Annotated in this window: 83 protein-coding genes and 6 pseudogenes; 52 read left to right on the top strand and 37 right to left on the bottom strand. The window is 40.1% G+C overall.

Going from position 1 to position 98,163, the window contains the following annotated elements; genetic code table 11:
* A pseudogene (locus tag ACKTT2_RS32345) lies at window positions 1-677 on the top strand (hypothetical protein); the annotation flags it as partial.
* Between the two features lie 10 nt (window positions 678-687).
* On the opposite strand, the gene ACKTT2_RS32340 reads toward ACKTT2_RS32345, so the two are convergent.
* Complete coding sequence (locus tag ACKTT2_RS32340) at window positions 688-903, bottom strand: hypothetical protein (RefSeq protein ID WP_407894470.1); 216 nt, start codon at window positions 901-903, stop codon at window positions 688-690.
* 517 nt (window positions 904-1,420) lie between these two features.
* Between ACKTT2_RS32340 and ACKTT2_RS32335 the strand changes: the two genes are divergently transcribed.
* Entirely contained in the window at window positions 1,421-3,952 is a 2,532-nt protein-coding gene (locus tag ACKTT2_RS32335) for a hypothetical protein (RefSeq protein ID WP_407894478.1), read from the top strand.
* Between the two features lie 132 nt (window positions 3,953-4,084).
* Here the strand turns inward: ACKTT2_RS32335 and ACKTT2_RS32330 are convergent, their stop codons facing one another.
* The 5 genes from ACKTT2_RS32330 to ACKTT2_RS32310 form a co-directional block, all read right to left on the bottom strand.
* Window positions 4,085-4,249, bottom strand: a complete 165-nt coding sequence (locus ACKTT2_RS32330; RefSeq protein ID WP_407894468.1) for a PIN domain-containing protein — start codon at window positions 4,247-4,249, stop codon at window positions 4,085-4,087.
* 25 nt (window positions 4,250-4,274) lie between these two features.
* Window positions 4,275-4,520 carry a DUF2281 domain-containing protein gene (locus ACKTT2_RS32325; RefSeq protein ID WP_407894466.1) on the bottom strand — a complete coding sequence of 82 codons (246 nt, stop codon included), beginning with the start codon at window positions 4,518-4,520 and terminating at the stop codon, window positions 4,275-4,277.
* Window positions 4,521-4,678: 158 nt separating this feature from the next.
* Window positions 4,679-5,797, bottom strand: coding sequence for a ferrochelatase (locus ACKTT2_RS32320; RefSeq protein WP_407894464.1), 1,119 nt, complete (start codon window positions 5,795-5,797; stop codon window positions 4,679-4,681).
* A gap of 335 nt (window positions 5,798-6,132) precedes the next feature.
* Window positions 6,133-6,315: a DUF6887 family protein gene (locus tag ACKTT2_RS32315; RefSeq protein ID WP_407894462.1), complete on the bottom strand. Its 183-nt coding sequence runs from the start codon at window positions 6,313-6,315 to the stop codon at window positions 6,133-6,135.
* On the bottom strand, window positions 6,312-6,482 hold the full coding sequence (locus ACKTT2_RS32310) for a Uma2 family endonuclease (protein WP_407894460.1): 171 nt from the start codon (window positions 6,480-6,482) through the stop codon (window positions 6,312-6,314). The genes ACKTT2_RS32315 and ACKTT2_RS32310 overlap by 4 nt, the downstream gene beginning before the upstream one ends.
* A gap of 504 nt (window positions 6,483-6,986) precedes the next feature.
* Here ACKTT2_RS32310 and ACKTT2_RS32305 point away from each other — a divergent pair.
* Window positions 6,987-7,544 carry a hypothetical protein gene (locus ACKTT2_RS32305; RefSeq protein WP_407894458.1) on the top strand — a complete coding sequence of 186 codons (558 nt, stop codon included), beginning with the start codon at window positions 6,987-6,989 and terminating at the stop codon, window positions 7,542-7,544.
* 96 nt (window positions 7,545-7,640) lie between these two features.
* On the top strand, window positions 7,641-8,903 hold the full coding sequence (locus ACKTT2_RS32300; protein ID WP_407894456.1) for an MFS transporter: 1,263 nt from the start codon (window positions 7,641-7,643) through the stop codon (window positions 8,901-8,903).
* 153 nt (window positions 8,904-9,056) lie between these two features.
* Here the strand turns inward: ACKTT2_RS32300 and ACKTT2_RS32295 are convergent.
* Together ACKTT2_RS32295 and ACKTT2_RS32290 are read right to left on the bottom strand one after the other, a co-directional pair.
* Window positions 9,057-9,458: pseudogene (locus tag ACKTT2_RS32295) on the bottom strand (WD40 repeat domain-containing protein); the annotation flags it as partial.
* The gene (locus ACKTT2_RS32290) at window positions 9,400-12,180 is read right to left on the bottom strand and encodes a WD40 domain-containing protein (RefSeq protein WP_407894454.1); all 2,781 of its coding nucleotides are present in this window, start codon (window positions 12,178-12,180) and stop codon (window positions 9,400-9,402) included. The gene ACKTT2_RS32290 and the pseudogene ACKTT2_RS32295, both read right to left, overlap by 59 nt.
* 350 nt (window positions 12,181-12,530) lie before the next feature.
* On the opposite strand from ACKTT2_RS32290, the gene ACKTT2_RS32285 reads away from it, so the two are divergent.
* The 3 genes from ACKTT2_RS32285 (at window position 12,531) to ACKTT2_RS32275 (ending at window position 16,796) form a co-directional block, all read left to right on the top strand.
* On the top strand, window positions 12,531-13,337 hold the full coding sequence (locus ACKTT2_RS32285) for an ABC transporter ATP-binding protein (RefSeq protein ID WP_407894452.1): 807 nt from the start codon (window positions 12,531-12,533) through the stop codon (window positions 13,335-13,337).
* Window positions 13,338-13,573: 236 nt separating this feature from the next.
* Window positions 13,574-15,481 (top strand): biosynthetic-type acetolactate synthase large subunit, encoded by a 1,908-nt coding sequence (gene ilvB / locus ACKTT2_RS32280; RefSeq protein ID WP_407894450.1) that lies wholly within the window; start codon window positions 13,574-13,576, stop codon window positions 15,479-15,481.
* Between the two features lie 946 nt (window positions 15,482-16,427).
* A complete protein-coding gene (locus ACKTT2_RS32275) occupies window positions 16,428-16,796 on the top strand; it encodes a hypothetical protein (RefSeq protein ID WP_407894448.1) in 369 nt (122 codons plus the stop codon).
* Here ACKTT2_RS32275 and ACKTT2_RS32270 read toward each other — a convergent pair.
* Window positions 16,797-16,994, bottom strand: a pseudogene (locus tag ACKTT2_RS32270) (transposase); the annotation flags it as partial.
* A gap of 147 nt (window positions 16,995-17,141) precedes the next feature.
* On the opposite strand from ACKTT2_RS32270, the gene ACKTT2_RS32265 reads away from it, so the two are divergent.
* Window positions 17,142-17,402 (top strand): response regulator, encoded by a 261-nt coding sequence (locus ACKTT2_RS32265; RefSeq protein WP_407894446.1) that lies wholly within the window; start codon window positions 17,142-17,144, stop codon window positions 17,400-17,402.
* 31 nt (window positions 17,403-17,433) lie between these two features.
* Here ACKTT2_RS32265 and ACKTT2_RS32260 read toward each other — a convergent pair whose 3' ends face one another.
* The 4 genes from ACKTT2_RS32260 to ACKTT2_RS32245 form a co-directional block, all read right to left on the bottom strand.
* On the bottom strand, window positions 17,434-17,952 hold the full coding sequence (locus tag ACKTT2_RS32260) for a hypothetical protein (protein ID WP_407894444.1): 519 nt from the start codon (window positions 17,950-17,952) through the stop codon (window positions 17,434-17,436).
* A 167-nt stretch (window positions 17,953-18,119) separates the two neighbouring features.
* Window positions 18,120-18,695, bottom strand: coding sequence for a Uma2 family endonuclease (locus ACKTT2_RS32255; protein WP_407894442.1), 576 nt, complete (start codon window positions 18,693-18,695; stop codon window positions 18,120-18,122).
* The gene (locus tag ACKTT2_RS32250) at window positions 18,679-18,888 is read right to left on the bottom strand and encodes a hypothetical protein (RefSeq protein WP_407894440.1); all 210 of its coding nucleotides are present in this window, start codon (window positions 18,886-18,888) and stop codon (window positions 18,679-18,681) included. Before ACKTT2_RS32250 ends, ACKTT2_RS32255 begins: the two co-directional genes overlap by 17 nt.
* Before the next feature lie 71 nt (window positions 18,889-18,959).
* The gene (locus ACKTT2_RS32245; RefSeq protein ID WP_407894438.1) at window positions 18,960-20,879 is read right to left on the bottom strand and encodes an FAD-dependent oxidoreductase; all 1,920 of its coding nucleotides are present in this window, start codon (window positions 20,877-20,879) and stop codon (window positions 18,960-18,962) included.
* Between the two features lie 382 nt (window positions 20,880-21,261).
* Between ACKTT2_RS32245 and ACKTT2_RS32240 the strand changes: the two genes are divergently transcribed.
* Window positions 21,262-21,498: a peptidoglycan-binding domain-containing protein gene (locus ACKTT2_RS32240; RefSeq protein ID WP_407894436.1), complete on the top strand. Its 237-nt coding sequence runs from the start codon at window positions 21,262-21,264 to the stop codon at window positions 21,496-21,498.
* Window positions 21,499-22,260: 762 nt separating this feature from the next.
* On the opposite strand, the gene fusA is transcribed toward ACKTT2_RS32240, so the two are convergent.
* Window positions 22,261-24,279: an elongation factor G gene (gene fusA, locus ACKTT2_RS32235; protein WP_407894434.1), complete on the bottom strand. Its 2,019-nt coding sequence runs from the start codon at window positions 24,277-24,279 to the stop codon at window positions 22,261-22,263.
* 411 nt (window positions 24,280-24,690) lie between these two features.
* Here fusA and ACKTT2_RS32230 point away from each other — a divergent pair, with 411 nt between their 5' ends.
* From ACKTT2_RS32230 to ACKTT2_RS32210, 5 genes are all read left to right on the top strand, one after another.
* On the top strand, window positions 24,691-24,933 hold the full coding sequence (locus ACKTT2_RS32230) for a peptidoglycan-binding domain-containing protein (protein WP_407894432.1): 243 nt from the start codon (window positions 24,691-24,693) through the stop codon (window positions 24,931-24,933).
* A 338-nt stretch (window positions 24,934-25,271) separates the two neighbouring features.
* Window positions 25,272-27,293: a caspase family protein gene (locus ACKTT2_RS32225; protein WP_407894430.1), complete on the top strand. Its 2,022-nt coding sequence runs from the start codon at window positions 25,272-25,274 to the stop codon at window positions 27,291-27,293.
* A 108-nt stretch (window positions 27,294-27,401) separates the two neighbouring features.
* The gene (locus ACKTT2_RS32220; RefSeq protein ID WP_407894428.1) at window positions 27,402-31,742 is read left to right on the top strand and encodes an nSTAND1 domain-containing NTPase; all 4,341 of its coding nucleotides are present in this window, start codon (window positions 27,402-27,404) and stop codon (window positions 31,740-31,742) included.
* Window positions 31,743-31,919: 177 nt separating this feature from the next.
* On the top strand, window positions 31,920-32,459 hold the full coding sequence (locus tag ACKTT2_RS32215; protein ID WP_407894426.1) for a retropepsin-like aspartic protease family protein: 540 nt from the start codon (window positions 31,920-31,922) through the stop codon (window positions 32,457-32,459).
* A 393-nt stretch (window positions 32,460-32,852) separates the two neighbouring features.
* Entirely contained in the window at window positions 32,853-33,134 is a 282-nt protein-coding gene (locus ACKTT2_RS32210; RefSeq protein ID WP_407894424.1) for a hypothetical protein, read from the top strand.
* A gap of 190 nt (window positions 33,135-33,324) precedes the next feature.
* Here the strand turns inward: ACKTT2_RS32210 and ACKTT2_RS32205 are convergent, their stop codons facing one another.
* Together ACKTT2_RS32205 and ACKTT2_RS32200 are read right to left on the bottom strand one after the other, a co-directional pair.
* Complete coding sequence (locus ACKTT2_RS32205; protein ID WP_407894422.1) at window positions 33,325-33,555, bottom strand: hypothetical protein; 231 nt, start codon at window positions 33,553-33,555, stop codon at window positions 33,325-33,327.
* Between the two features lie 146 nt (window positions 33,556-33,701).
* On the bottom strand, window positions 33,702-34,250 hold the full coding sequence (locus ACKTT2_RS32200; RefSeq protein WP_407894420.1) for a PadR family transcriptional regulator: 549 nt from the start codon (window positions 34,248-34,250) through the stop codon (window positions 33,702-33,704).
* Between the two features lie 114 nt (window positions 34,251-34,364).
* Between ACKTT2_RS32200 and ACKTT2_RS32195 the strand changes: the two genes are divergently transcribed.
* From ACKTT2_RS32195 to ACKTT2_RS32185, 3 genes are all read left to right on the top strand, one after another.
* Window positions 34,365-35,261, top strand: a complete 897-nt coding sequence (locus ACKTT2_RS32195) for a pirin family protein (protein WP_407894418.1) — start codon at window positions 34,365-34,367, stop codon at window positions 35,259-35,261.
* Complete coding sequence (locus ACKTT2_RS32190; protein WP_407894416.1) at window positions 35,254-35,655, top strand: hypothetical protein; 402 nt, start codon at window positions 35,254-35,256, stop codon at window positions 35,653-35,655. The genes ACKTT2_RS32195 and ACKTT2_RS32190 overlap by 8 nt, the downstream gene beginning before the upstream one ends.
* Before the next feature lie 707 nt (window positions 35,656-36,362).
* A complete protein-coding gene (locus ACKTT2_RS32185) occupies window positions 36,363-36,632 on the top strand; it encodes a GlsB/YeaQ/YmgE family stress response membrane protein (protein ID WP_038075523.1) in 270 nt (89 codons plus the stop codon).
* Window positions 36,633-36,758: 126 nt separating this feature from the next.
* On the opposite strand, the gene ACKTT2_RS32180 is transcribed toward ACKTT2_RS32185, so the two are convergent.
* Both ACKTT2_RS32180 and ACKTT2_RS32175 read right to left on the bottom strand, forming a co-directional pair.
* A complete protein-coding gene (locus ACKTT2_RS32180) occupies window positions 36,759-37,829 on the bottom strand; it encodes a glycoside hydrolase family 43 protein (RefSeq protein WP_407894414.1) in 1,071 nt (356 codons plus the stop codon).
* A gap of 104 nt (window positions 37,830-37,933) precedes the next feature.
* Window positions 37,934-38,740: a phytanoyl-CoA dioxygenase family protein gene (locus ACKTT2_RS32175; protein ID WP_407894412.1), complete on the bottom strand. Its 807-nt coding sequence runs from the start codon at window positions 38,738-38,740 to the stop codon at window positions 37,934-37,936.
* A 262-nt stretch (window positions 38,741-39,002) separates the two neighbouring features.
* On the opposite strand from ACKTT2_RS32175, the gene ACKTT2_RS32170 reads away from it, so the two are divergent.
* The 9 genes and pseudogenes from ACKTT2_RS32170 (at window position 39,003) to ACKTT2_RS32130 (ending at window position 45,127) form a co-directional block, all read left to right on the top strand.
* A complete protein-coding gene (locus ACKTT2_RS32170) occupies window positions 39,003-39,782 on the top strand; it encodes a methyltransferase domain-containing protein (protein ID WP_407894410.1) in 780 nt (259 codons plus the stop codon).
* A gap of 147 nt (window positions 39,783-39,929) precedes the next feature.
* Window positions 39,930-40,535, top strand: a complete 606-nt coding sequence (locus tag ACKTT2_RS32165; RefSeq protein WP_407894408.1) for a TetR/AcrR family transcriptional regulator — start codon at window positions 39,930-39,932, stop codon at window positions 40,533-40,535.
* Between the two features lie 131 nt (window positions 40,536-40,666).
* Entirely contained in the window at window positions 40,667-41,197 is a 531-nt protein-coding gene (locus ACKTT2_RS32160; RefSeq protein ID WP_407894406.1) for a DUF2141 domain-containing protein, read from the top strand.
* A 137-nt stretch (window positions 41,198-41,334) separates the two neighbouring features.
* Complete coding sequence (locus tag ACKTT2_RS32155) at window positions 41,335-41,616, top strand: DUF433 domain-containing protein (protein ID WP_407894404.1); 282 nt, start codon at window positions 41,335-41,337, stop codon at window positions 41,614-41,616.
* Window positions 41,613-41,960 (top strand): DUF5615 family PIN-like protein, encoded by a 348-nt coding sequence (locus tag ACKTT2_RS32150; protein ID WP_407894402.1) that lies wholly within the window; start codon window positions 41,613-41,615, stop codon window positions 41,958-41,960. The genes ACKTT2_RS32155 and ACKTT2_RS32150 overlap by 4 nt, the downstream gene beginning before the upstream one ends.
* Window positions 41,961-42,053: 93 nt before the next feature.
* Window positions 42,054-42,383: pseudogene (locus ACKTT2_RS32145) on the top strand (DUF2141 domain-containing protein); the annotation flags it as partial.
* Between the two features lie 290 nt (window positions 42,384-42,673).
* Window positions 42,674-43,681, top strand: coding sequence for a phospholipase D-like domain-containing protein (locus tag ACKTT2_RS32140; RefSeq protein ID WP_407894400.1), 1,008 nt, complete (start codon window positions 42,674-42,676; stop codon window positions 43,679-43,681).
* The gene (locus ACKTT2_RS32135) at window positions 43,675-44,262 is read left to right on the top strand and encodes a helicase-related protein (RefSeq protein ID WP_407894399.1); all 588 of its coding nucleotides are present in this window, start codon (window positions 43,675-43,677) and stop codon (window positions 44,260-44,262) included. The genes ACKTT2_RS32140 and ACKTT2_RS32135 overlap by 7 nt, the downstream gene beginning before the upstream one ends.
* A gap of 124 nt (window positions 44,263-44,386) precedes the next feature.
* The gene (locus tag ACKTT2_RS32130; protein ID WP_407894397.1) at window positions 44,387-45,127 is read left to right on the top strand and encodes a hypothetical protein; all 741 of its coding nucleotides are present in this window, start codon (window positions 44,387-44,389) and stop codon (window positions 45,125-45,127) included.
* Between the two features lie 41 nt (window positions 45,128-45,168).
* On the opposite strand, the pseudogene ACKTT2_RS32125 reads toward ACKTT2_RS32130, so the two are convergent.
* A pseudogene (locus ACKTT2_RS32125) lies at window positions 45,169-45,330 on the bottom strand (TIGR03792 family protein); the annotation flags it as partial.
* Window positions 45,331-45,462: 132 nt separating this feature from the next.
* Here ACKTT2_RS32125 and ACKTT2_RS32120 point away from each other — a divergent pair.
* Both ACKTT2_RS32120 and ACKTT2_RS32115 read left to right on the top strand, forming a co-directional pair.
* The gene (locus ACKTT2_RS32120) at window positions 45,463-45,786 is read left to right on the top strand and encodes a phasin family protein (protein ID WP_407894394.1); all 324 of its coding nucleotides are present in this window, start codon (window positions 45,463-45,465) and stop codon (window positions 45,784-45,786) included.
* 79 nt (window positions 45,787-45,865) lie between these two features.
* On the top strand, window positions 45,866-46,387 hold the full coding sequence (locus ACKTT2_RS32115) for an FKBP-type peptidyl-prolyl cis-trans isomerase (RefSeq protein ID WP_407894391.1): 522 nt from the start codon (window positions 45,866-45,868) through the stop codon (window positions 46,385-46,387).
* Between the two features lie 152 nt (window positions 46,388-46,539).
* Here ACKTT2_RS32115 and dnaB read toward each other — a convergent pair whose 3' ends face one another.
* The 3 genes from dnaB to gloB all read right to left on the bottom strand — a co-directional run bounded on the left by dnaB (window position 46,540) and on the right by gloB (window position 51,460).
* Window positions 46,540-49,731: a replicative DNA helicase gene (gene dnaB, locus ACKTT2_RS32110; RefSeq protein ID WP_407894389.1), complete on the bottom strand. Its 3,192-nt coding sequence runs from the start codon at window positions 49,729-49,731 to the stop codon at window positions 46,540-46,542.
* Between the two features lie 340 nt (window positions 49,732-50,071).
* Entirely contained in the window at window positions 50,072-50,530 is a 459-nt protein-coding gene (rplI, locus tag ACKTT2_RS32105; RefSeq protein ID WP_407894387.1) for a 50S ribosomal protein L9, read from the bottom strand.
* A gap of 156 nt (window positions 50,531-50,686) precedes the next feature.
* On the bottom strand, window positions 50,687-51,460 hold the full coding sequence (gene gloB, locus ACKTT2_RS32100) for a hydroxyacylglutathione hydrolase (RefSeq protein ID WP_407894385.1): 774 nt from the start codon (window positions 51,458-51,460) through the stop codon (window positions 50,687-50,689).
* 308 nt (window positions 51,461-51,768) lie between these two features.
* On the opposite strand from gloB, the gene ACKTT2_RS32095 reads away from it, so the two are divergent.
* Window positions 51,769-52,782, top strand: a complete 1,014-nt coding sequence (locus ACKTT2_RS32095) for a glycosyltransferase family 2 protein (protein WP_407894383.1) — start codon at window positions 51,769-51,771, stop codon at window positions 52,780-52,782.
* 8 nt (window positions 52,783-52,790) lie between these two features.
* On the opposite strand, the gene ACKTT2_RS32090 is transcribed toward ACKTT2_RS32095, so the two are convergent.
* A complete protein-coding gene (locus ACKTT2_RS32090; RefSeq protein WP_407894476.1) occupies window positions 52,791-52,916 on the bottom strand; it encodes a GrpB family protein in 126 nt (41 codons plus the stop codon).
* 199 nt (window positions 52,917-53,115) lie between these two features.
* On the opposite strand from ACKTT2_RS32090, the gene ACKTT2_RS32085 reads away from it, so the two are divergent.
* The 4 genes from ACKTT2_RS32085 to ACKTT2_RS32070 all read left to right on the top strand — a co-directional run bounded on the left by ACKTT2_RS32085 (window position 53,116) and on the right by ACKTT2_RS32070 (window position 58,916).
* A complete protein-coding gene (locus ACKTT2_RS32085; RefSeq protein WP_407894381.1) occupies window positions 53,116-54,312 on the top strand; it encodes a glycosyltransferase family 4 protein in 1,197 nt (398 codons plus the stop codon).
* A gap of 86 nt (window positions 54,313-54,398) precedes the next feature.
* Window positions 54,399-55,295: a hypothetical protein gene (locus ACKTT2_RS32080; RefSeq protein ID WP_407894379.1), complete on the top strand. Its 897-nt coding sequence runs from the start codon at window positions 54,399-54,401 to the stop codon at window positions 55,293-55,295.
* A gap of 120 nt (window positions 55,296-55,415) precedes the next feature.
* Entirely contained in the window at window positions 55,416-57,656 is a 2,241-nt protein-coding gene (locus tag ACKTT2_RS32075) for an ABC transporter ATP-binding protein (protein ID WP_407894376.1), read from the top strand.
* Between the two features lie 114 nt (window positions 57,657-57,770).
* Window positions 57,771-58,916 carry a glycosyltransferase gene (locus tag ACKTT2_RS32070; RefSeq protein WP_407894374.1) on the top strand — a complete coding sequence of 382 codons (1,146 nt, stop codon included), beginning with the start codon at window positions 57,771-57,773 and terminating at the stop codon, window positions 58,914-58,916.
* Between the two features lie 77 nt (window positions 58,917-58,993).
* Here ACKTT2_RS32070 and ACKTT2_RS32065 read toward each other — a convergent pair whose 3' ends face one another.
* Complete coding sequence (locus tag ACKTT2_RS32065; protein ID WP_407894372.1) at window positions 58,994-60,172, bottom strand: glycosyltransferase family 4 protein; 1,179 nt, start codon at window positions 60,170-60,172, stop codon at window positions 58,994-58,996.
* 779 nt (window positions 60,173-60,951) lie between these two features.
* Here ACKTT2_RS32065 and ACKTT2_RS32060 point away from each other — a divergent pair.
* From ACKTT2_RS32060 to ACKTT2_RS32030, 7 genes and pseudogenes are all read left to right on the top strand, one after another.
* On the top strand, window positions 60,952-62,172 hold the full coding sequence (locus ACKTT2_RS32060; RefSeq protein ID WP_407894370.1) for an acyltransferase family protein: 1,221 nt from the start codon (window positions 60,952-60,954) through the stop codon (window positions 62,170-62,172).
* 452 nt (window positions 62,173-62,624) lie between these two features.
* The gene (locus tag ACKTT2_RS32055) at window positions 62,625-63,782 is read left to right on the top strand and encodes a glycosyltransferase family 4 protein (protein ID WP_407894368.1); all 1,158 of its coding nucleotides are present in this window, start codon (window positions 62,625-62,627) and stop codon (window positions 63,780-63,782) included.
* A gap of 36 nt (window positions 63,783-63,818) precedes the next feature.
* Window positions 63,819-66,104 (top strand): ATP-binding cassette domain-containing protein, encoded by a 2,286-nt coding sequence (locus ACKTT2_RS32050; protein WP_407894366.1) that lies wholly within the window; start codon window positions 63,819-63,821, stop codon window positions 66,102-66,104.
* Window positions 66,105-66,177: 73 nt separating this feature from the next.
* Window positions 66,178-67,140, top strand: a complete 963-nt coding sequence (locus ACKTT2_RS32045; RefSeq protein WP_407894364.1) for a glycosyltransferase family 10 domain-containing protein — start codon at window positions 66,178-66,180, stop codon at window positions 67,138-67,140.
* Between the two features lie 346 nt (window positions 67,141-67,486).
* Entirely contained in the window at window positions 67,487-68,485 is a 999-nt protein-coding gene (locus ACKTT2_RS32040) for an Npun_R2821/Npun_R2822 family protein (protein WP_407894474.1), read from the top strand.
* 10 nt (window positions 68,486-68,495) lie between these two features.
* Entirely contained in the window at window positions 68,496-69,428 is a 933-nt protein-coding gene (locus ACKTT2_RS32035; protein WP_407894362.1) for an Npun_R2821/Npun_R2822 family protein, read from the top strand.
* Between the two features lie 86 nt (window positions 69,429-69,514).
* Window positions 69,515-69,644, top strand: a pseudogene (locus ACKTT2_RS32030) (IS1/IS1595 family N-terminal zinc-binding domain-containing protein); the annotation flags it as partial.
* Between the two features lie 240 nt (window positions 69,645-69,884).
* Here ACKTT2_RS32030 and ACKTT2_RS32025 read toward each other — a convergent pair.
* Complete coding sequence (locus ACKTT2_RS32025; RefSeq protein ID WP_407894360.1) at window positions 69,885-70,259, bottom strand: hypothetical protein; 375 nt, start codon at window positions 70,257-70,259, stop codon at window positions 69,885-69,887.
* A 75-nt stretch (window positions 70,260-70,334) separates the two neighbouring features.
* Window positions 70,335-72,047 (bottom strand): ABC1 kinase family protein, encoded by a 1,713-nt coding sequence (locus tag ACKTT2_RS32020; RefSeq protein ID WP_407894358.1) that lies wholly within the window; start codon window positions 72,045-72,047, stop codon window positions 70,335-70,337.
* Between the two features lie 995 nt (window positions 72,048-73,042).
* On the opposite strand from ACKTT2_RS32020, the gene ACKTT2_RS32015 reads away from it, so the two are divergent.
* A complete protein-coding gene (locus ACKTT2_RS32015) occupies window positions 73,043-74,533 on the top strand; it encodes a site-2 protease family protein (RefSeq protein WP_407894356.1) in 1,491 nt (496 codons plus the stop codon).
* Between the two features lie 90 nt (window positions 74,534-74,623).
* Here the strand turns inward: ACKTT2_RS32015 and ACKTT2_RS32010 are convergent, their stop codons facing one another.
* Window positions 74,624-75,877, bottom strand: a complete 1,254-nt coding sequence (locus tag ACKTT2_RS32010) for a glycoside hydrolase family 10-like protein (protein WP_407894354.1) — start codon at window positions 75,875-75,877, stop codon at window positions 74,624-74,626.
* A 556-nt stretch (window positions 75,878-76,433) separates the two neighbouring features.
* Between ACKTT2_RS32010 and ACKTT2_RS32005 the strand changes: the two genes are divergently transcribed.
* From ACKTT2_RS32005 to ACKTT2_RS31995, 3 genes are all read left to right on the top strand, one after another.
* On the top strand, window positions 76,434-76,904 hold the full coding sequence (locus tag ACKTT2_RS32005; protein WP_407894352.1) for a hypothetical protein: 471 nt from the start codon (window positions 76,434-76,436) through the stop codon (window positions 76,902-76,904).
* Between the two features lie 293 nt (window positions 76,905-77,197).
* Window positions 77,198-78,868 (top strand): DUF8738 domain-containing protein, encoded by a 1,671-nt coding sequence (locus tag ACKTT2_RS32000; RefSeq protein ID WP_407894350.1) that lies wholly within the window; start codon window positions 77,198-77,200, stop codon window positions 78,866-78,868.
* A 407-nt stretch (window positions 78,869-79,275) separates the two neighbouring features.
* Entirely contained in the window at window positions 79,276-79,884 is a 609-nt protein-coding gene (locus ACKTT2_RS31995) for a gamma-glutamylcyclotransferase family protein (protein ID WP_407894348.1), read from the top strand.
* Window positions 79,885-80,025: 141 nt separating this feature from the next.
* On the opposite strand, the gene ACKTT2_RS31990 is transcribed toward ACKTT2_RS31995, so the two are convergent.
* Together ACKTT2_RS31990 and ACKTT2_RS31985 are read right to left on the bottom strand one after the other, a co-directional pair.
* Window positions 80,026-80,478: a response regulator gene (locus ACKTT2_RS31990; RefSeq protein ID WP_407894346.1), complete on the bottom strand. Its 453-nt coding sequence runs from the start codon at window positions 80,476-80,478 to the stop codon at window positions 80,026-80,028.
* A 113-nt stretch (window positions 80,479-80,591) separates the two neighbouring features.
* On the bottom strand, window positions 80,592-82,067 hold the full coding sequence (locus ACKTT2_RS31985) for a hypothetical protein (protein WP_407894344.1): 1,476 nt from the start codon (window positions 82,065-82,067) through the stop codon (window positions 80,592-80,594).
* A 51-nt stretch (window positions 82,068-82,118) separates the two neighbouring features.
* Here ACKTT2_RS31985 and ACKTT2_RS31980 point away from each other — a divergent pair, with 51 nt between their 5' ends.
* From ACKTT2_RS31980 to ACKTT2_RS31970, 3 genes are all read left to right on the top strand, one after another.
* Complete coding sequence (locus ACKTT2_RS31980; RefSeq protein WP_407894342.1) at window positions 82,119-82,298, top strand: hypothetical protein; 180 nt, start codon at window positions 82,119-82,121, stop codon at window positions 82,296-82,298.
* Window positions 82,299-82,327: 29 nt separating this feature from the next.
* Window positions 82,328-82,558 carry a hypothetical protein gene (locus tag ACKTT2_RS31975; protein WP_407894340.1) on the top strand — a complete coding sequence of 77 codons (231 nt, stop codon included), beginning with the start codon at window positions 82,328-82,330 and terminating at the stop codon, window positions 82,556-82,558.
* A 79-nt stretch (window positions 82,559-82,637) separates the two neighbouring features.
* Entirely contained in the window at window positions 82,638-83,372 is a 735-nt protein-coding gene (locus tag ACKTT2_RS31970) for a glutathione peroxidase (protein WP_407894472.1), read from the top strand.
* Between the two features lie 167 nt (window positions 83,373-83,539).
* Here the strand turns inward: ACKTT2_RS31970 and ACKTT2_RS31965 are convergent, their stop codons facing one another.
* From ACKTT2_RS31965 to ACKTT2_RS31950, 4 genes are all read right to left on the bottom strand, one after another.
* The gene (locus ACKTT2_RS31965; RefSeq protein WP_407894338.1) at window positions 83,540-85,150 is read right to left on the bottom strand and encodes a PhnE/PtxC family ABC transporter permease; all 1,611 of its coding nucleotides are present in this window, start codon (window positions 85,148-85,150) and stop codon (window positions 83,540-83,542) included.
* Window positions 85,151-85,187: 37 nt separating this feature from the next.
* Window positions 85,188-85,931 (bottom strand): phosphonate ABC transporter ATP-binding protein, encoded by a 744-nt coding sequence (locus ACKTT2_RS31960; RefSeq protein WP_407894336.1) that lies wholly within the window; start codon window positions 85,929-85,931, stop codon window positions 85,188-85,190.
* 112 nt (window positions 85,932-86,043) lie between these two features.
* Window positions 86,044-86,961 (bottom strand): putative selenate ABC transporter substrate-binding protein, encoded by a 918-nt coding sequence (locus tag ACKTT2_RS31955; protein WP_407894334.1) that lies wholly within the window; start codon window positions 86,959-86,961, stop codon window positions 86,044-86,046.
* Window positions 86,962-87,010: 49 nt separating this feature from the next.
* Window positions 87,011-90,040, bottom strand: a complete 3,030-nt coding sequence (locus tag ACKTT2_RS31950; RefSeq protein WP_407894332.1) for a HEAT repeat domain-containing protein — start codon at window positions 90,038-90,040, stop codon at window positions 87,011-87,013.
* Window positions 90,041-90,340: 300 nt separating this feature from the next.
* Here ACKTT2_RS31950 and ACKTT2_RS31945 point away from each other — a divergent pair, with 300 nt between their 5' ends.
* From ACKTT2_RS31945 to rbp, 5 genes are all read left to right on the top strand, one after another.
* The gene (locus ACKTT2_RS31945) at window positions 90,341-90,745 is read left to right on the top strand and encodes an alr0857 family protein (protein WP_407894330.1); all 405 of its coding nucleotides are present in this window, start codon (window positions 90,341-90,343) and stop codon (window positions 90,743-90,745) included.
* Window positions 90,746-90,918: 173 nt separating this feature from the next.
* Complete coding sequence (locus ACKTT2_RS31940; RefSeq protein ID WP_407894328.1) at window positions 90,919-92,100, top strand: WD40 repeat domain-containing protein; 1,182 nt, start codon at window positions 90,919-90,921, stop codon at window positions 92,098-92,100.
* Window positions 92,101-92,145: 45 nt separating this feature from the next.
* Window positions 92,146-93,579 (top strand): hypothetical protein, encoded by a 1,434-nt coding sequence (locus ACKTT2_RS31935; protein ID WP_407894326.1) that lies wholly within the window; start codon window positions 92,146-92,148, stop codon window positions 93,577-93,579.
* 89 nt (window positions 93,580-93,668) lie between these two features.
* On the top strand, window positions 93,669-94,859 hold the full coding sequence (locus ACKTT2_RS31930; RefSeq protein WP_407894324.1) for an ARPP-2 domain-containing protein: 1,191 nt from the start codon (window positions 93,669-93,671) through the stop codon (window positions 94,857-94,859).
* 181 nt (window positions 94,860-95,040) lie between these two features.
* Window positions 95,041-95,355: an RNA-binding regulator gene (gene rbp / locus ACKTT2_RS31925; RefSeq protein WP_407894321.1), complete on the top strand. Its 315-nt coding sequence runs from the start codon at window positions 95,041-95,043 to the stop codon at window positions 95,353-95,355.
* Window positions 95,356-95,640: 285 nt separating this feature from the next.
* On the opposite strand, the gene ACKTT2_RS31920 is transcribed toward rbp, so the two are convergent.
* The 4 genes from ACKTT2_RS31920 to ACKTT2_RS31905 form a co-directional block, all read right to left on the bottom strand.
* Window positions 95,641-96,993: a DEAD/DEAH box helicase gene (locus tag ACKTT2_RS31920; RefSeq protein ID WP_407894319.1), complete on the bottom strand. Its 1,353-nt coding sequence runs from the start codon at window positions 96,991-96,993 to the stop codon at window positions 95,641-95,643.
* A 125-nt stretch (window positions 96,994-97,118) separates the two neighbouring features.
* The gene (locus ACKTT2_RS31915) at window positions 97,119-97,541 is read right to left on the bottom strand and encodes a hypothetical protein (RefSeq protein ID WP_407894317.1); all 423 of its coding nucleotides are present in this window, start codon (window positions 97,539-97,541) and stop codon (window positions 97,119-97,121) included.
* Window positions 97,542-97,558: 17 nt separating this feature from the next.
* Window positions 97,559-97,783 (bottom strand): aspartate aminotransferase, encoded by a 225-nt coding sequence (locus tag ACKTT2_RS31910; RefSeq protein ID WP_407894315.1) that lies wholly within the window; start codon window positions 97,781-97,783, stop codon window positions 97,559-97,561.
* A 143-nt stretch (window positions 97,784-97,926) separates the two neighbouring features.
* Window positions 97,927-98,163: sigma factor-like helix-turn-helix DNA-binding protein (locus tag ACKTT2_RS31905; protein ID WP_407894313.1), on the bottom strand; the 237-nt coding region annotated here is incomplete at its 5' end.

Raw genomic sequence — 98,163 nt, 5'->3', positions numbered from 1 at the left:
GTGGTAATATTAAAATTGATGGCAAAACTGGCTTTGTTATTGCAGTTAAAAATGAGAACAGTAATATTCGTGCTGATTCTGAAAACTTTCGTGGCGGAAATGTCACGATTAATGTAGCTAAAATCTTTGGTTTTCAATCCCCAACAACATCATTCCCGCAAACGAGTAGCATTACTGCAAAAGGAGTAAGTCCCGACTTGGGCGGAAATATACAAATTAATACTCCCAATCCAGACCCTAGTAAAGAATTAGTTCCTTTAACAATAGATATAATAGATGTGGCACGTTTAGTGGACGATAATATCTGCTCTCTGAGTGCTAACAGTAGTTTCACGTATATTGGACGTGGTGGTTTACCTCCCTCTCCTAACGACATACTCAATACTGATGCCATATGGGAAGATTGGCGGCTCACTGCTGTACCAAGGGAAACAGAAGAAAAGGAGGAACTCTGGGTCTCTTCTAGGGATCGAGGAGCAAGGGGGAACTCTGGGTCTCTTCTAGGGATCGGAGGGGAAGAGGGAGAGAATAATTCACGCTCTTCTCAAATTGTGGAAGCGCAAGGGTGGATAATTAATAAGAATGGAGAAGTGTCACTTATAGCTTACGCTCCCACAGCGATACCACACAAAGTAGGGAGTTCCTCATTGAGATGTCAGCCGCAAATTACCAAGTGATTGGTCTGAATTAACGACAAGACTCATCGACTATGGCAACGACAAACAAACACAAGATAAAGATGGCAATGCGGGATAGCCATGGTAATAAAATAGATAGTAGAAGGATTGAAACAGCAGAAACTTCAAAAATGTGAGATATGACGTATGCGATCGCAAAACCAAGTAAAGTCCACAGAAAATATTTCAGACCCTTACAAGCCCACTTAAATAGATTACTCGTCATGATTTTTGCCCTTTTTGAGAATTAAACTTTGCAATAAATGCACCCCCGACTACAGTTGACGAGGGCAATGATTTACAGACGAAAACCTGTTACTAGGTGCAATTCAAAGCGAAAAGCACTGTTGGCAGATACATATTGAATTGTTAGAAAACACTCTCACGCCAAAATTAAAGCTTTATTCTGTGGACTACCAAAACCTGGTACTTGACCACATGATTTTCAGAATTCGTCAAATCCTCGTTATATCCCCGACTTCTTAAAGAAGTCGGGGATATAAAATAGCCAAATATTGTAATTTGACTATACATGTTAATAATAAAGTCATTATCTATAAAAAAATTGTATCAAATTATACAAAAATAATCATTTTTATGATAGAAAGTGTCAAATAAATGAACACTTAAATAATATAACCATGTAGGGTTTTGACTTTATGTATAAAAGAGGACAAAAAATCAATGAAGAAGATTTACAATGTAAATTAGATTTACATTTCTATTGTGTATTAAATAAGGAAATGGGCAGAGAAAGTGTTGGAGACCAAGAAGCACTGCGCGAGATGCTCCACTTCTTCCTAGAGAAAATGGGTGCAACGCAGGTAGAACTGTCAGAAGGGATGGGTGTTAGCCGACCCGTAGTGATCGATTTTCTCAATAAGGAAAAAGAACGGTTACCTGTTGACCGCGAAGGGCTGATCCAACTGTGCAAAAATCTTCGCAGTCGTAGAGCATCCAAAAGAAAATTAAAAAGAGAGAGTGAAAAAAATTCAGAAAAAGACAAAATAGAATCAAATCCTGACGAATTGCGAAAGTTATTAGGAGACACCGGAGCTGATGAACTACTAGAATCTGCTGGTTTTTTACCAGAGAAAACAAAGATTATCCGAGTGACTTCAGATAGATTTTTTCAAATAGCGCAAATAGCTGCATTGCTGGAGTTGTTGGAATTTGAAGATTTACGCTCCACATCTCAAGAATTTGTAGCAATTGCAAGTAATAAGATAGCGATCGCAAGTAACAAGCTTTTTTTGAATTCTGCCAACACTCAGGAGAGTGATTCCCTTGGTTATCTCATTGAGAGCTTGCGAAAATTTTATCCGACCTTGGGTTTAAAACTCAGATTGGAGGTCATTGAAAAACTACAGCGAACTTGGGAAAGACTAAAAGCTGGAGGAAAAACCCATTTTTCTCGACAAGAGGCAATTGCACTTTTCCTAAGTATTACCATTAAAGAGCAAATGCTCAAATATCCAACTGACCTTCATATTAGAGTTGAAAAGTTGGAATTCAAAACTTTATCGCGAACTATAGAGCGCGAAAAGGAATATAACGATCTCTACGATAAATTTGTACAAATTAGCCATCAAGCAGAGTGCGAGTTAAAAACCCCAGGTATATGCTCAACATCGCAACTAGAAGTACAATCCCTCAATTCGCTTAATCCTGTCATTATGGCAATGGTTACTTGTAGTTTTAGTCATGATGGTAAATCTAAGGAATATCTTAAATGGATGTATACCTCTAGTAACACGATAGTAGAGAATGCTATTGGTGCGTGTAGCTTACATTTAGGGTTAACTGAAGAAATAGCTAACGTGACTCTATCAACAAAAACCTTAGATAGCAGTATTGATTCCTTAGTGGAAACAACAGTCGTTTTGGGAAATCAGCAACAGTATCAAGGAATTTGGGTCGATAGAGACTCAATGATTACTATGTTGCAAGCCATTGTTTGTGCTGCAAAACAATGGCTTGTAGAGCGGAGTTGGAATAACGAACTGGATTTAGAAATTTATGATTCAGTCTGTAAAACTCTGTCCGCTCTAAGGACGCAATTAACCCAAGTCAGAATGGCTTTTCAAAATTTTCAATTTCTTGATGAAGAATGTAAAACTGCACAAATTAAGAGAATTGCTGACACAGCTAGAGATGAATTGAAGAAACTTCCTAAAGAAAAAATTTACTTCTCCTATAGAGTCAACTTCTATCGATGCTATTTTCTAGCAAAACGACTAGAGCTAAGACTATCTAATTTTCAAGGTAATATTAGTAATGCAAAACTGCTCATTCAAATAATTCAAGAAGCTCTTGAAGAAGATCTAGAAGTAAAAAAACAGTTAGTTCCCATTCAAGCTCTCATCCAGTCAGAAATTTATTTATATGAACTTTCTTGCGGACACAATCCAGATTTATTTGAATCAAGCAAAAGGCAAAAGTGGCTTGGTTTAGAAGAATGGGACACTCAAATTAGAAAGGCAATTAAACCAGGTTCTTGTTACAAAGATCCGGGATTGGATGTCTATCAAGCCTTATCTGAAATTTATGGAAATGTTGCGCGAATACAGTTCTATCTTTCTAGCGATCGCAAGTCTCTTGAAAAAGCTGGAACATACTTTTTGAAAGCTGCTCATTATGCATCCCGGATTGGTTTAACACAACGAATGGCTAGATGGTTAGCCTTAGCGGGTCGAGTTTGGGTTAGACTTGGAGATAGCCATTTATCAATACAAGCGTTAAGTTTTGCTGAGAAATTTGCAAGAGCCGATCTAACAACTGGTCACAGCCCTAATTTTTGTCAAGCCGTGCTTTCAGAAATTTCTTTGTTGAAAGGGGAATATTATCTCTTAATTAAAGATGAACCAGTTACAGCCTTAGAGAGCTTTTTAGAAGCACTTAAAGGGTCTGTTTATTTGGGATTAAATCGTCGAATTTGCGATGCACTTTTCAATATTGCTCGGTGCTCGAAGAAGCTGAGTAACTTTAGTATTAAAGAAGGGCTTAGCAGGGTTTTCCCAGAAGGTTTCGCGGAATCAAGCAACAGCAAACTCAATCAAATGAGTAACCACACATCCGAAAAAGTTATAGATTTACTTTGTAGCTTGTGGAGTAGAGAAGATAATCCTACCTGGTTCCAAGTACGGGGTGAATTTTCCACACTCGCTGCTCAAACTTGGCAAGGATGGCATGAGACATCTAAACCAGAAGCAACAACAAAACACCCTATTGCCGAGCAAATCGAAAAGAAATCTTGGTTGTGTCAGATTAATTAGGGGTTAGGGATTGGGGATTGGGGATTGAGTATTGGGTATTGGGTATTGGGGATTAGAAATGAGTTACTAGCTGTTCTCCCTTGTCTTCCTTGTCCCCAGTCCCCAGTCCCCAGTCCCTAGCCCCTTTTACACCTACCAAATTGTCTCGATATCTGCTGATTGAATTTTGGTGTCACACGTTACCAACGGTAAACCTAGATAACGAGCAGTTGCGGCAATAATTCTATCTGGCATATCAGGAACTACACTGCGGCTAATTTCGCTCATTGTCAGGGCTATATTAAAGTCTAGTGTCACAATTACAAACCCTGAATCTGTGTTTCTAAGAATACTTTTGAGTCTTTCCAAGGCAACGCCTCCACATCTCACGTCGCACTTGAGCAATATCTTCTGAAGTTATATTAACATCTAAATCAGCCCAAAGTCCTTTAAGAGAACGGCGTGGACGCTCTACTTGATTTTTTTGTGCTAAAAATTCAACAAAATTTAATACCTCTTGCTGTTTTTCTACAGGCAGCGAACGTATTTTTTCTAATACGTTTTGTTCTATATTCAACGGTTGTTGCATATATAGTCCCTTCTACATTCCTACCTGAATTATACCTGTTTCTAAATTGGGAAGGAGTTGAGCGTGAAAAAGCTCAACTTAGAGGTAGATATGTTCCAGAATAATGAGTGAGGAGTGAAAAGTTAAGAGCGCTTATCTTTATTCCTCACTCATTAGTTTTAATGGTGGTGATGGTGATGATGACCTACAGCTAAGTGAGGATTCACCGTCACCGCTTCTTCTGACAGCAACTCAGTAATGTAAGCATTTGCCCATTCTGCTGCCATTTCTAAAAATGTAGGATCGTCGTTAACGCAAGGCATTTGTACGTAATTGAGACCAGAATGCTTTTTCTCTAGAGCATGAATAATATGATGTACATCCAATAGAGTTTCGTGGTTTTCTGTCGCAAAGCCAATAGGCATAAATACGATCGCTTTAGCACCCAATTGAATCAAATTGTTTGCAGCTTGTTCGACGTTTGGCTGAGTCCACTCAATTAAAGGCGTGTCATGGTTAAGCCAACCAACAGAGATGAGGGGGTAACGGTTAATTAACTTATCCCGTACTAAATCGTAGAGTGCTTGACTTTCAACGATCCCAGAGGTAAAACCTTTAGCTTTGTGGGGACAACCGTGATTCATCAGAATAATGCCTATTTGAGAAGGTAGATAGGCATTGATTAAATCAGCATTAATTTTTTCTTCAACAAGATGCGCCATCAAGTCGATGTAAGCTGGCTCGTTGTAAAAAGAAGGGATATAACGCTGTCCTTTAACCCAGTGTTCCTCACCATCTGCCATTTCAGCTAAAGCATTGTTAACTTGCTCGATGGCAATACCACTGGTGAAGATAGAATCAACCACTAGCAGTGGATAGATTAATATTTTGTCAAAACCTTCATTTTTAATTTCTGCCAAGACTTGTTTGGGAAGGAACGGGGCGCAAAAGTTGAAAGCTTTGAAGACTTTTACCCCTTCTCCCCACTTAGCTTGCAGGTTTTTCTCAATACCCGCCCGTTGTTTTTCAAAGATAGAGTTGTGTGGGGAAATGAAATCGTGGTGCTGGTGTCCCCACTCGTGACGGTCAAATAATGCTAAGAGCTTTGCCAAGGGGGGATAAACCCAAGTTGGTACTGGTGCAAATTTTGCTGTCAGTAGGTTTAAAGCCTGTTCGTTATAGTTGGCGAAATCCTCATAACTTTCAACTTCGCCATAACCCATGAGCAATACGGCGACACGTTGTTGACCTGATGCTTCCTGGTATGATTTTTGTAGTTTTTCCGGTGTGGCAACCACAATCAATTCCTCTATACAACTTCAAGAGTGTTCTTTTTTGTACTTGTCAAATTCTATCCTATCCCCCCGTATAGGATAAAAAAGACATCTTTAGTAATACTTATGGTGTTCTACTCGTATATATCTACAGAAGGATGAGTTGCCCATCACTCAACAGGTACTCGTGCTTAATTCAGATCCCGACTACTGAAACCCTTATAAATAGTTAGTACAAATGCTCAACTTGACAGGGCTAGCATTGGTCACCATACGCTCATAGGTAATCTTTACAGCACCAAAGAGAGTAGTGCAATGCACGATAAAAGAGCGCTCTTTTATCGCGACCGTAAGTATTTCTACTGTTGGTGCTGCTGTGGTCTTTGCCCAATTAAGTCGGGCAAGTCTTCAACATTTATTGGCTTGGCAGTTGCTTGAATTCTGTCTGACAATTCGTAAAATGCTTCCTTATCATCTGGATGTTGCAACACGTAGGCTCGTAATTCGGCTCTACTCATCGCTTTGAAATCCGGTTTGTTCATAACTGTCCCAGTCGTTGTTTTTCCAAAATAAACTGAAATAACACGAACGTGATGATGGCTTCGTGGTTACCAGTACCAGGAGGCATTTCTACCAACACTCCCGAATCAAGTTCGTAACGCTTGTCTGTGCCATCATCGTAAAATAAAAATTTTTGTCTAAAACTCACGTAGGTGGGTTTTGCTTGTATAGCCGTGATTTCTAATCACTAGGCTACAAATGCTCATAGTTCCAGTTTACATAGTCAAGTATAGGCAGACTACTACACCTGGGTTTAAGCAACACCTTTTTTATCATGTGTACGATAGAACAAAGGTGTTATTCGCCTTGGATGTACTACCAGACACCCCCTATCCCTCTCTACAATCTCTTGCAAGCAATTAAAAGAGTTAGGGATTACTTTTCTGCCGATGTTAAATGCACCGTTCACATCTGCATGAATTCTCAAACCATCTTTACTAACGTACCACGCACGCTGTACACGTTTTCCAGAGAAAGTATGTTTTACCTTGTTGTTAGGGTCGAATGTTGGGATGATGTCCCAATCAATCAGTGAAGACTTACTGGTGTAGCTGCAAGTTTCCTGTCATTTTTACCCAATAATTGAGATTACATGACTAGATTTTAGTATATTCTCATTAAAGTTTTGTCATACCATTCATATTCATAATTCATGAACATAATCCTTTGTCCTGGCATTCACGAACCAGACTTAACTCAAAGCTTTATATCAGTATGGCGATCGCAATCTACTAATTTAGTAGTAAATATACTTACTTTTCCTACTAATAATTCTTCAACTTTATCACCATTTCATATATTCCAATTTTTACACGAACATTTGAAGAATAAGCTAGAATCACCAGTTGTCTTCATTAGTTTTAGTGCTGGTGTAGTTGGAGCAATACTTGCTGCTCATATGTGGCAAATATTCGGAGGTCGCGTTAAAGCTTTTATTGCTATAGATGGATGGGGCGTTCCTCTGTGGGGTCACTTTCCCATTCATCGTATGAGTCACGATTACTTCACTCACTGGAGTTCTTCCTTACTTGGTAGCGGGCAAACTAACTTTTATGCAGACCCCTCTGTCGATCATTTGGCAATGTGGCGATCGCCTAATATTGTCCGAGGTTATTGGGTAGACTCATACAGTGGAGATCTATCTCCAAAAGAATGCTTGAGTGCATCTGAGTTTTTGCACTTGCTTGTCCTGCATTATCAAGACAATTAGTCCGGAAAACAGATTCGCCAATCGGGAGTGAGGAATGATGGAGTGTCCCAAATTTCTCACTTCCCTATTCCCACAGTTACTATTCCAAGATCCCAGATGTTTCCAACTGAACCCGCTGCTGTCAATACCGGATTTGTCGCCCTGCTAAAAAACCGTAGTTTTATGCTGCTGTGGATGGGACAGATGTTGTCTCAATTAGCGGATAAAGTCTTGTTGGTTTTACTCGTTGCGATGCTCAAGAACTACCAACCCTCTTCTGGATTGCCAGAAAACTCGATGTACTCTACATTAATGGTAGCGTTTACGCTCCCAGCAATTTTGTTTGGTTCAGCGGGTGGTATCTTTGTTGACCGCTTTCCAAAAAAGTTAGTTTTGATTGGCTCGGACGTTGTACGGGGACTCATGATATTGTTGATTCCCTTTTTACCGCGAGAGTTCCTGCTTTTATTGATAATTACCTTTGCTATCTCCACAGTGACTCAGTTTTTTGCCCCCGCCGAACAAGCAGCTATTCCCCTTTTGGTTCACCGTCAAAATTTAATGGCAGCCAATGCACTATTTAGCAGCACAATGATGGGAGCTATGATTGTTGGCTTTGCGATCGGCGAACCGATGTTAAGTTTTGCTAAAACTTTCCTGGGTGCTCAGTATGGTCAAGAACTGGTTGTCTGCGGATTGTATTTGTTATCAGGCGCATTGATGCAGCCAATTCACCTCAAGGATTACAAACCAACAGGCGAAAAAGAAAAGTTTATTCATCCCTGGGCTGACTTTAAGTCAGGCTTGCGCTATCTCAAAACAAACCGCTTGGTATTAAATGCCATGCTGCAACTAGTTGGTTTGTATTGCGTGTTTGCAGCTTTAACAGTTCTCGCAATTCGATTAGCCGCAGATTTTGGATTGCAAGAAAAACAATTTGGCTTTTTCTTAGCAGCAGCAGGAGTAGGGATTGTATTGGGTGCAGCCATTCTGGGACACTGGTGTAATAAACTGCACGGTAAGCCCTTACCTCTCATGGGATTTTTGATGATGGCGCTGGTATTGGGAATGTTAACTTTTACCAAGAGTTTGGTTTTGGCTTTGGGGCTTTGTGCTGTGTTGGGTATAGGTGCTGCTCTTATTGGAGTGCCAATGCAAACTCTGATTCAGCAACACACTCCAAGCGCAATGCACGGTAAGGTCTTTGGCTTCCAAAATCATGCTGTCAACATTGCTCTTTCAGCACCGTTGGCAATTACAGGTCCGATAGTAGATCGTTTGGGCTTGCAAGTGACGCTTCTGGGGATGAGTGTCTTGGTTGCTGCTGTCGGAATTTGGACTTGGCAAAATACTCGTCGCGTTTTGCAAGATGTTCTGTGAATTGTTCAAATTCTGCTTGAGCAACTTCAAAAGGCACTGAATATGCCACTGGTACGGTAAAGCGCTACTGTTCTTGAAGAAAATATCGAAACAAATCATCAAGTTTACTATCTGGTCATCACCTGCACTAGCAAGCATGGCATCATTAGGACTGAAGGCAATTGTCCACACAGCACCAGTATGCTTTTGTAGCGTCCGCAAGCATTCCCCTGTATTCAAGTCCCAAAGCTTCACAGTTTTGTCAGCACTGCTGCTAGCAAATACACAGCCATCAGGAGTAAAAGCGAATGACAAAATGCTACCAGTATGACCTTGTAACGTTTGGAAACATTCTCCTGTATGGACATTCCACAATTTAATTGTGGTATCCTGACTGCAGCTGGCTAAAATATGGTCTGTGGGATGAAACGCTACAGATAATACCAGATCGATATGACCTCTCAAGGTACTAAGACACAAACCTTTTTGGTTCCAAAGCTTAATAGTTCGATCCCAACTACCACTGGCAAGAAGCCGACTGGAATGCGGACTGAAAGCAACACGTCCATACGGTATTCGTATGCTCTTTCAAAACGTGAGTAGGTTGCCCAGTGTCAATATCCCATAAAATGACAGTTCCATTGTCGCAGCTACTGGCAAGCACGTTTCCATCCGGACTGAAAGCAACAGAGCGAACAGAGTTGGTGTATCCTTGGAGTGTGTTAAAGCAACGTCCTGTATCACACTCCCAAAACTTGACTGTTTCGTCATAACCACCACTCAGCAGCGTAGAACTGTCTGGACTGAAAACTACTGAACGCACGCTAGCTATGTGACCTTTGAGCGTGTTGACACAATGACCCGTTTGTGCATCCCAAAGTTTTATCGTCTGGTCATCACTGCTGCTAGCCAAGAATCGACCATCGTGGCTGTAAGAAATAGAACGGATGATAGCTCTATGTCCCTGCAAGGTATGAAGACAATCACCCGTGTCAGCATCCCAGAGTTTTATTGTTTTATCACCGCTACCACTTGCTAGAATTCGTCCATCGATACTAAAAGCAATAACACGCAACGCGCCAGTGTGGTCTTCAAGCGTTCTCACGCACTGAAGAGTCTGTATATTCCAAAACTTTATGGTTCGGTCATAGGTACCACTGACCAGCGTAGTGCCATCCGGACTAAAAGTAACAGTAAACACAGGACTATTATGACCTGTTAAAGTATTCAAGCACTTTCCTGTATCCACGCTCCATAATTTGATAGTACGGTCTTCGCTAGCACTTGCAAGTATTGCACCACAGGGGCTAAAAGCTACCGAGTAGACAGTTTTAGTATGCTCTTTTAGGGTGTGTAGACACTGACCGTTGCGGATATTCCAAAGCTTTACGCTTGGATCGTTGCTACCGCTTGCTAGAAGCAGCCCGTCAGGACTGAAGGTAATAGACCATACCCAATTAGTGTGACCGCGTAGTGTGAGTATTGGTTGATTGTCTATTATCTGCCACAAGCGGATTTCATTGAGTGTGTCTGCAGTGGCGAAGCATTCTCCAGTAGGACTCAGTGCCAGGGATAAGATTTTTCCAAAAACGTTTGTGAAAACAGTTTGTACAAATTTAGAATAAGCAAAGCTGACTTTATGTAAAGTCATTCCTTGCAGATAAGCTTGTCGAATTTCGAGATAGGAGAAGTCGTATTTCTCTAAACTAGATTGTCCAAAGCAAAGCAGGTTAAGGGAATTTCCTGCTATGTAACCGGATTTGCTGGGGGACTTTTCGCGTATCGTGGAGAGAATTTGAGTCAGTTGTGCTTCAAGCGTAGTATTCTCTAAACTTTCAATGAGTGTTTGATGCAGGGGATGAAGGATGAGAACTTCTTGACTTTTGCGTACATAATCTTTGGCTGAAGCTTTGATAATCGCGTGAGTGTTAAACAAGGAAACATTGCCCGTGGAAATCTCTTGAGTGATTTGTTCAATCAACCGGTCAGTCATGTACTCAATGAGAACTGGCTGTAAAGTAAAGGCAGAGGCATGTTCGTTTTTTTCAACTGGTAATCTACGTTGTAGGGATTGCAGCGTTGATGGAAGACATTTTTGCCGAGAAGAAGTCAGGATATCATGACGTAAATCAGCAATTGATACAGCTCCCCGGTTAATTGCAAACCAGTAAGTGATTTCCCTTTCTTGCTCTGAGAGTCGTTGAAAATGCCAATCCAGTAAATCGTGCAAATCTTCAAAGACTTGTTTACCCTCCCGTAAAAAATCAGAGATGTTGCCGAAGAAAACTTCTTGGATATGTCGCGCCGCCAGTTCCAGGACTAGAGGATTCCCATTATAAAAAGCAATCAATTCCTGCCATTCTTCATCAGAACCCTTAAAAGTGCCAATTTCGGCAAAAATTTTGCGTCCTTGTGCATAATTTAGACCCCCCAGTTCCAGAACCTGCACGGGATAGGGACTACGATCCAGTTCTTTTGGCTTCTCGCGGCTCGTCAACAATAAGCAACTTTGATGGGGAACTTGTGCGATCGCTTTGAGGAGTTGACCATACTCTTCATAACCTTGGCGATATTGTCCTGTGCAATCGCCACCTTGCAAAACAGTTTCTATATTGTCGAGCATCAGGAGACAGCGTTGAGATTGCAGATACTGCAACACTAGTCTCAGTTGCTCGTCCACAGTATCAGGTAAACGAGTTTGTTGGTTAGATAAAAACTTAATCCAGTCAGTAAGGATAGTCGTCAAGGGTGGAGCGTTAAGTAAGGAGCGCCAGATAATATAAGTAAACTCATGCTGAATGCTGCGAGCTAACTTTAGGGATAAGTCCGTCTTACCAATACCCCCTTTACCCAAGCGAATGGACAGTTTAGTTTTACCGATACCACCAAAACCAATAATACCAACGAGTTGACATCGGTCTTTGAGAATCCATTGCTCTAGAAGTTGCAGTTCTTCTTCACGTCCAAAGAACACCGAGACATCCGGTGCTGTTCCCCAGTCTTGGTTATCTCGTGATTGCTGCGGTTCCGAGCTTTTTTCTATTCCCAGCCGTTCCAAAGCTGCTTTAAAGTTTTTTTTACTGACTTTTTCTCCGAGCGCCTCTGATAGGGATTTCCATAAATCAGAACCTGCATCTTTAAGAGTTTTCTCAGACCATGAAAACTTCTCTGCCATCTGCTCATAGGTTTGTCCTTCCCAAGAGGCTGATAGTATTAATTTTTCCCGATCGCTCAAATGCTTCCCTGTACAAGTAAATATGGCAGCGTCTGCAACAGCCAGCGCTTCCTCAATCTTCATGATTTTAAGTGGTCATAGAAAATTAACATCAGTATTTTAGAGGAAAGTCAGTAGATATCCGACTTTTTCCGACTTTCTTCCAATTCTGTCCGACTTTTTCGCACTGACATTACTTAGCAGATTTGAGAGTATAGCTTTGCCAGCAAAGATTCAGATTGATTTTGATAGCGAAAACAGGTTGTTTAATGTCCGCTTAGTTTTTACTATAAGCAGGTAGTTTGTGGTATTGACTTACTTGTTTTGCTGACTTTCAATAACAATTTTCGCTAAGAAAAAAGCGTAATTACTTAAGCGTAATTAAGGTAAAGAATGGTTGATTGCAGTGACATAGTTTTTAGTAGTTATTCACAATGAATTCTCTAGAAACCCAAAGACTGAGCTTTGCCTACGATGGTAAACCAGTCCTAACTCATCTCGACTTGGTAATTCCTTCAGGTAAAATTACCGCTCTGGTCGGTCCCAATGGCTGTGGCAAGTCTACCTTACTGCGCTGTCTGGCGCGGCTGTTAAAACCACAGGTAGGTACTATTTACCTCAATAGTACTGATATCTTCCGACTTCCCACAAAAGCGGTAGCTCAGCAGTTGGGAATTCTGCCCCAAGGATCAGTCGCCCCAGAAGGATTGACTGTGCAAGACTTGGTCGCGCAAGGTCGTTATCCATATCATCATTGGTGGCAATCGTGGACTCTTGACGATGAGTCTGAAGTACAAAAGGCACTGAATATTACTAACCTTGTGGGGTTAGCTGAGCGTCCCGTCGATACCCTCTCAGGTGGTCAACGCCAGCGAGCTTGGATTGCCATGACTTTGGCACAAAACACGCAAATTCTGCTTTTGGATGAGCCGACAACATTCTTGGATCTGGCTCACCAGGTAGAGGTGTTAGATCTGCTATGGGATTTGAATCAGCTTGAAGGACGTACAATAGTCATAGTATTACATGACCTAAACCAAGCTTGTCGCTATGCTCACAACTTAGTAGCCTTACGCGACGGACAGATCGTTGCTCAAGGCAGCCCACAAGAGGTGATAACAGAGGAAATGGTACAACAGGTTTTTGGGCTAGCGTGTCGTATTGTGCCAGATCCGGTAGTCGGGACGCCTTTATGCGTGCCGTTGGGTCGTCATTTTCACTCTGGGCAATCTGGTAGTTAGCTCTAAAAACTTTGTGGGAATGAGTCTCTTAGTTGCTGCTGTGGGAATTTGGACTTGGCAAAATACTCGTCGCGTTTTACAAGATGCTCTTTAAATTTTTGGAAATGTAGAGAATTCTTGACTATTAGATGAATAAATTTAGGAAATATGCGATCGCACTCCTCAAATTTTCAGATAAAATGAAACTTTAAATACTACAATCAAGCAATATCTTCGCTATCCTGTGAGGTTTGGCTGTGCGTTCACCAAGTGTCTCCCAAGTAGATTCGCTTTCCCCAATTTCTCTTCCGCAAATAGAAAATCAAATTAACTCAACGGTTTCGACATTACCAGTCGCGACACCCAAACGTGTATCTGGTGGTTATGCGCTACTTGACAGCCTCAAGCGTCATGGCGTGGAATATATTTTTGGTTATCCTGGTGGTGCTATTCTCCCGATTTACGATGATTTGTATAAAGCAGAAGTTGAAGGTCGCGGGATCGAGCACATTCTGGTGAGACACGAACAAGGAGCTGCACACGCAGCTGATGGTTATGCTCGTGCAACAGGTAAAGTCGGAGTCTGCTTTGGAACTTCTGGTCCTGGGGCAACCAATTTAGTTACCGGCATTGCTACCGCCTACATGGACTCCATCCCCATGATTATTGTAACGGGACAGGTATCACGTCCAACGATCGGTACAGATGCATTCCAAGAAACAGATATTTACGGAATTACCCTCCCCATTGTCAAACATTCCTACGTCGTGCGCGATCCCCGCGATATGGCACGCATTGTTGCGGAAGCGTTCCACATAGCAAGTACTGGTCGTCCCGGACCCGTGTTAATTGATGTTCCCAAAGATGTTGCCCTTGAGGAATTTGACTATATATCTGTAGAACCAGGTTCCGTAAAATTACCAGGATACCGTCCTACAGTTAAAGGAAATCCTCGCCAAATTAGTGCCGCAATTCAGTTAATGCGTGAAAGTCGGCGTCCCTTGCTGTACGTAGGTGGCGGTGCGATTATCTCAGGAGCATATCAAGAAGTTAAACGCCTAGCAGAGTTATTTAACATCCCTGTCACTACAACATTAATGGGGCTAGGTGCTTTTGACGAACACCATCCCCTGTCTTTGGGAATGTTGGGAATGCACGGTACTGCTTATGCCAACTTTGCTGTCAGTGATTGTGACTTGCTAATTTGTGTGGGTGCAAGATTTGACGATCGCGTAACTGGAAAGTTAGACGAATTTGCGTCTCGCGCAAAAGTTATCCACATTGACATCGATCCAGCAGAAGTTGGTAAGAATCGAGTTCCTGAAGTCCCCATAGTTGGTGACGTCAAAACAGTCTTGCAAGATTTACTGCGTCGGTGCAAAGAAAATACACATAACCAAACACAAGAGTGGCTGACTCTCATTAACCGTTGGAAAGAAGAGTACCCTCTAGAAATACCCCATTATGCCGATAGCATTTCACCACAAGAAATCATAGCAGAAGTAGGTCGCCAAGCACCCGATGCTATCTTCACCACAGATGTAGGTCAACATCAAATGTGGGCAGCTCAATTCCTCAAAGCAGGACCGCGACGTTGGATTTCCAGTGCTGGTTTGGGAACAATGGGTTTTGGTGTACCTGCAGCGATGGGTGCTAAAGTTGCTTATCCAGATCGTCAAGTCGTCTGTATCAGTGGAGATGCCAGTTTCCAGATGAACTTGCAAGAATTGGGTACGCTGGCACAGTATGGCATAAATGTCAAGACATTAATTATCAATAACGGTTGGCAGGGAATGGTGCGCCAGTGGCAACAAGCTTTCTACGGAGAACGTTACTCATGCTCCAATATGGAAGTTGGTATGCCAGATATCGAGTTCTTGGCAAAAGCATACGGCATTAAAGGTATGGTTATTCAAAACCGCGATGAGATGAAAGATGCTATTGCCGAAATGCTCGCACACGATGGTCCAGTTGTCGTTAACGCTTATGTGACTAGAGACGAAAACTGTTACCCAATGGTAGCTCCAGGTAAGAGTAACGCTCAGATGGTAGGCTTGCGACGCCAACCGCAAAAAGCATCACTTGAGCCAATTTATTGCAGCAACTGTGGTGCAAAGAACCAGCCCAGTAATAATTTCTGCCCTGAGTGCGGTATAAAGTTATAACATCCTCACTCCTATATAGTTTAGTTAGAACTTACACAATGCCTCCCTTTTTCAGGGAGGTTTTTGTTTGGTTTTAGAATTGGAAAATTGCTGTAATTTCTGGTGTGATTGTGGGAATACTAAATTACAGCAACAACAAGTAAGCCTGTAAGAGGATCTTTTTAAAGTCTACTCTTGTATCAAGATCCCCCCTAACCCCCCTTAAAAAGGGGGGAAAATACTCTTAAAGTCCCCCCTTTCTAAGGGGGATTTAGGGGTATCTAAAGCTTTTTTCTAAGGGGTATCTAAAGCTTTGGATACCTTCGCCACTACTTTTAAAACATCCTCTAAACCTGGTTTCAAATGCTTATTGAAGCAATGTAGGGTGGACAATGCATCGTATGAAGCTTTTGTGCGGTAAACCCTACTTAGATAAAAAACCGTGAGGATTCAATCGTGAGAAAACTTAAAGAAGCGCTTATTTAACAAAAGGAAAAAGGTGGCAAATAGCTGTATGTACTAGTTTAGTTTTCCTAGCTATGTTGTTTTATTCTTTTATTTTAGGTATATTTTCTATTTTTATAGAAAATATTATAACTTCTATAATAGTATCTTGTTTTTTAGACATTATTTTAGCAATAATTCCTATTTTGCTATTTTTATTTTATTGGCAAGCAAGGCAAGTAGATTGACACTCACCGCTATGAAGTCATTGTATTATTGTAGACAATCCTACAATTAGAATATTAATAATAGTATAATTATGTATAAATATTTACATAAATTACGGATATCTATAGTAGATGATGTCGATAGCTGTATATGAATGACTATTATTTTTGAAATATATGGTATCAAAACGATAACAGCTACGTCAGCTGTAGAAGGTTTAAAAATGAATTAATACTAGAAATAGCAAAATTTGTTAAAATTCAGGAGTAAAATCAACAAAATTACCAACAATTAAATGATTCAAAATACTATACAGGGCGAAGGCGATAATATGTACTTGCAGCTGATGGCGCTCAGCCAGAAAGCGTTAGACAATGGATATTACGAAACTGCGTACCACATATTATGCGCTGCTATGCATTATGCATATGCTCAAAATAATGAAAAACATTTAGAAGCTGTAGCAAAAGCAGCGAAAAAGCAACTAGATTGGATTGATGCTCGCGATCCAACACATCGTATGTCAAGTCAGTCCTCAGTTAAGCGGAGTGGTATAAACTTGTACCAATCTCTCATGACACAGGTTAATGCAGATTTGCAGATTATACGCCAGCAACGGCGAAAAGAAAACTTTAAACATTTACCCTGGTTGGGCGATAAGTAGCTAAGCAAAATTAATTACATAATTTTCACCAAATTCTTTGAGGATTTTTTTCCGAGATTTAACAAAAGTTGACCAGCTAGAATAGGCATCTATTTCAATCCACTGATATTTAATATACCGCCATAGTATCTCAATCAAATTTAATTCTGGTGAATAAGATGGCAATTCAAAAATGGTAATTCCTCGTTCTCGCCATTGTCAACAAAAGATTTCTGACTCTTCAAGAAGTCGGGAATCTAAGTCTTTTTGAAGTATCAATACTTAACCCAGCATCCGATGTTACCGTTCCACCCTGGAAATTGACTATGATTGGGCGGGACGAATTCAGTGAGAATTTGAATTGTTTTGTTGTTAGATCGATCCACTCCCGACGTGTTACTGAGTGATATCGGCATGGTTGAGATGGACGGTTATATGCTGATACAGCAAATTCGCTCCCGCCCACCCCATCAAGGGGGAACGATTCGGGCGATCGCTATAACTGCTTATGCTATGGATTGCGATCGGCAAAAAGCACTTCAGGCAGGGTTCCAAGCTCACATCACAAAACCCGTGGAACCAGAGATGTTGGTCAAGACAATTATCAATCTCCTAAATCGGAACTGACTTGATACCATAATTGTGTTTTACACGCGGTTTAGTAAGATATCCCTCGATATTTCCTAGTTGATTTTTTAGGAGATGGTTTGTGTTCGGTAGATGGCTGGGACAAAGGGAGACTGTCACACTCACCTTGCTCGTTTACTAGGTTGGAATTAGCAGATTTTTCCTCATCGTTTGAAAATAAGTTTTGGGATGAGTTGTGGGAACGAACAGAAGTTGTCGGCTTTTTCTGTGTTTGAACTGTGGTCTCCGTATCAGCGACTGGAAATGAAAGACTAGCAGGCTCATACAACTTATAATTTATAATTTCAGTTTCGCCTGCTAACTTCTGTTCTTTCTCCTCAACCCAAACCGTTAGATATGACCGATTTTCTACAATCAAACAGAAGAGATTAGCATCAAGAAATTCTTGACAAACCTTGAGAGCTTTTTGTCGATACTGTGTAGACAAATCTATAAATCTAGTTAAAATTTTATTCTTAAAAATAATTTGTGATGCTCCCTTGTAGGAAACACCCTGAATTTCTAAATCTTCTAGTCTAAGAAAGAGCACTTTTACTTGTAAGTAATAAAACTAGTATTAAATGAGTATAACAGTTCCCTAGTTGTTTATACTCTCTTCATACAAGGTTTATATTTCACGCTCGCTTTGAATCACATTATTACCCCCCCTTAATTCCCCCGATGTATTGGGGGGAATTAAGAGAAATAATATTCTTGTTACTTTTTGCGCTTTAGAATTTGCTCTGCTGTTAATTGTAACACTTCAAAACGAGACTGAATTCGTATCTCTCCAGTATATATAGCTTCCTCATAAAAACCAGCTATGAGAGTAAAAACTGTTATCTTGCTGGTTGCTGGATCGATCGCCCAATACTCAGGTACACCTCTAGTCGCATACTCAGAGCGTTTGAAGCGGTAATCTCGTTCTTGATTCGTTTTACCAGGTGATACAACTGCGATAATTAAATCTGGTGGAGGCATATCGCGAGTAATAATTCCGCGATTATCGCTCAAGATGTCCACCAACTCTTGTGATAACACCATTAGATCGGGTAACCTTGTTTGAGCCATTGCTCCGGTTACCTCAATTTCCGTATCTTTATGGCAAAGTCGCTCCTCATTAAAAACCTCTAAAAGTTTTACCAGTAAAAACAATGCAATTTTGGAGTTACCTCTATCTTCTGGTGGTATTGCTACAACTTCTCCAGCCACCAGTTCATATCGTGCATCTGTACCATCATCATACTGTAGATACTCTTTAAAAGTCAGCCGTTTTTTAGTAACTATTGTCATGGCGATCGCGCCTTCCTGACGTTCTCATCTGAAAACCCATTCTAGTAAAAATCGATATAAATAAGTCGTTTTCAACAGACTGCACGGATTTACCCAGTTTAGGGACTTCCAAAGAAAAAAATAACCAACTTGCTTTTGTGGGACGGGCTTCTAGCCCGTCATTAATAAAGAACGGGCTAGAAGCCCGTCCCACAAGATGGGTAATTTATTTTTTGGACATCCTTTATATTTTATGGTCACTGGTCATTGGTCACTGCTTACTAATTACCAAGAAAGACGTAAACCCTGCTTTTTCATTGCTTGTTGCAATTGAGGCATTCGTTGTTTTGGAACAATTTGAGCGGGAGTTAAATCTGGTTGAGTCAGTAGCCAAGCGGCTGTCACGCCAGAAGCAGCACCAATACCCCACTCGCTATGATGAATGCGAGTCACTGCATTGACAATGTGAGTCACAGCTATACTCTTCCCACCAATCAAAAGATTATCGATTCGCTGAGGAATCATGCTTTCCAAAGGAATCATGACGGGACGAACCACAAATTCTCTAGCTGGGGCTTTGGTTGCTTCGTTGGATGGTTCCCAATTACGATAACGACACCCATGAATATCAATATCATAATGAGTGACAGCGACTACCGTTTTGGAAACATCTCGACCGCTCGAAACATCTGTTCTAATATCTGCTTCGCGCATCACAAACTCATTTTGTCCGTAGGCTTTGCGTCCTAAAATTCTGCGTCCCTCCCGAATATAAGGCATCATACTTAATCCCGAAACCGTACTCATAGGAGACTCTGTTCCAAAGAGGTAAGTCAGGGGAAAATTAGGTTGAGCTTGAGTTTCTAAGAGCCATTCCGCAAAAAAAAGCGCATGATTTTCACCTTCTTTTAGTGCTTCTAAAGCAAGCCCTCCCGCCCAGTTTTGCCTCTGTCCTGAAGCATTTATCTCTTCTTGTGTCAGAATTAGATGCGGATTCATTAAGTTCCAGTCGTTACCGCGATTCCAGTTCACCATAGTTATGTCTCCACGAACAGGAGTATCGACAAAGGGGTCACTGCGACGCATACTCACAATGCGCCTGTAATTAAAAAAGCTTCGACCTGCAAATACAGGAGTTCCTTTAATGGAATAATCTTTTCGATGTTCCTCTTTTGATATTCCTGACTCGAGCCGAGATAAGCGATCGCGACTTAAACCCCCATCATCATGAATAGCAACTGCAAATGTGTTGGTAAACGCTTGGGTGCATTGGGGGTTATTTTTAGGGGCTGCATGAATTTCACCTGTTGTAGCCCGAGATTCCGAACCCTGTCGGTGAGGAATATTTGCCCATCCTATCAATTCTCCTGTATCCGTGGCGTCAATGACTATCATGCGATCGCCTTTTGGGGCTTGCAATCGTATTGGGACTTTTTCAAATTCCTCATTATCAAACCAGGAATACCAAGAGGTTAATTCTTGAGACAGGCGACCTTTGGGAACATAATTAGAATTCCGTGGTATTCTTTTCACTGCGTAAATTGAAACAATTTGCCGCCCCGTACTGTCAAATTCAGCCCCTTTGAATGCGATAGAAGTTCCCCAACGACTTCCTGGTGCAGAACTAGAGGAAGACTTGAGTAACTGTTCTGCTGCTAACGCCCCTGCTTTCGGAGGAAAACACAACTTACCCACCCAACAGCTATTAATATCTTTCACCTTTAAAGAAGAAGAAACATTTGACCATGCAGGAAGTTCTACAGGTTGTTGTGCGATCGACTGCTTGAATTCAATCCAACTTTTTGAATGATTCTCCTTAGCCCGCATTGCCAATGATTCATCAACAGCCGCAACCCCTTGAGAACTAATTTGTCCTCCCAGCCAAGGAGTCAGTTCAATTAAACAAGTCTTTGCACCCGACTGCATTGCTTCAGATGCTGCTGCTACGCCTCCTAAAGAACCACCAATTACAACAATAGAGCATTCCCAAACCTCTTTTGCTGTGGGTAGGGGGTTAAGTTGAGGGAACCCGTTCGCTCCTATAAGCGGTTTAACTTTTGCCTTAGAGCTAGGTGTCGAATCGAGTTTTGAGTTTGGCAAGAGTAGTGCAAATCGGGTATGGAAATAACCCAAACTGACAACACCAAAGAAACCCAAAGCTGATATTAACAGAATAAATGGACTGAGACGGCGAGGTTGCTTCACTAGAGGTAAGAGAACAGATTTTCATTTTTCAGATGATATCTTAAGCTTCGCCCGATCTCACACCCCCGACCCTCGTTCCCAGGCTCCGCCTGGGAATGCCTTCCTAGAGGCTCCGCCTCCCGTACTGAAAAAGTCAGAAAAAGTCAGAAAAAGTCTTACCTTCATTCATATTCTCTGTTTGTTTGCGAAAAGCTCTCCAACCCTAGTGAATCTATATGTGAAAGTAAATTCGCTGATAGGTTCAATCGCCTAGAAGCAAATTATGACATTGACTAAAAATATTTTTTGAGCAAGTGTCATTCAATAGAAGCCAATTTAATAAAAAACACGGCTTCAATATAATCTTTTCGTTATCAATCTGTAATCAAAGGAGAAAATTATCATGAGTCAACAACATCCTTCTATCTTACGTCGTGGTGACAAAGGTGCAGAAGTTGAGCGCTTACAAGGCGACCTATCTTACTTGGGATACGATCTAGGTCCTACTGGTGTTGATGGCATTTTTGGTGAGTACACTGAAAAGGCTGTTAAGGCATTTCAAAAAGATAGCAACATCACTGTAGATGGTATCGTTGGTCCTGAAACCGGAAGAGCTTTGGGTACTCGTCTAGCAGCATAAATAAATTGTTTTACGACTTGCTAAGCGTGATGTAGAGAGTTTTTACACAAATTCTCTACATTTTTTTATTTTTAATCTTCCGCATTAATACTTACAGGTATTTTCAGGTAAACAGACCATCGTTGGTAGGGGCGCAAGGCATTGCGCCCCTACCAACGATGTGGTTCATTTAGGTGAAAATTGCTGTAATATATCAACGATTGCTCTTTGAGATAATTCCTCAAGGAAACATTAAGAGTAGGTTGGGTTGAGGAACGAAACCCAACATTGAATCAAATTATTAAATGTCACTCCTTTAATTATGAAAGCGATAATTAATAGTTAAATCGCCAGATTTTACATCAATTGAACTATATCGAACAATTGCCGTATTGGAATACCAATCATTCTTCCAGTTGAAATTTATACTATTATTCAATTTCTCAGTTTTATAAACTTTACCCTCAATTAACAAACTAATACTTACCGTACCATCAAGCTTACCAGTTCCTCGAGTAATTAAAGAATATATATGACCTAGAGAAGGAGATTTGTTAATAGTTACTATCTCAGGTTTCCGAACATCTTTAATTCATATCGAGCGGTAAGATGGAGAACATGAAGTCAGCAAATAGGATAGAGCGATAAGCTGGGTACAGCTTGCGCTTCGCGAACGCACAAGTTACATAAAGACTTTTTTTCATATTCAATCTCATTTTTGAGAAACTAGATTCCCAACTTCTTAGAGAAGTCGAGAATCTGATAGCAGTCTCTACATTAAACTTACATTTGACGACGGTAGCAGGCAAACTCCATGGTAAAAGTTGCCATACCAGAAGTCAGAGACCTCAAAGCTGTAGAATAGCCAAACATTTTTTCCAGAGGAACTTCAGCCCGAATCACCGAATCGCCTTGCATGGTTTCAGAACCCAACAGCAAACCACGACGAGATGAAAGGTCGCCCTGAACTCTTCCTACAAACTCGTTAGGTGTTTCCACCTCCACAAGCATAATAGGTTCGAGCATCACAGGCTTTGCGTGAGCGAATGCTTGCTCAACAGCTTGATGCGCCGCAGACCGAAAAGCGAATTCTGAAGAATCAACAGAATGGTAGGAACCTCCTTCCAAAACCACTTTGACTCCTGTTACGGGGTAACCTTCCAACAAGCCCGATCGCATTGCTTCTTTGAAACCTTTTTCGCAAGCAGGAATGTATTCCTTGGGAATTGCTCCGCCAACAACCTTATTTTCAAACACAAAGGGTTCATCTGATGGTTCAATTCTCCCAATCACATGAGCAAATTGACCGGAACCGCCGGATTGTTTTTTGAGTCGGTAGTCGAAACTCGCTCGTTGCGAGATGGTTTCTCGGTAAGCTACAGCTGGTTGTCCCACATAGACCTCAGTGTTATATTCGCGCTTGATGCGCTCAACGTAGATTCCTAGATGAAGTTCTCCCATTCCAGAAATAAGAGTGTTATTCGACTCCGGATCTAGGCTGACTCTGAATGTAGGATCTTCCCGTTGGAAACGGTGCAGTGCTTTTGCAAGACGATCTGTATCTTCTTGTTTCTTAGGACTAATCGCCAGAGTTATGACTGCTTCTGGAACAAACATCCCTTCCAAAGAAATTGGCATATCTTCAGAACACAAAGTATCTCCAGAAGCACAATCAACACCCAATAGAGCAACAATATCGCCAGCGACAGCAGTTTTGACTTCTTCTCGTTTGTTAGCGTGCATCCTAACCATTCGACCAATTTGCACTCGCTTGTCTGTTCGCGGATTGTAAACAAGATCGCCCGGTTTTAAAGTCCCTGAGTAAATGCGAGTGTAGGTTAATTGTCCAAAAGACTCTACTGTTAGCTTGAATGCTAAAGCTACTATGGGAGCATTCGGACTGGGGACTAACTCTTTGACATCCCTATCTACAGGAGAAGGAAGGTAAAGGGCGATCGCATCCAGCAAGTTTTGCACTCCTTTGTTTTTGAAAGCAGAACCGAGTAGTACTGGAACTAATTCCAGTCTTAGGGTGGCTTGTCGTATGGTTTCCCAAATCAGTTCTTTAGGAACTTCTTCACCTTCCAATAACATGGTTGTCATTGGTTCTGAAAAGAAGGACAAAGCATCTAGCATTTTTTCTCGTGCTTGTTGTGCTTCGTCAGCAAGAGTAGCAGGAATGGGATTTTTTACCCAGTTCTCACCATTTTCGCCCTCATAGTAATTCGCTGTCATTTCCACTAAGTCAATGACTCCCTGAAATTGGTCTTCACTACCAATTGGGTACTGAAGTAACACCGCATTCAGCCCAAGGCGATCGCTCTTAGCGCAAGCTGTAACCAGCTTATCGCGCATTGCTTGCACGACACGGAAAGGGTTTGCACCCGCCCTATCCATTTTGTTAATGAATGCCAAACGCGGAACCCGATATCGCTTCATTTGACGGTCTACTGTAATCGACTGTGACTGCACGCCAGCTACAGCACAAAGTACCATCACAGCCCCATCCAACACCCGCAAAGCACGCTCGACTTCTATCGTAAAATCCACGTGTCCCGGCGTATCAATAAGATTTATTTGAGTTTCTTGCCACTGACAAGTGGTAGCAGCTGAGGCGATCGTAATTCCATGTTCTTTTTCTAACTCCATGAAATCCATAGTGGCACCCTTGCCACCTCCACGCACTTCCTCAATATTATGGATTCTGCCAGTATAAAATAGGATTCGCTCCGACAATGTGGTTTTACCAGAATCTATGTGGGCAGATATACCAATATTGCGGATGCGTTCTCGGGGTTTCATCGACTTCCTTTTTGTTAAACGAACAATTAGCCACTGTCTCAACAGCAACTATATTTATATACTACATTAATACTACATAAATGTAAAGAGTCACTGGGCAATGCCCACCCAACATTATTGTTCTACTTAAAGTGTTGATAGTATCAAAACGATCCGAGTGGTTAGAAAAAGTCAGAAAAAGTCTTACATTCATTCATATTCTCTGTTTGTTTGCGAAAAGCTCTCCAACCCTAGTGAATTAATATGTGAAAGTAAATTCGCTGACAGGTTCAATCGCCTAGAAGCAAATCATGACATTGACTAAAAAATATTTTTTGAGCAAGTGTCATTTAATGGAAGCCAATTTAATAAAAAACACGGCTTCAATATAATCTTTTCGTTATCAATCTGTAATCAAAGGAGAAAAGTATCATGAGTCAACAACATCCTTCTATCTTACGTCGTGGTGACAAAGGTGCAGAAGTTGAGCGCTTACAAGGCGACCTATCTTACTTGGGATACGATCTAGGACCTGCTGGTGTTGATGGCATTTTTGGTGAGTACACTGAAAAGGCTGTTAAGGCATTTCAAAAAGATAGCAACATCACTGTAGATGGTATCGTTGGTCCTGAAACCGGAAGAGCTTTGGGTGCTCGTCTAGCAGCAAAAGCTTAATTGTTTTACCGATCGCTAAGCCTAATGTAGAGAGTTGTTACACAAATTCTCTACATTTTTTTATTTTTAATTTTCCCAGTAAATATTTAATAGATAAATGCTTAATATTTTATTCATGAAAGCGAGAAGAATGTAGGTTGGGTTGAGGAACGAAACCCAACATTTCATCGAAGTATTAAATGGCGCTTCGTTTTACCCAATTCACAAAATATAAAAGATTCTTTTTCACAATAAACACGTATTTGAGAAGGATAAACGCAGAACGTAGACACTGTGCTAAGCTATTAGATTAAGTCCGGTTAAAGATTATCAATCCAAAATTTAAAATCTAAAATCCAATGACTTGTAATATCTATGCACTCATAGTAGGTATCGACGAATACGTCAGTCCCGTTCCTCCTTTAAGTGGCTGTGTAAACGATATTATGGCAATAAAAGAATATTTAGAAGGAAGAGTCAGTCAAGATGGATACAAGTTACACTTACGCACGCTACTAAACCAAGATGCCACTCGTCAAGCGATCGTTGAAGGTTTCCAGCAGCATCTGTGCCAAGCAAGTAGTGAGGATGTGGCATTCTTTTGCTATGCAGGACATGGTAGTCAAGAGCAAGCACCTGAAGAGTTTTGGGTTTTAGAGCCAGATCGACTCAATGAAACGCTAGTTTGTTACGACAGTCGCACTCCAAAAAGTTGGGACTTAGCGGATAAAGAGTTGGCAAAACTAATCGCTCTTGTCGCCGCGAAAAATCCTCATATTACTATTATTATGGACTGCTGCCACTCAGGGTCTGGTACTCGCGACACATACGGGGAGGCAGTTCGCCTTGCGCCCATAGATCGCCGAAAACGACCTTTAGACAGCTTCATTGTCTCATTAAAAGAAGCCGAAGAACTTTCTTCCGCTTCCCGCAGTCTGGAGGGAAATCCGACGGGTTGGAATTTCCCTAAAGGAAAATATATCTTTCTAGCAGCATGCCAAGATCGCGAGACAGCAAAAGAATATAACGGCAGTGGGCAACAAAGGGGCGCGTTTTCTTACTTTTTAGTCGATACATTGAAGAAAGCTAATGGCGGTTTAAGTTATAGGGATTTATTCAAGCGTGTTAATGCTCTAGTTCGTGCTAAAGTGACATCTCAATCTCCACAAATAGAAGCTACGGTATTGAGCGATCTAGACCAACCGTTTCTGAGAAATGCGATCGCTCAACGCCAACCCTACTTCACCGTCTACTGTGACAACGATCGCGACTGGGTAATTGATGGCGGCGCTGTTCACGGTATTCCCCACCCTAGTGGCAGCGAGACAACTCTACTAGCATTATTTCACTTTGACACTCCGAATGTACAGCTAACTCAATTGTCGGTGGCAATAGGTGAAGCGCAAGTCGTTGAAGTCATGCCGCAACTGAGTAAAGTAGAGATTAGCGGGATTGAAAACTTAGATTGTGAATTAACATTTAAAGCAGTTGTTACCAGTTTACCTCTACCGCCCAAAGGAGTTGCGATCGAAGGAGAACAAGCAGGTGTAGAATTGGCGCGTAACACCCTGCTCGCCACTGGTGGACAAAATCAGCCTTCACTCTACGTAAAGGAAGTTACCACGCCTGAAACAGCCGAGTTCAAGTTACTTGCTCGTGATGGTAAATATTTAATTGTGCGATCGGCAGATGACCGTCCTTTAGTTGCAGAAATTCATAGTTATACAAATGCAACAGCTTTGCAGGTAATTAAGCGATTGGAACATATTGCCAAATGGATGAATATTGCCGAACTCTCTAGTGTTGCCACCAGTCACCTCCGCCCAGATGCAGTGCAAATGATACTCTATCAAAATGAGCGAGAGATCCAAAATACCGAGATTCGCTTGGAATATCAACAAGAAAATGGCAAGTGGCAACCACCAGCTTTTCAAATCAAGCTGAAAAATACCAGCAATGAGCCAGTTTATTGTGCGCTCCTCAATTTAACAGATCGCTACGCAGTCAATGCTGGTTTATTTGAAACAGGAGGAATCTGGTTACAGCCAACTGGGCAAACGGGAGATGAAGCTTGGGCATTAAGCGGGCAACCGATCTATCCTACGGTTCCACAAAAACTATGGCAACAGGGAATTACTGAAGTTAAAGATATTCTCAAACTGATTGTTTGCACTTCAGAATTTGATGCGACATTGCTCGAACAAGAGGAACTCGACTTACCTTCTCGCCAAGTACCAACGCCCCGTCGCGGTAAAGGAACTCTCAACCGTCTCATGAATAGGATACCATCCCGCCAAGTGAGAGCCAAACCAAAGGAAGAAGTTTATGATGATTGGGTTAGCAGTCAAATCATCATTACCACCGTGCGATTGGGGGGCTAAAAACTACTGCATAAGTTATATCTTGAGCCACCTACTTATTTAGTAGCTTAATTAAAGCCATGTGAATTGAAGCCCAGAGGTCATTCAAACAAAAAAGGAGCAACCACTATGGCTGAATTCGCCAACAATCTGGCATTTGTGATTGGCATTAACAATTACGGAAGTAGCATTTCCTCCCTACAGAATGCTGTTAGTGACGCTAAACAGTTGGCAGAGATTCTGCGTGAAAAGCATGGCTACCAGGTGTGGGAGTGCTTGGATGAAGTCGCGACTCTGAAAAACCTTCTTCACCTGTTGGACACAACTCTTCCAGAACATACTACTGTAGATGACCGACTGCTATTTTACTTTGCCGGTCATGGAATTGCTCTCAATGGCGATGACGGTCCGCAAGGTTATTTAATTCCCCAAGATGCCGTTTTGGGAGACACCTCAACCTATCTACCAATGACGCAGTTGCAGGAGTACTTGAGTCAATTGCCCTGTCGTCATTTTCTTGGTATCTTTGACTGTTGTTTCGCTGGTGCTTTCCGGTGGTCGAGTACTCGCGATTTGTTACCAGTACCAGAAGTCATTCATCAAGAGCGTTACGATCGCTTTATTACCGATCCAGCTTGGCAGGTGATTACCTCTGCTGACTACGACCAAGAAGCCTTAGACGCTCTCAAAATTAACACCGAACGTGGTTCAGATGGCGAGCATTCTCCTTTTGCTGCTGCATTGTTTGAAGCGCTATCAGGTGGGGCTGATGTTTATTCTCCGGATACTCATGGTCAACCCTCTGGAGATGGGGTGATTACTGCTACTGAATTGTACATATATCTGCGCGATCGCGTTGAAGGAGAAACTTTTGGCGATCGCTTACGGCAAACTCCACGTATTTGGCCTTTAAAGAAACATGACAAAGGCGAGTATATCTTTCTCACCCCCGGACATGTACTGAACTTACCCCCAGCACCACCTCTAGATGAATCTCAAAACCCTTATCGCGGGTTGCAGTCGTTTGATGAAGAACATAGCCATTTATTTTTCGGCAGACAAGCGTTAACTGAACAACTTTACCAACATATATGCCAGCAGCCGTTGACTGTAGTACTGGGTGCTTCCGGTACTGGAAAATCCAGCTTAGTTAAGGCCGGCTCGATCCCCTACCTCAGGAAGTTAGACATAGCACAACAGCACTGGAAAATTCTTGCACCGATACGTCCGGGAGATTCACCATTACAAGCATTGAACAATACACTGGCACGGGAAAATTTAGCAGTTTCCGCGACAACCAACCTCACTACCGACAATATAGCAACTTGGTGTCAAAACAATCCTACATCAAAATTACTACTAGTAATAGACCAGGCTGAAGAATTGCTCATTTTTTGTCGGCAAGATCGACGGGAAAAATTTCTTAACTTCTTAAAGCAATTATTAGCTAAGTTTCCACAGCAGATACGGATTGTACTGACACTACGAAATGATTTTGAAAACCAATTCCAAGATTCTATTTTAGCTCCATATTGGCAAGCGGCGCGATTTTTCGTGCCAGTAATGACGCGAGAGGAATGGCGCTCTTGCATTGAAGAACCAGCATCAGCACGAGTGATGTATTTTGAACCTTACAGTTTGGTAGACAATTTAATTGATGAAGTCGCTCAGATGCCAGGAGCGCTACCTTTACTGTCCTTTACCTTAAGCGAGCTTTACCTGAAATATTTACGGAATATCCGTGAGGGGAAAACAGATAATCGAGCAATTACGCAAGAAGATTATGAAGAACTCGGTGGAGTAACGCGAAGTCTAACCCAAAGAGCTGATAGTGAATATGAGAAGTTAGTTCAACAAGATCCAGCCTATGCTCAGACTGTTTGCAATGTCATGTTGCGAATGGTAGCAGTGGGTAGTGAAGATACTCGCAGACGAGTACCCTTATCAGAACTAGAGTATCCAGAACCAGAAAACTCGCGGGTACAAGAGGCGATTAAGCGCTTTACAACAGCACGCTTACTTGTGGAAGGACAAGATACTGAGGGTAACCCTTATGTAGAACCTGCCCACGATGCCTTAGTTCAGGGATGGCAAAAACTACAGGAGTGGAAAAAAGATCGAGAGGAAAGTTTGACTTTACAACGACGGTTGACACAAGCAGCTCAAGAGTGGAAAAGTAAGGAAACGCTAGCAGGTAATCACAGAGTTGAAAATTTCGTTGATTGGTTGGATGGGAAATTCTACTCCGTCGAAAACTGGTTTAACAAAATAAATACTGAGTTTGTGCGACTATGGCAACCTAAAGTCAATCGGCAAGAGCGTCCAAAAGATAAACAAGTAGAGTTTCTTTGGAATTCCGAACCATACCTTGATGTCTTGAAGGAAAAACTCAATTCTAATCCCAAGTGGTTTAACCAATTAGAAGCCGAGTTTGTCCAGCATAGCGCTCAGCGAAGACGCCAGAACACAGCTTGGCGTTGGCGCATTGCCATTACGGTAATACTAGGATTGAGCGGGCTAATAGTCCTATCTTTAATTGGTCAATGGGGAACGTTATACGGTAATATGTCTTCCAAGACGCAAAGTGCTGATGGCAATTTAAGATCCAATAATCTTACTTTAGATGCGTTAAAAAATAGTTTACAAGCTGGGGAAACTCTGAAAAATCCACTTTTGCAGTTAGTCAAGCCAAAAGAACAGGATCGTGCACAAGTCATAAGCACGTTGAGAAGGGCGGTTTATACTGTGAGAGAATCTAACCGCTTGCAAGTACCTCTAGGCGCGGTTGAAAGTATTTTTTGGCTAGATGACAAGCTACTAATGGCTAGTGCTGACAATAACGGTACAGTCTATATTTGGAACAAAAAGATGGAAAAGCTACGGGTGTTAGAAGGTCGTAAAAACCCAGTTACAAGTATCAGATTTAGTCCAAATAATAGCAGACTTGCTATTGCTGAAAATAACGGTAATATTCGCTTATGGGATTGGGAAACAGGACTATTAATCGACTTGAAAAAGCATCAAGGCTTGGTTAAAAATGTTGCTTTTAGCCTAGATGGAAGTAAACTTGCTACTGTTGGCGCAGATGGTACAGCTAACTTGTGGCATTTGAGCAAACATTTGCAGGAATTTAACGAAACTAAAAGCAAAGCGCTTGGCGTTGGTTTTAATGTTAACAATCAACTACTACTAGTTACTGTTAGTCAAGATAACCGTATTGTCAGCTTATTGGATTCTGCTGGTAAAGAGTTGCGGACATTCAAACCTTTTGCCCCAGTGGAAAAGGTAATTATTAGTCCTGATGGTGAGAAATTGGTCATTTTCTATGCTGCTCATGGCAACGAAGAAGCTTCTAGTTGGTTGTGGAATTGGCAAAAAAACCAATTTCAGCGATTGGGAAAAGAAGTCATCGTAAGTTTTAGCAAGAATGGCAAAGTTGGCTCTACAGGATTTGATGATGGTATAATTCGATTAAGGGATTTGTCTAACAATCGAGTAGAAGTATTGAAAGGTCATAGTAGCCAAGTTACTAGTATCAACTTTAGAGCGAATAATCAGGAATTCGCTACCGCTAGCACTGACGGTACTATTCGGGTGTGGCATATGGAACATGAAAATTTGAATCCACTCACACCACTTCCTGGCAAAATTAGTAACATCAGTTTTACGCCAGATGGCAAACAAATGGCGGTTTTAAGACAAGACGGCACTGTAAGTTTATCTGATTTGTCAGGTAAGAACTCAAAAGTATTTGCAAGACGTTATAACCAGTCTAGTAGCTTGAGTTTTACTCCAGATGGTCAGAAACTCGCTATCTTAGATAACGGTACTCTAAACTTATTAAATTTATCTGGTAAGCAAGTGAAAGCTTTTCCGGTTAAACACTCATCTCAAAGTAACTTTAGTTTTAGGAAAGATGGCAACAAAGTAGCAATTTTGCAAGATGAGAATACTGTTCGCGTTTTGAACTTATTTAATGGGAAAGAAGAACCGAAACACGATGTAAATATAAATAAAGACAAACTTAGGAGCGTGGTTTGGAGAGAAAAAGATAGATTACAGGTAGCATCTGTGGGAGAAATAGAATCAGGACAGAAGAGTGTTCGTTTATGGGATTTGCAAACAAATCAACAAATCGCTATCCCATTTCAAGGACGTGCCCGCGAATTTGTTAGCATCAGTTTTGACAATGATGGTAACTTAATTGCTTCGGCTCAAGATGATGGTAAAGTTAACTTATGGTACAGAGAAGGGAATACCTTATCTAAATTGCAATGGACTGATGGCAAGATTAAAAGCGTCCAATTAAGTCCTGATGCTAGCGTGCTAGCTGTAATTGGCGACAACGGTACTGCTCGGTTAATGCGGCTTGGTACATTAGATCAACTACTCTCATTGGGTTGTCGCCACGCACGGGAGTCTCTCAACAGTAATCTCTTTGATGATAGCGATCGTCGCACTTGTCTTTGATGATAGCGATCGCCGCACTTGTGCTGACCTTGGTATTGGTGTTAAATCCCACCACCACTAGGAAAACTAGTCATTGTTCACTGGTCACTGGTTACTGGTCACTGGTCACTGATTATTTCTCCGCCCATCTGGGTACATTAGTTGTAGGCAGGTAAGCGTGAGGATAAGAAGAATTCGATGAAAAGGGTTTCGGGTCAATGGATAAAAACTGTTGCATTAGTCTCCACATTGGTATTTTTGGCATCCTCAGAGCGAATAACTGCTCAAGACATGGGAGCCTGTTACATGGTAACGACTTCTGGGAGAGCTATAAGTTTAGGAAACTTATGTGGTGTTACGCCATCCGATAAAGGAGTATTTCGGATTCCCATTAAACGTCGTGCGGGAAAAACTCCAATTGTAGATGTTACGTTTAATGGAAATAAAACTTTTGAAATGATTGTTGATACAGGTGCTAGCATCACTCTCATCACCTCAAGCATGGCAAATACTCTCAAGCTTAAGCCTACAGGTATTATGCAAGCAGAAATTGCGGATGGTAGCCAGGTTAAATTTCCTATCAGTCAAGTGAACTCTATTGCTGTTGGTGACGCTGTGGTAAATAATGTTGAAGTTGCGATCGCTCCCAAAGCTGGTATTGGACTGTTAGGTCATAATTTCTTTGATAATTACGATGTCAAAATTTTAGGAAACGTAATAGAATTTTCTCGGCGTTAAAGGTATCTTACAGTACTATTCCTATAAGTCAATAAGTCAAAAGGCTTATTTATTACGCTCTGTGGAAGTATTTTTAAAATTGTTTACACTCAGGGTAGAAAAAAAGCCATTAAAGTTCTGGTAGATATTTTTGATTTGAAAGAGATAAAAGTTTTATTTTTCATGCTTTAATAAAAATAACTATATCTCAAGCAAAGATGCTTGTTTCCTGCCACAATACCTGTGATAATTGAAGCTTGTCTCAAGTTTTGAATTGTTGAGTACTTAACAGGTTCCTTACTGTCTTCAGTGGAAATTGTCAAAAACATGAATCAATCAGTGCTTCCACTGATATATTTTAGAGTCGATCGCTAATATAACAGGAACCGACGAAAACAACTAGGAGGAGAAGCAGTGATTGTATTGATGCAGAATTATATCCAAATAAACATAAACTTTACAAAAATATACAATCAATCTGAAATTTCGTTAGCTTCAGAGCCTATAGAAGTTGGCGGGCTTAACGATATTAGTCAGATTTATCAAACCACTGGACTTTTTTTCTTAGTTTTCTTGGTAATTAATTATATTTTGGCGAAATATTTATATAAAAGGCAATGGGAACAACCAAAGCTAGTAGAAAATATGAGAGATATTAAGAAAGTGTTGAAACCCAAAAAGAGTAAAGCTTTTTAGAGGGGTATGCGATCGGCATCACCTGTTGCTATCTGCTACACCTTAATAACACGGGCGAGGCATATATAATAAGACGGGCGAGGACGCCCATCCCACAAGAGTCAAGTTGACTCTCGGTTCTTAAAGCTATAGAATCAGGAAAATGACTATAAATACGGATGCGACCTAGAGCATTACTTCCGTCTAAAACTTAACTTTCAAGTTTGTCTCTAAGTGAGGGTGTTAAAATCATTAACCCTCTGACTACTTCTTCTGGAGTTGCTGTACCATTAGTGATATGTTTGACAGTCTCCATCACCTCTAACGCTAAATTCTCTGGAATGCCCGATAGGACTAGTCGTTTTAATTCTAAAACGTCTACGCCTTTTTCTAATCCCGCGAGATATTCTTCTACGCTGACTCCTAAGTCTTCAATCTCCATTTTTTTTGAGTGTTATTGAATAAAAATACTTGGTAATAATTATATCTTGATGTTGCTATCATTTCATAGAACTATAAATCTCGTATTTGATTTTTGAAATATACGTAGTATTGAGTGATGCTTTTATTGTATGCTATACAAACTTTTTATGACTCATTTTCAATTTGGTGGATGGTATGAATTGCCATATCCAACCAATTAATATAAGTTTGTTCTTGTCGTAGCACTAGTTCTAGTACCAACCTTTGCAGAATTTGTTGGCGATTGTTGGAGAGGTTGTCAAGGGGTGGTAGCTCGATCGCTTTACATTCATCTAATTTTTCACACCGTGCTGCTCGTTGTTGCTCTAACAGTTTAATGATGGCATCATTCGGTAATTGAGCGGCAAAAAACATTTGAATGAGTAAGATGTCTCGCACAGTTGGTAAGGGTTGCGCTTCTTGAAGCCATCTTGTGAATTCCACTTTTCCTGCTTCAGTTAAACGGTAAACCTTTCGATTCGGGCGATCGCGTTGAATCTCAACCGTGCAGTTAATCCAACCCCTTTCTTCCAGTTTGTCCAAAGTTCTGTAAATCTGTGCTTGGTCGGCTTGCCACAAATGGGCAATGGTGCGATCGAAGCAGCTTGTTTTGAGGTCATAGCCAGTCATCTCTTCTTGCTGAAGCAGACCCATAATTGCGTGTGCCAAGGACATGATACGGTTTTCCGAATAATGATGTTCGCTTAATTACACTGTCATGACCTATATATGCTTGCGCTAATATATGATTAATCATATATAAAGTATAGTACTTTAAAGGAGGACTGCATGACTACCTTACACCTCAGCAAAGAACGGCGAACGGTTGCAGGAATCATCAGCAGCGTCGAGACGCTAGAGGGTGAGGGCATTGTTGTGCGCCGTCCCTTTCCAAAAAGTACTTTTTCAGATTTCGATCCATTTCTACTTTTAGATGAGTTAGGTCCTACTAAGGTTGCTCCAGGTCAAGCTAAGGGAGCACCCGATCATCCTCACCGAGGTTTTGAGACAGTTACTTACCTGTTACAGGGTTGCTTGGAACATAAGGATTCGCTGGGACATAGTGGAACACTTAATCCAGGTGATGTGCAGTGGATGACAGCAGGATCTGGTATCGTTCACTCAGAAATGCCGGAACGGGAATTTACTCGCACTGGTGGGCGGCTGCACGCGCTACAGTTATGGGTAAATTTACCGCAGCGCAGTAAGTTGATGCCACCTCGCTATCAAGAAATTCCAGCTCAACGCATTCCCACAGTGCGATCGCCAGATGGGTTGGTAACAGTGAAAGTCATAGCTGGAAGTGCGTTTGGTGTCAGTGCTGCCATTGAAACGCAAACGCCCATTATGTACTTGCATCTCACACTCCAACCAGGTGCAACAGTCGTTCAGCCCGTGCCGAGAGATTATAATGCCTTTGCCTATGTACTTGAAGGTGAAGGAGCATTCGGTGCGGATTTTGAGCGAGGGGAAGATGGAAAGATGGTTCTTTTTGCTCAAGATGGCGAAGAGGCAATTATCGCAAACTCATCCACAGAAGTACCACTAGAGGTACTGCTGATTGGCGGAGTGCCACTTAATGAACCAGTTGTTCGCTACGGACCGTTTGTTATGAACACCGAAGTTGAAATTGAGCAAGCATTTGCAGATTATCGTAACGGAAGGATGGGTACTATTAATGTCTGACACACTTTTACAACCAACACTTCAACGTTTGTCCGTTTTGCGTGACAAACTCCTCGACTTACACAAAATCTTGCTTGACACAGAACGTGCGGCTTACGAGCAAGTCCGTGGGCGAGTTTCTAGAGGAGAACTGCTACAACTGCTGATCTCTGACGAGCAATTTGCCTGGTTGCGTAACATCTCGATGTTAGTGGTAGAAATCGATGAAACCCTTCATGCAGATGAACCGATCGCTCTGGAAGATGCTCAAAGTCTGCTAGAAAGTGCTCGCAAGTTGCTGACACCTGTAGAAGATGGTAATACGTTTGAGAAAAAGTACTACGCTGCTCTACAGCGCGAACCTGATGTTGCACTAGCACATGCACAGATAACACAGATTCTTGCTCAGAAGTAATCCGAATCAGTTTTTTACAGTAAGAGTAGTCTATGTCATAAGTTTTAGTGAGTTGGCTCAGAGCCATCACTCGTTCCCAGGCTTTGCCTGGGAATACCTTTGAGCAGAGGCTCCGCCTCCCGTCTCGCTCCAGCCGCGATGAAAAAATTTCATTACTACCAATCATGAAACTCTTCCTTTCCTACTCCCTACTACGCGAGTAGCTTCAACAGATGGAGCACATAAGTTTCTTTTTGTGGCGTTATTTTTTGTAAGGTAAAGAAGATGAGGTTCTACGCCTTACAGGAGTATCATTGCCTTACTTACGTAAACGTAAGAACATTAGAACAGCTAATTTCCGTCACATTACCATTTCTAATAGTAAAAATCAAATAGGAGTCTTATATTGATTTATACGATCTCTGTTACAATTGAAGCTGCTACATATTACAAATCTTTATTCTTCAGTTTTATTCCTTTGGTAGAACAGATTGGTTCTTCAAAATTCATATACTGCAATTACCAAGCAATGAATTTCTTCCCTCCTAGTTTGAGACCTAACTAGGAGTTTTTTAATGTTTCTTAATATTAGTATATGTCTTAAGAAATAAACCCAATAGAGTCATCCTTAAGACTTGTGAATAATTAGTTCCGATGACAGATTGGGTATTCATATTTAACTTGCTATTCTGTAATTGTCAAAGAAAAAGTTTACCCCATTTAAAACAATGAACATTATTGCTTGGATTGTATTAGGTCTTATAGCTGGAGCCATAGCTAAAGCTATCTACCCCGGTCATCAAGGTGGTGGAATCTTGGGAACCATTCTGTTAGGAATTATCGGTGCTTTTGTAGGTGGTAGTTTAGGTGTATTCTTTAGTACTGGGCAATTTTCACTAGCAGCTACTACTCTTAGCATCCCTGGCATCGCATTAGCAGTTGTTGGTGCGCTTGTTGCTATTTTCATATGGAATTTACTTACCCGTCGTGCAGTTTAATAACTGAAAGCACGCTCAGTTTATAGTAAGTCTCAGGGAGCTAGCGTTCGTATAATATCCCTGAATTTAATAAAAAAAATGGCGCTATCCTAGGATTAGGATAGCGCTACTATATGTCTTTATTCTTTATCCTTCATACTGACTTTTCTCAGTGATGGTCTGTAGCGTCCAAGTAGGACCGTTGCAACGCGGTCCGTCAAGTGTCCAAATGAGTTTGTCCATACACATCTGCCGCGCCGCCATGTTTATTCCCCAAGCATGGTAAACCATGTACTCAGTCTTTTCGTCGAGACCTAGAACAATCGAGTTGTGTCCAGGTCCGAGAACATGACCGCGAAGCGATCGCAGCACGCGCGGTCCCGTTTCATTGCCTGCATCTGAGTAAGGTCCCATTACATTGTCAGCTACTCCATAATCCACACCATAGTTCTCAGTTTCCCAACGTCCACCGCTATAAAAACAGTAGTACCGACCTTCATGTTTCCTGACACAAGGACCTTCTAAAGTATGCCAATCAAAAATTTCACCGTACATTAAACGGTTGCTTAGAAACCTCTGCCAATCCGAACGCGCACGCAAGACAGTTTTCCCAAAGCCGGAGAGCTTTGTCATGCTTTGGAGGCGGTCTACATAGAGAGCAGTACCAGCACGCATACCGCTCCCAGTATCCAGAAAATCACGAGCGTAAAACAGATACCACTGTCCATCATCATCACGGAATGGATGCGGGTCAATGGCAAAGGGACAAGAATTAGGATCTACTAACGGTTCTCCAACATCCTCATAAGGACCCAAGGGAGTATCGCTAGTAGCAACGCGCAACTGATGATTTTTGTCTTCGTGTCCTACGGAGTAGTAGAGGTAGAACTTGCTGTCACTGTATGCAACTTCGGGTGCCCAAAAGTTGTCGCCAAGAGCAGAGTCTGGACGCTTCAGAGCATTACCAACAAAATGCCAGTTTAGGAAATCAAAGGAGCGTAACAGAGGAAAGACACACAAGTTGTTGGTGGAGCCAGTGCTTGTCGCATCAGAGATTTCGTCTATCTGTCCTTCTGCTTCTGCTGCACCAGTTCCGATCGCATAGTATACGTCCTGGTACTTCCATACAAAGGGGTCAGCGAAATAGCCTTTGTAGACTGGATTAATGTAAGTACGGGTTTGAGTGATGTTTTCCGGTTTTGGATCGATATGAGACATTGTGTCTGTAGGAAGTGGAATTGGAAGATAACAAATCCTCTACTGTTTTACTTGCGTAAACCTCTATCTATGTGTCAGTGTTCTGCTTTAAGCGACAGCATTTTTTAGTACTTGAAATTTACATAAGTTTCCACTTTTTCCTTTGGCAACTGCTCTACCACCTGACATCGCAATAACTGCCTGACTTTCTCAGGGAGGCTCTCATAGTAGTCTTGCGGGACAGTCAAATCCACTTTTACTGTATGTAACCAATGCATAACGTAGCCCATAACTACCATTGGTCGAGGCTGACAAGTCCTGTTTGGTGAACCTCGATGCAGCGCGAGAGGCGAGCGAACGATCGCGTCCCCTGGTTGCATATAAAAAGATTCCATCTGGATTTCGCCACTTGCAATTTTTGCCAGTCCCTCGTCACGCGATAGAAGATGAGTTCCACGCGCCATCTGGAATGGTCCATTCTCTTCCGTAACTTCAACTAAAGGAAAGTTAACAGCCAGGGCATAGAGTGGCGTTACTATTTGGTCTGAGAATAGGGGGCGAAAATCCCGGTGAATTTCTTGATAATCTGAGCCTTGTACTGGAATATCGGCTCCTAACTGAACCATTACGTATTCTTGGAAAAACACGCGCTCGAGGATGCCCAAAATCGTCGGATTGGCAAAAACAAACTCATTAGCAAATGGAGGAACCCAAGGAAATGTCAGATAGTAACGAGCAACTTCACGAGGAGCTAGCCCGCCTGGTTGATTTTGACGCTCTCGAAATAACTTTTCAAAAGCTTGTGCCCACTCTTCAATCAGTTTTCTGTCAAAAAGACCGCGAATCACACAGATTCCATCTCGATTTAAATCTTGTGCGAGTCGATCTAACTCGGTAGTTGTATAGTGAGCTTTTTCGATACTTTGAACCATTTGTCTATCCTTTTCAATTCAGAATATGAGAGTCTAATTTGAATTAGAATCTCAATAGTAGACATTTGAATATTCGCCGTGGATGTGCTCCACAGCTATTTGCGCTTCTGAATAGCTGTAACTAAAAGCGATTTTTTACTATTTGAGCAAAAAGTTACTTGCTATACAAAAATTGTAACTATTCCTTACAGTAGATGTATTTCTAAGAGTGACCAGTGACCAAGGCTCTGTCTTTCATAGTAGAATTAGAGGCTGTAAAAATATGGTAATTAGTGATACATGGAATCCCACCCAGTATGAAAAATTTCAAGCAGAAAGAAGCCGTCCGTTCTATGACTTAGTAAATATGGTACGCCGCCAAGAGGGTATGCGAGTTTTAGATCTTGGTTGTGGGACGGGAAAGTTGACAAAATATTTGCATGAAACAACAGCAGCACTAGAGACAATCGGGTTGGATGCTTCAGAGAATATGTTACAAGCAGCACGCGAATTTGAAGGACACGGGTTACGGTTTGTACAAGGACATATTGAAGAAAACTCAGTCACAGGAAAATTTGATTTAGTGTTTTCTAATGCTGCTTTGCAGTGGGTAACAGGACACGAGGCATTATTTGAAAAGTTACGTGCAAAACTGCAATTAGGGGGACAACTTGCTGTACAAGTTCCTGCAATGAACTCAGAACCAGTACATACTGTAGCAGCAGAGGTAGCACAGGAATTTAGTCAAGAACTGGGGGGATATATACGGCGCTTAGAGGTGCTATCGCCAGAAAAGTATGCGCGGTTACTTTATAAATTGGGGTTTGTAGAACAAGAAGTGAGGTTGCAAATATACGGACATATATTGCCATCACGAGAAGCAGTTATAGAGTGGTATCGGGGAACATTACTGACTACTTATGAACAACAACTAGATACAGAAACATACGAGCGATTTGTACAACGGTATCGAGAGAAGTTGATGAAGTATCTAGAAGATGAAAGCCCGTTCTTTTTTCCGTACAAACGTATACTATTATGGGGGCGTCTTGCAGATGCATAACAAAGTACAAGTAAAAAATTGTAGTAAAAGCTACAAAATTACTTAGATAAAGCTTTCTCAATCTAAAATCGCACTAGCTCTTGACACAGTACCTCTGTTCTTGTTACATTTTTTATCAATTCAGCCTACCAAGCGTTCGCTAGTATATTGATTCCCGATTCTCAATTTCCAATCTCAGATAAACAAGCCGATGGGCGAAATCGCATTCTTGACGTGGCGGAATCGCTTTTCCAAGCGCGAGGCTACACTGCTGTAACAATGCGTGACATTGCTAAAGCCGTAGGAATGCGTCAAGCATCGCTTTATTATCATTTTCCAAGCAAGGAAGAACTCTTTGTTTCTGTCAGGGAGCGTCTGTTTGAACGTCATCGCGTTGGACTACAAAACGTGCTAAGTCGAGAGGAGGGAGAGTTGCGATCGCAACTAGAAGGAGTTGCCGATTGGTTTCTTTCCCAACAACCCATAAACTTCCACAGTATGATGCAGGCAGATATGCCTTCTCTCAGTCAGGAAGCTAGGGTACGTCTTTCAAACGCAGTCAACCAAGCCATCTTTGAACCTGTTGGACAAGTCTTTACTACTGCTCGAGCAAATCGCCGAATCAGTGCTGTTCGACCTAAATTGCTTGTCGGCTTTCTCCTGTCTTTATTAGAAAGTGTTTCTGTTGTCTATTCTTCAGAACCTTTGTCTTATAAGAAGGAGATAGTTAATGAGATGATTTTTGTTTTACTAGAAGGAATTCAAAGGCACTAATTTTTTTTGTCATTTGTTATTTGTCATTTGTCCTTTGTAAGAGTTTTAGCGTATTTATATACTTTTACATTGTTAATTTTTTAAACTACCGGACGTTCGGCAGAATTTTATAAAAATAAAGGAGATGTAAAATGCACAGAGCTAATCAGTTACCGATTGTTCTCAGTTCAAAAGAAATAAAAGTAAGACAACCGATAAACTTGCTGAAATTTCTAGCGATTGCCTTAGTCTTTCCACTGATTGGAGGAATAGCGAGTCCATCCTTTGCGGGACTCAAACAAAATAGTCAGTTAACCGTTGAGATTAAGGGACTGAAAAACCGACAAGGGCAAGTTTGTTTAAGTTTATTTGCAAGTAGTAGAGGCTTTCCGAGCAACAGTTCCAATGCTATACAAAGTCAGTGCGTTGCGATCGCAACAATGCCATTAACCGTCACCTTTAAAAATTTGCAACCAGGCAGTTATGCTGTTGCTGTGCTCCATGATACCAATAGCGATAAAAAAGCCAATCGCAATGGTTTAGGAATTCCACTAGAAGGATTTGGATTTTCGGAAAACCCAGTTATCCTGACTGGTCCACCTAGATTTAATGATGCTGCTGTTCTCGTTGCGGGTTCAACTACAAACATTCAAATTCAATTGAATTATCTTTTGGGCGGCTAGCTTTTGCTCGCAACTATTGCTTAAGGCTTTAAGGTACGACTTAATTCACTATTTAAAATGTGCCAATATAGTTGAGTATTCTGGTTTGTTAAGTGTGCAAACGCTACAATAAGTAATAGATAATTTTGGAGACAGCGATGGTTCAAGCAACAAAATATCTTTATGTTGTTAGAGATGATGAAATTTTAAGCGGCGAACCAATTATTGAGGGAACCCGTACACCTGTTAGAGCAATTGTCGAAACTTGGCGTATGGGTGTTTCCCCTGAAGAAATTCCTAAAGGGATGCCTCATCTTACCTTGGGACAGGTATTTAGCGCATTGACTTATTACAGCGATCATCAAGATGAAATTAATAGCTACATTGAACGAAACCATATCTCAGATGAATTAATCGATCCATTGCTTAGAGATATATGAGTAGTCTTTTTATTAGTTTGTATTTAGATGAAGATGTTAATGTCTTGATAGCTGAATTGCTTAAAGCGAGAGGTTTTGATGCGATTACTGCACGAGATGCAGGACAACTCCATGCAACGGATGCAGAGCAATTTGCCTATGCTGTGAGTCAAGCAAGAACGCTAATCACTCACAATAGAATAGATTTTGAAGAACTCGTGCAGATGTATTTTGATTCAAGTCAGATGCATTATGGTGTAATTTTTGCTGTTCGTCGCTCACCTCAAGAAATTGCAAAACGTTTGCTGGTAATTCTCAATCAAGTGACAGCAGACGAGATGCAAAATCAAGTTCGATATATCTAGCTGTAAATCACCTCGTTCAAAGTATCAGCTTACATTACAATCTATTACCAATCCCCCTAACCCCCCTTAAAAAGCTATGATGTACACACAGGACAAGTTTGTTTAAGTTTATTTGCAAGCAGTAAAGGCTTTCCGAGCAACAGTTCCAGCGCTATACAAAGTCAGTGCGTAGCGATCGCAACAATGCCATTAACCGTCACCTTTAAAAATTTGCAACCAGGCAGTTATGCTGTTGCTGTTCTCCATGATACCAATAGCGACAAAAAAGCGAATCGTAATGGTTTGGGAATTCCACTTGAAGGATTTGGATTTTCAGAAAACCCAGTTATCCGAACTGGTCCACCCAAGTTTAATGATGCTGTTCTCGTTGCGGGTTCAACTACAAACATTCAAATTCAGTTGAATTACCTTTTGGGTGGCTAGCTTTGAGGAAGGAATTAAGTTGTCTGCAGAACGCAAACCACCTGCTATCTTGCTTGATATGATTATGCCCGATAGAGATAGTCGAACAACATGACAACAACTTAAAGCTAATCCCGCAACTCAACCAATTCCTGTTATCTTAGTGACAGCTAAAGTTCAAGAATCTGACCGAGAAAGCCTTACAGGTTTTTAACTCGCTGCTGTCCTTGCTAAACCCTTCCGTTCCTTGAAATTACCGTAAGAAATTAGTAAGGTAATTGGTTGGGGTTGATATCCGTCACTAAAGAATCATGCCGCGCATCTTTAACAACATTGACTTGCAACTGCTGCCGATTTTACGCGAGACGTTAAAAGTGTCATATCGGGCAGACTTTTGCGTTGGCTATTTTAATCTGAGAGGCTGGCAGAAAATTGACGATTTGATTGAACAATACGTTGGTAGCGATGGCTCTTGTTGCCGTCTTCTCATTGGTATGCAAAGTTTGCCTAGTGATGAAGTCCATGCTGCTTTTACGCTTGGTACTGGTGATGGTCGTATTGATAACAGCGCGATCGTGCGTTTGAAAAAACGGATGGCAGCTGAATTGCGTCAACAACTGACGCTCGGTGCGCCTACCAATCAGGATGAAGCAGGGTTGAGACGGTTGAGTTGTCAGTTAAAAACTAAGAAACTGGTTATTAAACTCTTTCTGCTTCACTCCCTCCATGCCAAGTTATACCTTGTACATCGAAATGACCCTAATACTCCTTGTGTTGGATTCCTAGGTAGCAGTAACCTGACTTTGCCCGGACTGGCAAAACAAGGAGAGTTAAATGTTGATATTTTAGACCATGATGCTTGTAAAAAATTGCAAAAATGGTTTGACGATCGCTGGCAAGATTACGGCTGTGTAGATATTTCCAAAGAACTGGCAGAAATTATTGATGAGAGTTGGGCGAGGGAAGAATTAATACCTCCCTATCACATCTATCTGAAGATTGCTTATCATTTATCTCATGAAGCGATCGCGGGATTAACAGAATTTCGCATACCCCGTGAATTTAGGAATTTGTTTGATTTCCAAAAAGCTACCGTTCAACTTGCAGCACGCCATGTTACCAGACGTGGGGGTGTACTAGTTGGAGATGTGGTTGGTTTGGGGAAAACATTAGTTGGCACTGCCCTAGCCAAAATCTTACAAGAAGATTGTTTTTTAGAAACCCTGATTATTTGCCCTAAAAACTTGGTACAAATGTGGCAAGAGTATGTAGATAACTATCGCCTCTACGCTAAAGTGAAGATACTGATTCTGTGGTAACTACTTTGTTTGACGTGGAAACAGACGATGAAGATATTTCCCTTGTTTCTTCAACAGAGAAAGAAGAAATCTCTGCTTCTGTAACAGGAATGGGAGCTACAGAAAAGAGGTTTCGTCAAAAAGCAGAGTCAATTTACAAAGAATATACCACTCGATATAAACGGCGTTTTAAATGGCTGCGTTCTACTCTTTTTGATGTTAAAAAACTAAAACGGGATTTATTAGCAGATGCCAAAGCGCTTATCAACGTCTTACAATATTGTGGCGAGTGGAAGCCCAAAGAAGATGAAAAACTCGTCGCGTTAGTCAAACTGCTAACGCAAACTCACTCTAAAGATAAGGTACTAATTTTTACTCAATTTGCCGATACAGTACGATATTTGACTGACAATTTGCAGGCAAGAAATGTTACTCATGTTGCGGGAGTCACAGGTCAATCTAAAGATCCAACTGAATTGGTAAGAAGATTTAGCCCTGTAAGTCATGGAAAACGCGATCGCATTTCACCAGCCAACGAATTACGTGTTCTAATTGCTACTGATGTTCTGAGTGAAGGTATTTCGGAGCGGCAGGACGGATAGACCGAATTGGACAAAATGCGGAAAAAATTATCTGTTATTCCTTCTTGCCAACAGAAGGAGTAGAACGCATTATTAACTTACGGGAACGACTCCGCAGAACGCGCTCGTTTGCAAGCAGAACTTGATGGTCAGGGTAGAACCTGACCAAACTCTATTGACAATGCTGATGGTTAATTTACTACCAGAAGAAACATTGAAAGAGCTTGATAAGCGTTTTGGTTCTTCGTTTCGAGAGTTATCTCAGGAGCAACAGCTTGCTTTAGCTACAGTAGCCATTGAGGGGAAAGTAACCCATACTCGGCTCAAATCTATGACATCAACTCATCCACATGATTTAACAAAGGAGTTATCTGCGCTTGTCAAAGATGGTTTTTTCGTGTCTGCTGGTGCTACTCGCGGTACTTTTTACTTTTTTGCAGGTGAGGAATCTAATACAGAAATTGACCTAGCTAGTCAAAGTTATGGGTTAGCTGAAGAAATTAGTCCGCAAGATTCATTATCAGAATTGAGAGCAGACAAAATGAGCTCCGATCGTTTGGAGCCGAGCTGCGATCGTTTGGAGTCGAGCTCCGATCATTTGGAGTCGAGCTCCGATATTTGGGAATCACTCAAAGCTTTAGCTGCTTCAGTAAGAAACAAGGGGAAAGTACCAAGTGAGTTGATGGGGCAAACAATTTGCCAGCTTTGTCAAGACAGGTTTTTAACTCATAGGCAACTTGAGGAGTTGTTAGATCGCTCTGCAACGACACTTCGAGTTAGTTATCTCAGTAAAATGGTAAAAACAGGTCAACTAGAGTTGCGATATCCAGACAAGCCTACTCATCCAGAGCAAGCGTATCGTACCAAAAATAACCTTTCACCGTAAGCAAGTTATTAAGTAGTGTTATCTACTTCAATGATGCTTTTGAGAACAAAACTCACTTTTGTGGGAATTTTCTCACCTGATACCTCTTTTCCCAGGAACCCCGGATACTTGGCAAGTGATGCCGTCCAAATTTCTGCATCTTTCTGGATAAATTTTTCCCGTATATCGGACGGAATTTTCACCTTGAGTAGCTCGATAACCACACTATTGAGTCCCCGTATTTGTTTGTCACAATAGATCTGTACTCTATATTAATTAACCTTAGTGGCATAGGTCTATAGCGTAGATTTATGAAAAAGGGTTTTTTGTTTTGAATCAACTGATAGAAAGGTATTATGGACAATAACAACTGGATGCAGCAGTTATTAATGTTGGGTATTGGTACAACATCTCTGGTGGCTGATAAAGTGAAGGAAGCAAGCGATCGCCTCGTTAGGGATGGCAAGCTCGATCCCGAACAAGCGAAAGCGGTTATGGATGATATGGTACAGCAATTAAAGTCGGAGCAGGGAACCTGGGATACCCAAATGCAACGGCAACTACGGAATATGTTGCAAGATTTGGGTGTTGCTCGTCAGTCAGAAGTGGATGAATTGCGTGGTAGAATAGACCGTTTGGAGCGTCAAATCCGCGATTTAGAAAATAAGCTTTGGCGTTAGTGGTGCGCTTTGTGTTTTAAACTAAATTTTGTCGTGCTGGTCATCTCATTACCAGGCTTCCTTAGTGGGGAGGACTATTTTGAAAGCAATTTTACTCAGCGTGGGTGTCATGCTGGTTTGTGTTGTCGTTTTGGTTGTGGCACAAGTTAGTGTTAAAGATCGAAACACTGCTATTGCAGCACAGATGACCGATACTCCAGCACCCACTCAAGTTACTGAAAACAATACCTTAATTGCAAGCAAAGCTATGTCTGAAACTAATGCCGTTACTACATCCTCTGGATTAAAGTATGTTGAACTTAAGGAGGGAACTGGCGCAACTCCTAAAACTGGACAGACGGTTGTTGTTCATTATACAGGTACTTTGGAAAATGGCAAGAAGTTCGATAGTTCCCGCGATCGCAACCAGCCATTTTCATTTAAACTTGGTGTCGGACAAGTCATTAAAGGCTGGGATGAAGGACTTAGCACTATGAAAGTAGGAGGTCGTCGCCAGTTGACTATACCTCCAGAGTTAGGTTACGGTCCTCGCGGTGCAGGTGGAGTGATTCCACCTAATGCTACCCTCATTTTTGATGTGGAATTGTTGGATGTTAAGTAGGGGCGCAATGCCTTGCGCCCGTACAGAGTAGTTAGTAGGGGCGCAATGCCTTGCGCCCGTACAGAGTAGTTAGTAGGGGCGCAATGCCTTGCGCCCGTACAGTAGTTAGTAGACAGAAAGCAACTAACAACTAACAACTAACCACTACCCAATTATGAATACCCACCCGGTCTCGCTAAATTTTTAAACTTGGTAAATTGTGGATCGAATAAGAGTTTGACAGTACCCGTTGGACCGTTACGGTGTTTGGCTATGATGGCTTCGGCAATTCCGCGATCGGGACTATCACTGTTATAGTATTCGTCCCTGTACAGCATTATGACTAAATCCGCATCTTGTTCAATAGAGTTGTGAACGATAATGTTATTTGCTATGAAATTATGAAGTTTAGGAACTGTTAAATCATAAACATCTTCTTCACCATCAGCTTCGATTGAGACAATTTCATCCCAATAGATATCGCTGTTAGCTAGGCAATTTAATTTCTCGGATTTGACGACGCTAGCCAATCTTGCTGCTCTTTCTCGGCTCAAATTTTGTTTATAGAGAGCTGTACCACAATGAGCAATGCCAAGAGAAGATTGCATTTGACGTATAGTCATACCATACTGCTGCATTAATGGAATAGCATATAGTTTCCAAATATCACGAGGTATTACGTCTCTATTAGTGTTAGCAGAATGTAAAGGTCGAGGTAAAGCAATGCGATCGCCTATTTGCATTTCATCAAGTTGTTGCCAACCATGAATTGTGAGAAACTTGTGATTTCCTGTTGCTCGAATTGTTCGTCCTAAGCGAGTCACAAGTCTAAAGATTGGCTTAACACCTGTAGAAAAAGCATTACTAACAACTGCTTTTTCTAACTGCATTGTTTCTTCATTCAGCGCCCAAACTTTGAACCCCGTTTTACCCACCAATGACTGAATCGGTACTTGTGCTCCACTATCTGCTAATGTTACCAAGCTATCACCTACTAAACAACCCGATTCGCGTAAATCAGATAACATTGGTCGCTTGTTGGTGCGAGATTCTACTCCTCTACTTAACTGAGATAAAGCAATGATGGGAACAGAGAGTTCGCGAGCTAAACCTTTGATACTACGAGTGATTCTTGATAATTCTTGTACCCGATTATCTCCGGCTCCTTCCATGAGCTGCAAGTAATCTATAATAATCAAACCGAGTTCGGAACCGATTTCTGCTTGTAAGCGTCGTGCCTGACTCCGCATTTCTGTGACTGTAATATTGGGAGTATCGTCAATATAAATTGGTATCTCCGTCAGCGTACTAATAGCACGGCTTAGAGGTTCCCATTGTGTTTGACTAATTCTTCCGCTTCGCAAGTAGCCACTTTCAATTCCTGCTTCGCTGGCTAATAATCTTTGCACGAGTTGCTCTTTCGACATTTCTAAACTAAATACAGCAACTGGTAATTTATATGAAGCTGCAACGTTGTGAGCAAGGTTTAAACAGAATGCAGTGTTGTGAACACAAATATCATTGGCAACAAAATTGTGAGTTTCTGGAATTGTCAAATCATATACTTGTTTATAGCCTACTGGCTCAATTGAAATAATTTCATCCCAATAAATATCACTTGTAGCAACTGCTGTTTGTTCCCATATACAGCGCTTTACATCTAAATGAAGTACACCCCTCCCCAACCCTCCCCTTGGTAAGGGGAGGGTGCGCGATAGCGCGGGTGGGGTATCTTTTGTATCTACTGGAATTAAATCGCAATTAGTTTGATATCTCTTATTAACTAAGGCAGCTTGTACCTGTAAAAAAGCTGTTTCTTGGCCAAAGATCCCTATTTCTGAAATAAAAGTTTTGATTGATAGAGCATCGTTAATATTTAGTTGCCAAGCTATTCTACGGGTTTCTTGGTATTTAACAAATCGCTTTTTTAAAGCTGAAATTATACCAAAGCGTAGTAGTAGATGCTGTAACTGTCTTGCCAATTTTTCGCTAACAGTACAATATCCTAATTGCGCTCGATCGCTTGTAATAACTGTTGCCCATCCGTCTGTGGCAAATAGGCGATTAAGAAACAATGAGACCTGCGATCGCTCTAGTTGAAAAACAAAAGCAGGAACCATTTTTTGGTCGGCTTTTTTCCCCCACAATGATAAATTTTTCAGCCATTCAGTCACAGGATTTTTTTCTCCCCGATTTTTGATAGCAGAAAATGTTGGTGCTCGTTCAGAACAAATTTCTGTACGAACTTTCATTTGAGAAGAAAAGCTAAGAACAGCATGGGTGAAGTCTTCCTGAATCAGAGGGTTAGTGTTAGTAAATTCTGGAGTTGTGTCTGTTAAACACCCATCGCCAATAAAGTAGGCTAATAATTTAACTTCACACTCACGAACTGTGTTCGTTCCAAATACATTTATTTTCCGTGGTACGGCTATTTTATCGCCCGGTTGCAATTCTGAAAGTTGACGCCATCCTTGAATAGTGAGGTAAGGATGAGCGATCGTTGTTTCAACATACCGTCCCAGTCGTGTTGTCACCCGGAAAACAGGCTTTATACCGTCATCAATAAATGCAGATGGTTGAGTTATTTCAAATTGCCAATTATCTTTCAATGTCAGCAATTTTGCATCCCGACGATGATAAATTTCTTCTATAGTAGAGACGGAGCCATCTGTTAGAAGAATTTCTGTATCATATGCTACGCATTTTCCCATGGACGGACGTCCCGCAACAATAATCAGATCGGAACGTTGAAAACCACTTGTTAATGCATCCAAGTCATAAAAACCACAGGGAATTCCTGGTAAAGCGATCCCTTGATTGCGAGTCTCTATATCTTGGAAGGCATTAATTAAGGAGTTCTCAATATGGACTAACCCCACTTGAGGGCGTTCTTGGGTAACATTGAAAACTTTTTGTTCTGCTTGGTCGAGAACAACAGGGAGTTCGGTTTCTGTTTGATAACCTAGTTGTACGATTTCATTACCTGCTTTGATCAGCTGACGCCGCAGGAATTTTTCCACGACTAACTCTGCTAGAGAATCGATGTTAACGGCTGACACTGTACGATCTACCAGGGTTGCGAGTTTATTTCTACCACCAACACGGGTTAACATATCATGGTCATTGAGCCAGTTGATAACCGCGAGTAAGTCCGTGGGTTTCCCTTGACTGTGTAAGCGTAATGTAGCTTGATAAATATCTTTATGAGCACTGATATAAAAGGCTTCTGGGACTAGGCGATCGCGTACCCTGCTAATTGCTTCTGGATCTAACAGTATACCTCCGAGTATAGCTTCTTCTGCTTCTATGTTTTGGGGAGGCAGGCGATCCATGGCATTGCCTTGAAAGTTAAGTTCTTCAGACATAAAAGAATTTGTTTATGGTTTTTCAATACAAATGAACTATTACTCTTATAAACCAAAATTTGTCTGTCTAATAAAAAGACGCTGCAATGCAACGTCTCTTTACAATACGTATGTTTTTTTACAAGAAATTTATTTTGGAATTTCCAAGAAATAAATTATCCATCTTGTGGTACGGGCTTCCAGCCCGTTCTTAACAAGTGGCGGGCTAGAAGCTCCGCAGTCGCCTCAACGGGGGGAACCCCCGCACGGCGCTGCTCTCCGCACCACAAGATTTCCTACACAAGATGTTATTGTGGAAGTACCACAATAAATTTGGAGAGATTTTTTATTTAGAAGCTCTTTAGCTAGCTACCACTTCGATTTTGACTTTCGCTGTTACATCTGTAAACAGCTTAACGTCAGCTTCGTAAGTCCCTAACCTGCTAATGTCTGGTATGGTAATACCACGGCGATCCACTTCCAGACCTGTGATTTGCTGAATAACATCTGCTACTTCTTGGGTGGTTACAGTACCGAAAATAGCGTCACCTTCACCAACTTGTTTGGCAATGTTGAAACTACCAACTTTTTCTATTGTTGCTTTTTGTTCTTGAGCTTGTTGCTTCAATTCCAGTTGCTTCTGACGTTCTAGTTCGCGCCGCCGCTCAACTTGCTTCAGAATTCCAGGAGTTGCTTTAGTTGCTAATTTTTTGGGAACTAGGTAGTTCCTAGCATAGCCAGGAGCGACTTCTACTAGGTCGCCGGATTTTCCCAACTTGCTTACGTCTTGGGTTAGTACTAACTGTATGCGTTTCGCCATCTTTGTTCTTGTTTCTCTACTGTCTTTAAAATATTAATCGCTTGAGCTTCGTAGTGCGATCGCTTACATAGTAGCTGTATCCTGAGAAGCAAGAGCGTTTACATATCAAACTTGAAGATCCTAGCAAAAAAATTATACGATGGCAACCTTTTTTTGCTAAAACCTATCTTTCATTCCCCGCAATCGTGCAAAGGTTTGTACTGCATCGCGACTGTTAACTGCCGATTGTAACGTTGGTTGTTCCCAACGTAAAAAGGGGTTTGTCAGCTTTTCGACTCCTAACAATGAAGGAACGGTAGCTTCTCCTCGATTGCGTCTAGCTTTGACTTCTTCAATGCGGTGATGTAAGTCAGTATTGTTTGCGTCAACAGTTAGGGCAAATTGCAAATTTTTCAACGTATACTCGTGAGCGCACCATACGCGAGTATTATCTGGCAAAGAGCGAAGTTTACTAAGGGAATTTACCATTTGTGTTGGTGTTCCCTCAAACAAACGACCGCAACCTCCTGCAAATAAAGTATCGCCACAGAATAATTCACCTGTTTCACTAGGACTTGTCGGGGGAAAGTAGTAAGCAATATGAGCGCGGGTATGTCCGGGAACAAAGAAGACATCAGCTTCTCGGTCTGCAAATGAAATGCGATCGCCCTGCTGTAAAAACACCTTTTGTCCTGGTATTCTACCCTTATCTTCAGCACCGCCGTAAACTGTTAAGTGTGGAAATTGCTGAATGAGCTTGTTATTCCCGCCAACGTGATCGTGATGGTGGTGGGTGTTGAAAATAGCTACTAATTCAGCTTGTAGTTCTTGTAGTTTGTGTAAAACTGGAGTTGCTTCTGCTGGATCGACAACAGCAGCAATATTTTGATTTGGCTCGTGTAGCACAAAGATGTAATTGTCCGAGAGTGCTGCTAGGCGGATGACTTGCATTTTTTGTAACTCCTGACGAATTATAGAGGTTCTCGGGTGGGTACAATACATTACATTAACGGGTGGGTACAATACATTACATTAAATAATGGTCTTATGAAACAATGGTCTTGTGGAACAATGGTTTTGTGGAACGGGCGTCTCGCCCGTTTTAAGCAGGCGAGGACGCTTACCCCATAAAACTGTATTGGGTTCAAGTGAGAACCGCCATAATCTATTAAACTTATGATAACTAGTAGCAATCAATGTAAATACAAGGTGACATCTGTGTAATACGAGGAGATAAGACACATAAGGACAACTGACAAATGGCACCATTAGTATCGATTATTGTTAATTGCTTTAACCAAGGTCATTACCTCGCTCGTTCAGTTAAAAGTGTATTATCACAAACTTTTACTGAGCTTGAATGCTTGATTATAGATGATGGTTCTACCGATCGCACCGAGCAAGTAGCCGAGCAATTAATGCAAATAGACACGCGAGTTAAATACTATCAGAAAGAAAATAGCGGTCTGCCTTCATCTCGCAATTTTGGCTTTCAAAAAGCTAAGGGTGAATGGATTAAGTTTTTAGATGCAGATGATTGGATTCATGAAGACAAAATAAGATTTCAATTGAGCTATTTAGAGCGGGTTCAATCTGATGAAGATATAGTTTTTTATTCCGATTATCAACGAGTATTTATAGATGTGAATGACAAAATTGCCAGTACTCAAGACAATATTGTTGGTTCATTAACGAGAGAAGAATTTATTCAACGCTTACTCATTCCTGACTTTCTTGCAAGTTCGCCTCATCCAGCTCTTCAACAAGCTATCTTAATGAAGAGAAGTGTATTGAGTAAGACACATTTTCCCGAACATTTAAAAGCATTGGGAGATAGATATTTTGCTGTAGCTATTTTAAAGGCAGGGGCAAATTTTGTATACACTCCAATGATTGGAGCTTACTACACTAAGCATCAATCAAATCGAACTAACAATTGGAAGTATATGAAAAATTATTATCTTTTTTTCTATGAATCGATCGCTAAAAATTATTCGGAACTCAATCAATTTTGCTCTGTAGGATTGGAATATCTATTAGAAGAAGCAATTAGAGAAAAAGAAAAGGAAAGTTTTGAAAGATTGCTCGATATAGTACCTATGCCAGTTCGCGTACTTCACAAAAAAATTTTGATAAATAATAGATTGGCTCTCAGAATTTTCAGAAACGTTAGAAATATCACTCCTAGCTTTCTATTGTACGAGAAATATCGCGGTCCTCGCTCGAAAAAAGTAATTTCTTTTGTAAGAGCAGCATTAAATTTAAAAGGTTAAAATCCTTGTTAGGTAAAGTGTTGGGCGAATTTCAGATCGCCGTAGCGTTGTGCTTCTTTGGAATGGTGAATTAGAAAATCTCGAAAGTCAATGTGCTGGCGGACTTCTAGAGGATCTAGTTCGTAGGTATGCAGGTAGTGGGTTCGTAATTTTACTGATTTTTACTGTCAATCGTTCTAAGTCTTTCTAATTTTTCAGTAAAAACACTCTTAGCTATTAGTAAAAATAAAGTTATATTTTTGGGGTAATTATTAATTTAATTAATTACTTACACTTTTCTATATCTTATTGAAACTATCAAACTTATATATTTTTATATAAAGATAAATTATTATGCTTGTACTGAAAGACAAAAAAACATTAAAAATTTCTATATTAGTAAGCGATTTATCAAGTGCGGGAGCGGGAAGATGGGGTGGTGCAGTACGTTCTTTCTTATTAGCTCAAGCACTTCATAAAATTCAATATAAAGTAGAAATTTTAGGTTTTGATTTTAGTAATGAGACAGCAACAACAAATCAATCTGAAATACCTATTTATAAATTAAACGGTCATAACTATCCGAAGTTTCTTGGAGCAGCTTCTCAACTTTTGAAAAAGGTTGATGGTGATATTATTTATGCTATGAGACCAAAAACAACAACTTTTGGCCTGTCTATGTTAAAAAAAATGGGAAGCCATCGACCTGTTATTTTGGATATAGACGATTGGGAGCTAAGTTGGTACGGTGGTGAGAAATGGCAATACCGCCCCTCTATCAAACAATTATATAGAGATGTTTTTAAATCAAATGGTGCATTGAGGTATCCAGATCATCCCTTCTATTTGAAATGGATGGAAAACATGGTTAATCGTGCTGATGCTGTTACCATACACACTCAATTTTTGAAGTCAAAGTTTGGAGGGGTGTATGTACCTAATGGTAAAGATACGAATTTGTTTAATCCTGAAAAATATAATTCAGAAGAAAGTAGAGCGCGTTATGGGCTTTCTGGATATCGCGTTTTAATGTTTCCCGGTGCGCCAAGACCATATAAAGGGGTTGAAGATGTTTTAATCGCTTTAGATAAACTGAACGAACCAGATTTAAGATTAGCGATCGTAGGTGGTAGCCCTTACGATGACTACGATTCTCAACTTTTCAAAAAATGGGGACGTTGGATTATTCAATTACCTAAAGCACTACCTACAGCTATGCCTGAAATTGTGTCAGCAGCACATATAATTGTTGTCCCACAACGAGATACTCCAGCCGCTTTGGCTCAGTTTCCCTTAAAAATAACCGATGGTATGGCGATGGCAAAACCCATTTTAGCAACACGTGTAGGAGATATTCCAGAAATTTTAGGTAATACTGGATACTTAGTCGATCCTAGTTGTCCGGAACAAATTGCTGAGAAAATTCAATGGATCTTCCAAAATTTAGATAAAGCAAATGAGCAAGGAGAGTTAGCTAGAAAAAGATGTATTGAGTACTATAGTCTGAATGCTATGGCTACTGTCCTCTCAAAAATTGTTCAAAATTTATAAATATCTGTATAGTTAGTTTTCAAAAAATTATGACTTATCCTAGTTGTTCGCTTTCAATAATGGTTGCCAGGACAGATATTCCTTTTATGATGCATACAATCCCGCATCTAGTTAGGACTTGTAAATTTCCTTTTAACGAGCGCGTTTTAGCTGTAGATACTGCTCCTCTCTCAGGTGACAAAGTTAATCGTCCCGGTATTGGAACAATGGAACAATTACGTAATGCTTGCGAGCAGTTGCAAGCTTTAAATATAGTAGATAAAATTGTGAATTTTGACTATACAAAAAGTTTTCGAGAGAGAGTTTATAAAAAACACTTTGGTAGTGCTATAAGACCTACACATAACTATAAAGGCTATCCAATTCTCGGTACAATTTTTAAAATTGAAAATTGTCAAAGTGATTACGTGCTTCATTTTGATAGCGATATGCTTTTATACCAAGAACCAGGTTATAGCTGGATAGAACATGGTATCAAGCTTATGCAAGAAAATCCAGAGGTGATAGCTATTAGACCTTTGACGGGACCGCCTACTAAAGATGGCAGTTTACATCAAAAATTTAAATATGAGTACGATCTAGCCGGATTTTATCGCTTTAAATTCTTTAGCAGTCGTGCTTATTTAATCAATCGCAAACGTTTTGATTCTTTTCTCCCAATTCCAATTATTTGGCGACCCTTCCGACGAGAATTTATTAATGCTTTGCCTTTACAAATACAGACAATACTATGTAACTTAACTGGGGCTGGAGCTTTAGATTCTTGGGAGGTTATGGTATCGAAAAAGATGGAACAGACTTCTTATGTTAGAGCCACAATCGCTTCCGAGCGAGCATGGACTCTTCATCCCATCAACCGGAGTCAAGATTTTATTCAAGCATTGCCAAAAATTATTGAAAAAATTGAAGCTGGTTGGTACCCTTCAGAACAGGCTGGACATTACGATCTCAGGTGGGAACTTTGGCAAGAAACTCTTGTTTAAATTTTTGTTTTCAAGATTTCTAGTATTTCTTTAAATACATTCATTTGTATCTTTTTTTCTAAAGTTTCTATGAAATTACTAAACAAATAATGCCATATAACTTAATAAAATTATTATATTATGTTGTCAAATAAGCTAATAATACAATTTACTCGACCCCACATAACTAGAATTATCCTAACTATATTACTAGGATTTTCCGGAGGTTTATTTAATGGAGTAAGTACAACGTTAATTGTACCAATAGTTTTGAATATTATTGGACAAAAGATAGAGCTAAATAATGCACCTTCTATTCTTAGAATGATTCTAGCTCCTTTTGATAATGTTTCAGATAATTATCGATTGATAGTCATGTCCGCATCAGTTGTCTTGATAATTCTTTTAAAGAATGTAGCAAGTTATAGTAGTACATTATCATCTAGTTCTTTAAAAAGAATGTTAGTTTCTGATATTCGAGAATTCGCTATAAAGCAATTATTATATATTGATATAAATTATTACACCAAGATGAAACTTGGTGACTTAATGAATCGATTTAATACAGAAATTTCTCGAGCTGCTAATTCTATCAGTAATTTAATTACACTAACAATAGTTGCTATTACAATTTTAGTTTTTTTAGTTGTTTTAATGTCAATTTCTTGGCAATTAACTATTTGCTCGACACTTTTACTATCTTTAGTTGCCTTAGTCAATCAATATGCAATTTCCCGTTCAAAACATTTTGGAAAAGTTCTTAGTGATATGGCTAAGAATTTAACCAATACATTGCTAGAAACATTGAGCGGAATTCGATTAGTCAAAGCAACGGCTAACGAAGAAAGAACATATCAAAAAATTCTAACGCTAATTCGTGCTCGTGAAAAAGCTGAATTTCAGTCTCAGCTATTAAGTGAAGTAATCGCGCCAATCAGTGAAGTCACTGGCATTGCATCCATTATTCTAATTGTTTTTTTAGGAAAAGTTTTATTTGCAGATCGAATAGCTTCACTTTCCGCAATTCTCTTGACATATTTATTGGTACTACTACGAGTCCTTCCATTAATTTCACAATTAAATACTCTTCGCAGTACTTTTGCCAATAATTCTGCGAGTATGGATATTGTAAGTGATTTTTTACAGCGTGATAATAAACCATTCATGGCTAATGGTAAAGTGACTTATACAAAATTACATGAGGGAATCCATTTTAACCACATATCTTTTGGCTATCCTGGAAATGATAAGTTAGTTCTCAAAGATGTTGAGTTATATTTACCACGTGGCACAACTCTAGCTTTAGTAGGCGGTTCTGGTGCTGGTAAATCAACGTTAGCTGATTTATTGCCTAGGTTTTACGATCCTAATTCTGGTTGTATTGCTATTGATAGAGTCGATCTCCGAGAGTTCAATTTGCAATCTTTAAGAAAGGCAATGGGTATCGTTAGTCAAGATACCTTTCTTTTTAATGATTCAGTACGAAATAATATTGCTTATGGACGTCCTGAAGCAACTTCTGAAGAAATTATTACAGCTGCAAAGCAAGCAAATGCTTATGAGTTTATTATCAAATTGCCTCAAGGGTTTGATACCGCAATTGGCGATCGCGGTGTGATGTTATCTGGTGGACAAAGACAAAGATTAGCGATCGCCCGCGCACTGTTACAAAATCCAGAAATTCTCATTCTTGATGAAGCAACGAGTGCTTTAGATACTGTTTCTGAACGCTTAGTTCAAGAAGCTATTGATGCTTTGAGTCGCGATCGTACAACTTTAGTGATCGCTCACCGTCTTTCTACAGTACAAAAAGCTCATCAAATTGCCGTGATGGATCGAGGACAAGTTGTAGAACTGGGAACTCATGAAGAACTTTTACAAAAAGGAGGTTACTACTCACGCCTGTATTCAATGCAATTTGCCGAACAGGGCGAAGTTCAAATTAGTCGAGATGAAAGGTTAAAGCATATTGCTGATGAAGTGCAGATTAAACTCAACCCCATGATCGATTGCCTACGCTTACTACTTGATGAAACTTTAGAAAAATCTCAAAACAGACAAGAACTAATTGACCAATCTTTTAACTTAGCTGTTGAAATTCTCAATACTATAGAGTCTTTTGAAGAGACTGTAAAATTGCAAATCAGGTTGAAAGAAACTGCATTAACAGAACAAACAAAATTTACCAATACTCAAAATACTACTTTAATGCACATCTCTCATCAAATTCGTATACGCCTCAACTCAATGCTAGGGTTTCTTCGTTTACTAGCTGATGGGTTAGTAGATAATTCTAAAGAAGAAAATGAATTAATTCAAGGCTCTTATTATTCTGCCATCGATTTATTAAATAGTATGAGTTATTTAAAAATGCTAACTTAAATTAATTGATTCTTTTTTAAATTTTACAGAGCGATTAAATACTAATCTATTCAAAGTCAAAGTTATTGCTAAATAAACGCATTCCTATAACTTAAACAACACAGGTTTAGAATTATGAAAAAAATTGCAATTTACTATCCCTATTTTACAGGTGGCGGAGCAGAAGCAGTAGCATTATGGATGCTTCAAGCACTTAAAGAAAGATATGAACTTACATTATTTACAATTAGTCATATTGATTTTGAAAGACTAAATTCCATGTATGGAACAAATTTGTCTAATCAAAATATCAAAGTGAAAACATTAGCATCAAGTTTTTTTAGCTATCTTTGCAATTTACTGATAGCTAATAGCCCACAAATAAGATTTCTTTTTATGCATTTTTTAATCAGATTTTTTAAACAAAATAATCAAGATTACGATCTGGTTATATCTGCATATAATGCTATGGATCTTGGTAAAGTAGGAATTCAATATATACATTGGATAAAAGTTATCGAAGCGACTCCTTTTTATCAAAAAATATCAAATTTTTCTGAAACACAACTGGTTGAAAATATTTCTTTGGCAAATTCTTATTATGTAGCAAATGTTGCTAAAGAAACTTATGGTGTAAATGCCAAAGTCGTATTTCCTCCTGTTGTTATGAATACTTCAAATATACCTTGGAGCGAGAAGGAAGACGCTTTCATCTGTAGTGGTAGGATAGTGAAAATGAAAGAGCCACATAGAGTCATTAACATCCTTCAGTTAGTTCGAGAACAAGGTTTTGATATTAAACTCTACTTGACTGGTGGAGGTGGGGGAATTTATGGATGGAAGTATAATCATTTCATTAAAAAGATAATTAAAGAAAATTCATCTTGGATTACTTTATATGAAAATCTTCCTTATAAGGAATATATAAAAATTTTAACTAAATGCAAGTATGGTATTCACTATAAGAAAGAGCCATTTGGAATTTCTATTGCAGAAATGGTTAAAGCTGGTGCTATTCCTTTTGTTAGAAGTGTAGGCGGACAAATTGAAATAGTAGGTCAACAAAATGAAGATCTGTTTTTTAATACTGAAGTGGAAGCTGTTGAAAAGATTGTCAATCTTTTCAAGAGTCCAGCTAAGCAATATCAACTCATACAATCTTTAGAGGAACAAAGAAATTTATTTTCTAGTCAGAAATTTATGTCAGAGATTAATGAAGTTGTGCATTCCTACTTTGAAAATAAAATTGTTGATAATTCAGCTAGTTTAGTAATAAGCTAAACAACAAGTTCAACTCTTCAAACTTCTTCTTAGGGACAAGATGTGAAAAAATCTTGTCCCTTACAAATTTAAAATACCTAAATCATTGCTTTCATTTCTGCAATCAATGTTTGAATCGAAGCATCCCAGGTTAAATTTTTGTAATAGTAATGAAATGAGTTAATAGCTAAATTTTTGTAACTTAACTTGTTTTTGAAATACTTTTCAATTACATCAACATATCCATCAATTTCTTGTTGATTAAAAATAAATCCATTTTCACCTTCTGAAATAAGTGACGGTATTCCACCAACATTAGTGGTTAGAACAGGAACTCCAAAGGAACTTGATTCATTGATTACATGAGGACTAAAATCCATTTGGGATGGGAAAATAAAAAAATGTGTATCTTGAAATATCTGAGCCATTTTCTTACTATCTGACTCAAGATTAAAGTTGATAAAACCAATTCGATTGACAAATGGCTCTATTTCTAGTGGAAGATTTGGTTGACATCCAACAATAGTAAGTTTTGTTTCAATTCCTCTCTTTATTAAACGTTGAAGAACTTCTAATATAATCTCACCTCCTTTACGATGCCAATCCAAACCAATAAAAAGAAGATTACAAACTGTGTTAGTAATTCTTTGAGAAACAATTGTACAAATTTCATCACGATCGAGATGACTCTCAAAATTTGCGCCGTATGACAACATCTTGAGAGATGATGAAGGAATTTGCCATAATTTCTTTACTTCTAAAATTGCCCAATCAGATGAAAAGAAAAGTTTAGAACATTTTTTATATGCAAGAGCTTCTGCATCATAAATTGATTTCTTAGTTTCATAACACAAATTTTTCATGTACGTGTCTACTAAAGAATAAAAAGGCGCGTCTTGCCAAAGTATAATAGGTTGCTTAGCTTCCAAATATGTAATAGGTTTTGCATTATGGGGACATAAAATTAAATCACACTCTGTTTGACGTAACCTCACTTCAACTTGTTTAGCATAATCTCGGAGAATTCGTTCGTTCATCTCTGGTAAATAACGTTGACCAAGCTTTGAGTAAATAAAGGATTTAAAACGGATCGTCCAGTGTCTAGGCCACTGAGTTTCTTTTAAGCGATCGACATAGATAACTTCAATTCCAGCTTTCTCTAAACTTTGTGCGATCCTCTTTATAGAGAGCCATCTTCCAAGTCTTGAAGAAGGCTGCTTTTGGAGATCAAAATTAGTAATAAATGCTACTCTCATTTTATTTGTATTTGCTATCACTTCTAGTTTTTATAACTGTTATAACTTCTATTTTGTTAAACTCTCCACAGAACTACACGTAGGGTGGGCAATGCCCACCACGTAACGCTTTTGGTGGGCATTGCCCACCCTACAGTACTGAGATTTTTTCACAAATTAGACAGGATTGCTATATAACATAACTTCTATTTTGGTAAAATCTCCACAGTGTATTTACTACTAGTAAATACACTGTAAAAATTTTGAACTATTTTTTATTAATTTTGTTATATTGAATAGAATCATTATTGTAATGTGAGTCTATGTTTGCAACTTTGTTGACAATATTTCTTGCTTTATGAAAGTCTCATTACACTATTAGAAGAGATTAAAAGAGTTACCACGAATATCCTATATTTTTAACTGCAAAAATATAATTCTTTTCTCAGTAATAATCCTTATACCAATTTAATATGAAGCTGCATATTATTTTTACCCCGACTAACCTCCCCTTATAAAGGGGAGGAAAATAAATTTTCTGTTTCCCCCCTTGATAAGGGGGAGCCACTGCGCCATCGCGGGTTAAGCGACTTGTAGCAAGTGGTGAGTCCACCCTTGTAGAAAGGTTTCCTTTCGTAGAGGAGTGGCGAACCCGTAAGGGCGTGGATTAAGGGGGGTAAGGAGAGATACTACAGATGGTAGAGTTTTTTCTATGCATCTTCATCTGAAAACGGTATTACGTATAAATAATTAAGAGATATCTCTGAGGACAATTTTGTTTTTATCAATGAATATATTCTTATCTATATTGAGATTTATATATGCAAGAAAACTGCGATTTAAAACATTATGAACGCATTAGTAATATTCTACCTGCGGTGAAAGGACTAGCTATTTTAATGATTGTTATGTACCATTTACTAATGTATAGTCAAAACGTACAATCATTTTCTCAAATAATTACTTTCTCAAGTACTAAAGGATTAGCCAGTTTAGTAGACGGTCTTATATCTACATTCTGTTATTTAGGAAAATTTGGGGTTCATTTTTTCTTAATTGCTAGTGGTTTTGGATTAGGGGCTTCTTGGTGGCGACAAACACATTTATCCTCAAAAAAATATTTTACTACAGTATCTTTTTGGCAACGAAGATTACTACGATTATTGCCTTTATACTGGTTAGCTATTGGCTTGGCTTTAATACTTTTTTTAATAAATCATGATTTGATTCCTTATGGAAAAGATATATTTACGCAAGGAGGCGTAGAAGTTTTTACAGCTATTTTGGCTACTCTCACAACATTTCGCAACTTGATTTGGAAGTACTATTTTTTCCTGAATGGAGCTTGGTGGTATGTAGGATTAGCAATTCAGCTTTATTTTATTTTTCCCTTTTTAATTGGGTGTATCCAACGCTGGAGTTACTCAATTTTACTACTTGGTTCTCTCATAGTCTCTTTGTTATATCGAGGCTTAGTTGTTGCTTTACCCTTGAATGATTTAGCAACTAATCTACTTTTACGAGGTTCTTTATTTCCATCTCGATTGTTTGAATTTGTATTTGGTCTTGTTTTAGCTATTGTTCTTCTCGAAAAGAATACCTTAAAAAATTCTGATGCTTTTAATAGTTTTGTTCGACTATCTAAAAACTTGGTACTTAAACCTTCCTGGTTGGGATTCAACATTTTTTTATGGGTATTGGGTTTCGTTTGTGACTGGGTATCATCCAGTGAACAATGGATGATTTTGAGAGTTCCATCAGATGCTCTTATTGGTGTTGGAGAATTTGGACTCATTTTTCATCTGTTGTGTAGCGTGAAGTGGGCTAACAAATGGCTGAGTCTTTTAGGTAATTACTCTTATGGAATTTTTCTAACTCATATGAATATATACGTAGGGTTGTGGTTTGTAATGCAATCTTTCATTCATTCATACTGGGTTCGCTTTGCTTTAGTAACTTTAATAACTTGTGCTCTAGGTATGTTCTTAGAACTAAGCTACAACTGGGTGGTGAAAAAATGTTTTAGCAAGCAATTAGCTTGATATACAGTGAATATAGGAATTCTATCTGATTTGTGAAAAAATCTAAGTACTGTATGGTGGGCAATGCCGCACAAAAGTTTTGTGTGGTGAGCATTGCCCAATGCCACTCCTAGCAGTCGGGGGTTCCCCGCGCACGAAGGTGGCTCCCTTACGTGTATTTCAAAAATCAAATAGGCGCTTGTAGTATACTTGTACTATAAAAATGAACAGTTATCTGTTTTCTCCGTAAATTCGCTATAGTGTTTATGAAAACAAGACAAAGATTAATCTATTACCGCTCGCTAAGTAAAAAAATAACTTAAGGAAATTAAAATTGATACCAAATTCTAGCACAGATTACTGAGTTTGTTTGAGTTATCCGCCTAAAACAGAGAACTTAATGCATCAAATTTCAGCAGAACTCAAATTTTTATTAAGCTTTAATTTGCAACTAGACAGGAGAGTTATCAAAATTGAAAGTTTCACTTGTTGTCAGCGATCTTAGCGGTGGTGGTAGTGTTCGAGCTATTTTACTAGCTCAAGTTTTGAGAAAGCTCAATTATCAGGTAGAAATTGTTGGTTTTCTCTTCGGTGATGATTTTTATACTATTCCTCCTTCTGATATTCCAGTCGTTGCGATCGCAGGCAAAAACTATCCACAGTTTTTGGGTTCGGCTAGAGAACTTTTGCAAAAACTCGATGGAGATCTTCTTTATGCTGTCAAACCCAAACCCACTAGCTTTGGCGTTGCTTTAATTAAAAAAATTAGCAGTCATCGTCCTTTACTTTTAGATATGGATGACTGGGAACTCAGTTGGTATGGAGGTTTTGACTGGAATTATCGTCCTGGATTTAAAAAATTTTGTAGAGATATACTCACTCAAAATGGAGAATTGCGTTTTCCTGACCATCGCGTGTATGTTAGCTGGCTAGAAAACTTAGTCAACAAAGCAGATGGACTCACTATTGATACTCAATTTCTCCAAAACCGCTTTGGTGGCGTTTATTTACCCAATGGTAAAGATACTGATTTGTTCGATCCCAGACAGTATGACTCTGAGGAGAGTAGAAGGCGTTACGGTCTTTCTAATTATCGAATTCTTATGTTTCCGGGCGCACCAAGACCTCATAAGGGAGTCGAAGATGTCTTAATGGCGTTAGATATATTAAACCAACCTGACTTAAGACTTGTGATTGTTGGTGGAAGTCCTTATGATGACTATGACGATCGCCTAATCGAACAATGGGGACGTTGGATTATTAAGTTACCCAAATGTCCCGTTACAGTAATGCCGAAAGTTGTAGCAGCTGCTCATATTGTGGTTGTTCCTCAAAGAGACACAATAATTGCTCGCGCTCAATTTCCTTTAAAGCTAACAGATGGCATGGCAATGGCTAAACCTGTATTATCAACTAGAGTTGGTGACATTCCAGAGATTTTAGGAAACACTGGCTATCTTGTCGATCCTAATTGTCCAAAACAAATTGCCGAGAAAATACAATTGATATTTGCCGATTTAGAAGCGGCAAACGAGCTTGGTCATAAAGCCAGAGAAAGATGTATAAAACATTATAGTGTAGATACCATGGCGTCTACACTTTCTCAAGTTATTGCTGGAATAAAAATTTAATCATAAATTATCAGTGGCAGCAATAAATTATTGCATATGTTACTCCAGAAACAATCTTACTCCAAACGTCCCTTGCTTACCAATCCCGTTCTACTTAAATTTGCTAGACCTTACCCTTGGTTGATTCTATTAACAATCTTTTTAGGCTTTTCTGGAGCTTTATTCAATGGTGTAGGTACTGCATTAATTGTACCGGTAGTTCTTAAAGTTGTAGGACAGAAAGTCGATTTTGATGGAGCACCTCCCATCCTTCAAAAATTAACACAACCTTTTGACAATGTTCCAGAAAATTATCGTTTGTTTATAATGGCTGGGGCAATTATATTGACTATAGCATTAAAAAATGCAGCAAATTATGCTAGTACACTGGCATCTAGTTCTCTATCACGTAAATTGACGTCAGATATGCGCGAAGCAGGTTTCAAAATATTGCTAGACGTCGATTTAGATTACTATACTAAGATGAAAGTCGGCGATCTCATCAATACTCTGGGTGGAGAAATCGCTCGTGCTTCTAGTGCTTTAGGTAATTTAATTAAAGTTATTGTACTGATTATTACAATTTTAATTTTTGTAGGATTATTGCTATCGATTTCTTGGCAGTTAACAATTGCAACAACTGTTTTACTTTCCTTGGTAACTCTAATAAATCAGTTTGCGATCGCTAAAGCAAGAAATTTTGGAGAGAGATTATCAGAAATGTCTAAGTCTTACTCTATTAATGTTTTAGAAACACTGATGGGTATACGCTTAGTAAAGGCATCTGGTAATGAAAATAGAGAGTACCAAAAGATGAAAAAGCTAATTCGCGATCGCGAGCAAGCAGACTTTCAATCTCAGGTATATTCTGAATTAATTTCACCAATCAGCGAGATAACTGGCATCATTATTTTAATGGTAATTGTCTTTCTAGGTCGGGCGTTTTTTGCTGATGAAGTAGCTTCTCTATCCGCCGTTCTCCTCACATATTTGCTGATACTTATACGATTGTTGCCGCTAATTTCTCAATTGAATACTCTTCGCAGTAGCTTTGCCAATTCTACTACTAGTGTGGATATTACAACTAATTTTTTACGACGAAATAATAAACTAATTATGGTTGGTGGTTTGGTTAGCTACTCTAAATTGCAACAAGGCGTACATTTTAAGTGGATTTCCTTCTCCTACCCCGGACATGAGAAGTTGGTACTAAAAGATATAGATTTATATCTGCCGTGCGGTACTACACTGGCTTTAGTCGGTGGCTCTGGTGCTGGTAAATCAACAATGGCTGACCTATTACCTAGATTTTATGACCCAACCTTTGGTTGTATTACGATTGACGGCATCGATCTACGCGATTTCGATCTTCAATCGCTTAGGAAAGCTATGGGTATTGTCAGTCAAGATACTTTTCTCTTTAACAACTCGGTGCGGTATAACATTGCTTATGGGAGACTTGAAGCTACAGAAGAGGAAATTATCGCTGCGGCAAAGCGAGCAAATGCTTATGAGTTTATTATTAAATTACCTCAAGGATTTGATACCCCGATTGGCGATCGCGGAGTCATGTTGTCTGGCGGACAGCGACAACGTTTGGCAATAGCACGTGCTTTGCTGCAAGATCCGGATATTCTGATTTTAGATGAAGCTACTAGCGCTTTAGATACCGTTTCCGAACGTTTAGTACAAAGTGCATTGGAAGATTTAAGCCGCGAACGTACAACCTTGGTTATTGCTCACCGTCTTTCCACAGTGCAAAAAGCTCATCAAATTGCTGTTTTAGAACAGGGACGTGTCGTAGAGGTAGGAACCCATGAAGAACTGTTACACAAGGGTGGCTACTACACTCGCTTATACTCCATGCAATTTGCTGACAAGGTTGAAGTTGCAAACAAACGTCACCAAAGCTTAATTCGGATCTCTTACGAACTCCGCACGCGCCTTAACTCTACAATTGGGTTGTTGCGTTTGTTACTTGATGGCATGGTTGATAATTTGCAAGAAAGACAAGAATTAATTGAGCAATCTTATAAACTAGCTACAAAAATTCTTAATACAATTGATGTGTTTGACGATTTTATCGATCTTGGAATGGAAGTGCGCTCTCTCTTAGCAGAGAAAAATGATAATGGCAGTGTCGAGCTTCAAAATTTGAACCAAATTTCTCAAGAACTGAGGATAAGCCTGAAACCTATGCTTGCTTCCCTCAGTTCTTTAAGTGAGAAGAATATGTTAACTAAGTCTCCAAGGGAACAACGCGAATTCATTCAAGAGGCTTATCGCTCAGCAATAGATTTGGTAGATAAACTCAAGCTTTTTGAAATCAACGACAAACTATAATTATTTTATGGAAAATTGCTACAAAATGGCATAATCTTCGTTCAATAATAATGAATTTTTGTTTGAAAAATACATGAGTAGAAAAATTGTCGGAATGCTGAGTGGATATCCTGGTGTTAACAGAAGTGATTGGATGTGGCTGCAAACGCCTAACTTTTTTGGAAACTGGGGTAACATTCAGATGTTAGCCAATGCAGAAAAGCCAGATTTTTTGTTGTTATACAATTATGCTGGTATAAAAACAGTAGTTAAGAAAAAGTATTTGTTTTTTAAACCAGAATTACAACATATATACTATCCAGAACAGGAAATGCAACGGTTACTGCGAGGGGTTCCCAAGGAAAAAATTATTTTTCTCTGGCGGGAGCCACCTTTACAGGAGGTGATGGAGACAAATTTACGTTGCTACGAGTGGGGTGAAAACTACTGCGGTTACGTCTGTGCACCTGACGATGCAGCACCAAATCCAGATTATATGCCTGCTATTTGGTATCATTCCAATTCTTTTCGTGAATTGAACGAAATGCCACCGCTAGAAAAAATACGCACTTGTAGCTGGATTACTTCTGGAATTAGCCGCACTGCTAATCATCGTCAACGCTTGGAGTTTTTACGTCTGCTACAGTCGAGTCAATTTGATTTTGATTTATATGGGCGGGACTTACCAGAATGGGCTAGTTCCAATGGGCAAATCGGTAATAAATGGTATGGGATGGCACCGTATTATTACAATTTGGCAATTGAAAATTACGTTGACAATGATTGGTATGTGAGTGAAAAGTTATGGGATGCCCTTTTAGCTTGGTGTTTACCTATCTATTATGGTGGTTCTGCAGCTGATAAGTTATTACCACCAGGAAGTTTTATCAGGATACCTAGCTTGGATGAAGCTGGATTGAAGTTTATCCAAGAAGTGAGTGCTACCCCAGATGCTTGGTATGCTGCAAAGAATGCGATCGCAGAAGCTAGGCAGGTTATTCTTCACAAACTTAATCTTCTAGAATGGACTTCTAACTTTGTGAAAAATTTCTCCTGATTGTTCAAATATTTCTATGATATGGAAATCATTTATGATTCGTGAGAAGTTTTAAGTATTGTAGGGTGGGTAATGCCCACCACGTAAGGTTTTTATACGGCAAAGCCCAACGGCACTCTTTCCAACGCGCATCAAAACTCGCACTTCGGGAAGTCAGTAAATTTACTGATTTCTATTCTTATTTTGTATTTTACATTAGTGGAAACGAACGAAAGTTGGTTGTCGAAGAGATGATGGTAGTTAAACCTTCATCTCAAAATTTCTATAAAGTCAAATGTCATTTTTATTTAAATTAAATTATAGCGTTTATAGAAAATAAAAAATTTTAAATATTATGGAGGCTTTAATGACAGAAGGTATCTATATACTTGCTAATGATATTGTTTACGATCAGCTAGTGGCTTTACTAAATAGTATTGAAGCAAATGCTGGAAAAAAATATCCAATTTGTATAATTCCTTATGATGAAAGATTAGAACGAGTTAAATGTGAACTTCAGAATAGAACTAATGTAACAATTTTTGAGGATAATGGAATACTCAAGAGTTGGAATGAATTTGCTACGAAAGTATGGCAAGCTCATCCCAACGCTTTCAAAATTTGGCAAGAAAATGGTATATCAGGTATCTATCGTCATGGAATGCATCGCCGATTTTCCTGTTTTGACGGACCTTTTGAAAAATTTATATATTTAGATGCTGATATCGTCATTCTGAATTCATTAGAATATGTGTTTCAACAATTAAATAAAAACGATTTTGTTGTTTATGATTTTCAATATAAAGATCCGAAACATGTTTATAATCTGAATTCAGATAAACTCTTAGATATCTTTTCAGAAGCTCGCATTACAAATGAAATATTTTGTGCGGGTATGTATGGGAGTAAAAAAGGATTATTTAACGAACGAAGACGAGAAGAGTTGATATCTTGGCTAGAAAAAGGAGAAGCAGAAATTTTGTATATGAATGCTCCCGATCAAACAATTCTTAATTACATGATAATGCGCTCGGGAATTTCTAGCTATAATTTTGCTCTTCATTTATCTAAAAGTGAAAGAACTGGTTGTTCTGTAACTTCAAATCATTTTGAGGAAAAGAATAATATTTTGTACGATCGAGGTAACCGCCTAACATATCTTCACTATATTGGATTAGAATCTCAATTATTTACTAATGTTTGCTCTGGCAAAAATATTGATTTTCCTTATAGAGAAGTTTTCTTACATTATCGCTATTTACATGAACCAAATAAACGACCAAAATTTAAAAGGAAGCCTAAAGCTTACAATGCGCCAGCAAGTTTATTTACAAGACTGTTAAGAAAATTAGGATTAGCTAGTTGAGGATATTTTTATGAATCGAGGAATTTATATTATTGCTAATGATAAAGTGACAGATCATGCGATCGCACTACTCAATAGTATCAGACAGCATGACAAGGAAACATCGATCGTTATGATTCCGTATGATGACAACTATCATAATGTTGCACATATGCTTGGTACGTATTATGGTGTAAAAATTTACGAAGATTTAGAATTTATTGATAGATTATCAAGAAAATTACATGAAATTTTTGGAGGTAAGTTTTTTGCTCGTCCCAATCAGTTTCGCAAACAAGCTTGTTGGTTTGGTCCCTTTGAAGAGTTTTTATATATAGACACAGATATAGTTGTTTTTGAAAAAATCATTGATAATCTTAACTATTTAGCTGATTATGACTTTATTTGTTGTGATTATCAACACGCAGGCGGTATCAAAAATGTCTTTTCTCCTAAGATTTTAGAAGAAAAAGTTTTTACTGAAACCGAAGTGAAAGATATTTTCAACGGAGGTTTTTGGAGTTCTAAGCGAAACTTGGTCTCTGAGCAAGATTTGTACGATATTTTTACAGAATGTGCCGCTCACCCGGAATACTTTGATTTTTCTGAAAAAACTTCTGACCAGCCCATTATCAATTATATGCTTTTAAAGCGAATTAAGCGCCGCTTCAATATTGTTCGTAGGCAGGGGAAGGGACCGGGAAACTGGGGAGGAAGCCCTCATTTTCAAGTTCAAGGGCATACATTGGTCGATCCCTCTGTCAACCAACCCTTACAATACCTTCATTGGGCTGGCATCCGTATTGAACCAGGTTGTCCGTATTGGGAAATTTGGGAACATTACCGTCATCTAAACCCAGCACTGCCAAAAGCGGTTTTTCCTTCCAAACCAAAGAAAAGTCCTTGGGGACAAGGATTAGACAACTTTAAGAATCAGTTACGGCAAATAAAAGCTAAGCTTTGATTTTTGCTTCGTTGTCTAACTTGACTCTCCCAATCCAAATTTTCTGCGGCGTTGCATAATAAAGGGATGAATTGAGGTGTTATACTATAAGCTTTTTATACTTTAACTCTACTGAAATTAGAAAGAATGGTAAGCGCCGAGGTAAACACGCATCACATTTGTGCTATTTGTGGTCGCCAATTTATAGACATCTACAGCCCACCAAAAGGATATTCTTTTAGGTGCAATACATAAAAAAATTATGGAACCGCAGCCTGTAGCAGACGAACGCGGATAAATTTGGACTCTATGGGGTCTATTATGAAAATTTCCGTAGTTATAGAGAAGCTCCATAGAACTTCTCTAATTGGTGGAACTCACTGCCTATCCCACAAAATGTGTAATTCTAGAGTACTGAAGAGAGTAAGGAGAGTATAATCATAAATACTTTTTGTTACTACACTTCTTAGCTCATTTTTAAGGCAGAGAATCTAAATCTAGCGATCGCATTCCTTGACGTGCAACGTAAGTCAGCATACTTCCTAATTGCACCCAGACAAGCAAGCCAGTTAAAATACCGACTGGCAACCCAACTGCATAGGCAAGAAAGGGTGGGAAACCAAAGATCTCAAAGCCGGAACAAAGAAACAGACACGCACCTGCCGTTATTCCTAGAAATGGTACTGTCAATTGTTTGACAGACATTTGAGAACCAGAAGTTTCTGCACCATCGCTTTGCCATTTATGTACTATTAATTTTAATGTTCCAGCTAAGGCTAAACCTGACGCAATTGCTGCAAAAAGTCCCACTACTAATAAAAAGTAAGGTGGCTGTTGAGGATAGTAGTACATGAAAACTCCTGATTGAATTAAGAATTAAGAATTATGAATTACTAAATTTTTCATAATTCTTAATTTATAACTTTTTTATGGTTTGCTACTAAAAGCTACTGCCGCTTTTGGTAATATTGAAGCCACGCCTTCTCTAGATAGTTCTGTCAATACTCCTATTGCTACATCTATCAAGCGGGCGGGCTGTATGTCATCTTTCACGAGATTCCACAGCCTTTGCACTTCTTCGGTATGAAGGCGGTCATCTTCAGTCAGTGCAAGGACTAATTGTTTCCGAAGAAACTTGCCTTCATCCGACAGCAAGTATTGAAACCCTAGTTGAGCTGTGGGTAACACATCAAAGTTACCATCGGTTCTGGCGATCGCAAGCAAACTCTCCAATCTTTGCCACTGAAATTTGCCATCCTTAAAAAGTACGTTCAGCAACCGCCGTCGTAATTGAGGAGATTCTCCCGTGAGCAATCGTCTCGCTACATAGGGATATGCCACCTCAACAATTTTGAAGTTTGGGTTCAAGCTAAGGGCAATACCTTCTTGCGTCACCAAAGAACGAATAATCAAAGCAAATTGAGAGGGAACTCGGAAAGGATACTCGTACATGAGTTCTGAGAAATTGTCAGTGATAGTTTTGAAATTAAAATCTCCAACATTTTTCCCAATGGCGTCCCCCAAAACAGCTTCTAATGCTGGTATAATAGGACGAATATCCGTATCTGGGGTAAGAAAACCCAACTTCACATAATCTTCTGCCAATTCGCTATAGTCTTTGTTCACTAAATGGACGACAGCATCGACTAAAGTTTCTTTAGTCCTTTCATTCAACTGATCCATCATGCCGAAGTCAATGTAAGCCATACGACCATCGGGCGTGGCAAATAAATTGCCTGGATGGGGGTCAGCATGAAAGAACCCGTGTTCTAAAAGCTGTTGCAAACCAGCCGTTACACCAATTTGAACGATCGCATTTGGATCTAAACCTGCTGCACGAATACTCTTGGTATCTGTTAGTTTAAAACCATGAATCCACTCTAAGGTGAGAACTCGAAGGTTGGTATAGCGCCAATATATAGTGGGTACTTTGACTTGAGGGTCGTTGCGGAAATTAGTAGCAAATTTTTCTGCATTACGGGCTTCGTTGAGATAATCGATTTCCTCAAACAACTTTGTGCCAAACTCGTCCACAATCATTGTGAGGTCGTGACCGAGATTGAGGGGTAACCAAGGACTTATCCAACCTGCAGCCCAACGCATTAGATAAAGGTCTAACGAGAGAATGGGGCGTAAGTTAGGACGTTGCACTTTTACTGCCACTTCTTCGCCAGTTATCAACCGACCTCGATAAACTTGTCCCAAACTAGCAGCTGCTACAGGATTTGGGGATAACTCGCTAAAAATTTCGTCTATCGATCGCTCTAATTGCGTTTCGATAGTTTGGTAAGCGATGGCATTGTCAAAAGGCGGTAACTGGTCTTGCAGTTTTACCAGTTCGTCCAAGTAGTCCTTACGTATTAAGTCCGGTCGCGTTGAAAGGGCTTGACCTACTTTAATAAAAGTTGGACCTAAGCGGGTAAGTAACTGCCGCAATTGAGTAGCTCGCTTTAGCTTGTTTTGCTCCTCTTGATTCTGCCATTCATCCCACTTAAGACTAACTATAAACCAAACGAAAGACCAAATAACTGTCACTGCTCTCGACCAAGCCAGCCAGGGACGATAGCGATAGTATCGGGCGATCGCTTTTGGATCGTAGCGTCGATTGTTTTGGTTTTGTGTAAGGGTTTGCGAATTCACTCCCCTATCTTCCTCTTTAATTCGATTGAAAAACGCTTTGCATTACTGACCCTAGGAGGGATATCCTTTGAGCTAAACAGATACTCTATTGATATTTCCTTTTCAGTCTCATGCAATTTCGCCAAAGTTTACTTAACGTTACTTTTTATCTTTTATTTTATATTAGTACATAAAAGTATAAATACTTAAGCTTCTTTCTGCTAAAAATAGAGTTTACTCTGTATATATCTAATTTAAAGTATAATTTTTACCAAAAAAGAATGTTGTTTACGTATCTTGCAAACGAGTACCCATTAGACATCTCTAGTAAAAGACGTAAGGGCGCGGCGGCAAGAGCGTCCCCACCAAGACATTTGGGTAATGCACAATTAATTTCTAGAGGTATCTGACATATAATAAAAATTTTCTAGAAACAATTCTTTTATTTAAATGTATAAAAATATACTATTAATTTTTCTTTAACTTTTTGAGAAACAAAGTCTTATCGATCTGCATACCTATGGGATTTTAAGTCGAACAAACTCTCACCTCCAAACCTTTTTCCTTACAGAGGGGTTTTCAACCACTTTTTCAGAGGCCCAAGCAACATGGGTAGAGTTTTCTGTGTTAATGAGTCTTAATTCAACTCAATTCTTAATTAAGAAATTTTAAGTTTTATCTTTATTTGTAAATAAGCTATTTGATATAGAGTCAAAGAGAGCAATCAATAACAAATTCAAAAATTTCAACCGTCTTTAGACAGACGGCGGCATCTCTCAGTTGGCTACATTTAAGTTGAATGAATGTAGTTAGTGGTTCCCCATCTCTTTAAAAAGTCGGGAACTAGAAGTCTATTAAAACCAATGCGATCGAGTACTGGTGCTCGTATTGTATGCTTTGTCACATACTCGTCATCCATTGCCAAAGCCGTTGCCGATGCAAACTTCGTTATAGATTAATAATATCTATAAAACAACTGACTTACTCAAGGCTTGGTTTCAGAGGGATTAAAAAAAATGTTAACTTCATCAGAAACACCTATTATTGCCATAATTGTGCTAGTCGCTTTTGGAATCTTGGGTTGGGGCTTTTATCGCGCTAGACCATATGGCAAGCTAGGAATCCTCGCCTGGTTACAGTCGGTCGTGCTGATGACTCCTTGGTTATTGTTCTTTGGGTTATTTGCTACAGGAGTCTACATCAACATAGTCAGTATTTTGTTCTTGTTGATAGTTTCTGCAGGAGTGTACATTTATCTCGGAAGACAGCTACGCGCTGCTGGTCAAGATGCAATTCTCAGACAACGGGCAACTGAAAGGCTGGCTTCTGTTGCCTCACAAGAAACTGGCACTCAGGATAACTCCACTAGTTCCACCACGGCTACTCAACTTGAGGTAATGCCAATCCCAGAAGAGGATTTAAGTGTTATCAAAAGTATCTTTGGCATAGATACTTTTTTCACGACAGAAACCATTGCTTACCAAGAAGGCGCAATCTTTAAAGGTAATCTCCGAGGAGATCCAGAGAAAGTACACACTCGATTGAGTGAAACTTTACAAGAACGTATGGGAAATAAGTACCGTCTTTTTTTAGTAGAAAACACAGACGGCAGACCTGTAACGATTGTGCTTCCATCCCGTAACGATCCGCGTCCCATGACGATACCGCAAAAAATCTTTGGGGTTATCTTAGTGCTAGCAACCATTGCTACAAGCTTGGAAACAGGTGGACTGTTACTGAATTTTGATTTCTTCTCAACTCCAGAACGGTTTCCAGAAGCTTTGCCGATTAGTGCGGGTATCATAGTAATTTTGGTAGCTCATGAAATTGGTCATTGGTTACTGGCTCGCCGTCATCAAGTTCGCCTGAGTTTGCCTTACTTTCTCCCCGCAGTGCAAATTGGTTCATTTGGTGCAATTACCCGTTTTGAATCTTTGATACCCAACCGTAAGGTTCTCTTTGATATTGCTTTAGCAGGACCAGCCGCCGGAGGAATCATTTCTCTGTTAATGCTCGTGACAGGGTTACTACTTTCCCATTCAGGCAGTTTATTCCAACTACCAAACGAATTTTTTTCAAGTTCGATTTTGGTAGGAACCCTAGCACGGGTTATTCTTGGATCTGCTTTACAGTCTGCTGTAGTAGATATACATCCTCTAGTCGTTATTGGTTGGCTGGGGTTAGTTATTACTGCTCTGAATTTAATGCCAGCCGGTCAACTAGATGGTGGTCGCATCGTACAAGCTATTTACGGACGTAAAATTGCAGGAAGAGCAACAGTAGCAACATTAATTTTGCTAGCATTAGTTTCTCTAGGCACTCCTCTAGCTATGTACTGGGCAATTGTGATTTTGTTTTTACAGAGAGATTTAGAACGTCCCAGTTTAAATGAAATCAGCGAACCAGATGACGCACGTGCTGCTTTGGGTCTGTTAGCGTTGTTCTTGATGGTAGCAACTCTGCTGCCCCTCACTCCTGCTTTAGCCGGACGTTTGGGAATTGGGTAGGAATTATGAATTATGAATTATGAATTATGAATTATGAATTATGAATTGCATATTCTTCATTCAGCATTCAGCATTCATAATTCATAATTTCTAAGGCTTCCACCCTGCAAGCAGATTGGGGTAGGCAACAGGTTGAGGAAAAATATTTTTAAACGTTAACTGTCGCTGTTGCGGCTGTTCGCTAGCCATATTCCAAAGGGTTTCATAGAAAAAGAAGGAAACTCCGGCAAACTTACGTTCTCTCACTTTTTGTACTTGAGTCTGTATTTGTAGTACGGGAACGTATTTACCTTTCAATCCCGTAATAATTCCAATACTGACAGGAATATGACTTTGCGCTGTTTTGACTTCTGGGTATTCTAATTCGCTCACAAAGACATTTAGGTCATTGCGATAGACTTGGATAACTAAATCTTCAACTAGTCCCATCCTTTCCCAACGCGCCCAATCTGCTAGGAAAAATTCGTAGGAGAAGCGTTGCGGATTGGGTGCTACTGAAACTATGCATTTTTTCTTGGCTGCTTTAATAGCTGTAAAAACACGTTTCATGTAGTCAGTAATTTTATTTGCTCTCCACTGTACCCACTCTGGATCTTTTGAATTTGCTGGGGGCGCTTTCCCATTGTGTTCTTTTTTGTACAACGCAACTGTATAGGGATCGTATCCCAACTCCGAAGGTAAGCCAAAATGATCGTCGAATTGAATGCCGTCAATATCGTAGTTTTTCACTGATTCAACGATTAAATCTTGTATAAATTGTTGTACCTGTGGAAGAAAGGGATTTAACCAAACTCGGTCATGAGTGCCTTCTTTCCAAATCTTGCTTCCATCTCGACGACTTGTCAGCCACTGCGGGCGATTTTTGGCTAATTGTGAATCGGCTGGTGCCATAAAGCCAAACTCAAACCAAGGAATGACTGTTAAACCTTTTTTATGTCCGCCTTCAACAACTTCTTTGAGCATATCTCGACCTTGCAGTCCAGGAACTGGATCTAGCGATCGCCCAATAACTTTTTGTGCTACCTTACTCGGATACAGCGTGTAACCCCAATTCCAAATTGTAGGATACACCGTATTAAAGTTTAAATTTTTCAAAGTTTGCAAAGCATTTTGAAGTCGATTGCGATCGAACAACACATCGCTATCTATATTAGTCAACCAGACCCCACGTAACTCAAATGTCTGCGGACGAAGATTATTTTGAGCGAAAGAGGGAACTGACAACATTACTGTTGTTACAAGGCTGAAAGCAACCAAGAATCCAAAGAACAATCGATTGATACGAAGATACTTTATCCGTATAAATACTGTATTATACAAATTCATCAAAAAGTTGTTTCTCATTTATTTCGTACTAATTAATAATACAATTGAATTTTGCTGACTCCCTTCCCGCCAGAAGATTATTACTTAAACCTGTAGGGTGGGCACTGCCCACCAATAGCGACTGGTGGGCAGTGCCCACCCTACAAAGAGCGGCAATTTTAGAGCCTAAAGGGAGTAGTTTCCCTCACCCTAAGATATTTCTAAAGAGAAAGAGAATAGATAGCTCTGCCCTTATCCAATCAAAGAATAAACGAAAGTTTGTATTCAGTAAGAGCTTGCAGCTTATTAACGATACCAAGACCTTATCAAAATCATTTTTTTCAAATGTTAAATTTTGTTTGAGTTCCGAAATATGCGATCGCTGTTGTGTATTTTAAGCTGGTTCCAACATAAATTTGAATCAGTAAATATGAAGTTAATACCTGTGCTTGTTATTTAGGAGCATGAGGAAAATCTTATGTGTTTTTGCTGCTCGAAACTTACTATTAATACACCAAAATCAGTACTTACCTAAATGTAGTTGAGGTATTTTGCTGCTAAATTGAGCTTATTAAAACAAAATTAGGAAAAATCAATGGTCGGCTTAACTCATTCACAAGACAGTAAAGTAAACATTATGGTTCCCGTTCAGAGGCTTGTAAGAGCAATTCAAGTCTCTCAAGGGGAGTTTTCCTTGCTTTTAGTCTGCTGTCACTCCACTGTGAAGCAAACACACATACTTCATTTATTAAAAGAATTTTGTCCGACAGAAATCAAAGAAATCGCTCTGCCTCCTGCTGCTGAGACATTTTATACAACTGTTAGCGATTTACTGGGTTCCGCTCGACCTCAAGCTTTAATAGTCAAAGGTTTAGAATCTGTAACTGCTATCAATCAACTCATTGTCTCTACAAATTTGATGCGAGATGAGTTGCGAAAACGGTTTCAATATCCTTTAGTCCTATGGGTTAATGATGAAATTCTACAAAAGCTCGTTTGGCTTGCGCCAGATCTAAAAAATTGGGCTGCTTGCACCATACGATTCGATCTTGCTAATGAACAGTGAACAGTGACCAGTGACCAGGGACCAGTGACCAATGACCAGTGACCAGCAAACAATAATTGAAAAACGCGAGGAACAAATAGCAAGTTCCTTGGCGTCCATAGCGGTATCTGGTTGAGAAGATACACGATATTGCTATCTTCAAAAGCGCTGCTGTGAGATATCTTATGTGAGATTTCTTGATTTTTAACTGATAGCTGCTGGTTATTAGCTTCTACTGTTTTCTAATAACTAAAATACCAGCTTTTGAGCGTTGCTTACAACGTTCAGACAATGATTATTGCTTGAATACTACCATGACACACATTCCTAATATTTATAGTACCACAAAACAAGCGCGAATTTTAACTGCCTTAGTATTATCTAGCATTTTGTCTGTTGGAGGAGCGATCGCGGTGCTTGAAGGTGCAACTGCAGCTCCTTTAAAGATATCCTCAACAAGATCGAGTAAATCCCTAAAGCAAAATACTAAAAATAAAAGTTTGCCAACTTCAGTGGCTTCTGCAGTTAAGCGAGATGTCGCCAGTAAAAATCGCATCCCCATTAAAAATCTAGAAATCTCTGATTACAACGAGCGTATTTGGCGCAATGGATGCTTGGATGTACCAACCCAGAACGAAATTTGCACCCAAGCTAGAGTCCCTGGTTGGCGAGTTATCCTTTCTGATGGTAACCAAAACTGGATTTATCACACCAATAGCACTGGGCGTTACATCCGTTTGGCAAAGCAAGTTCAACGCAACGTACCAAATTCTGTGAAAAATGCTGTTCTACAAAATGCATCGGGACGCTTGGAATTACCAGTTGAGGAATTGACAATTGTTCAAGTAGATAAAAGAACTTGGGATAATAGTTGTTTAAATTTAGCAACGTCGGGTGAAAATTGCGCTCAAACTATAGTCCCCGGTTGGCGTTTAGTTGTGGATGCAGCACAACAACGATTAATCTATCACACCAATACAACAGGTTCTGTTGTTAGGCTCAATCATAAAGAAAGCAATATCAATGTTAGATTTCCTCAGAGAGTCGGCAATGTTGTTTTGGAAGCAGCATCGAATTTTACAAGATTACCAATCTCTCAACTACGTGTTGTTGACGCCGAACAAATAACGACTGATAGTTGTTTAAATCTTCCGCGTCCCGGCGAGACTTGTACTGAAGTTGCTCTTAGAGCTTGGAAAGTGAGTGTGGCGACTGGTAGGGAAACTTTAGTCTTCCATGCTCATCCTAATGGGAGAGAAGCTAGGCTAAACAATCAACAGTATGGTGAAATACCCAATGCGAACCTACCAAGACACCTTTCTGAGAGAATTTTAGTAAGAGCTTCCGAGCGTTCTGGATTGCCTGTTTCACAGCTACGGATAGTTGAAGTCGATCGACAGCAATGGCCCGATAGCTGTTTGGGCATACCAGATCCACTTGCTTTATGTGCAGCAACTATTGTACCCGGTTGGAGAGTCACTGTGAGTGATGGTCAACAGGTTTTAATTTACCGTGTTGCGGAATCAGGTACTGCAATCTTTGATGAAAGAGCAAGTGCAATTGCTAACAACAACGGTTTTCAAGCAGTTCCTATTCCACGCAGTGAATTACCAAGACCATTGGAAAGCGGTATTGTTTTCCGGCAAATTGCCACTGGTGGTATCGCTGGGAGAACCTATGAAACGGTTCTTCTTGATGACGGACGTTTAATTCGCCTTCGGATTGGCGATGCAAATGACTCCGAACGAAGCGTTTTTCGCGTTCCTTTAGAACAGGTACGGAGATTTCAGCAGTTACTTAGACAAGAAAGAGATGTGTTCAATAATTTGGACTATCCAGCAACTAGAGGCGGTGCTGATTACATTACCTATACTTTGACTAGCTCTAGGGGTTCTGTCCGGTATAACGATCTCTCTCAAAATAGCTTGCCCGAAGATTTACGTCTCGTGGTTAAAACTTGGGTCGAGATGAATCGGGTTTACTGATTGGGGAACTCGGGGTCCCCTCCTTGTTGAGGGGTAATGGCGATTGGGGAACTCGGGGTCCCCTCTGGGGATAAGGGGTAATGGCGATTGGGAAAGAGCTCTTTTCTACCTCGGTGCGTATCCCTCGTTCCCAGGCTCAGCCTGGGAATGAATCTTTTGAGGCTCTGCCTCAAGCCTAAAGCATAGGTATAGCTATGCTGCACGTTCATTGTTTGGTGAGCAATGTCCACCACCTAGCTCTACCTACATTACTGGAGGCGGAGCCTCCGGTCAGGGATTCCCAGGCTGAGCCTGGGAATGAGAAAGAATACTAGATATGCAAAATACGGTTAATCTATCAAGTATGTCAAGAAAGAAATAGAATGGGGTAGCATAATATATTAATAGTTCATATTACTTCAAAAAACATGAGCAACCAATCTGGACACGTTCATTACAGCTGGGTACAGACTGATAATTCTGACAATCTAGATTCGGAACTGCAACAGGTACGAGCGGACGAATCAATGTTTTATTATTTTGCTTATGGTTCGTGTATGTGTCCTGTTGATTTAAAACGCTCTTTGGGTGAAAAGACGCATTTCTATGTTATAGGTACTGGTACACTGAAGGGATATCGATTAGGGTTTTATCGCATTTCGCCAACTCGCAACTGTGGAGTTTTGGATGTAGTGAAAGACCCTAAAGCTAGTGTTAGAGGAGTACTCTATCAATTACCTTGGCGCTTGAGCGATCGCTTGGACAAAAGAGAAGACGTACCACAGGGTGGTTACCGTCATGAATATGTGGACATTCACTGTAATGGAAAAGTCTACAAAAATGCCCGTACATACGTAGTCGTTGATAAGCTACTAGAGGAAGCCGCTCCTAACGACTGGTATTTTAATATAGTCCTTCGAGGTGCTGTCACTTGTGGTTTGCCAGAAGAATATTGCTGGAGTCTGTTTCACCATATGTATCAATTACAACAGCGAAATCAAGGACGCCTGGGTAATGGCATAGCATTACGATCCTAAGAATTTTCTGATGTTTCAGCACCATTGCTATATATGCCAAGTCCAGACAAAACCTCAGCTAAACTATCTACTTCTGTAATGTTATATCTGTCATTTACCGCTCACCTTAAACTTTCTCAGTAAAGGTGTCATATTTTGTTGTTAATCAACTCTCAGATAGGGAGATCGATTCAACGTAACCCAATAAGCTCCAATTGCCCGGATCATTTCTAGTAAAGCATTGAAATCAATAGGTTTGGTCAAATAAGAATTAGCTCCAAGAGCATATGCACGATCTATATCGATTTGCTCCTCAGAAGAAGTCAAGACGGCTACTGGCAAGTGCTTTACCGTTGATTCTCTCAGCCAATCTAGAACTTCAAAACCAGAAAGTCGGGGGAGTTTGAGATCTAGCAACATAATCACGGGTAAGGGATAGCGCGAGCGATCCTCATAAGGTGCTTCTCCGCTCAAATAAAGTACTGCCTGTTCCCCATCGCTTACCACTTCCAAAGAAATCGGCAAATTAGCTTTACGTACAGCTCTTTGGACTCTAAAAACATCAGCCGGTTCATCCTCAACAAGTAAAATTGTTGCCTTGGTTGGACTGTTCACTGCTTCACCGCCTTAAATTTAACCGCTTCTAAAAACCTACGCATATCTGGGCATGAGTCCGTAAATATGGACAAGTAAAAACTCGGCGGTGTAAGTTTGTAAACAGTGCATTCCTACTGCTTGCGCTTGCGAGAAGGACGGCGATTGCCATCCGATTGCTTGGGCAGGAATTCCCAGTTAGAGATGGAGTAAAAAGCATGACGCCTGACTCCAGACTGTTTCAGCTTTGTATTGAGTTCGTTCCACAAGCTCCATACGTGCTTTCCATCCTTCATGGATAAATAGGCGGTTATGGAGCTTGGAATATTTTCAGTTAACTTCATTCCACGTCTAGCAATTGCCACTGCTGCAGCGCAGTCACTAGGCAGTGCATATTGACGGGCATATTTTACCAATCCAATTATACTGGTGTATGCTGGATTAACCTTAATTAATTTAATACCTCGATTAGCAAGAATTGATTGTAATTGTTTGAAGAACTCGGAGTATGCCCATCCAGAAAGCATCCTTGAATATTTTCTGCCCTGTTCACGTAACTGTTGTTTTTTCTCACTGAAATCCAGATTTTCAGCCACAATTGGACAAGCATAAGTCTTGGCTAAAACAGCTAATTGTAAACAAACATCAACAAGTTGAGCTTGTTGTTGTCCTTTGGGTAATCCGGCTCGTAAAGGTATTTGACCAGAAGCTCTTAGATTCCCATCAGAGTCAACATATGCCCAACCAATTGAACCAGGATTAATATCAATTCCTATACAACCATAATATTTGGAACGACTCACTCTTTTGATTTTTTTAGGTGTAAATTGAACGGCTACAACCCACTTACCTCCTTTCCGGTAAAAATGCCAAGTCTTAGCACCATCATCTCTTAAGCGATTAATGTTCCGGTCAAAGTTCCCAATTTTTGTGGAAATGTATTTACCAAACTTTTCTTCTAAACAGTAGGGAACACGAAAAGTCATTGTGTCACCATCCCACTGACACGAGGAATTTCCTAATGTTTCGTCTTGTGAACCAACGATGAATATATTGTCTTTGGGAATGACTACGCGGATTGGTGCAGTCAATAGATGCTGTATTTGCTGTTCAAGCTTGTAAATATAACGCTTCTTATTATGAATGAGGAATTTTAACTCTTGCCAATTAGTCTTTTTTGATTTTAATGAGCTTGCTAGAGGAAGTTGGCAGCCGGTCTTCGACTGAAGCCAATTCTTTTTAGCGTAAAAGGCTCGGCTATCTTTTAATTTTTTCTCTGCTGTTTTTAACCAAGATAATGCTGATTTTAGTTTTCCCTCTAACTGCTTGATATATTTAGCTCTACACAATGTGGCAGAATCTACACGTCCTTTGGCATCAGCAATAATGCCGTTAGCATGACGTTTATTGATTTTGTAAGTCGTCTGTAAATAACTATTCCACTTGGATTTATCAAGGTTAGCAACAGTTAATAAATGTGCAACTGTCTCACACATTGCAGTATGAACGATTGGCGAATAAGCAGCAAGAAACATTTCAAACTGAGTCAATCCCAAATGATTTAATTCTTGTACTCTTGTCGGCAATCCTTTGCAATATGTAAGTGTCACTATGAATTAACCTCCTATGCTAATATACTAGCATAATTATTGCTATTCTGTATGCCTTTCCAAAAAAATAATCAATTTAGAATGCGTCCTCACGGCAAAATACCAATGGACAAACAACCACTCTGCCTAAAAGTTCCTACAGGGGTAAGGGAACAACTAAAAACCATTCCTAATTGGCAAGAACGGTTAAGGGAGTTTATTAATGAACTTATTGCAGAATCAAGATCGTAATACATAGATATATCTAGATGTGCATAGATATGAAAGAACAGCTTCCAACCCAACTGGCAGAATTTTTTAAAATACCTATTCTTATAGAGAGAAATTTGAACATCTGGAGAGCGATTCGCACCATTGGGGAGTTCGATTATGAGAACAACACCATGAACACTTCTTTATACCTTGCTTATCCTCTTTCGGATTGCCAGTTTGAAGTCAGTGTGGAGTCTCAAGATAAACTTTATATCAATCCGTTTAAAGGTTCTCGTTAGTTAGTAAATTTTTACTTGAAAAGTCGGACTCATTATGAGTATGATTTATCTGGAGATTTACGAAGGAGAAGTTCTAGTCATGCTAGCTCATAAAGAAGGACAAAGAGTTCCCAATGTAACATTTCGTTTACGTCAAGACCACAATTGGGTGAATCTAACTACCGATGACTTGTTTGCGGGTAAAACTGTAATAGTCTTTTCCCTTCCAGGAGCATTTACACCGACTTGCTCCTCAACTCATGTCCCCGGTTACAACCAATTGGCAAAAATTTTTAAAGAAAACGGGGTGGATGATATCATTTGCGTCTCTGTGAATGACGCCTTTGTGATGAATGAATGGGCAAAAGACCAACAGGCTCAGAATATAACGTTTATAGCTGATGGCAATGGCGAATTTACAGATGGTATGGGAATGCTAGTCGATAAATCCGACTTGGGCTTCGGGAAACGCTCTTGGCGTTATTCCATGTTGGTGAAAAATGGCATCATTGAAAAGATGTTTGTTGAGCCAGAAGAACCAGGCGATCCCTTTAAAGTCTCTGATGCAGAGACAATGCTGAGATACATCAACCCTCAAGCAGCGAAACCCCAGTTGGTTTCCTTATTTACAAGAGTCGGTTGTCCTTATTGTGCTCGCGCCAAAGATATGCTGCACGGACGTGGTATTGATTATGAAGAAATCGTTTTGGGTAAAGATGTAACAGCTCGGACATTACAAGCTGTAACAGGTGCGTCAACCGTTCCTCAAGTATTTGTTGATGGTAAATTGATTGGTGGTTCTGAAGCACTGGCTGATTATTTAAGTACTCAGTAATTTTTGATTCACATCTACAATTTCTGTCAGCAAGGTTTTGGCGTCAGTTTTACCCCACCCTAGCCCTCCCCGATGTATTGGGGAGGGAACACAATTTCCGGTTTCCCCCCTTTATAAGGGGGAGCCACTGCGCCATCACGGTAGAGGATTTAATCATTTACCAATCCTTACCTAAAAGACCGACGCATCATAGTGCTTATAATATCTACAAAAAAGGTAAGTACCATGAGAACAATTAAAGTTGTAAGCAAACCTTTGTAGTCAAAACTACTGAGTTGTTCTGTCAAAAGGCGACCCAAACCACCCGCACCAACAAAACCAACAATGACTGTGGCACGGACGCAAACTTCCCAACGATAAAGGATATAGGCAAGGAAACGAGGAAAAGTCAGGGGGATCGTGCCATAGAGAAAGACTTGAGAGCGACTTGCACCTAAAGATTGTAGCGATCGCAATGGTCGCTCGTCTATATTTTCTATAACCTCTGCCATCAAACGCCCCAATATACCCAAGTTGTGGATAGCTAATGCGATCGCACCTGGTAAAATTCCAGGAAACATGACAAACAGAAGGATTAAAGCCCAAATAGGTTCGGGAACGGCACGAGCAAACAGAAGTAAGAAACGAGTTAAAGGAACTGAAAAAGAACCAAAAGACTTTCCTGCTACTCTCCTAGCTGCAAAAAAGGAAAGTAATATGCCACCACTACCCGCACCTGTAATTGCTAAAACGGACATAGCCAAAGTTTGTGCTGAAAGGGCAAACATTCGATCGAGCAGAGAAATATCTGGAGGAAAGAGATTCTGAAAAACTTCTGTCAGTAATTGTGCGGTACGTGGCGACCAAAGTTTTGTAAAATCTGCTTCAATATACCAGAACGAGAATATTAATAGAATCAGAGCACCTATTAAGGAAAGAGCCACTATCGGATCTCCTTCTCGAACAAGCCTTTGGTGTTGCTTGAGATGTAGAACATTTAAATCTAAACGACTAGGGACACCCAAACGCCGACGCAACCAACCACTTAAAAAATCCGTGCTACCACTTAAAAACAGCAAAGCAAACAAGAAAGTCCACATTTGCTGATAACGTAGCGATTGGAGACTGAGAAGAATTTGATAGCCCAATCCACCCGCACCAATAATCCCCAATACAGCAGCAGAACGAATCGAACATTCAAAACGATAAAAACTGTAGGCAAGTAGATTGGGAAAAGCTTGAGGAATCAAACTATAGACAAAAGCTTGACTAGGAGCAACACCACTGTTAAGTAATGCTAATAAAGGAGCGTGAGGAGTCTCATCTAAAATTTCCGAAAATACTTTAGCAGTTATAGCACCAAAAGGAATTGCGATCGCCAAAACAGCAACCAGTGGATCGAGTCCAAAAATATTCAGAAAAAACAAACCCCACACCAGTTCGTGAATTGCTCTCGGAATTGCTAAAATTGCCCGTATAAACAACCAAGGAAGTGAAAAACCTTTTAAAGAAACCGATCTCCACCAGATCTCACACGATAAAATACCACCCACAAACCCAATGACAACACTCAAAAATGTGCCACACATAGCATAGGCCAAAGTTTTCAGAGCTGCATCCCAAGTCAATAACAAAAATTCCCGATTTAATTCCGGTGAAAACGCTGCTAACAAAAAGCGGACAACAAGATTCCAGCCTCCCTCATTAATTAAATCTTGCTGAAACACTCCCGCAACTTGTAAAGACCAGACTAATAAAACAGCAGACAGTAACCACCAGAATTTTGCATTGTTGGGCATTGGGCATTAGGCATCTCTCGTCAGAAACTTCACATCTTTATGATTCAATCTTATATAATTCCTCAATAACTCTTGATGAAACCTCCTCAGCAGAAAGATCGAACAAAATTTCTCCTTTTCGCAAACCTATAATGCGTTGAAAATAACTACGAGCATACTCAATAGCGTGCAAACTAGTCACTAATGTTTTCCCCGATTCCGCACTTAATTGACACAACAAACTTATCACATCGCGACTGCGTTCTGGATCTAAACTAGATATAGGTTCATCAGCAAGGATAGCAGCAGGATCTTGCACTAACACGCGAGCTATAGCTACCCGTTGTTGCTGTCCTCCAGACAATTTGTCAGTACGTTCGTAAAGCTTTTCAGGAATTCCTACTTGTGCTAAGGCTTGATATGCTGTTTGTACTTCCAACGGGTAAATCAGTGAAATTGCTGCTTTCAAAAACGACCACCTTCCCAAATGTCCGGCGTTAACATTATGAATAACTTGTAAGTTATCTACTAAATGAAACTGTTGGTAAACTGTACCAATTTGCTTTTGCACTTGTCGAAGAGATTTAGGGCTTAGATTATTTAAGTTACGACCTAGTACCCAAACTTCCCCTTTAGTCGGTTGCAGCGTACCATTAAGCAAGCTGATTAAAGTACTTTTCCCCGCACCACTAGAACCAACCAATGCAAGCCGCTCACCAGAATAAACTTTCAAGTTAATATTCTTGAGAGACTGGAAGCTCCCAAATTTTTTTGTAACATTTTTCAATTCAAAAGTAATCATCAGTAATTCAGTGACCAGTGAACAATGCCCATTGCCCCTTATCCCCAGAGGGGGCCCCGAGTTCCCCATTGCCCCTCAACAAGGAGGGGACCCCGAGTTCCCCAATCCCCAATTATTTTATTTTGCCAATTTTACGACCTATTTTTTCAATCTGTGTATAGTTTTCGTTCTTTGTAGTGATGAATTTTTCTGCTTGTAAAAGGTCGAGAATTTCTTTTTGCTCTGGTATCTTAGGATCTAATTTAAAGAATGCAGCTTGTACTTTTTTGACAAAATCTTCGCCATAACGCTTTTTGACTTGAGGATTAATCACCCAGTGATAATCGTAGTATTCTGGAGTGCGCCAGATAACTTCTACTTTGCTTAAGTCTATTTCTTTTGCTTCTAGACGCTTTTGCCAGATTTTTTCATTCAATACACCTGCTTCAAAACTTCCTGCTTCGACAAGTTTAAGAGTTTTGTCGTGGTCGCCAGAAAAACCAGGTTCACCTTTAAAGTCTGTGAGTTTTACGTCGGCTTGTTCTAGAAAGTATTGTGGCATTAAACGACCTGATGTTGATGATTCGCTACCAAAGGTAAAGGTATGCCCTTTAAGTTTCTTGAGGTCAGAGATATCTTTGAAGGGTTTGATGCCACTTTTTTTATTGGTAATAAATACGCTATGGAACTTTTCATCTACATCGCGTTGAGCAATGGCTTCTGCACCAGGGACTTGCAGCCTTGCTTGAACTCCTGTTAATCCTCCAAACCACACCAAGTCTAAATCTCCTACTTTAAATGCAGTGACTGCTGCTGTATAATCGGTAACTGGTTTGTATTCTACGGTTACCCCAAGTTCTTTTTGTAAATAAGAAGCTAATTTAGTATACTGCCTCTGTAGTTTCTCTGGATCTTGGTCGGGAATTGCTCCTGTTACTAAGGGTTTTGTTTCTGTTGCACCAGTTGTCTGAGAAGTTCCTGTTGTGTTAGGAGAACAAGCTGATAATGATAGTAAGAGTAGAAACAAGCCTGATACGAAAAGTTTGTGCATTGGGGATTGGCGATTAGCGATTGGTCAGGTGATTACTGGTCACTGGTCACTAGTCACTGACACAGTGCCATATTCTAAAAAAATCTATATATTTCATTTTCTCTGAACAATACCATAGAAGCTTATAACAGTGACGAAATTCCTCTAGTTCGTTGTCATTGACTTCATCAGAAAAACAATTCTTTAATAATCCTATTAATTCTGGTATTTGTTCGTCAAGAAGAATTTTTTTCAAGTTATCTGCTGTTCGCTTGCGAACAAGTTCGCTACTTGCTGATTTTACAAGATTGACTAAGGTATAAAATGCAATTTTGTTTCCTGGATCGGCTTTGGCTAACCTGCATGCTCTTCGTCTTTTAGTATCTTCATCTGTAGTTAGTGCTATTCCTTGGACTAGAGCAGTTATGACTCTGGCATTCCCACTAGTATCTTCTATTTCATTATTGCGTGTAAGTGTTTCTCCATATTCTAAATTCTCAAATTCTTGATGAGAAGGTGCTTTTTCCCCTCTAAGCACTTTTAAATTATCTTCTACTTGTTGTTTCAAAGTATCATGATTTGTTGTATGAATAATCTTTTCAAGTGTGGAGAAAGCAATTGGATTATCTGGCTCGATTTTACCCAAACTGTAGGCTGCTTTCCTTCTCGTGGAATCCTTTTTGGTAGACTCAATAATTTGTATTAGTGCGGCTGTCGCAACTGGATTCCCTGGAGCGACTTTTCCCAAACTATCGGCTGCTTGCCAACGTAGGTTCTCGTGCTGAATTGATGTTACAATGTGCTCTAAAGCTGCGATCGCAATTCGATTACCCGGAGCGAAAACTTTGCCTAAGCTGTAAGCAGCATTCCATTTGTCAAAGTCGTTTTGGCTGGTTTGGATAAAATCTTCAAGAGATGCGATCGCGCATTTACGGTCTGTTTTCAACAGTGCAATTCGTGCGCTCTCTAAAATAGGAGAGGGAAACCGCCACCATTTTTGTTTCATGACATGATAATAACCAAAGCGCCACTTAATGAGTTGTTTAACAATTTTATGGCATAAAGAACACTCGGCAAATTCAGCAATTCCCTGTGCGGCTAGAAAGTAAGCTTGATAGGTAAAAAATCCCCCACAACCGTCCTTAAATTGGGTCAGTACCTGAATAAATTCTTCCTTCTGTGCTTGCGGTATGCTATCCCTTCCCAACCATAGCAAAATCACTTGCCGCCATTCAGGTTCAAAAATACGGTAGTTGGGGATTGGCGACTGGCGATTGGCGATTGGGGTAAAATTCTTACTTTCTAGTGTCCTGTCCCCAGTACCCAGTCCCCATTGCCCCTTATCCCCAGAGGGGGCCCCGAGTTCCCCAGTACCCAGTCTCCAATCATCAATTGCAAGTGCAGCAAAGTATTCTTGAAAAGTGGGATGGTAGAAAGCATAAACTTTTTCCCCTTGGGTTTCCGAGATTCCTACTTGATTCAGCCAACCTAGCTGTAGTGCTAATTGAAACATTCCTTCATCTGGCGCACCTAATACTTGGCATACAAAACGATGACTGAGGCGGAATTTAGTTTTTTCTTGCGCTATAGCCTGCAAAGCTAATTGTCCCAATGCCTTGTTTAATTCTTGACGCTGGGTAGAAGTTGTAGGAAAACGATCTTGTTTCCATTCATATATAGCTTCCACAAACTGCGAGTAAAGCATAGCTTTAGTATTAGGTAATCCTCCTCGCCCCAATCCCCAACTACGACACATCAGTACCAAGCGTAGTGGATTTTTTACAGCATCTTTTATCCGCCCTTTCCCCGGTTGGTCTAATTCAGCTCTTAATTTCTGTCCCAATACAGGATTATCTCGAAACCATCGGTCAATAAATAGCCTTACTTGGTCTGGTGTTTGAGAATCACCATAAGTAAAATTAAGGTTTCGATAAGTATCAAAAGATTCTAATGCATTTTTTCCTGCATCCCAAACATTCTGCCGACAAGTGAGTATGACTCTTGCATCTGCCACCCATCCCGTTAAGAAACTAGCAATTTTGGTCAAAGCATGAGTGAATTCTATTGCCATTTCATCAACAGCATCTAGGAGTAACCAAACTCTTCCTTGGTTGAACTGTTCGCAAAATACTTCTTGTACTTCTTGAGAAACATACAGCTTGCGAGTCGCTGACCGCAACCAATCTTGAACGAGATACTGTTCCAAAGTTTTTTCCTGTAAATCCGCAAGAGAAACCCAAACAGGTAAATCTTCAGTCTTATCCAATACCCAAAATGCAATCTTTTGTAGTAGGGTTGTTTTTCCCGCGCCCGGTTCTCCAACAATTGCAATGCGCCTGCTACGCTTGTGCTTGAGAACCTGTTCCAAAAATTCATCAGGTGTAAAAGTTTGAGTCACCAACCTATCTTCTGGTTCGTATAACTGGGAGCCTTCGACTGGAGAAACATCTTCGCTGCGCCTGTCTCTATGTTTTCGCTCTACCAATCCTAAAGGCACATAAACTTCATCTACCTCAAAACTTAACCCATCTAAACTTGTTAGGGGATTAGTCGTTAACCGTCTTTGATTTTGTGCCTCTAAGGTACTGCGACACAATTGTTGCCAATTGGGAGAGGGAGAAGGGGAAGACATGATAGCAGTTTCTACCTTGTCCCCCGTGTCCTCCTTGTCCCTCAACTTTGATTTCTCAGGGCGACGACTTTCCCACTCTGTCTCAAATTTTTGTAAGTTGGCTTCTTTATCCCAACGACTGTACCACAGCTTGAGCGTAAAGTGCCAAGTCTCCGAACCACCGCGAGATGCACGGTTATCTTCTAAAATCTCTAAAAAATCCTCAAACCGCTTTAAGGCTTCCTTAATTTGTTCGCTATTTAACGAATTTTGTCCAGACTCTAAACCTGTTAACGCTGCCAAAAACCTGACTTTTGTTCTCACAACCAAGCGATTCTCTGTTTGCCATCGCGTCTGAACTTGGGGACGTAGCGTATCTAATGCGGCTTCATTACACTCACCCAATTCATCAGCAGCATACATCAACAGCACTTCTAACAAGCGCTTTGCTCGTTTTTTCGCTTCTGGTCCGTAGCTTGGTCTTGCCATTTTTTGTAGGGGCTGGGGAACTCGGGGTCCCCTCTGGGGATAAGGGGCAATGGGGACTGGGGACTAAGGACTGGGGACTGAGAAATGAAATCACAAATTTCTTATTCCCAATCCCCAATCGCCATTCCCCATTCCCCATCTCATCAAAAGTTCGGGGATTCCCCTAAGTGTAACAACTTCCCCTAGGGATCTAATCCAGATTTTATAAGCTTTCTCACTGTTGCGACTTTTGTTAGCTTTAGGGAATTTGCCCTGGGTAAAGTGATGTATAGAAAGGGAAACACCAAGGATTCTATAATCGTGTGTTCGGAAGTTGATATGCTAAAACTAACTTATACTGAAAATAACTTCACTCTAGAACGTTTAGATGAATCTTTGGAAGATTGGGTAAACGTCAGAGTTGCTTTAGCTGTACGCTTAGCTACGGGTATCCACGTTGAACCTAGTACTGCTTCTTTTCTCCTCACTACAGGAGTTTCTTGTTTACTTAAGATGGAAGAAAACTCTCTCCAAGAAGCTAGTGTAAAAATACACTCTTGTGATACTGATTTTGTTGAGGTTGTTCTCAAAGGTCTTTGGCTGACATCAGACGTAGAAAGTGAAGGTGGTGTTTTTGTAACTGCACTTTCACCATCTGTAGAGTTATTGTTGCAGCAACTGTCGCAATTATCAGTTACCAATTATCAATCGTCAGTTCGCAGTTAAGTGAATTTTGGATTTTAGATTTTAGATTTTAGATTGGAACGCTAATTGCTCATCCAAAATATACAGTCTTGCTGTTTGCGGGACTTTAGTGCGACTTCCGTACATAGCCTGTTAAGCTGTTAAAGCTAGTCGTGCATCCTTTCCCCAAACAGCATCCTCATTTATTATCTCTTATGTTACAAAATATTAATCAACCTAAAGATACCGATGCTATTCTTGGGAGTCAAACTTTACCTATACATAATAGTGCAGTATTGGGAGGCATAGATGATGTCTTGGATCGTTTGACTAGCTCGATTATTGAACAAAGAATAGCAGCACTTTCTGAAGCACTGTTGTACGGAGAAGATGGCTTGGATTTGGTTATTATGTGCTTGAATGAGGAACCAGAACAGGTTGGTCAGACAGCATACTTGCTCTTACGGAACAGAACAGAACCTAAAGTAAGACAAGCTTTACGAGAGTATGGTAGCTATGAGTTTTTTGAATGTCTGGGTGTTATAAAAGCGGATGCACATCGTGTTGTTATTAGCCCAGATAGCAAAACTATTGTAAGTCTTGGGCAAAAAATTATTCAATTTTGGGATCTAAAGACTCTAAAATATAAGTTCGCTTTAAAATCGAATTATGATGTTTTTCTCTTGGCTTTCTTAGACAATAAAACTATTCTTTATCATTACAATGGACTGATAAGAGTTTGGGATCTCCATCTAAAATGGTTCAAATTATCAATGTGGGTAGCAGAATATGATGTCGAATGTTTAGCTATCAGCGAACATGGCAATATAGCTGTTTGTGACAGTGATATGACTATCAAAATTTGGAATCTCAATACAGGTAAATGTATACGTAGTATAGATGATACTGCTGATTATCTGGCTATTACTTCTGATGGAAAAACTTTTGTAAGTTTTAACCATTCTAACGGTAATATCATAAAGTTATGGGATATTGAAACAGGATGTTGCAAGCATACTATAGAAATGCGATCGGACTGTAATTCTATATATATATCCCCAGATGGCAAGAATATTGTTGTTGATTTTGGACAATTTATTGAAATATGGGATATACAAACTGGTAGAAGTAAATATACTTATCAGATAGAAGAAAATCAATTTCATCAAGCAACTCTAACTATTACTCCTGATGGAAACACTATTTTAATTGGCTGTAATGATGGCACTATAGAACTACTCGATCTTGAAACAGGGGAGATTTTTGGCTCTCTAAAAGGTCATGTAGCTAGTGTCAATTCCATAGCTATCAGTGCCGATAAAAAATTTTTAGTCAGTAGTAGTGATGACAATACAATCGTGATTTGGGGAATGCAAGCAAAATCCTACCTACCATAAAGGCAAGGTAACTTCTAAATTTAATTATCTCTTTCAACTGAGGTTATGACTGCTAATTCTAATTATCGATTTGAGCAAGTAGCCAGAGAAGATTTAGTCATGTTTATTAATGCCTGTCTTGCTTGTACCGGACAAAAAGAGTTTTATGATGATGCTTGCGGTCAGCAAGTTTCCATTGATTTTTTACATGACTATATTCTAGGTAACTACCGTTTGCTATATGCTCGCACTTTGGCATCCGGTATCAATCATTTTAATCAAGTACAAATTATTTTAAAATTGTTAGCAACTGGACGAGATATAAAAAAAGAATATCGTAAAGAAGAAGGTGCATTAATTGCAGCAGCACTCAAACAATTACCTCCACAAAGAGCTTGGGGAGTGTTGCAGCAGTTGCGGAAACAGCGAATTAATAATCGGCGTAGTCGTGCGATCGCACGCGAATATGTTCAACAGCGTCGAGATATCAGCTTTGATGCTGTCAAATATCGTTCAAAAGTCAGAGCGATAGTTTCTCACGCTCATCTTAAACTACAAGGCGAACTCAGCAATTTTCTTTTTAACAATTGGAAACAAAAAGTTTACGAAACAGAATTATTTGAAAAGTTTCGTCAAGCACACTACAGTGCTGAAGCTGTTTATGACTTGCCATTTACTATCGCAGAAGGTTTGGCGGCAAAACATAAAATTCCTCGTGATGTCTTCTTGTCTCGTATTCAAGAACGCATGACTTTAACTGAAAAGTTACGTTTTCAGAATGCAGCAGAACGTACCAATGAAGTGGAAATTAACCTTGATTTGGGTCGTCTTCCTTTAACTCGTTTAGCTTTATATATTCTCTCCTTACCTATAGAAACTCGACAGCAGGAATGGCAAACCTTAGAGCGATCGCTAGAACAATCTGCTAGGTTAGCTTTAAAAAAAGCGCCTTTAAAACTAGGGCGAGTAGCGGCTGTTTTAGATTGCAGCTACTCTAGTTCTGGCTCTTCAGAAAAGCGTCGGCGTCCATTAGGCGTGGCACTAGCTACACATTATCTATTAAAAGCTGCATCACAAAAATATCAAGCTTTTTGGACAGCACCTATAAAAGATGCACTCCTCGTTCACCCTTGCGGACAAACCGATTTAGCCTCCCCCTTACTAGATGCTTTGGAGTGGGGGGCGGATTTGGTAATTATTGTTTCTGATGGTTGTGAGAACGATCCTCCCTGTGGTGCTGCAGAAATTTTGCGTGTCTACCGTACTCGCATAGATTCGATGCAGAAAACTTCAATAGTTCACTGCAATCCCGTTTTCAATTCCGAAGATTACTCTTTGCGTTCCCTCAGTTCTAGCATTCCCACCGTAGGGTTGCGAGATGCGGAAGATTTACCTACTATGCTAGGCTTTGCACGGTTTGCTAATGGGTCTGCACCTCTATCCGAACTTGAAGCATATCTGGCAAAGCGAGTGGAATTGATGTTAGGGGGTAGGGGGTAGAGGTTGGTAGGGGCGCAACGCCTTGCACCCCTACAGTAGCTATTAACAACTAACTACTGACCAGTGACCAATCACTAACAAATATTTTTATGGCAAAAAAAATTAACTTAATCTCCGATATATCCTTAAAAGGATTAGAAATTGCTCCTTCACAAGTTTGGGGATCTGTGCGGCTTGTACCTCTGTTGCGCCGTCAGGTGCGTGGTGATTTGCGCTTGCTACGCCGCAACTATAACGAAGACTTGACAATAGTTTCTTTGGAAGGACGAATGATGGAACCAGGTATGAAGTACTTTTCTTATGTACCTCACGGATTGGTGATGTCTTGGACAAATGATGGTAGCCCGGTGGCTGCTTATGGGGGACAGATAGTAAACACAAACACTCACGGAAAACGTATTGATTGCGGCTGTGCAAGCGTGCGGTTGATGCATCGTATGGCGAAGCGCGAAGGGAATAACCAACTGCGTTTTTTACCCTTGCATCTGGCAATGGAAGGTTTTTTGTCATTGTTTTTCTCTGGTCCCGATATTGCTTGGAGTGAATATTCTAAGTATGCTCTTTCTCATGGTTTGGGATGCCGTTATGAAACTGCTGTAGGTGGACGTTACATTGCTGGTTTAGAAGAAGCTTTGCGAGTATTTGAGATTCATGAAGGACAGGTTGGGGTGTTGGTTTTTGTTGCGGAAGCCCTCGCTTCTGCGTTTGTGCTTCCGACTCCGGAAGATTACCGACTGCTTCATACGAGTTTGTTGGAAGACTTTTATGGGGAATTGCTCTACGAGTATGGCTTGCTGTACGATACGACTTTTCCTATGGATGTTTCTGTCGAAGAGTCGAAGGTTGATAGTTTGGCAGATTTAAGGCAAGCTATACAAACCATGCGTTTTGATTGGGCATCATTTCAGGGTTTTATGGCTTCCGGGCTATTGGGACGTAGGGTTGCATCTCAGAGAGTTTACAGTGCTGGACATTTCTCTGTGCAAAGATTTATTTCTGATTTGAACCCTAAAGAGGAAAATCACATAGGGGAAGCGATCGCTCGCGACAATGGAGAGTTAGAATATCTCAAAACGTATCGTCTCTCAGCTGCACAAACTCGTCGAGTATACCTACTGAGCGTATTAGCCAAACACAATTGGAATGTAGACGCTACCGCCGCAGCATTGAGTCATACTCGCGAGGAGTTTGTACGCCGTCTGGAAAAAGCTGGTTTTGGTTATTTGTTGAATCAACAGGTGCGGGATGCAGCACGTAAAAAAGCACGTAAGACGAAATGATACCGTCTGACGCTTTAATTTACTTGAAATTTGGCAATAGTTTGAAATCTTTCAACACATTTTAAAATTTGTGTTATGATGAATCACTAGGATTATATTCGGTTGTGCAATTTGTCTTTATCTATTTACAAGTGTCTCTCCGAATTTAACTCTCAACACCGTGTATTTTCGGAGATGTTTTATGTCAATCTATGTTGGTAACCTATCTTATGAAGTCGGACAAGACGACCTCAGACAAGTTTTTTCAGAGTATGGAACTGTTAAAAACGTTCAAGTCCCCACAGACCGGGAAACTGGTCGCGTTCGGGGATTTGCCTTTGTAGAAATGGAAACAGACGCTGAAGAAACTGCAGCGATTGAAGCGCTTGACAGTGCGGAGTGGATGGGTCGTAGTCTGAAAGTTAACAAGGCTAAGCCACGCGAAGACAAGCGTTCTTTCGGTGGTGACAGACGCGGAAACAGTGGTGGCGGTTACTCTAGAGACCGTCGCTACTAAGCTTAAAAACGAGTTTTAGAGATAGCTCTAATCGGGTTATCTCAATACTAATTTAAATAAAGTACGTTTTGGGCAGACTAGTTCTGTCCTTTTTTGATTGTGCAACATTCTACAAAGAGGATATGGTGAGCGATCGCCCTTGGCGCAAGCCGTACCCGGCTTATCGCGGTACTTCGAGCGAGGCATAATAAAACTACAAGAGTATTTTGTTAAGTATCAATCCTTCCTCATTTTGATTTCATCTGATGATGTTGTAGCGAATAACGCCTTGAATTACAGTGTTTCTTACGCTTCTTCCCGAGCAATTTGTCTGACTCGTTCAAGGGTTATTCCAAGTAACTCTGCTACCTCTGGTTGTGTTTGTTTTTGGGGATGAAACCCGTGTTTTTCAAATAGCTGTAGAAACTTGAGTTCTAAAGGAGAACCTACACCTGCATCGTAAGCTTCTAACCAGGGAAGCGGATCGTCAAGATCGCCCGTTTCTAAAGGACGTGGTGTTGGTGGTGTTTGTGCAAGTTGTTCTAAGGCGATGTTACTTCCCAACGTTCCGCGATAGGTGTGGACTTCATCAAGAACGAGGAAACGACAGCGATGGTTGGCAAAGATATCTTCTCTATCGGCTGGACGTACTAAGAGATACTCCAGCATCATATAGTTAGTGAGTAATATATGAGGTGGATTTTGGCGTAAAGCTTGACGTTCTTTTAACTTAGTGCCGCGATCGTATTTTGCCACAGTAATTGCCCCCTCCCAAGCCGATTCTTTGAGGTAATTTTGGATACGTGGGAACTGGTCGTTAGCGAGGGCGTTTATTGGATAGACGAGAATAGCCGTCAGTCCTGCTTGTCTTCGGAATTGGGCTGCATCTGCGATCGCATTTTGAATGACTGGTAAAAGAAAAGTTTCCGTTTTTCCACTACCCGTACCCGTTGTCACAACTAGGGGAGAGGCGTTTTGTCCTAATAAATGGTCAATCGCTTGACTTTGATGGAGGTATGCAAACTCGCTGCGGGAACGTTGTTGCATGACTCTAGCGAGTTTAGCGTCTATGGGTAGATTCTGCCATTTTTCACCACTTTTAAAAGGACGATGGGCTTGATAAAATGGTTCTTGAGCTAAAAATAAAGGTTGGTCAATCGCCTTTTCTAAAGCAGCTTTTAATTGTAGGTCTTTGGCTCTAAATTCTGTTAATAAATAATCGCGATACTCCGCAATGACTTTATCGAGAACTTTGATAGGATTTAAAGGAGAAGGTGCGGTAGAGAGAGGAACAGAAGGGGAAGTAAAGTATATTGAAATTGGAGTGACATCACGAACGGCTTTTTTTGGTGTTTGAGTTCCATAGGAGATTTTGTTAGTCTTAGCAACCGGAGACTGTGAAGAACCGCGATTGTTGACAAACTCAAAAAACTCTATTCCTAAAGTCTCGCTCATACTTTCAGCAACGATCGCCTTCCCTAATTCCTCAAACTCCCAATTTGGAGGAATCTTAGAAAAAAGTAGAGACAGTTGTTCCCCAGAAATAGTCTCCACATCCGAACAATCTAGCTGCGCCATTTTCAAACCCAGAAAAGTGCTAGCAGCAGCGATCGCATCATCCCCTTGTTGTAAAATATCCTTCAGATAAATCATATTCATAAAACTTCTCAAAAAACATAAACTTCATCAGCGTGCATCTGCGTTCATCTGCGGTTAATTATTAAACTTGAATCTTTTGCCAACGAGAAGACGAAAGAGAATCCAGAAATTGAGAAGGAGACACTTTAGAACCACACACCATCAAAGCCCGCATAGCGCGAGTGCAACCCACGTAAAACAAGCGACGTTGCTCGTTCAGCGTAGCAGGTATTTCCTCTTGAGGAATTGTCTACCCCATACAAACAATGTACCGCAACCAAACGCCGACATAATGCGATCGCTTCTGCTTGAGAAAATCCCGTTTCTTCTCCTTCTGGTGCAGCCGAAGGTAAATACTTCATTAATTTATCATCTGCGTCGGGTAAATCAATTACCCGTTGACGGAATATTCTTGCCTTTTGAAACGCCGCCTTTCGGATTTCTTCATCTTGAGAATTTTCTGCTTGTTGTTCTGCTTCTAGTGCTAACTCATCGCACAACCGACAAGCCTCATATAATTTTTCACCGAAAAAACGACAAGCTTCCACTAAAAAGTGACCGCTTCCCATGACTGGATCTAAAACTTTTAACTAAGAGTTAATTCAAGTAACTCTGCTATCTCTTGCTGTATCATACCACGCTCTAACATTCGGAGTACAAGCTCCAATTGTAATGCTTCTCGACCTTCTTGGCGACCTTCTTGGCGACCTTCTTGACGACCTTCTTGACGACCTTCTTGACGACCTTCTTGACGACCTTCTGCTTTCGCTTCTTGATAAACTCTGGTTTGCTCTAAATCAATTCCTAACATGGCTTCGACCTCTACTCGGCTCGAATCAATGAATTTGTCAACGGCGAAAGAGCACCCAATTTGTTAAGTATCAATCCTTCCTCATTTTGATTTCATCAACAAATCATTTTCTCGCAAAGAACGCTTTTTGTCTCTGTTGTTTCTTAAGCTTGTGCGCGAGCAATTTGTCTGACTTGTTCAAGAGTTAATCCAAGTAACTCTGCTATGTCTTGCTGTGTCATCCCACGCTCTAACATTCTGAGTACAAGCTCCAATTGTAATGCTTCTCGACCTTCTTGACGACCTTCTTGACGACCTTCTTGGCGACCTTCTGCTTTCGCTTCTTGATAAACTCTGGTTTGCTCTAAATCAATTCCTAACATGGCTTCGACCTCTACTCG

Origin of the sequence: Scytonema hankhaensis NUACC26 (assembly GCF_045865695.1) — a bacterium.
GTDB lineage: Bacteria > Cyanobacteriota > Cyanobacteriia > Cyanobacteriales > Nostocaceae > Scytonema.
This window is presented reverse-complemented; position numbering and strand designations above follow the sequence as displayed.

What these genes read in the sequence shown, in the direction of transcription:
- ACKTT2_RS32340 (WP_407894470.1), bottom strand. Translation starts at nt 903, where the DNA reads ATGACGAGTAATCTATTTAAGTGGGCTTGTAAGGGTCTGAAATATTTT.
- ACKTT2_RS32335 (WP_407894478.1), top strand. Translation starts at nt 1,421, where the DNA reads ATGGGCAGAGAAAGTGTTGGAGACCAAGAAGCACTGCGCGAGATGCTC.
- ACKTT2_RS32325 (WP_407894466.1), bottom strand. Translation starts at nt 4,520, where the DNA reads ATGCAACAACCGTTGAATATAGAACAAAACGTATTAGAAAAAATACGT.
- ACKTT2_RS32315 (WP_407894462.1), bottom strand. Translation starts at nt 6,315, where the DNA reads ATGAACAAACCGGATTTCAAAGCGATGAGTAGAGCCGAATTACGAGCC.
- ACKTT2_RS32305 (WP_407894458.1), top strand. Translation starts at nt 6,987, where the DNA reads ATGAACATAATCCTTTGTCCTGGCATTCACGAACCAGACTTAACTCAA.
- ACKTT2_RS32300 (WP_407894456.1), top strand. Translation starts at nt 7,641, where the DNA reads ATGTTTCCAACTGAACCCGCTGCTGTCAATACCGGATTTGTCGCCCTG.
- ACKTT2_RS32290 (WP_407894454.1), bottom strand. Translation starts at nt 12,180, where the DNA reads ATGAAGATTGAGGAAGCGCTGGCTGTTGCAGACGCTGCCATATTTACT.
- ACKTT2_RS32285 (WP_407894452.1), top strand. Translation starts at nt 12,531, where the DNA reads ATGAATTCTCTAGAAACCCAAAGACTGAGCTTTGCCTACGATGGTAAA.
- ACKTT2_RS32275 (WP_407894448.1), top strand. Translation starts at nt 16,428, where the DNA reads ATGATTCAAAATACTATACAGGGCGAAGGCGATAATATGTACTTGCAG.
- ACKTT2_RS32255 (WP_407894442.1), bottom strand. Translation starts at nt 18,695, where the DNA reads ATGACAATAGTTACTAAAAAACGGCTGACTTTTAAAGAGTATCTACAG.
- ACKTT2_RS32240 (WP_407894436.1), top strand. Translation starts at nt 21,262, where the DNA reads ATGAGTCAACAACATCCTTCTATCTTACGTCGTGGTGACAAAGGTGCA.
- fusA (WP_407894434.1), bottom strand. Translation starts at nt 24,279, where the DNA reads ATGAAACCCCGAGAACGCATCCGCAATATTGGTATATCTGCCCACATA.
- ACKTT2_RS32230 (WP_407894432.1), top strand. Translation starts at nt 24,691, where the DNA reads ATGAGTCAACAACATCCTTCTATCTTACGTCGTGGTGACAAAGGTGCA.
- ACKTT2_RS32225 (WP_407894430.1), top strand. Translation starts at nt 25,272, where the DNA reads ATGACTTGTAATATCTATGCACTCATAGTAGGTATCGACGAATACGTC.
- ACKTT2_RS32220 (WP_407894428.1), top strand. Translation starts at nt 27,402, where the DNA reads ATGGCTGAATTCGCCAACAATCTGGCATTTGTGATTGGCATTAACAAT.
- ACKTT2_RS32215 (WP_407894426.1), top strand. Translation starts at nt 31,920, where the DNA reads ATGAAAAGGGTTTCGGGTCAATGGATAAAAACTGTTGCATTAGTCTCC.
- ACKTT2_RS32205 (WP_407894422.1), bottom strand. Translation starts at nt 33,555, where the DNA reads ATGGAGATTGAAGACTTAGGAGTCAGCGTAGAAGAATATCTCGCGGGA.
- ACKTT2_RS32200 (WP_407894420.1), bottom strand. Translation starts at nt 34,250, where the DNA reads ATGTCCTTGGCACACGCAATTATGGGTCTGCTTCAGCAAGAAGAGATG.
- ACKTT2_RS32195 (WP_407894418.1), top strand. Translation starts at nt 34,365, where the DNA reads ATGACTACCTTACACCTCAGCAAAGAACGGCGAACGGTTGCAGGAATC.
- ACKTT2_RS32190 (WP_407894416.1), top strand. Translation starts at nt 35,254, where the DNA reads ATGTCTGACACACTTTTACAACCAACACTTCAACGTTTGTCCGTTTTG.
- ACKTT2_RS32185 (WP_038075523.1), top strand. Translation starts at nt 36,363, where the DNA reads ATGAACATTATTGCTTGGATTGTATTAGGTCTTATAGCTGGAGCCATA.
- ACKTT2_RS32180 (WP_407894414.1), bottom strand. Translation starts at nt 37,829, where the DNA reads ATGTCTCATATCGATCCAAAACCGGAAAACATCACTCAAACCCGTACT.
- ACKTT2_RS32175 (WP_407894412.1), bottom strand. Translation starts at nt 38,740, where the DNA reads ATGGTTCAAAGTATCGAAAAAGCTCACTATACAACTACCGAGTTAGAT.
- ACKTT2_RS32170 (WP_407894410.1), top strand. Translation starts at nt 39,003, where the DNA reads ATGGTAATTAGTGATACATGGAATCCCACCCAGTATGAAAAATTTCAA.
- ACKTT2_RS32160 (WP_407894406.1), top strand. Translation starts at nt 40,667, where the DNA reads ATGCACAGAGCTAATCAGTTACCGATTGTTCTCAGTTCAAAAGAAATA.
- ACKTT2_RS32155 (WP_407894404.1), top strand. Translation starts at nt 41,335, where the DNA reads ATGGTTCAAGCAACAAAATATCTTTATGTTGTTAGAGATGATGAAATT.
- ACKTT2_RS32150 (WP_407894402.1), top strand. Translation starts at nt 41,613, where the DNA reads ATGAGTAGTCTTTTTATTAGTTTGTATTTAGATGAAGATGTTAATGTC.
- ACKTT2_RS32140 (WP_407894400.1), top strand. Translation starts at nt 42,674, where the DNA reads ATGCCGCGCATCTTTAACAACATTGACTTGCAACTGCTGCCGATTTTA.
- ACKTT2_RS32130 (WP_407894397.1), top strand. Translation starts at nt 44,387, where the DNA reads ATGGTCAGGGTAGAACCTGACCAAACTCTATTGACAATGCTGATGGTT.
- ACKTT2_RS32120 (WP_407894394.1), top strand. Translation starts at nt 45,463, where the DNA reads ATGGACAATAACAACTGGATGCAGCAGTTATTAATGTTGGGTATTGGT.
- dnaB (WP_407894389.1), bottom strand. Translation starts at nt 49,731, where the DNA reads ATGTCTGAAGAACTTAACTTTCAAGGCAATGCCATGGATCGCCTGCCT.
- rplI (WP_407894387.1), bottom strand. Translation starts at nt 50,530, where the DNA reads ATGGCGAAACGCATACAGTTAGTACTAACCCAAGACGTAAGCAAGTTG.
- gloB (WP_407894385.1), bottom strand. Translation starts at nt 51,460, where the DNA reads ATGCAAGTCATCCGCCTAGCAGCACTCTCGGACAATTACATCTTTGTG.
- ACKTT2_RS32095 (WP_407894383.1), top strand. Translation starts at nt 51,769, where the DNA reads ATGGCACCATTAGTATCGATTATTGTTAATTGCTTTAACCAAGGTCAT.
- ACKTT2_RS32085 (WP_407894381.1), top strand. Translation starts at nt 53,116, where the DNA reads ATGCTTGTACTGAAAGACAAAAAAACATTAAAAATTTCTATATTAGTA.
- ACKTT2_RS32080 (WP_407894379.1), top strand. Translation starts at nt 54,399, where the DNA reads ATGATGCATACAATCCCGCATCTAGTTAGGACTTGTAAATTTCCTTTT.
- ACKTT2_RS32075 (WP_407894376.1), top strand. Translation starts at nt 55,416, where the DNA reads ATGTTGTCAAATAAGCTAATAATACAATTTACTCGACCCCACATAACT.
- ACKTT2_RS32070 (WP_407894374.1), top strand. Translation starts at nt 57,771, where the DNA reads ATGAAAAAAATTGCAATTTACTATCCCTATTTTACAGGTGGCGGAGCA.
- ACKTT2_RS32060 (WP_407894370.1), top strand. Translation starts at nt 60,952, where the DNA reads ATGCAAGAAAACTGCGATTTAAAACATTATGAACGCATTAGTAATATT.
- ACKTT2_RS32050 (WP_407894366.1), top strand. Translation starts at nt 63,819, where the DNA reads ATGTTACTCCAGAAACAATCTTACTCCAAACGTCCCTTGCTTACCAAT.
- ACKTT2_RS32045 (WP_407894364.1), top strand. Translation starts at nt 66,178, where the DNA reads ATGAGTAGAAAAATTGTCGGAATGCTGAGTGGATATCCTGGTGTTAAC.
- ACKTT2_RS32040 (WP_407894474.1), top strand. Translation starts at nt 67,487, where the DNA reads ATGACAGAAGGTATCTATATACTTGCTAATGATATTGTTTACGATCAG.
- ACKTT2_RS32035 (WP_407894362.1), top strand. Translation starts at nt 68,496, where the DNA reads ATGAATCGAGGAATTTATATTATTGCTAATGATAAAGTGACAGATCAT.
- ACKTT2_RS32025 (WP_407894360.1), bottom strand. Translation starts at nt 70,259, where the DNA reads ATGTACTACTATCCTCAACAGCCACCTTACTTTTTATTAGTAGTGGGA.
- ACKTT2_RS32015 (WP_407894356.1), top strand. Translation starts at nt 73,043, where the DNA reads ATGTTAACTTCATCAGAAACACCTATTATTGCCATAATTGTGCTAGTC.
- ACKTT2_RS32010 (WP_407894354.1), bottom strand. Translation starts at nt 75,877, where the DNA reads ATGAGAAACAACTTTTTGATGAATTTGTATAATACAGTATTTATACGG.
- ACKTT2_RS32005 (WP_407894352.1), top strand. Translation starts at nt 76,434, where the DNA reads ATGGTCGGCTTAACTCATTCACAAGACAGTAAAGTAAACATTATGGTT.
- ACKTT2_RS32000 (WP_407894350.1), top strand. Translation starts at nt 77,198, where the DNA reads ATGACACACATTCCTAATATTTATAGTACCACAAAACAAGCGCGAATT.
- ACKTT2_RS31995 (WP_407894348.1), top strand. Translation starts at nt 79,276, where the DNA reads ATGAGCAACCAATCTGGACACGTTCATTACAGCTGGGTACAGACTGAT.
- ACKTT2_RS31980 (WP_407894342.1), top strand. Translation starts at nt 82,119, where the DNA reads ATGCCTTTCCAAAAAAATAATCAATTTAGAATGCGTCCTCACGGCAAA.
- ACKTT2_RS31975 (WP_407894340.1), top strand. Translation starts at nt 82,328, where the DNA reads ATGAAAGAACAGCTTCCAACCCAACTGGCAGAATTTTTTAAAATACCT.
- ACKTT2_RS31970 (WP_407894472.1), top strand. Translation starts at nt 82,638, where the DNA reads ATGCTAGCTCATAAAGAAGGACAAAGAGTTCCCAATGTAACATTTCGT.
- ACKTT2_RS31965 (WP_407894338.1), bottom strand. Translation starts at nt 85,150, where the DNA reads ATGCCCAACAATGCAAAATTCTGGTGGTTACTGTCTGCTGTTTTATTA.
- ACKTT2_RS31960 (WP_407894336.1), bottom strand. Translation starts at nt 85,931, where the DNA reads ATGATTACTTTTGAATTGAAAAATGTTACAAAAAAATTTGGGAGCTTC.
- ACKTT2_RS31955 (WP_407894334.1), bottom strand. Translation starts at nt 86,961, where the DNA reads ATGCACAAACTTTTCGTATCAGGCTTGTTTCTACTCTTACTATCATTA.
- ACKTT2_RS31950 (WP_407894332.1), bottom strand. Translation starts at nt 90,040, where the DNA reads ATGGCAAGACCAAGCTACGGACCAGAAGCGAAAAAACGAGCAAAGCGC.
- ACKTT2_RS31940 (WP_407894328.1), top strand. Translation starts at nt 90,919, where the DNA reads ATGTTACAAAATATTAATCAACCTAAAGATACCGATGCTATTCTTGGG.
- ACKTT2_RS31935 (WP_407894326.1), top strand. Translation starts at nt 92,146, where the DNA reads ATGACTGCTAATTCTAATTATCGATTTGAGCAAGTAGCCAGAGAAGAT.
- ACKTT2_RS31930 (WP_407894324.1), top strand. Translation starts at nt 93,669, where the DNA reads ATGGCAAAAAAAATTAACTTAATCTCCGATATATCCTTAAAAGGATTA.
- rbp (WP_407894321.1), top strand. Translation starts at nt 95,041, where the DNA reads ATGTCAATCTATGTTGGTAACCTATCTTATGAAGTCGGACAAGACGAC.
- ACKTT2_RS31920 (WP_407894319.1), bottom strand. Translation starts at nt 96,993, where the DNA reads ATGAATATGATTTATCTGAAGGATATTTTACAACAAGGGGATGATGCG.
- ACKTT2_RS31915 (WP_407894317.1), bottom strand. Translation starts at nt 97,541, where the DNA reads ATGGGAAGCGGTCACTTTTTAGTGGAAGCTTGTCGTTTTTTCGGTGAA.
- ACKTT2_RS31910 (WP_407894315.1), bottom strand. Translation starts at nt 97,783, where the DNA reads ATGTTAGGAATTGATTTAGAGCAAACCAGAGTTTATCAAGAAGCGAAA.